This window comes from Bradyrhizobium valentinum, assembly GCF_001440405.1.
Classification (GTDB): Bacteria; Pseudomonadota; Alphaproteobacteria; order Rhizobiales; family Xanthobacteraceae; genus Bradyrhizobium; species Bradyrhizobium valentinum.
In genome coordinates, this window is the sequence record NZ_LLXX01000173.1 from 1 (window position 1) to 107,232 (window position 107,232).

Genomic DNA, 107,232 nt, shown 5'->3' on the forward strand with positions numbered 1-107,232 from the left:
TTCGTGCCGATGGCGTTCTTCCCGGGATCGGTCGGCATTATCTACCGCCAGTTCTCCGTCACCATGGTTTCCGCAATCGCTTTCTCCGCGTTGCTGGCACTCTCGCTAACGCCGGCGCTGTGCGCGACGCTGCTGAAGCCGGTCGAAGCAGGCCATGGTCATGCGAAGAAGGGCGTGTTCGGCTGGTTCAACCGTGTGCTCGAGAGCGGCCGCGGCGGCTATACGCACACCGTCAAGGGATCGCTGAAGCGCACCGGCCGGCTGATGGCAATCTACGCGGTGCTGTTCATTGGCCTCGGCTGGGCCTTCGTCCGGCTGCCCGGCGGCTTCCTGCCGGTCGACGACCAGGGCTTCATCACCACCGACGTGCAGACGCCGTCCGATTCCTCCTATGCACGCACCGAGGCCGCGGTCGAGCAGGTCGAAAAATATCTCCGCGAGCGCGCCGGCGTCGAGGACGTCACGTTCCTGACCGGCTTCAGCTTCCTCGGCCAGGGCATGAACACCGCGCAGGCCTTCATCACGCTGAAGGACTGGTCGGAGCGAGGCAAGAAGGATTCCGCTGCGGCGATCGTCGCCGACATCAACCGCGAGCTATCTTCGATCCGCGACGCCAGGATTTCAGCGCTGCAGCCGCCGCCGATCGACAATCTCGGCAATTCCTCGGGCTTCTCGTTCCGCCTGCAGGACCGCGGGCAGAAGGGTTATCCGGCGCTGGTCGCTGCGTCCGATCGCCTGATCGCGGAAGCCAATGCCAGCCGCGTGCTGCAAAAGGTCTATGTCGAGGGCCTGCCGCCGGCGCCGCAGGTCAATCTGGTGATCGACCGCGAGAAGGCCGGCGCATTCGGCGTCACCTTCGAGGACATCAACCAGACCATCTCGACCAATCTCGGCTCGAATTACATCAACGACTTCCCGAACCGCGGGCGGATGCAGCGCGTGATCGTGCAGGCCGACCGCGCCAGCCGCATGAACGCGGACGACATCCTCAATTACAACGTCAAGAACAGTCGCGGGCAATTGGTGCCGTTCTCCGCCTTCGCCACGGTTCAGTGGTCGAGGGGGCCGACCCAGATCGCCGGCTTCAACTATTATCCCGCCGTGCGCATCTCAGGCGAGGCCAAGCCCGGCTTCACCTCCGGCGACGCCATCGCGGAAATGGAGCGGCTCGCCGACAAGCTGCCGCGTGGCTTCGGCTACGAATGGACCGGCCAGTCGCTGCAGGAAAAGCTGTCCGGCTCGCAGGCGCCGTTCCTGCTCGGCCTCTCGGTGCTGGTGGTGTTCCTGCTGCTCGCCGCCCTCTATGAGAGCTGGACCATTCCGCTCGCGGTGCTGCTGACGGTGCCGCTCGGCATCTGCGGCGCGGTGATTGCGGCCACGATGCGTGGGCTGCCCAACGACGTCTATTTCACCGTCGGACTGATCACCATTATTGGCCTTGCGGCAAAAGACGCCATCCTCATCATCGAATTCGCCAAGGACCTGCGCGCGCAAGGCAAGCCGCTGGTCGAGGCAACCGTGGAAGCCTGCTCGCTGCGCTTCCGCCCGATCCTGATGACCGGTCTCGCCTTCGTCTGCGGCGTGCTGCCGATGGCCATTGCTACGGGCGCCGGCGGCGCCAGCCAGCAGGCGCTCGGCACCAGCGTCATGGGCGGCATGATCGCGGTGGTGATCCTGGCGCTGTTGATGGTGCCGGTGTTCTTCGTCAGCGTGCAGCGCGTGCTGGCGGGGGACCGGGAGCCAAAGGTGGTAGAGGATGCGGCGAGCGAGCCGTACGGACCGCCGGCGCCTGCGAAATCCTGACACTCGTCGTGCCCCGCCACCTTGCGACGCCAGGGCTTCGCCGGGACTTGCGGTCTCGGGCCGTCGAGAAGCCTTGGCGCAGGCGGCGGCCGATGCATCCAGTCCGTGAACCCATAACTTTGCCGGGCTGACGCCGCGCCAGAGTCCGCTATGCCCCGATAGCCGACGTGCTGCTGCATAGCAGCGAAACGACGCTATGTGCCATCACCGGACTCATGCGCCGCAGCAGAATGCCGGCATTCGATCACCTCATGGACGTCGGGGAGCTACTCGGGCAACCCCGCCTTCCGAAGCCCCTCAATCAACAGCTTCGCGTTTGATTGTCCGCCCCGGGCGATGAACGCAGATATCGTAGAACCGGGATCGGTCTCAAGCACACGCGCCGCCGCCTCACGCGCCTCGGCGTCGCGTCCGAGGTGGGCGAAAGCGGACGCGAGACAGCGGTACGCTGTCGGATGGGAGGGGTTCTGACGAAGGGCTTTCTTCCCTGCGGCGATGGCCTCGTCAAAGCGACGAAGCTCAATAAAGGCCATCCCCATCCCAGTAAACGACCGGTGTAGCGTCGGGTCTACCGGGCTCATGCGCACGGCGCGTTCGAAGCTCCGGACCGCTTCCTCCGGCAGCCCCGCATTTCGATAGACCCAGCCTCTGCCGCGCCATGCCGTATATGAATTTGGGTTGAGCGCGACCGCGCGATCAGCCATTTCGATTCCACTTTCACTATCGTCGACCATGAACGCGGAGATTATGGCAGCGTACGCTAACGTTTCCGGATCACTATCGTCGATGCTCAATGCCAGGCGAAGCAGTCGAACTGCTTCCTTGCGGTTGAATTGAGGGTCGTCATAGCCCAAAAGGACCTTAAGCGTATAACAGTTCGCGGCCAGAGCCGCGGCAAAGCCGAACCGAGAGTCCAGCTCCAGAGCGCGATGCGCCAGCCTGAGCGCCTCTGCCAGCCCTTCGCGGGTCGATAGGTAATACTGCGGCAAAGCCCGGAGATAAAAATCATAAGCGGTGAGGTCCTCCGGTCGCCGCCGCGCCGCCAAATCGATTTCTGTTTGAAGCAATCTTGGCTGAATGGCCGAGACCACGGCAACGGTGACTTCGTCCTGGAGAACGAAAATATCCGTGAGGTCACGCTCGAACCTGTCCGCCCAAATGTGTGCGCCAGTAATCGCATCAATCAATTGCCCGGTGATGCGGACTTTCCCCGATGCCTTGCGCACAGACCCCTCGAGGACATAGCGCACGCCAAGCCTGCGTCCGACCTCCTTCACATCGACGGCTTTGTTTTTGAACGTAAAGCTCGAATTGCGGGCGATCACAAACAGCCATTTGAACCGCGAAAGCGCGGTGGTGATCTCCTCAACCATTCCGTCCGCGAAGTATTCCTGCTCGGGATCGCCGCTCATATTGTCAAACGGCAGCACGGCGATGGAAGGCTTGTCCGGGAGTGGCGGGGCCGCACTTAGCCTATCGATCAGTATGCTGTGCGCTCCCGCGCGAACAGCGTAAGCGCGGACCGGCCTGGAGATGTTCTTGAGCCGCTGTTCGCCCCGGTCCTCGAAGCCAACATCCAGCTTGCCCTCGACCTCGCTGTACACCTTCTCGGAAATCAGGATGCCGCCCGGATCGGCGGTCCCCTCCAGCCGGACCGCAATGTTGATCCCGTCGCCAAAAAGATCGCCGTCAGCTCCAACGATAACTTCCCCGAGATTGACCCCAATACGAAGCATAAGGGGGCTTCGGCCTGATACGATGCTTTCCTGTATGTTCACAGCGCATCGCACCGCAGCCGACGGACTTGCGAACTCGGCCAACGCGCCGTCACCCGTGGTCTTGATCAGCCGCCCGTCGTGGCAGGAGAGGCCAGGCTCGATTACTTCGCGCTTCAGCCGCTCGAACTCGGCGTAGGTGGCCTCCTCAGCGCGTTGCATCAACGCAGAGTAACCGACCACGTCGGCAGCCAAGATCGCCGCTAATCGCCTTTGAACCCGCTGCTCCGTCACAGCGCCCTCCGAACGACCAGACTGACCCACGCCGCTGGGACAAGGGGACCCTACCACTTTGTTGCGCACCTGTGAGCGGTAATCGAAGGAGCCCGATTGTCTCTCAAGTGGGCATTATGCCGGGCAGTGGCACAGCAGCAATGAACGTGCGTCATCTTTCGGGAGGTCCGAGTTGGGTCATTAGCGCCGTTCTGACCGTTCGCCGACCACTTCCGGTCCACCCCCGACAAACGGACATCGTTAGACCGTCCCGGCTGGTCCGGTTCGTGCCACAAGGCGACATTCAACCGGCCTAACCAGGTTCGCTTTTCCCCCAAGAAGCAGAAAATCACGGTTGCCAAGCCCGCGTCCTCCAAGAGTCGATGCAGATCTTCAGGCTGGCCGAGATCCATCTCAACGCAGGACGTTCGGAAGTCTGCCGGGTCATGCCCGCCAAATGTCAAGGCAGTACACCTGGGGCAATTGATCTTGGGCTCTTACCGAGCGACACTATGGAATGGAGATGCGCTATCCCACTTGGAAAGATTCTTGGCTTCCCTATTGTTTGGCCATCTTGATATTTTTTTGTTCGCGGGTGGTGGTCGCACTCGGACTGGTATTCTCCCAAAAATATTTGCCCTCGGGGCCGGATGTCTGGTCTGCGGGACCGATCTGGTACCACCAACTGCTGCAATGGGATTCGGAATGGTATTTCAAGATCGTCACAGATGGCTATCAGTATAACGGCGATCCGACTGTTCAACAGAACATCGTATTTTACCCGCTGTATCCGATGCTCGCACGGGGCTTGGCGACGATTAGCGGTCTCACGCCTGCGGATGCATTGCTGTTGGTATCGAACGTCGCGGGATTGCTCGCGATCGTCGTCCTTTTCAAGCTGGTTCGTGAGGAATTTGGTGATCAACTGGCTCTCGCCACAACGGCGCTGCTCAGCTTTTTTCCCGCTTCGGTCTTGCTATCGGCCGGGTATACCGAGCCCTTAGCACTGCTGCTAATCGTCTCGTTTTTTCATGCTTTGAAACGAAAGTACTACTTGTCGGCAGCACTGCTTGCAGGCTTGGCAGTCTCTACTCGATCGACGGGCGTCGTCCTATTGCCTGTCCTTCTTTGGGAGATGTGGGCCAATCGCGATCAGACGAAGTTCCTCCTTGCCCTCCTGCCAAGCGTCCTTCTTGCGACGTCGGGCCTCTGGCTATTCATGATCTACCTTTGGAGCGCTTTCGGAACTCCGTTTGCTTTTGTGGATGGCCAGACGGCTTTCCATCAAGGAACGACGCTAGCGACAAGATTAGTTGCGGCACTAAAGTTTGAGCCGTTCACGCGAATGATGCTCAATGACTGGAATCCTTGGGGACAGGCTAGCTGGTTTACATTATTGTTCATTATCCTGATTGTTTTGGGCTGGTCTCGACTGCGCTCAAGCTGGACACTGTTCGCCATGGCTGTCCTGCTTCTGCCATATCTAACACTCAGCGGCGGGCCAGCAGGCTTCGTCTCCATGAGTCGATTTAATCTCGTTTCATTTCCCCTGTTTGTGACGTTGGCTGATTTAGGATTGCGAGCAAAGTGGCTTTTGGCAGGAGTGATAGGACTCTTCGGCGCATCCTTGTTCATGAACACCGCGTTGTTTGCTCGTAGAATTTGGATTGGTTGATCGCTACAAATACTCGCGATGACATGCTTGAGCAGCGAGCCAGTTTCACACTGCGTGTCCACCATAATTTTTCAGATCGAATGTCGGGTCAATCGCATCGTCGTGACGGTCGCCAGCCACTTCCGGTCCACCCCGATCGGCGGAGGGTACGTCGGCACGTCAAACGTGCCGTAAGCCGGCCGAAATAACCGCATGGCTGACCGAGAGTCGCGCAGATTGGCTTATAAGGAAGTCGAGGCGGCAATCACGGAACCACGACCCGCTACCAATCTCGCATGGTTTGCTTGATGCGCTTCAGCTTCTCTGACGGTATTATGCTTATGTGACGGATGATGTTGCGCCTGACGGTGGAACCCACTCCTGCAGAGCCGGCCCGCCCGCTGCTACAATCGGAGCCTGAATATAGGAGGAATGCTCGCAGAACCCAGTTCGTGCGGGCATATCAACGGGTTATTAGGAGTTGTCCGGCGATCATGTGTAGCGCGAGTTGGTCAAAGCGCACCCAATAGAACCCATCAGGGCTCCACCAAGAGGGCAGCGACTTGCAATCCATATCCAAGATTCACGGTCGCTACTATCTGGCAATCTTTGTACTGGCGTCCGCGACGCTTTCCTACCAGATACTGATAACGCGCTTCTTCAGCGTTATGCTCCATCATCATTTCGCATTTGCCGCCATTTCGCTTGCCATGCTCGGGCTTACGCGCGGAGCGATGGAGGTGTACGGCAAACCCGCCCGTTATGACGCCGAGCGGGTCGGAATCGAATTCGCCCGCCATGCATCATGGTTCGCACTCAGCAGCGTTGGCGCAATGATCGTCTTCCTGTGCGTGCCGCTCGTTGTATCCGCGGAAAATGTACCCCTCGCTCTGGCACTGGCGCTCATCGCCTTCGTGGCTCCGTTCACGGAAGGCGGGGTTTGCATCACGTTGCTGCTGACGCGTTTGCCATATGGCGGCGGGTGGCTCTATGCAGCCGATCTCCTGGGCGCCGCAGTTGGATGTCTCGGGGTGATCTTCGTGCTGCTGGTGATTGATCCCGTAAGCGCTACTCTATGGATCGGAGCCGTCGCTGCCGGCGTTGGCTGGATCGTCGTGAGGCGCAGCGAAGACGTCCGCAGCGTGCGTTTGAGCGGGGCTGTCGCGCTGACGCTGGCCGTCGCGGCCACCGTGCACTCCGGCCTTGACCTGACCGGTCGAAGCCATCTGGGTGTGTTCTGGGCCAAGGGCGCCGAACAGACCGGCACGCTGTTCGAACGCTGGAATACCTATTCGCGGGTAAGGGTGCGCGAATTGGCCGGGAAGGTCCCGTTCGGCTGGGGTCTGGCCCGCACTCCTGATGCCCGGGTCGACCAACATTACCTCGACATCGATGCCGATGCCGGCACGGTCATCACCAGGTATGATGGCGACATTGGAAAGCTCGCCTACCTGAAAGATGACGTCATCAATGCGGCCTACCACGTGCAGCCGGCGGCCGATGTCGCTGTCGTCGGCGTCGGCGGCGGTCGTGACATCCTTTCCGGTCTGCTCTTCGGCGCCAGCCGGATTCGCGGAATTGAGATCAACCCGGCGATCTTCGAAGTGCTCACCGAAAAATTCGCCGATTTCTCCGGCCATCTCGATCGCCAGCCCGGCGTGTCCTTGGTCAATGCCGAAGCGCGAAGCTACATCAACCACTCGCCCGAGCGATACGACCTGGTGCAGATTTCACTTATCGACACCTGGGCGGCGACGGCGGCCGGTGGCCTGACGCTCACCGAAAATCGTCTCTATACCGTGGAGGCGTGGGATGATTTTTACAGGGCGCTCAAGCCTGGCGGGCTGTTGTCGGTATCACGCTGGTATGATGCCGAGAAGCACCGTGGCGAGCTATACCGACTGATCGCGATTGCCGCGAGCGCGCTGCAGCGCAAAGGAGTGTCGGCCGGGGAGCTGCGGCATCACGTCGTCGCGGTCAACGTCGGCGGCATCGTGACGGTGATTACCCGGCCTGACGCGTTCAGCGACGCAGAATGGCAAGGCGCGCGCGAGAGACTTCAGGCGCAGGGCTTCAAGCTATTGTTGGGGCCGGACGTCACTTTCGATGCCGTCACCTCGACATTGCTGTCCGACAAGGCGGACCAGGCTTTCTTCGATTCGCTGCCGGAAAACATCGCTGCTTCGACGGACGACAATCCGTTCTTCTTCTATACGTCGCGTTTTAGCGATTTCTTGAGCACGCATGGTTGGGAGATCATGAGCAACAATGCCGCGATCGGCATCACCGGCTTGCTCATCGTCGTAGCGCTCTGCGCTTGCGGATATTACATCGTGCTGCCCTTCCTCCGTCTTGCGAGGCGGATGCCGATGGCGACGCTGACGCCGCCCGTGGCCTATTTCAGCGCGATCGGGATGGGCTTCATGCTGATCGAGATATCGCAGATGCAGCGCCTGATGGTCTTTCTCGGACATCCCGTCTACGGGCTGAGTGTAGTGCTATTCACAATTCTTCTGTTTAGCGGGATTGGCAGCGCCACGGTCGGTGCGGACACCTCCTCCCGATCACGCGTCACCGCCTTCAGGATTGCCGCCCTCTTCACCACGCTCGTGGTGGCAGGGCTGCTGACGCCGCTGATCACCACCTGGGCGCGGTCGCTGTCAACCGACATGCGTATTCTGGTGTCTGTCCTGCTGCTGGCTCCTCCTGCATTCTGCATGGGGATGATGTTCCCGCTTGGCCTCGGTGTCTGGCGCCGTCATCATGAACTGCTGCCGTTCTTCTGGAGCACCAACGGAATTACGTCGATGCTGGCGTCGGTGCTGGGCATGGCCTTGTCGATCCAGTTCGGCATCGCCAAGACCTATGCGCTGGGGGTGTGCTCCTATGCGGTCTGCGCCATCGTGATCGTTGCAAGCCGCCGGGTGCAGTCTATCGACATGTCAGCCGCGAAGGCGGCCGTTAGCCCGGGGCTCGTATCGCAGGAAAAGACGCCACATCAGTAAAGGGAAGTCCGAATACCGCATCTTCGGCCAGATAAGACGACAGTGGGGAAATGGCGGTCGCACCCACTGCGGGTGCGAATGGTGGTGGCAAGCGCAACATGCGGCGCAGGACGGCTATGCGTCAACAACGGAAGTAGCCCTCTCACTCGATCACCCCGTCGGCGAGCGCGCGATCCGTCGGTGAGATCGTGAGGGTGAGCGTCGTTCTCTGGGAGTCCTCACGGGCTCGCTCCGGGGTTGATCCGCAGGTTCCAGCGCTTCACGGGCCAAAAAAACGTGTTCCGCCCCGCGGGGTGGGGTAAACTGGCTATCTCATTCTGGTGCGACGGCTTAGTCCGCGAGCGGTTCGACCGACGGCGCGCAGCTACCGTAGTTGCCGACGTGGCGGCGGCCAGAGCCTGTGGATGAGTGCCGCCAAGTGTGCGTGTGAATGCCATGGATATTTGTGCCTGGCTGCGCGGCCTCGGCCTGGAACGCTACGAGCAGGCATTCCGGGAAAACGCGATCGATGAGGCAACTCTACCCAAGCTGACGGCCGAGGACCTCAGAGACCTCGGCGTGACGGCGATCGGCCATCGCCGTATTCTCCTCGATGCGATCGCCGCGTTGCGAGCCGAAACTTTTCGCGACACGACCGAACATTCGATCGAGCCCGACCGCTCCGGCGGCACGGCTCCCGAAGCTGCGCGCCGCCGGCTCACGGTCATGTTCGCCGACCTCGTCGGTTCGACGGCATTGTCTGCACGCCTCGATCCGGAGGAGCTGCGCGACATCATCGGCGCCTATCACCGCCGTTGCGCCGAGGTAATCACCAGCTCCGGCGGCTTTCTTGCCAAGTATCTCGGTGACGGCGTGCTGGCTTATTTCGGTTACCTCATGAGGAGGACGCCGAACAAACGGTGCGCGCGGGCCTCGCCTTGCTCGAAGCCGTGGCCAAGCTCGATGCGGTGCATGTCTGGCGGGTCCTGGGCGCGAGCCTGGTCGGCAGTCGGTTCGAGGCCCTGGGCCATGGCCGCGAGCTTGCCGTCGAACGCGAGATGGGCAAATCCAGGAACAGTGCCAGTAGCGGCATGGCGCGCAAGGGCCGCTCGCGCAAGGGCCGCTTCAGTCCGGCGTCAACCACCTTGCCCATTTCCCTCATTCTTCCCGTTGGCAGAATCCGTGGAGTGGTTGTCATTGCTGACATGGGTCCGAGATGAGATGAAGGAGATGAGATAAGAAGATTCCGGCGAGTATCCCGGAGACAGGAGGCGGCGATGGCTATGCCGCGTGTGGTAGTGGTCGCGATGCCCTGCAACGAGGTCGTTGACGTGGGTGGCATCCTCGACATCTTCTATGCCGTCAACGAGCATGCCAGCCATACCGGTGCATCCGACGCGGGCTACGCCGTCGAGGTGGTGTCGCCGGTCGAGACTGTCTGTGCCTGGCCGGGGCTGCGGATCGTCGTCGATCGGTCGTACCGCGCCGTCCGTGGTCCCGTCGACACTTTGATCGTCACCGGGGTCGACGGGCCCGACGACGCGAGGCGCGACCCGGAGCTCGTGCGCTGGCTGGCGCGCATGGCACCGCGGACCCGGCGAGTGGTCGGGCTCTGTACGGGATCGTTCGTCCTGGCTGAGGCGGGGCTCCTGGAGGGCCGCAGTGCGACGACGCACTGGGCCTTTTGCGGCGAGCTGGCGCGGCGCTTTCCTGGCGTCAGAGTCCAGCCAAATCCTATCTACGTTCGGGACGGCAATGTCTACACATCAGCCGGCGCCACGGCGGGCATAGATCTCGTGCTGTCGCTCGTGGAGGAGGACTTTGGCCGTCGCGTGGCCCTGGCAGTGGCCCAGTGGATGGTCATCTTCCTCAAGCGGCCGGGAGGCCAGGCGCAGTTCAGCGTCCAGCTCTCCACGCAGATGGCTGATCGCCAGCCACTCCGCGACATGCAGGCCTGGGTCCTCGACCATCCCGGCGCCGACCTCTCCGTGGAAGCGCTCGCGCGCCGGGTGAACATGAGCCCGCGCAACTTCTTCCGCGTGTTCGTGCGCGAGGTGGGCATGACGCCGGGGTGTTTCGTGGAGCGCGTGCGCGTGGAGGCGGCCCGGCGGCTCCTTGAGGAGACATCGCGCGGCGTTCCGGACGTCGCGACCACGTGCGGGTTCGGGAGCCAGGAAACGATGCGCGTGGCCTTTCGGCGAACGCTGGACGTGAGCCCGAAGGGCTACCGGAGCCGCTTCCGCACGACCGCCGTGTCGTAGGAGATTCTCAAAGGAAAACAAAGATGATCAAGCAATGCGCGCTCGACGACTTCCGCTCCAAGCTTCGCGGCGATATCCTGCTTCCCCAGGACGCCGACTACGACGCTACCCGTCGGATCTTCAACGCCATGATCGACCGGCGGCCAGCCCTGATCGCCCGCTGTGCGAGCGCGGCCGATGTGGTCGCCTGCATCGGGTTCAAGCGGGCGGAGGCGCTCGAGATCTCCGTGCGGGGCGGTGGGCACAACGTGTCCGGCAAAGCGGTGTGCGACGGCGGGCTGATGATCGATCTCTCGCGGATGAAGGGCTGCCGCGTCGATCCCTTGAGGCGGAGGGTCCGCGCCGAGGCGGGCTTGACCCTCGCAGACCTCGACCGCGACTGTCAGGCTTTCGGCTTAGCCACGCCCACCGGCATTGTCTCCCCAACCGGGATCGCCGGTCTGACCCTGGGCGGCGGCATCGGGTGGCTCGGAGGCAAGCACGGTCTGTCGTGCGACAATCTTGAATCCGTCGACATCGTGACCGCGGACGGCCGCCTGCTGGTCGCCGCCCCCACCGAACATCCCGACCTCTTCTGGGCGGTGCGCGGCGGGGGTGCCAACCTCGGCGTGGTCACCTCCTTCGAGTACCGCCTGCACGAGGTTGGACCTGTGGTGGGCGGTGGAATCGCGTGGCCGCTTGCCCGCGCCAAGCACGTGCTGCCCTTCTACGACGAGTTCGCGCGCGCCTGCCCGGACGAGCTGAGCCTCAACGCCGGGTTCTTCACCGCGGAAGACGGTACCAAGGTGGTCGGCGTCAAGGTCGCGTGGATCGGTCCGCTAGACGTCGGTGAGCGGCTGCTCAAGCCGCTGCGGTCACTTGACAGTCCGGTCGCCGACGGCATCGCCCCCATGGGCTTCGTGGATCTGCAGCGGGGCGGTGATGGCGCGTTTCCACGCGGTCGCCGGCATTACTGGAAGGCGAGCTTCCTTCGCCGTCTCGAGCAGGGCGCGATCGACGTGCTGGTCGAGTTTACGGCCACCTGCCCCTCGCCGTACACACAGGTCGGTCTCCAGCAGATGCACGGGCAGGCGGCGCGGGTGTCCCCGACAGAGACGGCGTTCGCGCATCGTCACGACCAGTGGGACTGTCTCATTCTGACGCAGTGGGACGATTCCGCCGACGACGAGCGCAACATTCGCTGGACGCGCGAGCTGCACGCCGCACTGCGGCCGTGGGTGGAGGACGCGGTGTACGTGAACAACCTCGGTGACGACGAGGCCGACCGCGTTCGCTCCGCCTACGGCGCGAACTTCGACCGGCTCGTGGCCGTCAAGGCGAAGTACGACCCGGACAACTTCTTCAGAGGCAACCAGAACGTCGCGGAACATCGCATCTGATGCACGAGAAGCACGCATTGGCCTACAAGGCAGCAGTCCAGTCCTTCCTGGCACGCACCGTCAGCTGAGGCACGACTCATGGCCAAAGTCGAGCGCGTGCTGATTGTCGGTGGCGGACTGGCAGGCTTGGCGCTGATGATCGCCCTGCGTCAGCGGGGGCTGTCGGCCGCCATCGTCGAGCGGGGGAGCGACCGGACAGCGCCCGGCACCGGTCTGTACCTCATCGGTAGCGCGACGCGCGCCCTGCAGGCCCTGGGAGTCGCCGACGACGCTGCACGCAACGGCTGCGTCATCCGCACGCAACGCTTGTTCAACCATCGAGGCACGCGCCTCGCCTCGATCGACGCCGGAGCATTCTGGAAGCCATGCGGCCCATGTTTCGGGATCGCGCGCAGCGATCTGCACAAGCTGCTCACGCAACAGGCGGCAGGCTCGCACATTCGACTCGGCGTGACGGTGCAATCGCTTCGGCAGCATGAGGATCACGTCCGGGTTCAGCTGAGCGACGGCTCCTGCGAAACCTACGACCTCGTCGTGGGCGCGGACGGCATCCGGTCGTCCATTCGGCAATTGGAGTACGGAGACTTGGGCGTCGAGTTTCGCGGCCAGGTGGGATGGCGTTTCATTGTTCGTCGGCCGCCGGGTCTCGAAGGCTGGACGGTGTTTCTCGGCCCGCAGTCCGCATTCTTGATGCTGCCAATCGGCAATGAACTGGCATACTGCTACGCGGACAAGGCCAGTGCCCGGTCCATCCATGATCCTGCGCAAAGGAGCATCGAAAGACTCCGTGAAAATTTCGTCGCCTTCGCCAGTCCGATTCCCGAGGTTCTTGCCCAGCTCGAGCCAGCCGACCCGATCCATTTCTCGGCCATCGAGGAGGTCGCGCACCCATGCTATGGCCAAGGACGCGTCGTACTGATCGGCGATGCAGCCCATGCGATGTCGCCCAACATGGCGTGCGGCGCGGCGATGGCCTTCGAGGATGCACTGGTCCTGGCGGAGATTGTTTCGCGCGCGGGCGCCGCATCGGAAGTCGTCCCCGAGTTCGTCCGCAGGCGATCGGCGCGTGTGGGCTGGGTGCACCAACAGACCGATCGCCGAGACCATCTGCGCAGTCTTCCTCCGATGGTGCGCGACGTGTTCGTGCGCCTGCTGTCGGGCCGGCTTTACAGGGCCAACTATCGGCCGCTGCTGGATCTTCCATAACCCATGAGATGCCTCCTCCTGCGAAGGAAGCGCAAGACCTCGCCCGAGCGCCGTGCAGCCCAGCTACTTGATTGGTCCGAAATCTTTGCACCTGGACACTTCGCCCCTGATGGTTTTTCTTCTGATGCAGGTCACTATCACCTAGCGGCGGCGTATCTACGCCTGCCGAACACACGGAATGGAATCGTGGAGATTGCGGCAACGATCATGCGAAACCCCAAAGAAATCCTTATCGAGCCTGGCTAAGTCAGCGAGATTCCGTGGCCGGTCGTCCCGCAAATATTCGTGGTTAGGGCGCTATGCTATTCAGATGGTAAGAATCGACTGGATTAGAGTGCTATAGCGTAGAGCCCATCATCGTCGGGCGTGGCCCGCCCGAAGAGATTCGAACTCCTGACCTCCGGATTCGTAGGCTGGTGCCCCGTGTCAGAGGTTCGGGCCGTCTTGGTCTGCGACTTCTGCTCCGGGTCAATCGCGTCGGTTCGTCCCACCGCTGACCACTTCCGGTCGTCCCCCAACTGCGGACATCACGCATCGGGATCACCACTTCCGAAAGGTGCCAACAGCCGACATCGCGCCTGTGCCGGAATGACGAAAGAGGCCGCCGATTGAGGCGGCCTCTTTTTATGCTTCGGCGCTTCGTTTTTACTTCTTGCGCGGATCGTCGGCTGGATCGATGAACACGATGCCCCCCGGCCCGGTGAATACAATTTGGACCATCGTTTCTTCGTTTGTCGTCCAAACATAATGGGGGTGCTTCGCCGGCAGCGCGAAGACGGAGCCCGGCTTCAATATCTCGCCTTTCGAGGGATCAAACTTTTCCCCCATGGCGTTCCCAAAGCTGCCACTCATCACGGTGACGACCTCGGCATAGGGATGAGTGTGCGGCGGAACTTTATAATTCGGCGGGAATTTCACCCGCTGGACGATCGTCTCGGCCTTTGTTGGGTCACCGATCAAGATGGCGGTTTGCACGCCCCTGAAGACCGGATGCTCTATCCACGTCAGCCCATCGGGCTTGACCACCTTCATCGCATCTTGAGCCATCGCAGAACTTGCCAACGCGATCAAAGTGGCGGCGACAAAGGACTTGTTCATCCTAACCTCCTCCCAAATGTTGCGGAGCTCGAAGGCCCAATAGGATACAGCAAAAACTCAGACTGAAGCGCTTAAATTCATTTTCGGATCGGCTTGAACCGTCCATCGCGAACCAAGTCCGAATTGGGTCAAACTGAGAAGTCGGGGCGCGCAATCGGGAGGTCGGCTTTGCCCTCCATACCGGACATTGTCAGCCAAGGCTGTCAGGTCTGAAAAGTGCCAGAAGCGGAAATGGGGAGTGTCTATTTGGCTTTCGCGGGTCGTCTGACGCATTCAAATAATCAATCCCGGTGCGTGGTTCACGGGCGGCGCAACGGCATCGCGCTAGCCAACTAACCGTTGATCACGCGTTGTCCGCCACCACCCGAGAAGGTGCATCCAATCAATCAACACTCGGGCTGTGCCAATGCCTCTCTCCCTGAGCGCGGGAGAGACGAGTCGCAAACGGGTGAAAGGCCTGCCTCGCTCGGAGACAGACCCCTCAACCGCTTCTTTCGGGAGGAGAGAGAGGAGATCCGTGCGTATCTAGAACACCTTGTCCACCGGCAGGCCGAGCGCCATCGAGCCGGCGTATTGCGCCTGCGGGCCGGTCTGCAGCGGGTGGTATCGGGCGGCTTGGATGTCGCGGAAGCGACGCTCCAGCCCAGTGGCGCGGTAGAAGCCGGCGCCGCCGGCGAGTTCCATCGCAAGCTCTACGGTGGCGATGGCGTGGCGCGCGACGAGCGTGCGGCCCGTCATCACCTGGTTGATGGTCTCGGCCGAAGGCGCATCGAGCCGCACTGCCGCCAGCATGTGTTCGCGAGCAAGGCGCGCACCGGCCAGTTCGGTGTCCATGCGGCCGGCGAGCTGGATCATGTGGTTATCGACCTTCTTCTTTTTCGCGACACCAACCGCGATGTCGCGGGCGCTCTCGGCGACGCCGAGATAGACCGAATAGATCAGTGGGAACGCGATGGTTGCGATGATCTGGAACAGCGGATGCCATTCGCCGGCCTTGCGCTTCACCGCGACGGCTGCCTCCGGCACCACATGGCCGTCGATCAAGACGTCGTTGGAGCCGGTGCCGCGCATGCCGAGCGTGCGCCAGTTGTCCATCACCTTAACCTGCGGCGAGTTCATCGGCAGACCAAAGTGCAACACCTGCGCCGGTTCGCCTTCGCTCTCCAGCACGGCGGTGGTCATGAACAGGTTCGCGGCCGGCGAGCCGGAGGCAAACACCTTGCGCGCGGTGATGCGATAACCGCCGTCGACCCTCTCGGCCTTGCCGGAGCCGCCGATCCAGTCGCTGCCGCCGCTCGACAGCAAAAAGATGCGCTCGGCAGCGATGCGCTTGAGCAAGGGTTCGACGGGCGCCGCCTTCTGTACCTTCCAGCGCCAGGCGGGAATCGCGACCTGATGGGTGTGCATGGAAAACGCCAGCGCGGTGGAGCCGCAATGCTGGCCCAGGATGCGCAGCATTTCGGCGAGCTCATCGATGCTGGCGCCGCCGCCGCCAAGCTCGGCGGGCACGCCGGCCTCGACCAGGCCCGCTTCCTTCAACGCGGCAAAATTCTCGGCGACGAACTGGTCCTCGTCGGTCGTGGTGACGGCGCGCTCGGCGAAGGTGGGGCCGAGCTCGCGGGCGATCTCGACGGGGCTGCGGTGCGTTGTCGCATCGACGGCGCGTGCTGCGTTGCTGCTCATGGTCATCGCTCCATTCATTGGGACATTCGCGAGTAAGCGAGATGTCTAATGCCCGGAAGCTAGGCCCGGGCGTAATATCCCTCCAGTTCAGAAAGTGTACTGCCGCGGCGACGATCCGCCGCAAGCAAAACAGGCCACTGTAAACACTCGACTATTCGCTTCCATGTCACAATCGGCAGCCAGAGCGGTATAGTATCTGTACTGCCCTCGCGTGTGCAAAGGAGATCCCGTTGCCCGACAAAAGCGAACGCGGAAGCTATGGGCAGTTCTGCCCGGTGGCGATGGCGTCGGAAATCTTCTGCAACCGCTGGACCGCGCTGGTGATGCGCGAACTGCTTTGCGGCACCACGCGCTTCAACGAACTGCGCCGCGGCGTGCCGCGGATGTCGCCGACGCTGCTGTCGAAACGCTTGAAGGAATTGGAAGAAGCCGGCGTGATCGTCGCCGTGCCAACCAATCAGCACGGCGTGGTGGACTACAAGCTGACCGAAGCGGGCGAAGATCTGCGCGGCATCGTGATGGCGCTCGGCTTCTGGGGGCAGCGTTGGGTCGAATCGACGCTGTCGTTGAAGAATCTCGATCCCGGGCTGCTGATGTGGGACATGCGGCGCAACCTGCAGCCGACGCCGCTGCCGCCCCGCCGTACCACCATCAATTTCATCTATCCGGAAATGCGGCCCGACCGGAAATCATGGTGGCTTGTGGTCGAGCGCGAGAAGGTCGACCTCTGCCTCACCGATCCTGGCTACGAAGTCGACCTCTATGTCAGCTGCCCCCTGCGCGCCATGACAGCGGTGTGGATGGGCGTCGCCAAGCTGAACAGCGAAGTCGAAGCCGGCCGCATCAAGGTCACCGGCGACAGCTCGATCGCCAAATCGATGCAGCAATGGCTGGGTCTCAGCCCCTTCGCGCAGGGGCAAAGGGCTGCGGTGTAGCTGGAAATAGGCGGTTACCGCTAGGGCCGGAGGGGTCCCTTCCTAATCGGCTTATCCTGCGCTCGTCTCTCTTTGGGGTCGGTCTTTCCTATCAGTTCCATCTGTTCTGCGCGGGCCATATGTCCGTGTTGGGTCAAACTGAGAAGTCGGGACGCGCAATCGGGAGGTCGGCTTTGCCCTCCATACCGGACATTGCCAGCCAAGGCTGTCAGGTCTGAAAAGTGCCATGAGCTGACTCATGCATCGCGGCACAGCACATGCACACACTACGATCGTCACGGGTGCAAGCCAAGGCAGACGCCTATCAAGCACGAATCGAGATCATGTCGCCTGCTCGACGACTGCTTCAATTGGGCAGCCATGCTGTCTTGTAACGAGCCCGAGCCTGCAGGAACGATAGCGGGTGCAGAACGACGAGACCTTTTGGCGCGGAAATCAGCGCGGCGACCATGGGCAATGCGTTCAATTCAGTGGCAGCCCCGAGCGCCTGGCGCATCGCTTTGGTGGCTGCTTTCGTGGCGCATTGCACAAACGGAAGCGGGACAGCTGGCGCGGCGCCCGCGCCAGCACCGGAAAAACTGCAGCTCATTGCCGAGTTCTTCAACAACGAGGTTGCAACAGGAAAACTGCCGGGCGCCGTCATCCTGATCCAGCAGCATGGCCGCCCCGTCTACCTGAAGTGCTTTGGCGTGCGCGACGTCACAACCAAGCTCCCCATGACGCCGGACACGATCTTTGCCCTTCATTCCATGACCAAGCCGATCACGAGTCTGGCGGCGATGATGCTGATCGATGCCGGCAAGCTTGCACTGGACGATCCCGTCTCAAAATACATCCCGGCCTTTGCCAATATGCACGTGGGGCTGGAAATGACGGATGTACGGGGCGAACCAACGCTGAAGCTCATCCCGGCCGTGCGGCAAGCGACCATCATGGACCTGCTCCGGCATACTTCGGGCATCAGTTATGAATATATCGGCGGCAAGTGGGTGATGAAGGTCTATTCGCAAGCGCATCTGTTCGACGGGAAATTCGACAACAAGGAGTTTGCCGAGCGCATCGCGAAACTACCGCTGGCACGGCAGCCTGGCACACTCTGGCGCTACGGTCATTCCACCGATGTGCTCGCCCGCGTAATCGAGATCGTCTCGGGCAAGACGCTCTATCACTTCATGAAGCAGCACATCTTGGATCCGCTGGGCATGAACCACACCAAATTCGTGCTCGACGCGACCCAGGAACTCACGCTGATGGCGGAGCCATTGCCAAGCGACAGGGTACTCGTCGATGCGGAGCGCGAGCGCCGTGCGCATCCGGAGTGGGAATCCGGTGGCGGTGGACTGGTCTCAACCATTATCGATTATGCGCGCTTTGCGCAGATGATCCTCAATGCCGGCGAGCTTGACGGCACGCGTTATATCAGCCCTGCGGCATTCAAGGACATGACGACGGACCATGTCGGGCCGAATTCTGGCGTCGGGCGCGACTACTTCTATTTTCCCGGCGATGGCTTCGGGTTCGGCTACGGCCTCGCCGTGCGTACCGATCCGGGGGAGGCAAAACCACCGCCGCCGGGTTCAATCGGCGAACTGAAATGGGACAGCGGCAGCGGCACCTATTTCGGCGTCGATCCCAAGCTCGACATGATCTACATCCTGATGGCGCAGACGCAGAACGAGCGCGCCCGCACCAGGGCTGCGTTCAAGAAACTGGTCTATGACGCCTTCGCCGCAGGCAATTGAAGCGACTGAAGTGCGCGCTCCGCCTGTCCAGGCGACGCTTGTTCTTTCTACTCACTATAGACGAGACTACGGCCTCGGCGAACCTCCGCTTTACCGCTGATACCCGCTGCGACGAAGACAGCGAAGATGGTCAGGGTTGGGTCAATTTCGTTGTTTAGATTAAGCACCGATCATTTCCGATCATCTCCAATTAGCGGACATGCGCTGACTGGGTCGTCACTTCCGCTTGGTGCTAGGAACGGACATCGCTGGTTCATCTACTATCGATGGCGCCCCAGCGGCCCTTCAATCTCGTCGTGCGCCGCTCGACGCTCACTTTGGCGACGGTAAATCGAGCAGCTTTATACCCGCTTCTCTAACCAGCTTCGCCCATTTCGGAATCTCGCCGTCAATAACGGCAGCGAATTCTGCGGGTGAGTTACCAATTAGCTCGATTCCAAGATCATCGAATCGCTTGCGCATCTCCGGCATCACGAGAATCTTCACGGTTTCCCGGTGCAGCTTTTCGACAATTGCCGGTGGAGTTCTGGCAGGCGCCATCAGGCCGAACCATACCGTTACCTCGAAGCCAGGGAAGCCTGATTCTGCCATGGTCGGGAGATCGGGTGCGCCGGCATATCGCTCCAACGATGTCACTGCGAGCGCCCTGACTTTCCCATCGCGCGCGAGGGGTAACGCGGTGGTGGGAGGAACAAACGCCATGCTGAGCCGTCCGGCGATCACCTCCGGTGAAAAGGTGCCGCGATACGGCACGTGCAGGATGTCGACTTTCGCCATCGATTTCAGCAGTTCCCCGGCGAGGTGCAGCGTCGAGCCAAATCCCGCGGACCCGTAGGTGAGTGTGCCCGGCCGGGCGCGTGCGACCGCAACCAATTCTTGCACGTTCTTCGCCGGCACGTCGTTGTTGACGATGAGGATGTTTGCGTAAGCACACACCTGAGAGATCGGCACAAGATCCCGGACCGGGTCAAACGGCATCTTCTCATAGAGGCTGGGATTGATGACGATCACCGGGTTGGCCGCGAGCAGCAGCGTATGACCGTCCGGCTCAGCCCTTGCGACGCGCTCGCCGGCAATATTGCCGTTGGCGCCCGCCGCGTTCTCAATCACGACTGGCTTCCCCCATGCTTGGAAAAGCTTATCGCCGAGCAAGCGGGCAACAATATCTGGAGATGTGCCCGGTCCGAAACCGACGACGATTCGAACCGTGTGGACAGGATAATCCAGCGCCAGTGCAACTGGCCCCGCCGTAACGGACATAATAAGTGTGACAAGAACCAACACCAACGAATGCAGAAACTTCATGACTGCCTCCCTTTAGGGAACCCCATTCCTCGCGGTATTGCTGTCCGGCGAAGCCCCTTGCGTCTTTCGCGCAGGGCAATTCCAAGCGGCGCGGCGGGGCAGCTAAGCCGACGCTGCCACGGCGGACGCTCGGCGTAACGAGGGCGCAATGGCAACAACGGAAGTCCCTCTTTCGATCACCTCGTTGCCACGGGCGAGCATCTGGCTGCGATCGTCATTCGGGCAGCCCGGCTCGCCGCAATCCTTCTTGGTATCGCGAGATGTCTTCGGCCCGCCGATAAGGGGGCAGCACGTCCTTGAGAGTGGAAACACGTAACGCGGGATTCACTTGCCGCAGCCGAGCCACTGCCTGACTTGCCTGCTCCGGTCGCCCGGCCATTGCGTTGCTTGCGGCGGCGATGCGTAATCCAGGTTGATAATCCGGCCTGTACTGCAATGCCATTGCCGCCCACGATGCCGCTTCGTCATAGCGGCCCAAGAGGAAATGGGCAAGCGCGGTCCCGACCCGCATACCGCTCATCCGCGGATCAAGTGGGCTCAGGCGCATGGCACGCGCGAAGCGCACGATCGCAGCTTCTGGCTCGCCGAGCCAGTTTTTTGCCCAGCCGCCGCAATACCATGCCTCCGCCGAATTGGAATTGAGCACAAGCGCGCGATCGATCAAGGCGGCGCCTGCCTCGAGATCGCGAACGACATACATTAACGCCTGCCCGCTGGCGGCGAGCGCGATCGCGTCATCCTTGCCCAACTCAACCGCCCGCTGGGCGAGCCTCGTCACTTCGGCAATCTCGTTCGCTGTGCCTGAAATCCAGCCATTGAACTTGGCAATGACATAGCAAAAGGCTGCACAACCATAGGCGGAGGCAAAATCTGGGTCGAGCTCGATCGCGCTGTTGAACAGGCGCAATGCCTCGTCGTTCGCTTGCCGGCTCGCAAACTGATAAGACCTGGCCAAACCGCGTAAGTAGAGCGTATAGACATCGAGACTCTCGGTCGGCTTGCGCTTGGCGCGCTCGATCTCGGCTTGTTCAACCGCTGGGGCGATCGCCCCGACAACGCTCTCAGTAACCTGGTCCTGCAGATCGAAGATGTCGCCGAGACCTCCATCAAACCGTTCTGCCCAAAGATGTGCCCCAGTGGCGGTGTCGACGAGCTGGCCCGTGATGCGCACCCGGTTTGCCGCCTTCCTAACGCTCCCTTCCAACACGTAGCGCACGCCAAGCTCGCGTCCAACCTGCTTCACGTCGACGGCGCGTCCCTTGTAGGTGAAGCTCGAATTGCGGGCGATGACGAACAGCGCCTTGAAGCGAGACAGTGCCGTGATGATGTCCTCGACCATGCCGTCGGCAAAGTAATCCTGTTCCGGATCGCCGCTCATGTTGATGAATGGCAGAACAGCAATGGAAGGTTTGCCGGGAACTGTGAGAGGTTGAGCAGTAACCGCAGATGGTCTCATCGACGTCGACACAGCCACGTCAAACCTCACGCACCACGCACGCATGGGCTCAGCAATATTCTTGAGGGCCTGCATGCCCATATCGACACAGGCAAGCTCGACCTTGCCCCGGATTTGCCGCTGCGCGTCGTCGGAAATGCAAATACCTCCCGGTTCTGCGATCCCTTCGAGACGCACGGCGATGTTGACGCCATCGCCAAAGATATCGTTGTCATTAATGATGATATCGCCGACGTGAATGCCGATGCGGAGTTCGATACGCTTGTCTTGCGGCACGTCGATATTTTGTTCGGCCATGCGGCGCTGAACTTCGACGGCGCATCGCACGGCGTCGACGACGCTGGCGAACTCAACGAGAGCGCCGTCCCCGGTATTCTTGACGATGCGTCCGCGATGCTCAGCGATTTTGGGATCGAAAACCGTCCTTCTAAGCGCTTTCAGTCGCGCCAGCGTGCCTTCTTCGTCTATCCCTATTAAGCGGCAGGAGCCTGCGACATCCGCCGCCAGAATAGCTGCTAGTCGTCGCTCTACGTGCTCGCTGCTCAAGATGGTCCCCCGTACTGGGGAAATCGAATGGTTATATAGCACGATTGTGGGTCGATGTCCGGCTACGCCCAAGGTCCGAAATGGGTCATTCGCGTCGGTTTGGCCGGACCACGGCGACTTCCGGTTCACCCCGGTGAACGGACATTCTCAGGATAGGCCGGCGTGTCTCAAAGGTGCCATTCAAGCTTCGAAACCGGAGCCTCGATTCGTGAGCTGCGAATTCAGCGAACATGAGTGGACCGCCATTAAGCCGATGTTGCCGAACAAGCCGCGCGGCGTTCGGCGGGTAGATGACCGCCGCGTGCTCGATGGCGTCGTTTGGGTCCTGCGTTCAGGTGCGCCATGGCGCGACCTGCCGGCGACCTATGGTCCCCGCACGACTTGCTACAATCGCTTCGGTCGGTGGATGATGGTCTTGTCTCGCTGATTTGCCCGACGTGTCAAATGTCTACTTCGGCACCCGGCGAGTGCCGGCTACTGTGCATGGGGTTGTTTTGGATATTTTGGCTGGGAGCGCCGAGGCTCCTCCGTGTCCTTCCGCCGTCTCCGGAAGGCTGCATCACCCGATCGCGAATGAAGCGACGGCGCGTGGCTTGGAACCGTCGCCCTATTTTCCCAGCGGCCCGAGTATCTTCACCAATTCCCCGTGCACGAACTCGTTGCCGCAGACCACATGCCCGGTCTTAAGTGCGTCGTCATTGCCGCCGATGTCCGAGATCATTCCGCCTGCCTCGCGCACCATGATTTGCCCCGCTGCGATATCCCACGGCGACAGGTCGCGTTCCCAGTAGCCGTCGAGGCGGCCGGCGGCGACGAAGGCGAGATCTAGCGAGGCGGCGCCGAAGCGGCGGAAGCCGGCCACTTTGTTCTGCAGCGCGGCCATTTCGTTCAGTGCCAGTTGGTGGTCGCCGCGGCCGATATGCGGCAGGCCGCAGGCGATCACGCATTCGTTGAGCTGGCGGCGCCCGGCGACGCGCAGGCGCTGGTCGTTGAGGAAGGCGCCCTTGCCGCGTTCGGCGATGTAGAGCTCGTCATTGGCGGGATTGTAGATCACGCCGGCGATGACGGTGTCTTCGCGCCGCAGGCCGATCGAGATCGCGAATTGCGGGATGCCGTGCAGGAAGTTGGTGGTGCCGTCGAGCGGATCGACGATCCAGGTGTGGGTCTTGTCGGCGCCCTCGCGCGTTCCGCCTTCCTCGCCGATGAAGCCGTAGCCGGGCCGTGCCTTGGCGAGATCCTCGTACAGCATTTCCTCGGCGCGCTTGTCGGCCTTGGTGACGAAGTTCGCCGGCCCCTTCAACGACACCTGCAGATGCTCGATCTCGCCGAGGTCGCGCTTGAGGCTGCGGCCGGCGCGGCGCGCAGCTTTCACCATAACGTTGATAAGGGCTGAATACAGCATGATGCGAGCGCTTATAGTGAGAGGGAACGGCGCAATGCCGTCAGGGTTTAGGGACTGGGTGCCCTGCTGATATGCCGCCGTCAAGGCGTGATTTCTCGGCGGTACCGGTCCATTTCCGCGCCGCCGCCTCAACCTTGGCGCGATCCTCGGGGCTGAGCTCCGAGAGCCTCTCATCCAGCTCGGGATCGCCCTTGCCGGCGGTCTTGGCGACAAGATGCCACTTCAGGCCTTCGATCTTGTCCATCTGCACGCCCAAACCGCTCACGAGCACGCGGGCGAGGCGGTTCTGCGCGATCGGCGAGTTCTGCCGCGCTGCCTTACGCAACAGCGCGACCGCCGCAGGCTGGTTCCTCGGCGTGCCGGTGCCGTTGAACAGCGCGATCGCGTACTCGACCTCGGCGTCGACATTGTCGGCGAGCGAAGCCGCCTGCAACAGCCGCACCGCCTTGTCGATGTCCTTCGGCACGCCGGTGCCTTCCTTGTAGAAGGTGGCGAGCGCGTATTGCGCCTCCGGGTTGCCCGCATCCGCCGCAGTGCGCAGCAGTTCGGCGGCGCGCTTGAGGTCTTGCGGCAGCGTGTTGCCGTCGAGATAGAGCAGCGCCAGATTGTACGCCGCCTTGGGGCTACCGAGCTTGGCCGCGGAGGCCAGCAGCTTGACGGCCTGCTCGCGATTGGTGGGGCCGCCGCGGCCGGACAGCCGCATCATGGCGAGCGCGAACATGCCCTCGCGGTCGCCGGCATCGGCGGCGCGTTGGTACCAATCGGCAGCCTTCGCATAGTCGCGCTTGATGCCGAGCCCGTTGGCGTAGAGCTCGCCAAGCATCGTCATCGCCTTGGGGTCGCCGTTATATTGCGCGCGCGTTGTCGCGAGATCGAGCGCGGTCTTGTAGAGGCCGCGCTGATAGGCGCCGTAGACGAGATCGGCGTTCGGATCCTCGAAGGCGGCCGTCGGCGAGGGGGAGGGCGTCGGCGTGGGCGGTGCCGGTTTGGGCGCTGCCGTTGGCGTCGGTGTCGCGGCGGGCTTTTTCGCTGCGGCCGGAGCCTTTGGTTTCGGAGCTTCCTTTTTCGCAGCCGGAGGGCTCGCGGGCGGTTGCGCGGCGGGCGGCGTCAGCGAGACCTGCGCGGAGGCGCCGGCTACCGTTATCAGCAGGCCCGCAAGCAGCGATATGGGACGCAGGAGTTTCATATCCGGCGTTATCCGTGCCCGGCTTTATCAGGGCTGGTCTTGTCAGGGCTGGACTTGGCGTTTCCGAACGCTGCTTCGTGCGCTTGCGCGATAGCGTGCCCGGCATCGATCAGCGCCGCCTTTGCGCCGCGCGGGTCGGTCCAGATGAAATCGCCAACCAGCACAAAATCTGCGCCGGCGGCCGCGAATTCGGACGCCTCCTCGCGCGAGGCGGCAAAGCCGATGCAAGGCGGCTCGAACAGTTCGTCCCACCATTGCAGGCGCTCGGCGATCGCCTCGGTCGAGGGCCGCTGGCCCTTGGCATCCAGCTCGCCGAACAGCACGTAGTCGGCGCCCGCTTCGCCCGCGGCCATCGAATCGTGCCGCGTGGCAAGGCCGCCGACGCCGGCAATGCGGTCCGGCTTCAGCGACGGCAAGGCATCTTCCAGCGCGGCAAGGCCGTTCAGATGCGCGCCGTCGGCGCCCGCGCGCGCCACCAGTTCGACATGGCCGTCCAGCAGGAGCGCCGCGCCGGCATTCTGGATCGCGGGCGCAAGCGTTTTCACGCGCGCGATCATGGTGCGCTGATCGGTCTGCTTCAGCCGCAGCAGCACCGCGGCGACGTCGGCCGCTGCCAGTAGCTCCGGAAGATGGGTCGCGAGCTGCGACGGATCGTCCACCTCTGGCGTCGCGAGATAGAGCCGCGGCGCCGGGCGCGGCGGAGCAGGTTTATTGGCCAAGTCTAGGCGACCTTCTTTTCCAGGCCGGTTTCCCACTCGCCCTTGCTTGCCAGCGCGTTCATCCGCGCGCGGTGCGTGAAGGCGCGCTGGCCTGCGGCGAGGTTTTCGGCCTTACCCGACCAGGCCTTCTGCGGCGCCGCCTGCAGCGCCCGGCCATAGGAGAATGTTAGCCGCCAGGGCAGGCCGCCGATCCGGTTCATGGCGTTCAGATGCGCCGTCGCCTCCTCATCGGATTGCCCGCCGGAGAGGAAGGCGATGCCCGGCACCGCCGCGGGAACGCAAGCCTTCAGCAGGCGCACGGTCTTCTCCGCGACTTCTTCCACGGAAGCCTGCCTCACGCACTTCTTGCCCGAGATGGCCATGTTGGGCTTCAGCACCATGCCTTCGAGCTCGACGCGCTGTATCAGCAATTCCTGGAACGTCTTGTTCAGCACATGCTGGGTCACGTCATAACAGCGGTCGATATCGTGATCGCCGTCCATCAGCACTTCCGGCTCGACGATGGGCACGATCTGCGCCGCCTGGCACAGCGCCGCATAGCGCGCCAGCGCATGCGCGTTGACGTGGATCGCCGTCTGTGTGGGGATCCCGCTGCCGATATCGATCACTGCACGCCACTTGGCGAAGCGCGCGCCGCGCTCGTAATATTTTTTCAGGCGCTCGGCGAGCTTGTCGAGCCCGACGGTCACCAGTTCGCCCGGACATTGCGGCAGCGCTTGCGTCCCCTCATCGACCTTGATGCCGGGGATCGCGCCGGACTGCTCGATCAGCTTGATCAGCGGCGTGCCATCTTTTGCGTTCTGCCAGATGGTCTCGTCGTAGAGAATGACACCCGAGACGTACTTGCTCATCGCCTCGGTGGAGCGGAACAGCATCTCGCGATAGTCGCGGCGGCTCTCCTCGGTGGATTCGACCTTGATGGCGTCGAAACGCTTCTTGATGGTGCCCGAGGATTCGTCGGCGGCGAGAATGCCCTTGCCTGGGGTGACCATGGCGAGGGCAACCTTGTTGAGGTCAGCAAGATTCATGGGAACGTTCTCCGGAAAACATCATGCCCTTGCGCACCAAAATAGGCGGTTCTCGGGCAATTGCCTAGAAAACGTTCGTCGCACCGGGGGTGTTTGCGAGGCGCGGGTGCCGGCTCAGGCGACCTTGTCAGGCGATCTTGGGGTCAAGTTCACCCTTGGTGTAGCGCTTGGCCATTTCGGCTGTGGTCAGCACCTTCTTGATCTTGCTGGCCTGGCCTGCGGTATTGAACTCCTGCAGCCGCTGTTTGCACAGCTTGGCCATGGCTTCCATCGCCGGCTTTAAGTATTTGCGCGGATCGAACTCTTCCGGATTGTCCTTGAAGACCTTGCGAATCTGCCCGGTCATCGCCATGCGGTTGTCGGTGTCGATGTTGATCTTGCGCACGCCGTTTTTGATGCCGCGCTGGATTTCGGAAACCGGCACGCCCCAGGTCGGCTTCATCTTGCCGCCATTGGCGTTGATGATCTCCTGCAGTTCCTGCGGCACCGAGGACGAGCCATGCATCACCAGATGCGTGTTCGGCAGCTTGCGATGGATCTCCTCAATCACGTTCATGGCAAGGATGTCGCCATCCGGCTTGCGGGTGAACTTGTAGGCGCCGTGCGAGGTGCCCATCGCGATCGCCAGCGCGTCGACCTTGGTCTCCTTGACGAACTTCACGGCCTCGTCCGGGTTGGTGAGCAACTGGTCGTGCGAGAGCTTGCCTTCGGCGCCGTGGCCGTCTTCCTTGTCGCCCATGCCGGTCTCCAGCGAACCGAGCACGCCAAGCTCGCCTTCCACCGAGATGCCGCCGAGGTGGGCCATGTCGGTGACCGTCTTGGTCACGCCGACATTGTAGTCCCAATCGCCGGGGGTCTTGCCGTCGGCTTTCAGCGAGCCGTCCATCATGACCGAGGTGAAGCCGGCCTGGATCGCGGTCATGCAGGTTGCGGGTTCGTTGCCGTGATCGAGATGCACGCAGACCGGAATCTGCGGATAGATTTCGGTGACGGCGTCCATCATGTGCTTGAGCATCACGTCATTGGCGTAGGAGCGCGCGCCGCGCGAAGCCTGGATGATGACGGGCGCGTCGACCGAGGAGGCGGCCTCCATGATGGCCAGCGCCTGCTCCATGTTGTTGATGTTGAACGCCGGCACCCCGTAATCGTGCTCTGCCGCATGATCGAGCAGTTGACGCAAGGTAATGCGAGCCATTCAAATTCTCCCTGTATTTGCAGCGCCCCTGGCGCCCGATTGGTCTTGATCAGCGTGATTTCAGAACTTCGACGCCGGGCAGCGGTTTGCCTTCCATCCATTCGAGAAACGCGCCGCCCGCGGTCGAAACATAGGAAAACTCGTTGGCTACGCCGGCCTGGTTCAGCGCCGCAACGGTGTCGCCGCCGCCGGCGACAGAGACCAGTTTCTTCGCCTTGGTGCGCGCCGCCGCGTGCTTGGCCGCAACAACCGTGCCGCGGTCGAACGGCGTCATTTCGAACGCGCCGAGCGGGCCGTTCCAGACCAGCGTCGCGGCATCGTCGATCGCGGAATGAATCCGCGCGATCGATTGCGGGCCAACGTCGAGGATCATACCGTCGGCCGGAATGGCGTCGAGGCCATAGGCGTGCGAGGGCGAGTTGGCCGCAAAGTGATAGGCGACCACGGCATCGACGGGAAGGATGATGGCGCAGTTCGCGGCAGTAGCCTTCTCAAGGATCCGCAGCGCGGTGGCGGCGAGGTCCTTCTCCGCCAGCGACTTGCCGACGCCGACGCCCTGCGCATGCAGGAAGGTGTTGGCCATGCCGCCGCCGATCACCAGCGCATCGACCTTGGTGACGAGGTTTTCGATCAGATCGATCTTGGTGGACACCTTGGCGCCGCCGATGATCGCGATGACCGGCTTGGTCGGTGCTTCCAGCGCCTTGGAAAGCGCGCTGAGTTCGGCCTGCATGGTGCGGCCGGCATAGGCGGGCAGCTTATGGCCGAGGCCTTCGGTCGACGCGTGCGCGCGGTGCGCGGCCGAGAACGCGTCGTTGACCCAGATGTCGCCGAGCTTGGCCAGCTCCGCGACGAAGGCCTGATCGTTCTTCTCTTCCTCCTTGTGGAAGCGGGTGTTCTCCAGACAGAGGATGTCGCCATCTTTCATCGCGGCGACTGCCTTGGCCGCAGCTTCGCCGATGCAGTCGTCGGCGAAGGCGACCGGCTTCTTGATGACCTTCGACAGGGCTTCGGCGACGGGCTTCAGCGACTCCTTGGCGTCGCGTCCCTTCGGCCGGCCGAAATGGGCGAGCAGGATGACCTTGCCGCCCTTGTCGGAAATTTCGGTGATGGTCGGCACGACGCGCTCGATCCGCGTCGCGTCGGTGACGCGGCCGTTTTCCGTGGGGACGTTGAGATCGACGCGCAGCAGCACGCGCTTGCCCTTCACGTCGACGTCATCGAGGGTGCGGAAGTTTTTGGACATTGGCGGACTCGGACTCTCGGCGGTCATTCCGGGGCGATGCGAAGCATCGAACTATGGTGCGCAATTGCGCACCTTAGAATCTCGAGATTCCGGGTCTGGTCCTTCGGACCATCCCGGAATGACGGTTCAACAAGACAAGAATGCCCGGCACCAGGGCCGGGCATAACGAAATCACCTACAGCAGCTTCCCCATCGCGACGGCGGTGTCGGCCATGCGATTGGAGAAACCCCATTCGTTGTCGTACCAGGACATCACCCGCACCAGCGTGCCGTTCAGCACCTTGGTCTGGTCCTCATGGAACGTGGACGAGTGGGGGTCGTGGTTGAAGTCGATCGAGACGTTCGGAGCGGTGGTGTAGCCAAGGATGCCCTTGAGCTGCTGCTCGGAGGCGCGCTTCATCGCCGCGTTGATTTCCTTGGTGTCGGTGGCGCGCTTGGCGACGATCTTGAGATCAACCACCGAGACGTTCGGGGTCGGCACGCGGATCGCGACGCCGTCGAGCTTGCCCTTCAGTTCCGGCAGCACCAGGCCGATCGCTTTCGCAGCACCCGTCGAGGTCGGGATCATCGACATCGCCGCCGCGCGGCCGCGATAGAGATCCTTGTGCAGGGTGTCGAGGGTGGGCTGGTCGCCGGTATAGGCGTGGATCGTGGTCATGAAGCCGGTCTCGATGCCGACCGTGTCGTTCAAGACCTTGGCGACCGGCGCCAGGCAGTTGGTGGTGCAGGAGCCGTTGGAGACGACCAGGTGATCCTTGGTCAGCGTGTCATGGTTGACGCCGAAGACGATGGTGGCGTCGGCATTGTCGGCGGGAGCCGAGACCAGCACGCGCTTGGCGCCGGCGGTCAGATGCGCAGAGGCCTTGTCCTTGGCGGTGAAGATGCCGGTGCATTCCAGCGCAATGTCGACGCCGAGCGCCTTCCACGGCAGCTTGGAGGGATCGCGCTCGGCGGAGACCTTGATCTTGCCATTGCCGAGGCTGAGCGAGTCGCCGTCGACGGTCACCGTGCCGGGGAAGCGGCCATGCACGGAATCGAAACGCAGCAGGTGGGCGTTGGTCTCGACCGGGCCGAGGTCGTTGATGCCGACCACCTCGATATCCGTGCGGCCAGATTCCGCAATCGCCCGCAACACGTTGCGGCCAATGCGGCCAAATCCGTTGATCGCGACGCGGACTGCCATGCTGATCTCTCCTCTAATAGCCGGTGCCGGCCCCGCGGAGACGTTCCACGGAGGTGCTGACGGCGGAACGCCCGGTTCGGCCGGGCGGGAACGGTCAAGATGGGGGTCTAGGTAGTCCTTTTTCCCAGTAATCTCAACCTTCAGCCCAAGCGCTTCAGGGCAGCGTTAACTGCAGCCTCGGCGGTAATTCCGAAGTGCTTGAAAAGGTCCTTGGCGGGTGCGCTTGCGCCGAAACCGTGCATGCCCACGAATTCACCATCCTGGCCGATCACCGCGTCCCAGCCCCAGCGCACCGCGGCCTCGATGGCGACCTTGACCGGGGCGTTGCCGATAATGGCCTTCTGCCGGTCCGCCGGCTGCGCCAGCAGCAGTTCGAGCGAGGGCACCGAGACCACCCGCGACGCGATGCCGCGCTCAGTCAGTTGCTTCTGGGCGGCCACCGCGATCTCGACCTCGGAGCCCGAGGCGAACAGCGACACTTTGGCGTCGCCCTGGGCGGCGACCAGCTCATAGGCGCCGTGGGCGCAGGGGTTATCGTTCGGCGCGTTGGTGCGGAGCTGCGGCAGGTTCTGGCGGGTCAGCGCCAGCACCGTCGGGCCGTCGACCCGGTTGAGCGCCAGTTCCCAGCATTCCGCGACCTCGACGGCGTCGCAGGGGCGGAACACGCGCATATTGGGAATCGCACGCAGCGCGGCGAGGTGCTCCACCGGCTGATGCGTCGGTCCGTCCTCGCCGAGCCCGATCGAATCATGGGTCATCACGTAGACGACGCCCGTGCCCATCAGTGCGGCGAGCCGCATCGCCGGGCGGGCGTAATCGGTGAACACCAGGAAGGTCGCGCCGTTCGGTGCAAAGCCGCCATGCAGGAAGATGCCGTTCATCGCCGCGGCCATGCCGTGCTCGCGGATGCCGTAATGGATGAAGCGGCCCTTCGGCGTCTTGGCCGAGAACGCCACAGCCGACTTCGCCTTGTTGTTGTTGGAGCCGGTGAGATCGGCGGAGCCGGCGAGGAATTCCATCGGCATCGCGGCGGCGATCGCCTCGATCGCGGATTCGGACGATTTCCGCGTGGCGACGTTCTGCGGCGTTTCCAGGAGCGCCTTCTTGTGAGCCCGCAGCGCCTTCGAAAGCGACGCCGGCCGCTCGTGCCGCATGCGCCGTTCGAACTCGGCGCGCTTGCGGCTGCCGAGTTCGGCGAAGCGGCCTTCCCATTCCTCGCGCGCGGCAGCGCCGCGGCTGCCGGCAGCGCGCCATGCCTTAAGCACGTCGTCGGGCACCGAAAAGGCTTCGAGCGAGATGCCGAGCTTTTCCTTGGCGCCTTTGAGCTCGTCGGCGCCGAGCGCCTCGCCATGGGCCTTCGCCGTGCCGGCCCGCGTCGGCGCGCCGTAGCCGATGGTGGTCTTGCAGGCGATCAGCGATGGCTTGTTGGATTTTTGCGCGCGGGTGATCGCCGCTGCGATCGCCTTCGGATCATGGCCGTCGATCAGCTCTGCCGCCCAGCCGGCGGACTTGAATCGCTTCACCTGATCGACCGAATCGGCGAGCGAGGTCGGGCCGTCGATCGAGATACCGTTGTCGTCATACAGCACGATCAGCTTGTTGAGCTTCCAGTGCCCGGCCATCGCGATCGCTTCCTGCGACACGCCTTCCATCAGGTCGCCGTCGGAGGCGACCACGTAAGTATGATGCGCGACCACCTTCTTGCCGAACTCGGCCGCCAGCATCTTTTCCGCCAGCGCCATGCCGACCGAGGTGGCGATGCCCTGGCCGAGCGGTCCGGTCGTGGTCTCTACGCCGCTGGTCTCGAAGTTTTCCGGGTGCCCCGGCGTCTTGGAGCCGAGTTGCCGGAAATACTTGATCTGTTCGAGCGTCATGTCCTTGTTGCCGGTCAGGTACAGCAAGGCATAGAGCAGCATCGAGCCGTGTCCGGCCGAGAGCACGAAGCGGTCGCGGTCCGGCCAGTTTGGAGCACTGGCGTCGAATTTGAGGAACTGCGTGAACAGCACGGTCGCAATGTCGGCGGCGCCCATCGGCAAGCCGGGATGGCCGGATTTCGCCTTTTCGACGGCATCCATGGCAAGCCCGCGAATCGCATTGGCCATACGGGTGTGATCGACCTGCGTCATGATGAAAATCCGCCTGAAATGAGGTGCTTGGTTGTCGGTACGTACCGGGCGAGGCCGCAATACGGGCGTGGGCCTAGGGGAAGTCCGGGCTGGATAGCACCACAATCCTCGTGAGTCCAAGGCGGGGAAACGCCCTTCCGGTCCGAAAAGTTGCTTAGCGGTGCATAGCTTCGCGTCGGCGTTGCACTCGGCTCGCTTGCCACGTAAATTTCGTGCTCTAACCGCTTGCCGAACCGCGGATTTTGCTGCCGTGCGGCGGGCCTACGCGAAGGTGCGCGCTGCCTCCCATGAGCGATCGTCACACCAACGGGGCCGGCAATGCCGAGCCGGTCTATGCCGACATCGACGCCGCCACTCGGCGCCTGATGATGGCGCTCGATGCCCTCGAGGCTGCGGCGGAGCGGCGGCGCGACGCCGACCGCGACGAGAACGAACTGGCGAGCCGCATCCAGGCGCTCGGCGCCGATCGCTCACGGCTCGCCGACGAACTCGACGGCTCGCTGGTGAAGACGCGGCGGCTGGAGCGCACCAACCGCGAGATCGCCGAAAAACTGGATGTCGCGATCGGCACGATCCGTGCGGTGCTCGATGCCGGAGAGAGTGAATGAGCCACATCAACGTCACCATCAACGGCCGGCAGTACCGCATGGCCTGCGAGGAAGGGCAGGAAGTGCGGCTCCTGAAGCTCGCCGAGAGCCTGGAATCGCGGGTCGGAGAGTTGCGCGGCAAGTTCGGCGAGATCGGCGACGCGCGCCTCACCGTGATGGCCGCTTTGACGGTGTGCGACGAACTGCTGGATGCCAACGCGCGCATCCGCGCGCTGGAGGGCGAACTCGAAACCTTGCGCAACGTTCGTGTCGCCGCTGCCGACCGCGCCAAGGCCACCCAGGTGGCGGTCGCCAATGCACTCAACGCCGCCGCCGACCGCATCGAGAAGACCACGCAAGTCATCAACCGCACCATCGGCAGCGGCGTCGCGATCGGGTGAATTGCCCGCGACTCTCTTCACCCACCCCTGGAGGGGGAGGGTCGCCGCGTAGCGGCGGGGCGGGGTGACAGTCTATCGTCGTCGGAGGTGTTTCAGTGGCATCGCCTCTGCGTCACGCGACCCATACACCTCCACGTAAATCTTCTCCATCACCGCGCTGAGATCACCAGTAACATCCGAATTCCAGAAGCGGACAACACGGTATCCTTCCTGTTCCAACCAGGCTTGCCGGTCGCTATCGCGCTTGGCGAACGCGTCGTCATTGTGATGACCGCCATCGAGTTCAATGATGAGACGCTTTGCCGGACAGAAGAAGTCCACGACATAGGGACCGATCGGCGCCTGACGCCGAAAATGTGTACCTTCTATCGGCAGCTCTTTCAGGGCGCGCCATAACGTACGCTCATGCGGCGTGGTATTCGCCCTCAGTTTCTTGGCTGCTGCGCGTCGGATTGCCGTTGAAATCATGTCGATCTCGCTCGTGGATAGATCACCCCACCCCGCTCGCATCGGACGATGCTGCGCATCGCCCGATGCGAGCGACCCTCCCCCTCCAGGGGAGGGTGAAGTGAAACGCAATCTAAGGGTGATCGCAAGCGGTACCTTTACCGCTGGCGGATTCGGTTCGTAACCCTTACATTGTGCTTGCGAAGCTGCGTCGTGCGTCAGGAGCCATATATCCCCGGGGCCTTATCGATCCTTTAGGGAACTGTCCCTGGCCGGGTCCGTGGATCCGGACATATGGTGCCCACCTACTTTCGTAGGGAACTCCGGGATCGAGTGCTTCAACGGCGTTCGCGGCCTCGCACTTTGATTTGTTCGTTGCGTGCGTTTTTTGTCCTACCCCGCGCGTTCGTCATACCCGCGAAAGCGGGTATCCAGTACGCCGCGGCACGGCAGTTTGATTGCGACGTCTCTGGAATACTGGATCGCCCGCCCTTGCGGGCGATGACGGCAGAACAAAGATCCCGCATGACCGCAACCCTGTCGAAAGCCGACCTCCGCACCGCCGCGCTGGCGAAGCGCGATGCGTTAAGCGACGAGCAGCGCGCCGCCGCGGCGCAGGCCATGGCAAAGCATGGCGTGCCGTTTGCGATTCTACCCGGCATGGTCGTCTCCGGCTATTCGCCGATCCGCAGCGAGATCGATCCTGCGCCATTGATGCGCAAGCTCGCCGAGCAGGGCGCCAAGCTGGCGCTACCCGCGGTTCTGTCGCGCGGAAAATCGCTGGCGTTTCGTGCGTGGTCGCCCGACGACCGCCTGATGCTCGGGCCGCTCGGCATTCTCGAGCCGTCGCCGGCGGCCGAAGAACTCATTCCCGATGTCATGTTGATTCCGCTGGCGGGGTTCGACCGCCAGGGCCATCGCATCGGCTATGGCGCCGGACATTACGACTTCACGCTCGCCCATCTGCGCAAGGCCAAGGCTATTACGGCAGTTGGCACCGCCTTTTCCGTGCAGGAAATAAAAGCTGTTCCAGCGCTGCCGCACGACGTGGCGCTGGATTATGTGCTAACGGAAAAGAAAGTGTTCGATTTCCGGAGCTGAAACTTTGCGTATTCTATTCGTGGGTGACGTGGTCGGCCGGGCAGGGCGCACCGCGATCGCGGAATATCTGCCCGGCATGGTCCGCGACTGGGCTCTCGACCTCGTCGTCGTCAATGGCGAGAATTCCGCGGGCGGATTCGGCATCACCGAGACGATCTATCAGGAATTGCTCGACGCCGGCGCGGATGCCATCACGCTTGGCAATCACGCCTGGGATCAGCGCGAGGCGCTGGTGTTCATCGAACGCGCCCCGAAGCTGATCCGCCCCGCGAATTTTCCGAAGGGCGCGCCGGGCCGGGGGGCTGCGCTGGTCGATACCAAGAACGGCAAGCGCGCGCTTGTGGTCAACGCCATCGGCCGCGTCTTCATGACGCCGTTCGACGATCCGTTCCAGATTCTCAACCGCGAACTCGAGGCCTGTCCGCTCGGCGAGGCGGCAGACGCGATCGTGGTCGATTTCCACGGCGAGGCGTCGAGCGAGAAACAAGGCATCGGCTTCTTCTGCGACGGCCGTGCCAGCCTCGTCGTCGGCACCCACACCCATGTGCCCACCGCCGATCATCAGATCCTTACCGGTGGCACCGCCTACATGACCGATGCCGGCATGACCGGCGATTATGATTCCATCATCGGCATGCAGAAGGAAGAGCCGCTGCGGCGCTTCACGACCGGCATTCCCTCAGGGCGCTTCGAACCGGCGGCCGGCGTTGCGACACTCAGCGGCGTTGCGGTCGAGACCGATGATGCGACCGGCCTCGCGCTGCGCGTCGCGCCGGTTCGGATCGGTGGAAGGCTGGAGCCTACTCTGCCGGGCTTTTGGGCCTGAGGAAGTCCCTCATTCAAACTGAACGACCTTGTCGAGCGTGATCGGCAGGTCGCGCACTCGCTTTCCCGTGGCGTGATAGACCGCGTTGGCGATCGCCGCGGCCACGCCGACAATGCCGATCTCGCCGAGGCCCTTGATGCCGAGCGGATTGACGATCTCGTCGGGCTCCTCGACGAAGATGACCTTGATGTCGTGTATGTCGGCATTAACAGGCACATGGTACTCGGCAATATTGGCGTTCATGACGCGGCCGAAATGATGGTCGAACAGCGTTTCCTCGTGCAGCGCCATGCCGATCCCCCAGACCACGCCGCCCATGATCTGGCTGTGAGCGGTCTTGAGGTTGAGGATGCGGCCGGCAGCCACCGCATTGACCACGCGGGTGACGCGAATAACGCCGAGTTCCTCATCGACCTTGACCTCCGCGAAGATGGCGGAGTGAACATTGCGCGCGTGAGACTTGTCTTCGTCGACCTTGTTGACTTCCTCGCGCGTGATGCGCTCGGCGTTGCCAGATTGCATGGCGCTTGCGATCGAGACTGCGCGGTTCGCATCCCGCTTGCTGACGATCTTGCCGTCGATCAGCGCGACTTCGTCTACGCCGGCGCCCGCCAGCGGAGAATCCTTCATCCCCTTCGCAAGCTTCAGCAAGTCGCCACGAACCGCGCGGGCGGTATTTGCGATGGCGTTGCACACCGAGGACGCGATCCACGAGCCACCCTCGAGCGGACATTGCGGCAGCGTCGAATCGCCGAGCTTGACGCTGATATTGTCGATCGGCAGGCCGAGCATGTCGGCCGCGACCTGCGCCATGATCGTGTAGGTGCCGGTGCCGATGTCGGAGGCCGCGGTTGCCACTTCCGCATGACCGTTGGCCGTCAGCACGATGCGGACCGTGGCCGGCATCTGCAGCGCTTCCCAAACGCCCGACGCCATGCCCCAGCCGACCAACTCGCTGCCCTCGCGCATCGAGCGAGGCTCGGCATTGCGCTTGTCCCAGCCGAACTCTGCGGCGCCCTGGCGGTAGCATTCGCGCAGTTGCTTGCTGGTATAGGGAACATCCTCGCCTTGATTGCGGTCGGAATAGCATTGCAGCCGTAGTTGCACCGGATCGGTCTTAAGCGCGATCGCAAGTTCGTCCATCGCGCATTCCAGCGCATAGACGCCGGTCGCAGCGCCCGGCGCCCGCATGTCGCAGGATGTCGGCAGATCGAGCTTCACGAGCCTGTGCTCGAATTTCGCATTGGGGCTCTTGTAAAGCAGATTGCCCCAGCCGGTATCGTTGCGCGCGAATTCCTCGAACTGCGAGGTCACGGCGATGGTTTCATGCTGCATGGATTCGAGCGTGCCGCCGCTGCTCGCGCCGAGCGCAAGCCGTTCGATGCTCGCCGGCCGGTAGCCGAGCGCATACATCTGCGTGCGAGTCAGCATGACGCGCACCGGGCGCTTCAGCGCGCGCGCCCCCAGCACCGCCAGCACGACCTGGTATTGCGGGCGCAGGCCGGCGCCGAAGCCGCCGCCCATATAGGGCGACATCACGCGCACCTCGTCTGGCTTCATCTTGAACACGCCGCAAAGATATTTTTGTACGTTCTGCACGCCTTGCGTCTTGTCGTAGACCGTGAGCCGGCCGTCTTCCCAGATCGCGGTCGAGGCAAACAATTCCATCGGATTGTGGTGCTCGGTCGGAATGAAATATTCGGCCGCGTGGCGCACGGCGGCAGACGCAAACGCTTTTGCGGCGTCGCCGCGCGGCTTCTCCGGCGCGTCGATGGCAAACGCCCTGCTGCGCTCTGCGTGCAAGTCGGTGACGTGCGGCTCCTTCTGGTACTCGACTTTCACCATTGAGGCGGCGACACGCGCGGTTTCCCAATCGTCCGCCAGCACCAGCGCGACCGGCTGTCCGGTGAAAAGGATCCTGTCGTCGTAGAGCGGGCGATAGGGCGAGCCTTTTTCCGGCGCAACTTCGTCCTTGTAAGCAAGGTCATTATCAGCCATTGGCGGCCGATTCCGATGCGTGAGCACCTCGAGCACGCCGTCAACCTCCAGTGCTCCGCCGGTGTCGATGCGGACGACCCGCCCCTTCGGAATAGTCGATTCGACGACGTAGCCGTGGACGAGGCCGGGGACGTTGAACTCCCCGGCATATCTGGCTTCGCCGGTGACCTTGGCCCTGCCGTCAACGCGGGATGTCGCTGATCCGATATAGGATGTCATGGCGCTCACCGTATTTTCTTGTCGGATAGCGATTGCGGCATGCCGCGCGCGGCCTGACCGAGCGTCCGCACGATGGCGCGCCGTGCCAGGCCGATCTTGAAGTTGTTGTGTCCGTAGCCTTTGGCGCCGTGCAGCAGCCAATCCGCGGCTTGCGCAAATGCGGTCGCGTCGGCGCGTTTTCCGAGCAGGGCCGCTTCGGCCGCAGAACTGCGCCATGGCTTGTGCGCAACGCCGCCGAGCGCCAGGCGAGCTTCCTTGATCGTGTCGCCATCAAGTTCGAGCGCTGCCGCCACCGATACCAGTGCGAACGCATAGGACAGGCGATCGCGGATCTTCAGGTAGGAATAGTTCGCGCTAAAACCCTTCGGCGGAAGCTCGATGGCCGTGATGATCTCATCGGGTTCGAGGTTGGTGTCGCGCTGCGGGGTGTTGCCGGGCAACCGATGGAAATCCGCAAACGCGATGGTGCGCGCCCCGGCGGGACCTGCGACATGCACCGTGGCGTCGAGCGCTGCGAGCGCAACGCACATGTCGGAAGGATGCGTGGCGATGCAGGCTTGGCTTGTTCCGAGCACCGCATTGATGCGGTTGACCCCGTCGATCGCCGAGCAGCCGCTGCCCGGCTCGCGTTTGTTGCACGGCGTCGCCGTGTCGTAGAAATAGAAGCAGCGCGTCCGCTGCAAGAGGTTGCCGCCGGTCGAGGCCATGTTGCGCAATTGCTGCGACGCGCCGGACATGATCGCGCGTGCCAGCAGCGGATAGCGTTCCTCGATCATCGGATGGTAGGCAAGGTCGGTATTCGGCACCATCGCTCCGATCAGAACGCCGCCGGTTGAGGTTTGCTCGATGCTCCTGAGCGGGAGGTGCGAAATATCGATCAGCCGAGTGGGCTCCTCGACATCGTATTTGATCAGGTCGATCAGGTTGGTGCCGCCCGCGATGAACTTCGCGGAAGGATCTGCGGCGATCTGCTTGATGGCGTCGGCGACGTCGTTGGCGCGCGCGTATTGAAACGGGATCATGATCGCTCCATCGCTTGCAGGATCGCCGCCACGATGTTCGGATAGGCGCCGCAGCGGCAGATGTTGCCGCTCATCAGTTCGCGGATCTCGTTGGGCGTTCTTGCCTTGCCCTCGGCGAGCAGCCCGACGCCCGAACAGATCTGTCCCGACGTGCAGTAACCGCACTGAAACGCATCCTGATCGATGAACGCCTGCTGCAGCGGATGCAGCACGCCATCGCGCGCAAGGCCCTCGATCGTGATTATCTCGGCGCCTTCCTTCATCACGGCCAGCGTCAGGCAGGAGCTGATCCGCCGGCCGTCGACGAGCACGGTGCACGCGCCGCATTGCCCGTGGTCGCAGCCCTTCTTGGTGCCGGTCAGGTCGAGATGGTCGCGCAGCGCATCCAGTAGCGTCGTCCACGGCGCGACCCTGAGTTCCATCTGGTTGCCGTTGACGGTTAGCCGGATCGGAATTTTCTCCGGCACCGAGGCAGTCCGCGTTACCCGCTTTGCTGTGCCAGATCGCGCCATGTTGATCTCCGCCTGCCTGGGCTGGCGCGCCGATGGTGCGCGGGACGGGCCAGCCTGCTTGACCTTTCGCGCTGAGGGACCAGCCGCGGTTTCAAGCCTGCCTATCAACCAGTTCGAACAAGGAAGGTTCAAAGCGAAGGCGCGATATGCGCGTCCACGTCACTGCGCAGTTTCAGCGCAGCCTTCGGCGCCGTCGCGCGCGACTGAATGCGAGCGTGTCCGCAAGGTGAGTGTGGCTACAGCCTGTAGGCCGTGCGGAAGCCGCCCCAATGGCGGCCTTTGACGCGGATCGGCACGTCGATTTCGCGCATCATCACGGTGTTGCCGTTGCCCATGTCGCGGGCGTAGCTCTGGATCAGATAGGCGCGCTGGTTGCGCCCGGCGGCAAGCCCGGCCGGATCGTTGAAGATGCGGCGGTTGCGGCTGTTGGCGGTGTTCCAGGTGACGTCGCCCGGCCGCTGCGGGTGCGAATAGATCTTGTTGTGCACCGGCAGGTAGCCGTTGGTGTCGATCATGGCGCAGAACGCCATCCGCTTGTCCCTGGCCAGGAACGCTTCCTGGAACGGCGGCAAAGCGCGATCGGCCCAGTCCAGGATCTTGGTGCGGTACTGCACCGGGTTGCTGCCTGGTATCTCGACATAGTTGGTGTCGAACATGTCCTCGATCGAGATAGCACCGCTGTCGACGGCGTTCTCGAAAATCTTCTTCAGCGCAGCGCCGGCTTCCATCGCGCGGGTGACTGCCTCGGTGTTGTCGTCCTGGATCGACCACAGCTTGTCTTCGATCTTCTCGGTAAGCGCCGCATCCGGCCTTTCGAACTGTGCGTGCGCACCGGCTTTCGACCGCTGGACGATGCGAATCCGGCAGGCGCCGACATCGTGCAGCGTGGCGTCAAAACTCTGACCCTGCACCAGCGCTTCCGCGTTTGCCCCGCTGACCAGAATGCCACCCATGGAAATCTCGTAGACCGGTGCTGATATCACCCCGCGCGGGGTGACAATTTCGATCTTGAGGCTGCAAGGCAGCCTTTCGTCCTTGCGGCGCTCCTGGCGGTCGCCCTCTTTCTCTCCCTGCCGCAGCAGCACGGCGCAGCGCGCCTTCAGCTTCTGCGCAAAGGAGGTGACGGCCCGCCCGGCCTTGGCGACGCTTTCGCTATGGGCTTCGGCTTCCTTGGTCGCGCTGTCGATTTCGGTAGCGCTGTCGCCGACCGATGCGATGAAGCTGGAAGCGGAAGCCGCATTGTCGGCCATTTCGCCCGTTGTCGCGTTCTGCTCGGCGACCGCGCCGTTGACGTTGTCGAACACGGGCCGGATCGCCTCGATCGCCTGCGAGATGCGGTGCACGGCGTCGACCGAGCCCGCGGCGTCACGCTGCAGCGCCTCGATCTTCCTGGTGATCTCCTCGGTGGCGTTCTGGGTCTGCACCGCGAGCGCCTTTACTTCGGTGGCAACGACCGCGAAACCGCGCCCGGCCTCGCCGGCGCGCGCAGCCTCGATGGTGGAATTGAGCGCCAGCAGCGTGGTCTGCCGCGCGATCTGGGCGATCAGGTTGACGACGTTGCCGATCGCAGCCGAGGATTCCTTCAGGCGGTCGACATTGGCGCTGGCTTCGCGGGCGGCGTCGCTGGCCTGGTCGGCGAGCTTGCCGGCGTCGCGCACCTGCGAGCCGATCCCCTGCGCCGATTGGGTGAACTTGTCGGCGGCTAACGAAAAGGTCGTCGCGGTGCCCTGTGCGGCGCTGGTGCGGCTCGTCAGGGCGTCGGTGCGCTGGCGGATGGTGGAAAGCGTCGCGGCCGTTGCCTCGGCGCCACCGGCGACCGAATTGGCAGCGCGTTCGAGTTGGCGGATCATCGCGCCGAGTTCGAGCTCCAGCAGCTCGAGGATGGCCTTGGCCGAATCGCCGTCGCCGGAAACCGTCTCCACCGCGGTAGCGGCCGTCTGAGCCGCTGTCTGAGCCTTGGGCTGGACGGCAGGCAAGGCGGGTTCCGGCATCTGCTTTTTGAACAAACCGAAGGCCATGACGTCTCTTGAAAGTTAGGGATCGGTGCGAAATCCTCTCATCCGAGCATGAAGTCGTGGTTAACAACTGCCTGATACTTCGGCGCACGGCAGGACGGGCATACCCGAAGGGGCTGCAAATCTTTGATTTCGGCCGATTACCGGCCTATAAGGCCGCGCTTCACCCGCATCCCCTGGACGAATCCAAGAGACCCCGCATGGCCGGCCATTCCCAATTCAAGAACATCATGCACCGCAAGGGCCGGCAGGATGCCCAGAAGTCCAAGCTGTTCAGCAAGCTGGCGCGCGAAATCACCGTTGCCGCCAAATTGGGAACCCCGGACCCGGCCATGAACCCCCGGCTCCGCGCGGCCGTGATCGCGGCGCGCCAGGAAAACATGCCGAAGGACAATATCGAGCGCGCCATCAAGAAGGCGATCGGCGGCGAAAGCGAGAGCTATGATGAAATCCGCTACGAGGGCTATGGCCCCGGCGGGGTCGCCCTGATCGTCGAGGCGCTGACGGATAACCGCAACCGCGCCGCCTCCGACATCCGCTCTTACTTCACCAAGTCAGGCGGCAATCTCGGCGAAACCGGCTCGGTTGCCTTCATGTTCGACCGCACCGGCATCATCGAATATGACGCCAGCGTCGCCTCCGACGACGCGATGCTGGAAGCCGCGATCGAAGCCGGCGCCGACGACGTGGTATCCAGCGAAAGCGGCCACGAGATCTATGCCTCGCAGGAAACTTTTCGCGAGGTCGCGAAGGCGCTGGAAGCGAAGTTCGGCGAAGCCCGCAAGGCAGCGCTGACCTGGAAGCCGCAGAACACGGTCGCGGTCGACGACGAGACCGGCGAGAAGCTGTTGAAGCTGATGGACCTCCTCAACGAGCACGACGACGTCCAGAACGTCTACGCCAATTTCGAGATTTCCGACGCGCTGGTCGCCAAGATGGGTGGGTGATTGGTTGCAGGTAGTTGGTCGTCCCTGCGAAAGCAGGGACCCATACCGCGTTGCCCTATCGATAAAAGCGAGATGACTGTCGCCTTCCAAGACAATTGGAGCCGCGGCGTATGGGTCCCTGCTTTCGCAGGGACGACCACAAGTGACCGGTGCGCAGCGTCCGGGGCACGAGCCAGCCGCAAATCGGGGATTTCCGTTCTCTTTATGTTTCGTTCATCCGGCTCTGGCGTTATCACTAAGCCATGACATCTCCACCGATTCGTCACCCCGTCCGGATCATCGGTATCGACCCTGGCCTGCGCCGTACCGGCTGGGGCGTGATCGAGACCGAGGGCAACCGGCTCGTCTTTATCGGCTGCGGCTCGGTGGAGCCGCCGGACGGTCTGCCGCTGGCCAGCCGCCTGCTGGCGATCCATGAAGGGCTTGCCACAGTCCTCGGCGACTTCAGGCCGGCGGAGGCCGCGGTCGAACAGACTTTTGTCAACAAGGACGGCGTCGCGACGCTGAAGCTCGGCCAAGCCCGCGGCGTCGCCATGCTCGCGCCCGCGATGTTCGGCATCGCCGTTGCGGAATACGCGCCCAACCAGGTCAAGAAGACCGTGGTCGGCGCCGGCCACGCCGACAAGAACCAGATCGCGGTGATGCTGAAAATATTGCTGCCGAAAGCCGAGCCCAAATCCCCCGACGCCGCCGACGCGCTGGCGATCGCCATCACGCACGCCCATCACCGCCAGGGTGCCGCGCTGCGGCTGAAGGTGGCCGACGCATGGTGAGCTACTGCGTAACGCGAAGTGAGGAGAGCACACTTTTCAGGCTCCCTCCCCCCTTGCGGGGGAGGGTTGGGGAGAGGGGTAAGCCGCGGGCTCCGATCGAAGGTATGTGGCGACGACCTAGCGACGAACGCCGCAAGATGATGCGTAAGGATGCGAGTGCTTTGCGTCAGGCAACTGAGCAAGCGGCACCCCTCTCCCTAACCCTCCCCCGCAAGGGGGGAGGGAACCCATCCGCCGGTGCGCCCCTCACTGACATCAGCGTCGAATCTGGGTGGCAGCGATGATCGGCAAGCTCAAAGGCCTGATCGATTCCTACGGCGAGGACTACGTGATCCTCGACGTCGGCGGCGTCGGCTATCAGGTGCATTGTTCCTCGCGCACGCTGCAGGCGCTGCCGTCACCTGGCGAGGCCGCGGTGCTGTCGATCGAGACATATGTGCGTGAGGACCAGATCAAGCTGTTCGGTTTTCGCACTGACACCGAGCGCGAGTGGTTTCGCCTGCTGCAGACCGTGCAGGGTGTCGGCGCCAAGGTCGCGCTGGCGGTGCTCTCGACGCTGCCGCCAGCCGAACTTGCGAACGCCATCGCACTGCGCGACAAGGCCGCGGTGTCGCGCACGCCGGGTGTCGGGCCGAAGGTCGCCGAGCGCATCGTCAGCGAGTTGAAGGACAAGGCGCCTGCATTCGCCAATGTCGATCCGTCCGTGGTGCACCTTGCCGGCGCGGTCGACGATCACCGCGCGCCGCGACCGGTTACGGACGCGATCTCCGCGCTGGTCAATCTCGGCTACGGCCAGCCGCAGGCGGCGGCCGCCATCGCCGCCGCCTCGCGCAGCGCGGGTGAGAATGCGGAGACGGCGCAGCTTATTCGGTTAGGGCTGAAGGAGCTCGCGAAGTGAGCGGCGCGGTGGGCTTTACGCCGAAGACAGCGCTGGTGTTCCTGATCTTTCTCGCAGCCGGTCCGCCGTTCGGCTTCCTGGTGATATGGGCAACGGCAATGATTTTCGGGCCTAGTCAACCTGTCGCAAGCTACGGTCCCTCGGCCTATTTGCAGACGTTCGGCTTCTTTGCGATCGCTTCCTATATTGCCGGCGGTGTGCAGGCGCTGTTCCTGGCCTTCGTGGCTTCGATTGCTCAAGCGGCATCGCGAACCGGATTGGTGCCCTTCTGGCCGGTCTTTTTTGGAGCGCTGTTCATAACCGTGGCATACGCCGTTTTCATGATGGTAAAGCGCGCGGGTCCGCCTGCCTGGGAAGGGTTGTCGATATTGCTCGTCCTGCATGTCGGGAGCACGATATTGTGCTGGCTGGTCTGCAACGCGGTGCTGTGGCCGTTCCGTCGCCGCTCAAACCCGTCAGGTCCTCGCATGAACACATCGTTACCCCCGGCCGGTCCGACGATGTCGGCGACACAGCGCTACGCCGGCGAGAAGGCCGAGACCGCGCAACGGATCCGGCTAGGCCTAAAGGAATTGTCGAAATAGACTGCTATCGCCTGGCCACTGACTGACGAAGGAACGCATTCTCCATCATGCTGAGCAACAAGGACGAGGAGCTGATCGCCGTCGCGACCGAAGCCATCAGCCAGCGCTATCGCAACAAGTGGCAGGAGGTCGGTGCCGCCATGCGGACCCGCGATGGCCGTATCGTCACTGGCGTGAATATCGACGCCTATATCGGCCGGATCGCGGTCTGCGCCGAAGCGATCGCCATCGGCCGCGCCATCACCGAAAGCGGCGACCACGGCATCGAAACCATCGTCGCCGTGCGTCACCCCAAGCCCGGCGAGCCCGGCAAGATCGCGGTGGTCTCGCCCTGCGGCATCTGTCGCGAGCTGATCCACGACTATGACGCCAACGCGCGGGTCATCGTCCCCGATAGCGGCCGGGGGCCGAAAGTCGTGACCATCGGCGAACTGCTGCCCAACAAGTACAAGCGGGGCAGCGAGTGAATCCGCCCTCCCGTATCGTCACCCCCGAGCGCCGTTCCGACGATGTCGGCGGGACGCTGTCGCCCTTCTGGCGAGTGCTGTCCATCGTCTCGGTCTTCCTGGTGCTTTGGCCGCCGATCTGCGGGAGCGTGGTGTGGTGGGTCAAGTTCGATAACGCAGCGCCGATGCTTGGCTGGCTCGTTGCGGCGATGATTTACGCTTATCTGTTTTGCGTGCCGTCGGCGTTGCTAGCGGGAATAGTGCATGCAGTCGCAGCCTTAAGCTTTCGTCACTATTCGATCCTGGTGCCCATCGCAGCAGGCGTGCTTGCTGCAGTCCTGATCGAAATGGTCATTGTGAAGCCTTTCCTTTTGCGGGAGCTCGCAGATAAGGCCATGAGCAGTCTTGAACTCCTGCTTTTTGCTTCCCTGATTGCATCGGTCATCTGCTGGCGCCTGACGCGCCGGTTCGCGAGGATGGCATGAATCCTCCCTCCCGCATCGTCACCCCCGAGCGCCATTCCGACGATGTCGGCGACACCGCGTTGCGCCCGCAACTGCTCTCCGAGTTCGTCGGTCAGGCGCAGGCGCGAAAAAATCTGTCGATCTTCATCGAGGCGGCACGCAAGCGGAACGAGGCGCTCGATCACGTGCTGTTCGTCGGCCCCCCCGGCCTTGGCAAGACCACGCTGGCGCAGATCGTGGCGCGCGAGCTCGGCGTCGGCTTTCGCGCTACCTCCGGTCCCGTCATTGCCAAGGCCGGCGATCTCGCCGCGCTGCTCACCAATCTCGAAGAGCGCGATGTCCTGTTCATCGACGAGATCCATCGCCTGAGCCCGGCGGTCGAGGAAGTGCTGTACCCTGCGATGGAGGATTTTCAACTCGACCTCATCATCGGCGAGGGACCGGCGGCGCGTTCGGTCAAGATCGATCTTGCAAAGTTCACCCTCGTCGGCGCCACCACGCGCGCAGGCCTCTTGACCAATCCGCTGCGCGATCGTTTTGGCATTCCGGTGCGGTTGAATTTCTACACCGAGGAAGAGCTGGAAAGGATCGTCACCCGCGGCGCCCGCGTGCTCAATATCGGCATGACGCCGGATGGCGCCAACGAGATCGCGCGCCGTGCCCGCGGCACGCCGCGCATCGCGGGTCGCCTGCTCCGCCGCGTGCGGGATTTTGCTTCCGCAGCGGATGCAAGCTCCGTCGACCGCGCCATCGCCGACCACGCGCTGAGCGCGCTGGAGGTCGATGCCGCCGGCTTGGATGCCATGGACCGGCGCTATCTCACGACGATTGCGCTGAACTACGGCGGCGGGCCAGTCGGCGTCGAGACCATGGCGGCGGCGCTGTCGGAGCCGCGCGATGCCATCGAGGACATCATCGAGCCGTTCCTGATCCAGTGCGGCTATCTGCAGCGCACCCCGCGCGGCAGGCTCCTGACCTCGCACGCTTTCCGCCATCTCGGGCTTGCCGAACCCGCGCGCGATCCCGCGCAGTTCGGTCTGTTCGGTAATGGCGACAACGACGCCTGAGCGTTCGAACCCGATCATCCCAGCGATGCACTAAGGACCAAATGCCTGGCGCGCTTGAGCGTCGGGCTGCGGCAGAATCGCTGGTGAGAAGCTGCTTAAGGTCTGCTAACGTTCTGCACAAACGCACCGCAATTCAGGCTCAATCCGCCACCATGTTTGCGATGCATCACGATTGGATCACATGTTAACACGCCGTCATTTTCTGAAAACCATGGGTGGTCTGGGCGCGCTGGGCGTCTCGACCACCGCTTACGGATTCAGCGCACCGGTCGTCCGGCTTCGCGTCGTGCGGTACAGCATCTCGCCGCCGCAATGGCCGGCAGGGCTCAAGCTCAGGATCGCCGCCATCGCCGACCTCCACGCCTGCGATCCCTGGATGTCGCTCGATCACATCCAGGAGATCGTCGAACGCACCAATGCGCTCAAGCCTGACATCGTCGTCATGCTCGGCGACTATGTGGCCGGACATCGCAAGGTGACGCGCTTCATCCCCGATGCCGAATGGGCGCGGGTGCTGGCCGGCTTGAAGGCGCCGCTCGGCGTACACGCGGTGCTCGGCAATCACGACTGGTGGGAAGACAAGACGGTGCAGCGGGAAGGACAGGGATTGCCGTCCGCCGGCCGCGCGCTCGAGAATGTCGGCATTCCTGTTTACGAGAACGACGCGAGGAAGCTCAGCAAGAACGGCCATTCGTTCTGGCTGGCAGGTCTCGGCGATCAGCTCGCCTATATGCCGGCGCGGCGCTTTCGGCCGCTCAAGCGCATCGGTGTCGACGATCTCGGCGCGACGCTGGCGAAGGTCACCGACGACGCGCCGGTGGTTTTGATGGCGCATGAGCCCGACGTCGCCAAACGCGTGCCCTCGCGCGTCGCGCTGCAGCTCTCCGGCCATACCCATGGCGGCCAGGTGCGGATGCTGGGCTGGTCGCCCATTTCGCCGTCCGGGCAGCAGCTCGCTTACGGCCACATCCGCATGAACTGCGACGTCGTCGTCTCCGGCGGCCTCGGCTGCAGCATCATGCCGTTCCGGCTGGGCGTTCCGCCGGAAATCGTGCTGGTGACGCTGGGGGCGACAAGGCCTGCGGTGGCGTAGTTTCGTTGCTCACCGTCGCGGTTTCGCGACCTGTGCATTCGCTGCCAAAGCTGTTAATCTGTCCTCATGGATTTACCGGCCGAACACGCCAGGAAGCGCGCTCTGCTCAAGAGCCTTGTCGAAAAGGGCATGGCTGACGTGGAAGCCGGTCGCGTTGTGCCGTGGGATTTGAAAGAGTTTCTCAAGCGCGCTCACGAGCAGTTAAATCGTTCGAAATGACTTTTCCCCTCGACGGCGAGATCCGCGACGGCCGCCATCACATGCAGGTTCGTGTCTATTACGAGGACACCGATTTCCCTTGTTTGGCGTTATCGGAGTAGCCAAGGCCTTGAGCCGCAATGACTTCCTGCGTTGATCGGCGCGCTGGAAGCGGGCTTTGGCCCGTAATGGCCGCCAATCGGGCATAGGGCGTGATCTCGTAAGGCATCCGCTTGGCGGTAGGGTGAACCACGATGCTATCGATCAGGTTTGCGAGGGCAATCCGGGCCTCGGCAGACTGCGGGCTTTTGGTCAGCAATTCGTGGACCTCCATGACGTTCTTCCGATAGGCATCTTTGAATTTGGGCGGGAACGGTAGGACATTGCCGTCCGCCATGGCCGGGCCGAGATGCTTGATTTGTTCCTCAAGCGAGGCGCGCTCCATCTCCTTGGTATCAATCTTTTTGTAGAACTCGGCGGGGGGATTATTGATCTTCATGGTCGCCTCAACCAGCCGGGCGATCTCAAGGCTGAGGGCGTTTAATTTCCGCTCCAGCGCCTTGCGCTGACTGTCATTTGTCGCGCCAAGTTTTCGCTCCTCCCGGAACGCCTCGAACGCCGCATCAATGGCTTCGTCAGTCGTCAGATGGGTTACCATCTTTTCCGCCATGCCTTCCCGCAGCGTGTCAATGTCATAGCTTTTGGAATGCGAGCAGGTCTGATGTTGATGGGCGGCGGCGCACGCTACCCGGGAGGTGCCGCTCCGCGATGTGTTTGCAATCCTCATCGGGCCATTGCAGGCACCGCATCGAAGCAAGCCGCCGAACAGATGCTCGCCGCGCGGCGTGACCGGGCGGCGAACGACCTTGCCGCCCGGCCCGAATTTCTTGACCGCACGCTGCTGGCGAACCTTCTGTGCGGCGTTCCAGAGTTCATCCGAGATGATGCGCAAGGCCGAGTTAAATTCCTTAATGTGATCCCCTTTCGGATTGCACCGCTTCACCTTGCGCTTCGTGTCCGGGTTCTCCTCGGTCGAGTGGGTGTTCCATTCGATCTCGCCGATATACTTCCTATTGCCGATGATGCCTTTGGCATACATCCCGCCAACGAAGGCTTGGCTATTCCAAATCGTGTTGCCCTTGTATCGGCTGTCGCGATGACTGGCCGGGCTCGGGATGCCTTCGCTCGTCAAGTCGGCAGCGATGGCGCGTGGCGAGCGACCGGATGCATACTCTTCGAAAATCCGAACGACGATCTTTGCTGTCTCGGGGTTGATCTCATGCTCGCCCGGCTTGCCGGGTACGGCGCGATAGCCATAAGCAGGCGCACCGGGCACACCGCCATTAGAGAGGCAAAGGGTTTGGCCCCGGCGAACGTTTATTGCGCGAGACTCGTTGTCGAGAGTCGAGACCAGACCATGGATGGCGATGTCCTTGTCGGTCTGCCATCCCTTCTGGGTCAGCATTTCGACGCGATTGTAGTTGCAAATCTTCTTGAGCATGCCGGTATCGATTGCGTCGCGAGACAGGCGGCTCAAATCTTCGATGATTATGACATTGAATTCGCGGCGGCGGATCGCCGCCACCATCGCTGCATAGCCATCGCGACCGGCAATCGATTTGCCAGATCGCGCCTTATCAAAAAACACCTCGGTAACGTCCAGCCCGTTCCGTTTGGCAAGCTTCCCGCAAACGAGCTTCTGGCCCTCGATTGAACTATCTTTCTGCATGATGCTCGAATAGCGAGCATAGATCGCCGCTGTTTTCAGATTACCCCTTGCCGCCGCTGACATCGCTCTCGTCCCCTATGTGCTCGGTTAAGCCGTCTCGTTCCGCCCGCGCCATCTGCCGTCCGATTGCTCTCGCAAATTCAAGCCATTGTTCGCGGTGGCTTGGATGATCGAGGCTGCGCGGGTCGGAGGGATCAAGCGGCCGGATGACCGCTTTTTGCCCTTCGGATTTCCGGGAGACTACGCGGGAACGCATTACTGAAGGCTCCTCGGACATGCGGGACAACGGTAAAAAAGGCAATGATTTCCGCTATGTAGCGGTAGTGCCTACGTTTTTCGGGTCGGTTTTTGGCCCCTCGGCCGCCGGGGCCGCCGCACTCAGGCTGATTTGCCGAGTCGGCCCGGGCCGGGGCCGGGGGCGGCCCGGGGCGGGGTCATGGCCGCCCTCCCGCCGCCGCCTTCGGCTCAATCCGCCGTAGCGCCGCGCGCTTGTAGGCATCGACTGTGTCGAGGTCGATCAAGGTCCGGCCGCCGCGCTTATAGGCGTCGATCTGCCCGGCATTGAGGAGCTGGTAGCACTTGGTGTGGGAGAAGCCGCCATAGCGGCACGCCTCGCGCACCGTGACCAGCCGCTGCGGCTCATTCACAATCTCGCTCATCGTCGGTCCTCATTCCGCCGCCGCATCGGGCGCGACGGCCATCTGCCTTTCGGTCTCCGCTCACCACGATCCTTCGCCAGCAGGCGGGCGCGGAATTCCGCCTCGGCATCGGTGACATGCCTGATCTTCGCAATCTCGGGCATGTCCTTCTTCGCGGTCTTGATCCGATGCTCCAGGATCAGGCGCGGGTCCAAATTCCACGGCTCGGTCGGCCCGCCTGCCTCGACCCGGATCGGATAGTGATCAAACTGGAACAGCGAGATGATCTGATCCGCCGACATCAGCTTGGCGTGCTCATGCGGGATCAGGCGCTCGCCGTCATCGTCGGTCAGCGCGAGCAGCGCGGCGGCGCATTTGATCCGGAGGCTGGGCGCGCAACGGCTCATCAATCCTCGCGCCCCTCAATCCGGTACGGGATGCGCCCGCCCTTGCTGCAAACATCGGCGACGGTCTCCCGGATCGGCACGCGGATCGATTGCGCGATCAGGTCGGCCTCGGCGGGGGTCAGTTTGCTGACGATCAGCTCGACCGTCGCCGTGCCATCGGTCTCGCGAAAAACCTGACAGTTGATCTCACGGCTCTGCATCTGTCCCGCCATCGCCGGTCTCCTTCACAAGTAATCGGTCAACCACCGCGCCGATGATGCTCGACGGCTGGTTCTGGCTGTCGCGCGTGATGGCTCTGGCCACCGTCTCAAGCGGGACGCCGTATTGCAGCGCCAGCGAGAGCAGGACCGCGCCATCGCGCGCGACCGCCTCGACGGCCTCGCCCGACTTGCCGCCGGTTATGAACACCTCGCCGAGCCTGCCGTCGTCGTAGTAGCCGACCGTCACCGCATGGTTGCGGTTCAATCCGCCGAACGGCAGGTCGAACGTTTCGGCGGCGCGGCGTGGCGGCAAAACGTTACGGTCAACCATCATCGACCTCCGCAAGCGGCCAGCGCGTCCCGTCATAAACCAGCGTTGCCGGTCGCATCAGTTCGTTGCTGGCGTCCATCGCCACGGCGAGCGGCTGGACCTCGCTGCCCTTGATGAACGCCACATGCACATCGCGGCACCAGACTTGGACCGCGAAACGGTCGTGCTCATTGTTGGGATCACGACGCAGCGTCAGCGGCTCGCCTGCCTTCATCGCGGCCACGATGCCGCTGGCACCGGGCCGATGCTTCATGCCGACAATGGTGTAGAGGTTCTTCATCCGATCAACCATCGCGTGGCACCGAGGATCAGCGCGGCGGCGACGTTCGAACCGATGACGACCGCGAGCGCCGGGCCGATCCGCTCGAACATCTTGCCGTAGTCCCAGCCGAGCAGGATGTAGACCGCAACGAGCAAGCCGCCCGCCATGATGATCCCCGCATCGAACAGGCCGAAATAGAAAACCAGCGTCGGATACCAGCTCATGATCTATCTCCCTCGCTAGGCGGCGACCGCTGCCGCTTTCGGTTTGCGCTGACGCTTTTCGCCTTCAAGCAAGGAGGAGAATTGCTTGATCGCGGCGGCTAGCTCATTCGCCTGCGCCTTGGTCGTGATAGCGGCGGTGATGTGCAGTTCGACCACCTCGTTTGCGGTATCGACGCGGATGTCGGTGCCCTTCGGAATTCTCATCGGTCTCTCCATGTTCGCCAGAAGTATCTGGCATTGCTCAATAGCCACGCGCCGCCCATCGCCGCGAACGGGATGAGCTGCTCGCGGGTCACCGCCGTCCCTTCTTGACGCGCGGCGCGCCTATCGGCTTGGTCTGAAGCTTGACGACGTCTTGACCTTCTTCCGCGCGGCAAAGTTCTGCTCGCGCATCTCGCGCAGCCGCATCTCGTTTTTACCGATCTTCGATTTGGTCATGTTCGCCTCCTGCGGTAGCGGCGGGCGTATCGACGCCGCCGGAAATGTTTGCGATGCCGCCGCTTTGGCCGAACCTCTGTCACGACGGCGGTCTCCGCTGCGGCGGTGACCGGCGGCGGCGCAACGTTCTCGCGCAGCACGATGCGCCGGTCCCATAGTGCGCTGAAGCTTTCGCCCTCATTGGCCGCCGCCAGGGCGGGCGCGGCGATGGCGCAGGCGAGGGCTTGCAGGAGGGCGCGGCGAGCGATCATCGCTTGCGGCCCATGATGACGACAAAATTGCAGCCCTGCGCCGCGATGTCGGTGACGGCCTTGCACTGGTCGCAGGTGCCCTTGGTGTGAAACTTGTTCGGCGTGCTGATGGTCAGGCGCGCGCCGCAGCCCGCGCAGGAGAACTTCTGATGAACCTCATGGCCCATCAGCGCGATCTCTTTCGCCTTGGCTGCAACATCGACCAGCGGGAAATCCTGATGTCTCATCGGCGCTTCTCCACATACTGTTTCGCCAGCATCGACGACGCCCAATCGCGGTCCATGTGGCCGCCGTCCATCATTCCGTTGCGCCTGCCGTGCCAGTAGCTGCGGCTGCGGTTGTCGCCGCAGGGGAAGTTCTCGCGGCCATCGAGATAGCCCTCGACGATCTCGTCACTGTCGAGCGTTGCGAGCGCGCCCAGCGTGCAGACCGGCTGCCGGTGCAGCAGCCGGTCGAGTACCTGCCGCGCGTCAGGCGTGAGGTTGTGGTTCGAGTGCACCATCTTTGGCCTCGCCATAGTCGATGGGGTCCAATCCGCGATACCGGCCACGCTCATCGGCGGGCGGCGCGCTCGGCGCAGGCAGTTCATCGAGGCGAATGGCGTCGCGCTCGGCCAGCTCGCGCTCGGCGGCGTGGTACTTGTGCAGGCCGGTCACCAAGTTCGCGCCGGTCTGGTCGAGCAGGATTTTGATCTGCTCGGCTCTCCGCATGTAATTGTCGCGCTCGCGCTGCAAGGTCGAGCAGCGGCGGGTCAACTGCTCGCGCTCGAATTCCATCACCGACAGCGTGTGCCGAAAGCTCTCGTTCTCGGCGAGCAGCATCTGCACTTGGCTTTCGAGCGCCGAGATTTCGTTGGTCAGGTTCATCAGTCGGTTCTCCTTCGGTTGGTTAAGTCGGGCCAGTCAGCAGCAGCGGCATCCTGCCGCCCTTGTAGGCGTCGGCGATCTGCGGGCGGATGGTCTCGCTGACCGTCTGCCCGGTCGGCATGACGATGTGAGGCATGAATGCATCCTCGAACGTCTCAATGCCGCTATCGATGGACACCAGCTTGGACTTGATGGTCAGAAACAGCGCGCGCCAGCGCTCGCGGTGGTGCTTCTGCGTCCTCGCGTCGTCGCCCTTGGTGAGCGGCAGCGAGAACCGGATGCGCCGACTGTTGCACTCGAACGCGATGGACGCGCCGGTCTCATGGACCGCATAGGCGAACGCGGTCGCGCCAAACCGGGCGAGCGTGGTTTCGATCTCGATGCGGGTCTGGGGGACCGGCACCTTGGTATCGACGGCATATTTGGTGCGCTTCATCGGTCGATCACCCGGCGAACGATGGCCTCGAAGCGCTCGACGCCAACGGCGACGGCGGAATGCTTGCGGTTGAAGGCGTCCGCGAGCTGATGGAACGTCGCGCCAGTGGCGACCCGCGCGAACGCCATGATCTTGTGGCGCTTGTCGGTTTTCTCGCGATTGTTGTCGCGCGCAAGGATGTCATCGACCGGGATGTCGAAGGCAATCGCGCCGAGCTTGATGACGACGGCGCAGTGCTTGTGCCATTTGCGATTGCCGACCTCGCGCCGGTACTCGCGCTCCATCCAGGTATAGCGGTCAATGTCGTCGTGGTGGTGCGCCGCATCGGGCGCGGCATGGGGAGAGTTGTGGCGGTCGTAGTTGCCAACGCAAACGAGAACTTCAGTCATGTATCGGCCGCCTTCATCGGGATGTCGCCGGGGAATTGCTCGGTCGCTTCGCTGGGTTGCTCAATGGTGGTGCCAGCGCCCGATGTCTCGGGCTCGGCGACGACCTTCTCAGGCTCGGGCTCCGATTTCTTTCGCGATCTCGATGGTTTGGCCTCGGCAGGCGGGGCGGCCTGCGATGCGCTCGCGGCAATCGATGCCTCGATACCGGCCAGCGCCTTCTCCGCGCCGCTGAAGCCTTCGGCGGATGGACCGCGCAGCCGCGCCGAAAGCTTGGGCGAGACATCCTTGGCGATGTCGGACGCGACCGTGAACCCGGCGTCCTCCATCTCGTCGCGGCCATACATGCCCGCGATGACATCGGGGCAGTACATCCGCGCCCAATCGCGGCTCATGTTGTAGAACAGTTGCAGGTCGGGCTTCTTGTCCCAGAGCGGCGAGCCCTTCACCTTGCCCTTCTCGTTGTGGCCCGGATGCAGCTTGCCGAGCGTGAACTGATCCGGGTCGGCATCGAGCGGCGGGAAATAGCGCGGCTCGGTCTCGCCCTTGAAGGTCGCCCATACCCGGCACCTGCGCGCATCGCCGCTGCCTTCATAGCCGACCTGCAATCGCGTCGTGATCGGCGCGCGGGCCTCGATGATCGCGTGAAAGAACTGGCTCTCATAGGCGACGCGCTGGACCTTCTGGCCGTTGACCCATTGCTCGACAACGTAGGACCAGTTCGCCAGAGCGAGCGGCGAGATACCGAGTTCTTGCGCACGGAGATTGTTGGCGAAGCACATGCCGACATTGCCCTGCATGTGCGGCGGGATCATCGGGCCAGCCGTCGCCATCAGCTTCGCGGCATCGACCATGTCGCGCAGGTTGGCGTAATCGACGCCGCCGCCCTTGAACAGTTGCACCGCCTCGGTACGCTCGCTGACGATTTTCTCGGCGTCGCCGCGCATCAGGTCGCCCTTGGTCACGCGCTCCGCAGTGATGGTGGTGTCGGACATCAGGCGGCCTCCCTTAGCTGGTAGTTGATCCGGTCATCGACCGACTTCCGATACCAGTCCGGCAGGTCGATATATTCGGCGTCGGCGTGGTCATCGCCGGGGCCGGGCCAGTGCTTGGCCTCGTAGCATTCCATGAAGGTACGCAGCGCCAGCTCGTTCTGCTTTTCGCCGCGCAGCAAATCCTCGTCGCGCAGGGTCTGGACGCGGACGCAATAGGGCGGGTTCTTCTCGACCCAGACCAGCGTGAATGACGACGCCGGTATGCCGAGCGCGCGCGCGGCCTCAAGGATCATCGCGCCCTGCATGTGATAGCCGTAGTTGATGATCGACCGCTGGCAGTCGCGATACAGCACGCTCTCGGTCGTTTTCAGATCGACGAAGTCGCCGCTGTCATTCGGGATGTTGTCCGGGCGCGCCTTGATCCAGTAGCCGTGCTTCTTCCAGAACAGCGAGCGCTCGACATCACCGGCCAGCAAGCCCTGCATCACCATCGGGTGCTTGCCGAGCGCCAGCATCATGCCCTTGGCCTGCTCGACATCGTCCATCGAGACGACGGACTGACCGCGTTCCCGCGCATCAGCCATCCATTTGATGCAGGTCTTGTTGGCGTGGTGCCAGTCGCGACCATCTGGCGCACGCTCGGGCCGGATGATGTACCGGCTCTCGTTGAAGGGCACGCCCTCAATAAGCAGGTGCAGCAATCGACCGAGCCGGTAGGCATCGGTTTCCTTCTGGATGATGCGGTTCGGGTTGAACGCAGCTCTGGCGAAGAAATGTGCGGGCGACTTCTCGTCGATGCCCCGCAGCATTGAGGAGGAAACCGAGACGCCATCGCAGATGTCGGCGCGATGGTAGTCATCCAGCGGGATGTGGCGGTAAATCCCTGGCGCAGCGATGCGCTGACCGTTCCATGGCATCGACTGCATTGCGCGATCCTCCCGAATAGCGGTTGGTCAAACCTCGCCCGTTGAGCGGCGCGCGTCGGCGCACCGTTCTGGGACAGGTCTGATGATCGTCGTTCTATTTGGTCCGCGTTGTGCGCGCTGCGGTTGGCAGGTCCGTCCACCAACTTGCGCGGTTACGATGAGCGTTTCTGTTTTTCGCTGTGCTCAACCGTACCGCGTTATCAAAATTCGATTGCCTGCAACTGTCAATCGTGCCGGAGAAAAATAGCTTCCGGTTCCGATCTGCATCGTTTGAATGAGAAAAATCGTTTTGCAATTCGTCGGTAGTAAAAATCTATCCGCGATTGTTCGCGCGAATAATCTCTTTCCGGTTCCTGCAAATAGTTTCCGGTGTCTTGTAGCGCGCGGCAAAAAACAGTGTCTACAAGGTGAGCGCTCCGATTTTGAAAAACGGGATCGCTCATCATGACCGATGCAATCTGGTCGGACCCAGCCAAACTCAAACAACTGATTGAGCTGTTCGACAGCGGCGTGACGGTGCAGAGCATCGCGGACACGCTCGATGTGAGCCGCAACGCTGTATGCGGAAAGATCGCGCGGCTCGGGTTGAAGCGCGAGAAGAAATCTCCGGAAGCGAAGCCGACGCCAGCGCTGACACCAGCGGCACCGCCGCAGCCTGCGCCTATTGTCGTTGCCGCTGGCGCGTCGCCGACCTTCACGCCGAGGCCGATCAGCGCAAGCCCGGTCGGCAAGCCTGTCTCGATCATCCGTGTCCGAAAAAATCAGTGCCGCGCGCCGCTCGATGAAAGGGGCGGCGACGGCCTGACGATGTTCTGTGGTGCGCCAAAGCTGGCGGGCTCGTCCTATTGCGAGATGCACCACGGGATATTCCACACCCACCGCCAGCACTGACCCAGCAACGAAAGGAAGCGACTGAATGGCGAAGTCAGCCAAATCGACCAACGACTTTGAGCCGGAAGTGGTGCAGGAAATCCTCGCCAAGATCGACGGCTTTCATGCCGATCTCGACAGCGAGCGCGGTCAATCGATGTCGCGCTGCCGCAACATCCGCGAGAGCATTTCCAACTGCTACAAGGAAGCGAAGGCGCGCGGCATCCCGACCAAGGAGCTGCGCTCGCTGGTCAAGATCAGGGTCAACGAGGCGAAGAACCGCGACATCTACGAGGAGCTTGAAGCTGATCAGCAGCAAGTCCTCTCGATGCTCGCCACCGCCGAGGGCGTCAAAGACCTGCCGCTCTGGCGCGCCGCATCGGTCGGAACGCAGTCAGCGCATCCATCGATGCAATGACGTACCTGCCGCGCATACTCGCGCTCGATCTCGCGGCGCGCGCCGGTTGGGCCTTGGCACCGTGCACCGCTGATGCGGTGCCGCGCTCGGGCTCAATCCGGTTCGCGCGCGAGGGCGCGAGCATGGCGGCAGTGTTCTCCGGCGCTCGGCAATGGCTCGCCGACTTCCTCGCTGTCGAGAAGGACATCCAGCTCATCGTATTCGAAGGGCCGCTGACGCCGCAGCAGATGGGCGGCAAGACCAACATCAACACCATTCGCCAGCTCATCGGACTCGCCGCCGTGGTCGAGGAGCTGACCTATACGCTGTCGGGCTATGACGTTCGCGAGGCGCGCGTCGCCGATGTGCGCGCGCATTTCATCGGCTCGAACCGGCACAAGCGCAAGGAAGCGAAAGACCTGACGGTCGCCGCATGCCTGCGGCTCGGCTGGTCGCCCTGCGACGACAACGCCGCCGATGCGTTGGCGCTTTGGCATTACCAAGCCTCGATCCTCAACCCCGCAATGTCCGTGCAGACTTCGCCGCTGTTCCGCCGGAGGATCAGCGGATGACGGCGCGCGGGATCGTCCTAAGCCTGTGCGACCGAACCGGCATCATGGTGATGCCGTGGCTGGATGCAGGCTATTCCGCTATCACGGTCGATCTGCAACCGGCGGCGAACCCGCATCCGCATCGTCATCACATCGTCGCCGACGTGACCGAGTGGCGCTATCCGAAGCATCTGCCGCCGCCGGTCATCGCATTCGCATTCCCATCATGCTCCGATCTCGCCGTCTCCGGCGCGCGCTGGATGCGGGAGAAGGGCCTGACCGCGCTGATCCACGCGCTGCAAGTGGTCGATGCCTGCCGCCAGATCTGCGAGGACAGCGGCGCGCCCTTCATGATCGAGAACCCGGTCAGCACGCTCTCGACCTATTGGCGCGAGCCGGACTGGATGTTCGATCCTTGCGACTACGGCGACCCCTATACCAAGGCGACATGCCTATGGGTGGGCGGCGGCTTCGTCATGCCCGAGCGCATCCGGCCCGGGGATATGTTCGACCCGCCGACATGGGTCGAGCCGACCAAAGGCTCGATGATCCTGAATTATGGGCCGAGCGCTGATCGCGTCGATAAGCGCAGCGCCACGCCGCCAGGATTTGCCGGGGCCGTGTTCAAAGCAAACGCGAGGGCGGCGTGATGGTGACGTTCTACAAACACGACATTCCCGACTGGATGGACGGCACCGAGGCGCTCGATGCCGAGACCTATCGGACCTATCACGTCATCTGCCAGTTGATCTATTTGAACGAGGGGCCGATTGCGAACAACGAGCATGGGATCGCCGGGCGATGTCGGCAGCACATCCACACATATCGGCGCTGCTTGCGGACGTTGACTGACCTCGGGAAACTGCGGGTTGAGGACGGACGCATTGCGAATGACAGGGCCATCACCGAGCTACAGGCCATTGATGACAACCGAACCCGCGCCGCACACGGCGGCAAGAAGTCCGCCATCGTGCGCGCACAGAAGCGGAATGACGAAAATAACTCATTGAAAAATAACGATCCGGCGCAAGCGGCGCTTAGTAAGCATTCCAACATAAGAGACAAGACAAGACTAGAAGAGACTAGAGAAGAGAAGAAAGATGCCGCACCTAACGGCGCGCGCTCGATCTCTGACGAGCTTCCGCTGGGTCACGACGATGGACCGAGGTCCGTCACGACCGATCCCGAAACCGATCTGTTCCGTCGAGGGCGCGAAGTGCTCGGCAAGAGCGCGGGCGGACTGATCTCGCAATTGCTCAAGGCGAAAGATGGCAAGGTCGCGCTCGCAAGGGCGGCGATTGAGCAGGCGTCAACGAAGGAGCGACCGCGCGAGTACGTCGGCGCGGTCATTCGCGGGCAGGCACCGCCAACGGTGGTGCAGCCATGAACCGCTCGATGGACGAAACGCTGCGGATGCTCGCGAGCATCGGGTTCGATCCCCGATCCCATCGCGGCACGAAATACATCCGCTGCCCCGCGTGCTCGCCCACGCGGCGCAAGAAATCAAACCGATGTGTCTCGATCCGCTGCGAAGCGGACGGGTTTTTCTTCCGATGTTTCCACTGCGACGACTTCCACGGGAGCTACAGCTATGACCGCAACGCTCGCACCGCGCCACGCCGAATGGTTCGAACAAAGGGGGATATCAGCCGAGCTGGTCACGAAGTTCGAAATCTATACGGGGGCGGTCGTCGGTAAGCCGGGCGAGCGAACGGTCGTTCCAAATCCGCGCGGCAACGTCATCGCGTTTCCGTTCGTCGAGCATGGCGCTGTCGTCAACGAGAAATACCGCACCGAGCGCGACGGCGAAAAGTTCTTCTGGCATCGCAAGGGCGGTCGGCGGACGTTTTGGAATTCCGATGTGCTTGATGACCCGCTGCTCGAAAGCGGCGCGCAGGCGCTGATCATCACCGAGGGGTTCGAGGACGCGATTGTGTCGATCCAGAGCGGATGGCCGCTGACGGTCTCGGTGCCCGATGGTGCGCCGCCGCCGCCGAAGGATGGCGCACCGCTGCCGCCGCTCGATCCCGAGACCGAGCGCAGCGGCAAGTTCGAATTTCTCTGGAACAACCGCGACCGGCTGAAGCGGGTCAAGCGGTTCATTCTCGCGGTCGATGACGATCCGGCGGGTCATCGGCTTGCTGCCGAGCTGGTGCGGCGGCTCGGTGCCGCGCGCTGCCTGTTCGTGACCTATCCGAAGGGCTGCAAGGATTTGAACAAGGTGCTGGAGATGCACGGCGAGGATGGCGTGAGCGATGTCATTCGCAACGCGCGGCTCTACCCGGTGCGCGGCCTGTATCGTCTGAGCGAATATCCATCGCTGCAAACCTTGCAACCGATCTCAATCGGCTGGCCGATCTTCGACGGCATCTTTCCAGGCAACGGCTGGATGAAGATTTTCCCCGGCGAGTTCATGGTGGTCACCGGCATCCCGAGCCACGGCAAATCGACATGGGCCTTGAACGTGCTGGTCAACATCGCGCGCGCCTTTCACTGGCGGTCTGCGGTGTTCTCTGCCGAGATGCCGACAGTTCCTTACCTGCGCGACAAGTTGCGGCGGATCATTTCGGGCAACGCATCGCCCGATGTCGAAACCGACCGCTTCATCGAGACGTTTTTCACATTCATGGACAACGATCCGAACGATGCCGAGGAGGACGATCTGACGCTCGACTGGATCATCGAGAAGGCGCGCGATGCGGTTCTGCGTGACGGCATCCGGGTGCTGCTGATCGATCCATGGAACGAGATTGAGCACGCGCGCCGCCGCGACGAAAGCGTTTCCGAGTATGTCGGGCGCGCCATCCGCATGCTGAAGCGCTTCGGCAAGCAGTACGAGGTTGCGGTGATCGTGCTTGCGCATCCGACCAAAGATGTTTGGGAGCACGGCAAGATCAGGACGCCGACGCTGTACGACATCGAGGGCAGCGCGCACTGGTTCAACAAAAGCGACCACGGCGTCGTGATCGAGCGCGCCGCCGAAGGTGGGCAGGCCACTATCCACATCGCAAAAGTTCGGTTTGACGAGACCGGATACAAGGGCGCGATCAGGATGAAGTTCGAGGGTAGCACGCAGCGTTATCAACAGCTCGAAGAACCGCAGGGAGAATTGCTATGACGATGCTGGTCCGATGCGGCGATATCAAATTCAATCCGCTCGAAGATGCCGTGATGGAGGACATCGCGCCATCGACATGGAACGGGCCGCATGTCGGCAAGCGCCTCGCCGAGGCAATGCGGACATTGCGCACGCTGCCGGTCGGCGCGGGCGGCGGCTCCGGCAACGCATGGCCGCCCTACTGTTACGAGTTCGATGATCTGGTCGCTCAGAAAGAGCAGGGCGAGCTGGAGCAAACGCAGAAAATCCAGAACCGCGTGCGTGTCATGCCGTCGCTGTCGGACGTGTCGCGGATGGAGATCGCGATCTTCTGGCCCGCGCAATTTCTCGGCCATCGGCCCGAGCTGATGACCGCCGTCAACGCCGTGGCGCTGGCGCACTCGATGGAGCGCGATGCCGGGTGGGTGACGCGCAAGCGCGGCGGCTATGCCGACACATGGCGCGCCCGGCATGACGCCGGTTGCGTGGTGATCGCCGATGGCCTGCACTTCGACCGTGTCCCGGTTTTTTGAGAGGACAGCAATGGACTTCGAACTGCCGGAAGGCGCAGACCGCGAATATCTGATCATCTTCGGTGTCGCTGCCGTCTATGTCGGGACCATCCCGGTCGGTGAGCCCTGCATCGTCGGCGCAACGCGCGATCTCGAACGAACCTATCAGGCGATGCGCGAGAAGTGGCCATGGTCGGAGATCGGTGCCGCGTTCTGGGTCAAGGACCGCGACACGGCGGAAGTGATAGCGAGCGAGGTCAACGGCGTGCTGCCGCACGATGCCAACGACAGACTCGATTGCCGTGCCGAGCGCGCGCGGGTCGAGATCGAGCGCGTCGCAAGGGACTGGAAGATTTCGCTGACAAACCACGATGCCGCCATGGCGCGTGTCCAGGCGGCGGTGCGCCGAGTCGGCGACCTGATCGAGCGCGCCAACGTCAACGGCGATCTGTCGTGGTTCAACACCGCCTATCGGGATTGGCGTCTCGCCGCAAAAAAAGTTGGTCGGGGCATGTCCTACGCCGAAGCCCGCGCCAGATTGCGCAAAGCCGTGACTAAGCGACTCATTTGTCACGACAAATTGGAAATGAACACCGATCTGCTGGATGGCCTATTCCCGGAATTGCCGGAAGTGACCGGAAGGAAATTTCGTGAGACCGCGTTGACAGGTCAGAAAAACGGGGGTTTCCTTCGCCCGCGCACCCCCCGCCACACTCATGTCCGCAGTGGCCGGGCCGCACTCCCAAAAGGTCCGAACTGAAACTTCGACGGTCATGCCGCAGGTAGTTCTGCGTTCGGCATGACCGTCCTCGTTTGAGCGAGTGCCATGGCCGCCGCTATCGTCATCAAGCTCGATCTGGCGAACATGCGCGCATTTCAGCGCGCGGCGCAAGAGCTGGGCATGGGCAAGGCGCGCAAGATCGTGGCGTGGTCGATGAACCAAGTCGGCAACAAGCTGTACACCCGGGTCAAGCGGCAGACCACCAAGCAGCTCGGCGTGCCGTATGCCGACGCAGGGGCGTCGTGGGAGGTCGAAAGAGCAAACCCGGGCAGGCTCCAATACGCGATTACAGCCACCGGCAAATACTATCCGCTGTCGAAGTTCAAGCCGAGGCAGTTTTCGTTCGGCGTGCGCGCCAAGCCGTGGAACCGAGTGCAGCGCTTCAAGGGCGCGTTCATGGTCGGCAGCGATGTCTATGTCCGGACCAGCAAGGAGCGCGGCCCGCTGAGAAAACTGATGGGCGGCTCGATCCCGCGTGAGATGGAGCGCGACGCCGTCCCGTTCATCGCAGATGCCGCAATGGATCAGGAGCTGCCGCAAGTCATCGAAACCAAGCTCGGTCAATTCCTGCCGTGGTGATCCAATGCTCAGAGCCGATGTCATCGACAAGCTGGACCCCGAGCATGTGCAACGATGGCGCGCGGTCTATCAGCGCTCGCGACGGCAGTACATCGAGGGCGCATGCAGCCGCGTCGACGCCGAGCAGAACTTGCGGCGGCTCGGCTTTCGCGATCAGGCGCTCAAGATCGAGGTTCTGATCTGGGCGGCAGAGCAGCAACGGCATTTGAGCCGACTAGCAGCAAGGGAAAACGATCATGCACGCTAAGGAATTGAGGGCGCTTGGACTCGGAGGAGACATCATGAACGATCCGGCCGGAAAGTACGTCAAGATCACCAGCGCGCAGGCGTTCGCTGAGTGTCGCGCGCTGCTGGTCGGCACCGCAGGCACCGCCACCATCGTCGATGCCGATGGCGACACCGCGACCGATTACCCGTTGCAGCAAGGCTACAACCCGATCCGCGCGACCAAGGTCACGCTCGGGACGGCCAACAACGTGTGGGCGCTGTACTGAGCCATGGGCATCTCTCTCGCGCTTGGTCTCGGCGTCACTGACGTTCGGCCGCCCATCGCTGGCGCTGGCCCCGCGCCCGTGCTCCTTCCGCTGCACTCCCGCATCGTCTTTGAGGGAGACAGCATAACGATAGGATCGAACGGGCCGACCTATGCGGGCTTCGCCCTGATCCGGTCGCTGGGTCGCTTCTTCGCGCCATCCGGCTACAACCAAGGCACGGGCGGACAGACCGCGGCGCAGATGGCGACGCAAGTCGCGACCATCGCGGCGCTCAATCCGAAAGTGGTTGTCCTGCTCGCCGGGACCAACGACCTTTCCGGAACGAGCGATACGCCAGCGACGATCTTTGCCAACCTGCGAACCTGCATCGACGCCTACAAGGCAGCGGGCGCGCAGGTGGTCAACATCTGCGTGCTTCCTCGCAATGACGCGACATGGATGGGGCTGAGCGCGGGGCGGCGGGCCGACCGGGAAGCCCTCAATGCTCTGATACGCGCGCAAAACGATGTCGCGGTTGTCGATCTTGAAGCGACGTTCGATCCGACAACGATGTGCGGCGATGGTCTGCATCCGCACTACCGTGGGGCCATCCATGTCGGCAACGCGGTCGGCGACGCGCTCAATACGTTGATCGCTTCGCAGAGCGTGCTGTCGATTTACGACACGGCCGAGAACTTCCTTGTCGGGGCGAATGAGAACCCGCTCTTTGCCGGAGCGGCAGGCACCAAGACCGGCACGCCTGCGCCGACCGGCGATGTGCCGACCAACTGGATCGTCGAACACAACGATAGCGGCTTCGCCGTGGTATCCTCGATCACGACGTTGAACGGGCGACCGGCAGTCCGGCTTCAGGTCTCTGGAAACAATACGACCAACGGTCGGATCGTGAACCTCCGCAACGTCGTGACGTATGCCGGGGCAGCGGGTGAATTCTGGGAGATGTGGTGGGATTTCTCCCTTGCCGCTGGCGCGCAGAACCTGCGGGCGATCTGGGCGAGCACGGACACCGCAGCAATGCCGAACAATACCGCGACGGTGCTCTATCCGAGTGACGTGGCGGTGGCCGGGGTGCTGCGGCCACCGATGACCACGGCGCTCGCCGGTTCGGACGTGAGCGTAACCATGCAGGGCGCGATGACGTTCGCCGCCGGGCCTGTTGCCGCCGACATCACATGGGCAGCGCCATGCTACAGGAAGGTGCCGGTTGGGCAGTGAATGAGGAGCTGCTGTCAATCGATGCCCCGCACTTCAATGCGGGCGTCGTGATCCGCAACGGCATTGTGGTCCGGAGCGCGCCGATCATCAGGCGCATGGTCGGTTGGCACAAGGCGCGTGTGCTGTCGTATTGCCAGCGCATGGGATGGCGCGTCGAGGCAGCCGAATAGATGCCGCTGGCATTCCTGATCCTCGCCATCGCCGCCGCCATCGACAAGTCCTATGCGGTCGGTGTCGCGTGCGCGGTGATCTTTGTCGTCATGCTGGCGGCCAAGACGTAGGAGCGGCCCCATGGACAGTCTCAATGTCACCGCCAGGGCGAAAGGTTTGATGTTCGGCGCTGCCGCCGCGCCGCCGACGATGTTGGACCCGCAGTATGCCGCGCTCTACCAGCAGCATTGCGGGATCGTGACGACCGACGTGGCGCTGAAGTTTGGCCGGGTCCGTCCGACGAGCATGGCCCCGAACTGGACCGATGCCGACGCGCTCCTTTCATGGGCCGAGGCGAACGGCATCAAGGTCAAGGGCCACGCCCTGATCTGGAACGAATACAATCCGGCATGGCTGTGGACCGAAAGCGCCACGGGGCCAGACTTCGGAGCGCTGACCGCGCCGGTCACAGTGCAGCAGGCGGGCTGGTACTTCGATAAGCACATTGTTGAAACGGTCGGCCGCTATGCCGGTCGCATCCCTATCTGGGATGTGGTCAACGAGCCTATCGAGCTGGCGCACGGTCGCGCTGACGGTATGCGCTCCAAGACGTGGATGCATGTGTTCGGGAACAAGTACGTCAACCGTGCATTCGTGCGAGCGCACGAGGCCGACCCGGCGGCGAAGCTGTTCCTCAACGAGGCAAACCTTGAGCGGTTCGCCTATGAGGACCATCGCGTTGCTTTCCTCGCCCTGATCGACCGGCTGCTTGATCAAGGCTGCCCCATCCATGGCGTCGGACTTGAAAGCCATCTGATCATGTGGGCGAGGGCCACGCATGAAGGCATCATGTGGCTACTCGGCGAGCTGAGCGAGCGGGGTCTGGAAGTCCACATCTCGGAACTGGACGTGCATCATGCGGGCAATACCGCGCCCGCGCTGCCAACCGGCACGGCTGCGGCGACTATCGATGCGGCGGTCGCTGCCTTCGTCCGACCATTCCTTGATGACGTGCTGTCGTTCCCATGCGTCACCGCGCTGATGACGTGGCAGTTGGCCGACAAGTATTCATGGTTGGCGGGCACGGCACCGCGACCGCTGCCATTCGACAGTGCCTATCAAGCGAAGCCGCTCGCATTCGAGATTGAGCAGGCGTTGCGGAATGCGCCACCGCGCGCCGCCGCACCATGATCCGAACATCGGCATCGAAAATGGGCATACGGGGAGGGAGGGGAGAGGGGGGTCTCCTCGCCTGTCATCATCGAGCGATATAGCCCTCCTCCCCTCGGGAAGGGGGCGGTCTCCCGATGGCCCTGTCTCCCATCTCGCCGAGTCATGCGCCTGCCCGCTGCCAGCAAACTCCGGCTAACGCCGCCGATCAGCGTGGCTTGCCATGGCCCATGGTGGGCGGCCCTTCCCCGGCGGGAGGGAGGGGAGGCCTGATCGATTGAAGCCATGGCATCGCCCCGCATGGCCCGCAATGGGCCAATGCGTCGCGATTTTCGCGAGAAAATTTAGGGACCGTATCGGTGAGGGGCCCCCTTCGCGCGGCCGCCGCGCCCGGATTTTGCCCATATTTCTGTTCGGGTTTTCACCGCTTTGTTTTGGGTTGCGCCGGACAGTCACGAACAACGAGGGACGGCATCGCAATGGATGACCTGGCGCAATCATCGCGCGCGGTGGAGATGTGGCCGATAGAGCGGCTGCGTCCCTATGAGCGCAATTCGCGGCGGCATACGCCCGAGCAGATTGAGCAGATCGCGGCATCGATCCGCGAGTGGGGCTGGACTATGCCGATCCTCGCCGCTGACGATGGAATGGTTCTGGCCGGTCATGGCCGGTTGGCGGCGGGCAAGCTGCTCCGCATCGCCGAGGTGCCTGTCATCGTCGCGCGCGGGTGGACCGAGAACCAGAAGCGCGGCTATGTCATCGCCGACAATCGCCTGACCGATGCGAGCGATTGGGATGACGAGATGCTGCGGCTCGAATTGAATGATTTGCTGGAAGGCGGTTTCGAGCTATCGCTGACCGGCATCTCGGCGGACGAGCTGTCGAAGCTGTCGGTTGGCGTTGGCGTGCTTGAGACGATGCCGGAGATCGCCGATGGCGAGCGGTCGCCGTACCGCGATATGACGTTCATCCTCTACGGCGACCAATGGGACACCGTGAACGCCGCGATTGAGCGCGCGGCCAAGCCGCGCCAGGCGGGCGACGCCAATCGATCTCCGCAAGGCAATGCGCTCGCCGCGATCTGCGCGGAATATCTGGCGGGCCATGGCGAGCGCTAAAGATATCCGCGTCGCGCCGATTGCGAAACGCGATGCGGACGCGCTGATCCTGCGGCTGCATTATAGCCACAAGGTCACGAACAATTCGGCGCTGGCGCTGGGCGTCTTTCTGGGCGGGCGGCTCGAAGGCGCGATGACGTTCGGGCCATCGATGGACAAGTCGCACATCCAGCCGCTGGTGCGCGATACCAAATGGAACGGCTTTCTCGAATTGAACCGGCTGGCGTTCTCCGAGGCGCTGCCGCGCAACTCCGAAAGCCGCGCGCTCGCCATCGCAATGCGGATGATCCGCAAGTCCTATCCGCACATTGAATGGATCATCTCGTTCGCCGATGGTTGCCAGTGCGGTGACGGCACGATCTATCGCGCGGCGGGCTTCGTGCTGACCGGCATCAAGGTGAACAAGTCGCTGCTGCGATTGGCCGATGGCTCGGTCACGCACAAGATGACGCAAGTGACCGGCAAGAACCGCAATGATCACTTCGCCAAGACCGGCGGCAGTTGGACAGGTCAGGGCACGCCGCTTGACGGCTACCAGATGCGCTACATCTATTTCGTGAACCCGGCGGCGCGCGCCCGGCTCGCATGCAAAGAAATCCCGTACTCGGAAATCGAGCGGCGCGGCGCGGGCATGTATCGAGGAATTGCGCGTGGGAAGCAGGCGATGTCCGATGTCCAGTCGGAACAGCGGCGGAGCAGCACCGACCCCCACGCTCCAAATTGAAAGGCTGTTGGCACCCGTCGTGGCGTGGATGATTGATCGCGGTTATGTCGCAAGCTGGCCGCTACAGATCACACGCAAGGGGCGGCGGATTGCGCGCACAAAAAAAGCCCGTGGAGTGCCCGGGCTTTCAAGTGCTTAGAGTTTTTCCGCCTGATCCGGCGGCATGACGAGCGAAAGCCCGCGCCCGTTATCCCATTTGACCGGGATGCTCCAAGCGCCTTGGAAGAATACCGGCGCCGCGATGACGGTGCCCGTCGATCCCGGCCGGATGGGGTCGGGATCAGCGGCCATGCTGATCAGGCGAAGGCGGTCGCCCTCGGCAAACGGCGCGTCCGGTCGCGCGATGTGCGCGCGCCGCCGCTGTTCGAGATAGAGCGCGATCTCGCTGCGCCGCTCGTCGATGGCCGCGATGATATCGCCGAAATCGTCGCTGTTGACGTGCTCGGCGGGCGGCTCGATTTCGTCGTGCGGCTCCAACGTGAACCGCTCTCCGCTCGGGTGCTCGCGCATCGCCAGCTCGGCATAGTCGATCCAGATGGTGAGCCCGAGCGCTTCATTGGTAAAGCTCGGGCAGGCGTCGTTATGCCAAGAGGTATCGGCGAAGTCCGCCGGGATCATCGCGGGCATGTCGTCGTCGGGGAAGTCGGGGAACTCGGTTTTCCAAGTCACGGTGTCACGCTTTCGGTTTTGAGGACGAGGGCTGTTAGTTTCTGGATCAGCTCGGCGGTAATCATTGTTGCAATGCCATCGCTTGCAATCGCGTAAATGATCGCCCGCCGGGTGAAGGCTTGCGGGTCGGTCTCGATGATCCGGGCGGCCCTGACCGCCGCCCAGACCGTGGGTGCCGTAACGACGCGGTGCTTGCCGCGCCCGAGGAAGATCGAGGCGGTGAAGTGATCCGCCTTTCGGATTGCATCGATGGCGCGGGCCTCGATGTCGGGATGCGGCGCTTTCATCGGTCGTCACCGTATGGTTGGACGCCCAGCGCAATCGCGGCCATTGCGAGGCCGATATAGTGCGGGATGGGGTTAGTTCCGCTTTCCCATCCGGCCCACGCGCCGCGCGAACAGCCGATGACGAGGGCCGCCTCGCGCTGCGAGTAGCCGAGCCGCTCGCGCCATGCCGTCAGCGCTTGCGGGGTTAGAGGGATACGGGAAGCGCGGGCGTTGTCATCCGCCCGCGCCGCCTCGATCCCGACATCTGCCGGGGTTTTCGTCATCGATCATTCTCCGATGTCAGGCGGGCCGAAAATTCGCCGAGCGTCATCGACCCGACGTTCTCATCCGGGGCGAGGATTTCGCCGAGCGGGCGCGCGGTCGGGGATGGCATCACCGATCCGATATTCTCGGCGGGATGAACCGGGCGCGCCGCCGCGTTCATGTCGGAAAGCTTAAAGAGCTGGCCGCCATGCTCATCATCGGCGTGGATGATGTTGAGCAGATCGCCGTCGAGAACGATGACGTGATTGTCGAACTCGCCGATCATCGGCGACCGGCTTTCGCATCCGGCGAACATATCCCAATCGGCCCGGTCGAAATGGCGCATGGATGTCATGGCCAGCATCGAGAGGGCCTGAGCGGCGGTTAGGTTAGTAGTCATTGCAGTGCTCCGTGGGTTTGCTTTGAGGGTTGGCGGCGCGCCTCGATGGCGCGCCGGATCATTTCGAGATGTGCAAGCCGGGCTTTGATTTCGGCGATCATGGCCTCGATGCTTTGGCCCATTGGTCACCGCGCGAAATAGGTTAGAGCGGTGAGGGCCGAAATCGCGGCAGCGGCGCTGATCAAGGCGACGCAAAGCAACGCGGTCATCAGCGGCGCTCCTTCGCATCGACCGGATACAGCGCGGCCATGACGCGCGCGAACTGCTCCGGGGTCAGCGAGCCGATGCGCTCAATCGATGCGCTGCCATCCGGGCCGACGCTGCCCGAGAGATACGGGCCTTTGTTATCGTTGCGGTAGAACGTCGCGGAATGACGGGCGTCATCCTTCACCGTGACCGAGAGGCCCGGATAACGCTTGCGCAATTGATCAGCGGTCGCGCGCAGATCGGTGCGCTGCCGATCGCAGGCGGCGGCATGCTCGCGAAGCTTTTCAATCGGCGCTTTGCCGGGATCGATCACGCGCCGCTTGATATCGGCGGCGATGGCGGCGAGCGGGCGGGCGGTGCTGACCTTGGCCTCGGGCGTTTTGAATTCCGGGCCGCGCGGCATGTCATTGTATGAGAGGTTGAGGCCGAGCGCCGATATCCGAACGCTGACCTTCTCAATCTCATTGCGGCCCCAACCGGCGGTGAAGCTGATCGCCGCGCCGTCCAGCTCAATCGATGCATAGCGCTCGTTCGGGATTTCGCCCGGCTTCTGCGGAATGACCTTGCCGCCAATCGCCTTGGCGAGATCGCGCGCGAAGCGATGGATGTCGAGCGATTGCTCGGGGCGGCCGTATTTGGTCTCGGTTTTAACGTAGGCAGACATTCTCAATATCCTTTTTTGGTAGAGGCCCGCTGGCCCGGAATTGGGCCAAATCAGCGGGGTAGTGGCCCAGAACTAGGCCAACCAGTGGTTGTTGGAAGGAAAATCGACCGCCGGAAAAGGGCTAAAAATGGCGGAAGATCAAAGGGTTACAGGCGGGCCGACAGGGGCCGCACAGGGGCGGGAAACTCCGGCCGGGGCCGCAGATCGCGGCGGCGCGAATAACGCACCAGCGGGCGCGGACGGCGGGCGCGGGCAATTGCTGACAAGCAATCTGGCCGGGCGCTTGCTCATGATTTCCGCTGAGCGCGTGCGCCAATTGGCGAAAGAAGGCTGGATTGAAAAGGCGGGGAAGGACCAGTTTTATCTGGTCGATGTCGTACAGGGCTATATCCGCTTTCGGAATGACAGCGAGCGGCGCGCGACCAAGAGCGCGTCAGCCAGCCGCGTCTCGGATGCGCGCGCGCGCGAAGTCGAATTGAGAATTGCCGAGCGCGAGCGCCGCTTGGTCGAACTCTCCGAAATGATCGCGCTCTCCGACCAGCTCGTCGGCATGTTTCGCGCGGAGCTGTCGGGCTTGCCTGCGCGCGTCACGCGCGACTTGCAAATCCGCCGCACAATAGAAACGGCCATCAATGACATCCTCGACCGCATCGCCGATGCTGCCGTCTCGCGCGCGGGAATGGTGGCAGAGGGTAGCGATACTAAGCCGCCCATCGCGCCGAACGCCGCCTGATGTCTGGGGTTCGCAGAACCGCACCTATCCGCAAGGCGCATCGGTCCCGGGTCCGCGCGACGCGTACCTGACGCCGTACATCGTGCCGTTCGAGCGCGCGGTCGCCGAGGGTACGCACAAGCGCGTCGTCATGGTGACCGCATCGCAGTCCGGCAAGACCGAGGCGATGCTCGACATCGCCGGTCAGCGGCTCGACCAGAAGCCCGCACCGATCCTGTACGTCGGGCCGAACAAGCAATTCCTGACCGAGCAGTTCGAGCCGCGCGTCATGTCGCTGCTCGATGAAGCGCCGACGCTGGCGATCAAGGTCGCGCGCGGCAAGCGGATGACGAAAACCCGCAAGGTGATCGCAGGCGTGCCGCTGCGTCTGGCGCATGCCGGTTCGTCGGCGGCGTTGAAATCCGACCCCGCAGCGCTGGCACTGGTCGATGAATACGACGAGATGCTGGCCAACATCAAAGGCCAGGGCGATCCGCTCGGGCTCGTTGAACGGCGCGGCGACACCTATGCCGACTTCGTCTGCGCCGTCACATCGACCTGTCGGCGCGGGATGATCAAGATCGTGCAGGATGAGGAAAGTGGCCTGCGGTTCTGGGATGTCGCACCGACCGACGATCTCGAAAGCCCGATCTGGCGGCTATGGCAGCAAGGCACGCGCTTTCATTGGGCGTGGCCGTGCCCGCATTGCCGCGAGTATTTCATTCCGCGCTTCGAATGCACGCGCTGGCCTGAGAAGGCGACGCCGTTCGAGGCCGAGCGCGCCAGCTACATCGAATGCCCGCGCTGCGGCGGCGTCATCGAGGAGGAGCACAAGGCGCTGATGAATGAGCGCGGCGTTTACGTCGCGCCGGGGCAATCGATTTCGAGCGATGGCGTCGTTACAGGCGAAGCGCCGCAGGCGCTATCGCTTTCGTTCTGGGTCTCCGGACTCGCCTCGCCGTTCGTCACCATCGGCGAGCGCGTGCGCGCCTATCTCGAAGCCCTCACCATGGCCGACGACGGCATGGTGCAAACCGCCATCAATGCCGGGTTCGGCGAGCTGTATGCGCCCGGCAGCATCGGGGCGAATGACTGGCACGCCTTCAAGCGCCGCCGCATGCCGCACAAGTTCGGCGAGGTGCCGCTTGAAGTGATGCGCCTGACCGCTGCGGTGGACGTGTCCGGCAACGGCTTCTGGTATTCGATCCGTGGCTGGGGTGAGCGCGCGTCGTCATGGCAGATCGAGAGCGGCGAGATCGCGGGCTTCACAAACGAGCCGGAAGTCTGGAACGATCTGGCGAACGTGCTGCTCGACACCTATGGCGGCCTGCCGATCTCGCTTGCTCTGATCGACAGCGGCTTTCGTGCCAACAAGCCGAACGAGGGGCCGACCAACGTCGTCTATGACTTCTGCCGACGCTTTCGCCGCTTCTGCAAGCCGACCAAGGGTTATGACACGCTGACCGCGCCGATGATGCGCGGCAAGGCCAAGATGACCATTCCCGGTCAGCGCGCGCCGGTCGAGCTGGAGCTGGTCCGTCTCGATACCGATTTCTGGAAGTCGCGGCTGCATGAGCGGTTGGCATGGCCGCACGAACAGCCCGGCGGCTTCCTGCTCGCGGCCGACGCCAGCGACGACTACCTGAAGCAGCTCGCCAGCGAGGTCCGCAAGATCACGCCGAGCGGCAGGCCGCAATGGGTGCCGCTGACGCGCCGCAATCACTTCCTCGATGTCGAGGCGATGAACGAGGCGGCGGGGCACATGCTCGCGGTGCAGAAAATCCCGCTCGGTGCCAAGCGCCAAGAGACCATCGACGATGACGATCCGTCGCCGCCGCCCGTGGTCGATCCGCCGCCAGGCGCGCCGCCGCCAAACGGCGTGCGCAGGCGAATGAGCGGCATCGCCGCGCGATTGAACAGGTAACAGTGAATGGCAAGGACGAAAGCCGCGACCCGACCAAAGGCTGCGCCGAAGCGCGCCGCACCGAGGCGGGCTGCGCCAGTGCAGCGCAAGCGCGTCGGCGCGGCCTACATGAAGGGCGAGGCCAACCCGTTCTTTCATTCGTGGCGACCGGCGCTGCGCGAGGCATCGGACGATGTTCGCTCGGCCTATCTGCTCGCGGCCTCGCGCGCGGTCGATACCATCCAGAACTCGGGATGGATTTCGGGCGGCGTCGAGCAAGCCGTCGCCATGACGGTCGGCCAGAGCCTGCGGCTGTCGGCGCGGCCCGATGCCGATGCGCTGGGCTGGACGCAGGACACGGCGCAGACATGGGCGCGCAAGGTCGAACGGCGCTGGGAAGGCTACGCCAACACTCCGATTGAATGCGACATCGAGGGCAAATCGACGGTCGGCAAGATGACCGCGCAGGGCCTTCGGACATGGTTCTGCTATGGCGAGATCGTGGCCGCATTGCCATGGTTGCGCCGCCGCTTCGGCCAGTACGGCACCAAGGTGCAGATGCTGCCGCCGCACCGGATGTCACAGGACACGCTATCCGACACCGGGCTGTTTCAGGGCGTGTTCCGCGACCGCTATGGCTTCCCGCTCGGCTATCGCATGCTCAACCCGCCGCAGGGCAGGCAGCCGCTGATGCAGGCGTATACCGACGTGGCGGCGCGCGATGCCGAAGGCCGCCCGCGCATGATCCATGTGTTCGACGGCTTCCCCGGGCAGGCGCGCGGCATTCCGCCGATCACGCCCGCGCTCAAGGTCGTCAAGCAATTCGACCAGCTTTCCGACGCGACGCTGACCGCAGCGCTCATTCAGTCGATCTTCGCCGCCACCATCAAGTCGCCGGAGCCGACCGAGGTCGTCTTGCAAGCCTTCCAGGACTTGGCCGAGCAGCGCCTCGGCACGGTCCCGGACGGTAGCCCGTCAACGCCGCTGGAAGCGATGCTGGAAAGCCGCGCCGGTTGGTATGACGGAACCCAGATCGATCTCGGCGGCCATGGCAAGGTCGCGCATCTCGCGCCCGGCGACGAGCTGGCGTTCAATTCGACGCAGCACCCGAATTCGACCTATGAGGCATTCGTCCGCTTCCTGCTGCGCGAGATTGCGCGCTGCCTCGGCATCACGTTCGAGCAACTGACCGGCGACTATTCCGGGGCAACCTATTCGTCGGTTCGCATGGCGACATCCGAAATCTGGATGATGACCATCTATCGCCGCGTCAACATCCTCGCGCCGTTCCTGCAAGCGATTTACGAGAGCTGGCTTGAAGAGGAAATCGAGAACGGCTGGATCGAATTCCCCGGCGGCATCGGCGGCTTCCTGATGGCCCGCGCCGCCGCATCGCGGAGCCACTGGCGCGGACCTGCCAAGCCGCAGGCCGATGATCTGAAGTTCGCCAAGGCGGTCGAGGCCCTGAAAGGGCTCGGCGTCATCACCGACGAATGGATTTGCGCGGAGATGGGCGAGGATTGGGAGGACATCTATGAGCAGCGCGCCCGCGAGATGGCGCTGCGCAAAAAGCTCGGTCTGCCCGAGCCATCGGCGAAGGTGGCGACCGCGCGCGATGCCATCGGCAGCGGCGAACGCGATGACGATGATGACGACGAGCGCGAGGACGATGACGAGCGCGAGGACGAGCGCCTTATCCGGAGCTGACCGATGGCCGACCCGATCAATTTCAACGATCCCTGCGCCGCTGCCGACCAGTTGCGCACGATCTACTATCAATTGCTGAGCGGGCAGTCCGTGGTCAGCGTCAGCTTCGGCGACCGCACGGTGGCCTATAGCCAAGTCAGCATGGAGACGCTGAGCCAAGAGATCGCGCGCTTCGATGCCGAGTGCCAAGCAAAAGAGACCGGCAGGCCGACGCGCTATGCCATGCGCCTCGGATCGTTCGCGCGGAAAAGGTGATCCCATATGACCTATCTGTCGCATGTCGCCGACCGCGTCTTTGGCCGCCCGCTGTTCATTCACCGCTACAAGGCCGCCGTCATCGCGTCGGTGCTGGGCGAGCGCGTCGGCATCGATCCGTCGATGTTCGACCTGTCGGAGGTGCCGGAGGCGTTCAAGCGCACCGGGCCGCGCGCCAACCGGCTGATCGGCGAGCCGGAAGGCGCATATGACGAGCGCGGGCGCTTGATCGCGGTGCTTTACAACGTCGTCGATGGCGTCGCCACCATCCCGGTGATCGGCACGCTGATCAATCGCGGCGCGTTCATCGGCGAGGACAGCTCGGGCTTCACCAGTTACGAGGGTTTGGGCACGCAGATCGCGGCGGCGGTCGCCGACCCGAAGGTCGGGGCCATCCTGCTCGACATCGATAGCCCCGGCGGCGAGGCGACCGGCATGTTCGCGCTGGCCGAGCAGGTGAGGGCGGCGCGGCAGGTCAAGCCGGTCACCGCGCTGGTCAATGACATGGCGGCGAGCGCGGCCTATGGCATCGCGTCGGCATCGACCGAGGTTGTGGTCTCGCCGACATCGATCACCGGCTCGATTGGCGTCGTCATGCTGCACATGGACCAATCGAAAGAGATGCAGAACAAGGGGCGGACTCCGACGCTGATCTACGCCGGGGCGCACAAGGTTGACGGCAACCCGTTCGGGCCGCTGACCGAGAACGTGCGCTCCGACCTGCAACGCGAAGTGAACGTTTTCTACGACCGCTTCGTCGAGACTGTCGCCACAGGGCGGCCGTCGCTAACTGCCGACGCAATCCGCGCGACCGAGGCATCGACCTTCATTGGTGCCGAGGCAGAGGCCAACGGCCTCGCTGATCGCGTCGGCACCTTTGCCGAAACGCTGTCGCGTCTCTCGGCGCAAGTCCGCAGCAATCAAAGGAGAACCCCCATGACTGCGAATAACGGCCCGGCAGAGATCACCGCTGTCGATCAGGCGCAAATCCGCTCCGAAGGCGAAACCGCAGGCGCTCGCGCGGCACAGGCGCGCATCAGCTCGATCCTGACCTGCGAGGAAGCCAAGGGCCGCGAGCCGCAGGCGCAGAACCTCGCGCTCAACACATCGCTCTCGGTCGATGAGGCCAAGGCGCTGCTGGCGACGCTCCCGGTCGCGCCGCCGCAGCAACAGCAACAGCCGACGCGCACCATCGAGGAGCGCAGCGGTCCCGCCTTCGACGCGGGCCTGCCCGAGACAAAGCCCGATGCGCGGGCGAGCTGGCGCGCTTCGTTGAAGCGGGTTGGCGCAACCCTGCCGCAGTAACCGGCAAGAAACATAGGAGAGTTGAAACATGGCTACCGTTCTCACAGAAGGTCGGCACCCTGCCGAGTTCATCTTGAGCGAGGCGAATGGGCAGCGCTCGCGCGGCAACATCACCATTGCCGAAAATCAGGAGTTCGAAGCGGGTCAGGTGCTTGCGGAGATCACCGCGTCCGGCGAGTACGTCGCGCATGATCCCGCTGGCGCTGGCGGTGCCGCAGTCGCGACGGCCATTGCGCTCTATGGCGCAACGACCGAGGAAGGCGAGACCGCAGACATCTCGGCGATTGTCCGCGATGCCGAGGTCAACGGCAAAATCCTGATCTACAAGACCGGCATCACCGCGCCGCAAACCGAAGCCGCCATCGAGGCGCTTGCCGACCAAGGCATCATCGTCCGCTAAGGCGCGGGCCTAACCCCAAAACTCTGAGCGTCCGTCAACCCCGGCAGCACCGCTGACCGGGGCGGTGCCGCTTGCACTTTTCAGAAAGGACAACGTCCATGTTGGACATCTTCCGCTCTAATCTGTTCGGCGTCATCGAGCTGACAGATGCCATCAACTCGCCGATCTTCCGGCCGCGACGGCTGGCAAGCCTTGGTCTGTTTCAGGAAACGCCGGTCGCCACGACCACCGTGATGATCGAGATGCGCGGTGGCCAGCTCGTGCTGGTCGCGCCGTCGCCTCGCGGCGGTCCCGGCCAGACCATCGACAAGGTCAAGCGCAATGGGCGTCCGTTCTCCATCCCGCACTTCGAGATCAACGATGGCGTGATGGCAGAGGAAGTCCAGGGCGTGCGCGCATTCGGCTCCGAGGATCAGGTCATGTTTCTGCAAGACCTGCTCTCCGAGCGCCTGATGCTGCATCGCGAGTCGCACGAGGTGACGATTGAGTATTCGCGCATCGGCGCGGTGCAGGGCTTGGTGACCTATGCCGATGGCACCCAGCTCAATCTGTTCACCGAGTTCGGCGTCGCGCCGGAGCCCGAGGCCAATCTTGATCTGGCCAACGCCAACCCGGAGCCCGGTGGACTGCGCAAGCTCTGCGCCGGTCTCACCCGCAAGATGGGCGGCAACCTTGACGGCATCCCGTTCTCCGGCATTCGTGCCGTGTGCGGTGATGATCTGTTCGACGCGCTGTTGCAGCACCCGGAAGTCCGCGCGACCTTCCTCAACAATCCCGCCGCCGAGCAGCTTCGGCAAGCCTATATCGGGCCGAATGGCGAGATTTGGGGACAGTTCGAGTTCGGCGGCATCGTCTGGGAGAACTATCGCGGCGGCGTCGGCGCGACCAAGTTCGTCAATGACGACAAGGCCAATCTTTTCCCGATTGGCGTGCCCGGGCTGTTCCGTACCTACTTCGCACCCGCCGACTACATCGAGACGGTCAACCGTCCCGGTCAGCGGACCTATGCGAAGCAGTACGAGATGCCAAATGGCAAGGGTATCCATCTCGACAGCCAGACCAACAACCTCAACATCTGCACGCGCCCGAAGGCGCTGATGACGGCGCGGCGTGCCTGATGGTACTGGCTGATTGGCGCACGCTCGCCGCTCAAATCGACAGCGTCGTCAATGAGCAGTTCGGCGAACGTGTCCTCATCACGCCCATGAAGGCCAGCGACTATGCCGCTGGCGTCAGAGACGAGACGCGGCCACTGGCGACCGTGGTCGCGGTCTACATCATGACCGACGAGCAGATGTCCAATCTCGCGGGCGATCATTCCGGCTCTCCGTTCCGCGAGCGGATGGCGGTGGCGACGCTGACGCTGTCGGTCAGGACCGTCGATGTGCAGGCGGCCGATCCGCGCCACGGCGATAGGGTCACCATGCTGGACCGCAACAATCAGACGTTCGAGATCAACCGCGCCTATCCCGACCCGACCGGGCGCACCGTCATCGAGATGATCCGGCCATGAGCGTGGTCCGGCTCTGCATTCGCATGGCGGCGGTCCTCGCCCTGCGCGAGCGCACATGGGCCGGAACGCTGGTCTATGACACGCGCAACCTGCCGCTCTCCGAGGCCATGACCGAGCATCAGGATGCGCCGTGGCTGTCGGTCTATACCGACAGGGATGAGCAAGAGGGCGTCACCGGGCGCGATGTCAACGCGGCCGACCGCCAGTTGCATCTGGTTGTCGAGATGGGCATTGCGGGCAAGGTGCCGCAGGCCGATGGCGGGCCAGCGGTCGAAATCCCGGCGAGCGATGCCGGATACGAGCGCGCCATCGACCTGATCGAGATGCAGGTCCGACGCGCGCTGTTCCATGATCCGCTCAACCCTTGGGGCGAGTTCGTCCGCAAGATGGTGATGTCGATCAGATCGACCGATGCGGAGCGAACCGGCGAGGGCGAGCGCGGCGCGCGCTGGGCGGCGCGGTTCATCGTCTTTAACTGCGACACCATCGCCGAGCCGCAGCCAGGTATTCCGATGGCTCCCGACCATCCGGTCGCCGAGTTTCTGGCGGCGATCAGGGCGGCTGATATCGAGGGGTTGGCGACGGTGGCGACCCTGATCGAACAGGAAATCATCGGCGCGCCGTTGCCGAGCTGGCAACAGGCGCAATCGATGCTGGGCCTGACCGAGCAGGGCACGCGCGGCATCGGCGTCGCGCCGCCCTATGCGACGCCCGCGACCGAGGTGACGACCGAGGTGATCGGCACCACGCCCGGCAGTGACAAATTCCGCGACACCGACGTTGACAAACAGGTCGGCCGCGATCTTCCGGAGGAAGGCGGGCCGATCATCATTGTCGGCACCGAACAGCGCATATGAACCTTGAGGATCATCTGACCGAGCTGTGGGCCGAGGTCGGCGAGACCAAGCGGCGCATTGCCAACCTGATCCGGCACGGGCCGATCACCGACATCGATGCCGAAAAGCAGGTGCTGCGCGTCCGGCTCAATCCCGAGAGCGAGGACAAGCCGTTCAAGAGCGCGTGGATACCGTATGCCCAGCAGGCGGGCGAATACAAATTCCACAACCCGCCAGTGAAGGGTCAGAACATGACGGTGATCGCGCCGGGCGGCGAGCTGGGGCAAGCCTTCGCGGTGCCGATGACGTGGAGCGAAAAATTCCCGTCGCCCGGCGACAAGGAAGATGAACACGTCATGAAGTTCGACAAGGTTAAGACCGTGATCAAGAAAGATCAGGTCACCTTGACGGTCGGCGATGTCAAGATCGACATCAAGAAAGAGGACATGAGCATCACGATTGGCGACACCAAGTTCAAGCTGACCAAGGAAACGATAAGCTCGAAGGCGGGCGAAGCGATCTATCAGGATGCCTCCAACGTCCACATCAAGGGGTCGGAGGCCGTCAAGATCGGCGGCGGTGGCGCGGTGCACGTCGTGAGCGGTGCCAATCTGGCAACCCCGCCGTGGGTCGATGGCGGCGAGGAGCCGGAAGAAGCGCCATCGGACGTCGACGGCGACGATGGCGAGGGCGGTGAGGAAGGCGCGCCAGTATCATGAGCGGAATGAACCGGCAGACCGGCAAGCTGCTTTCCGGATGGGATCACGTTGTCCAATCGGTGCGCGTGATCTTCACGACGCCGTTTTTCGAGCGCGTCATGCGCGGCTATGTCGGCAGCCACGTCATCCGGCTGCTCGGCGAGAACGTCAGCGCGCAGACGCTGTTGCGCATCCGCTGGGGCATCGCGCTCGCCATCGACCTGTTCGAGCCGCGCCTGACGCCGTACCGGATCGACATCACCGAGTTCGACCGCACGGGCGCATCGACATGGGTCATCGAGGTGATCTATCGGCCCAACGCACTATCCGGCGACATGACGCCCAGCGGAATTAGAACGCTCGCGTTCGACCCGGATGAACTGAAACAGGCCATCGTCGCCGCCTATCCCGAGGCCGCATAGAGGAGGGGCAATGTCGTCTCGCTTTCTCGCCCCCGACCTGACGCAACTGACGCCGCCCGACCTGATCGAGGAAGTCAGTTTCGAAACCATCCTCGATGCGCAGAAAACGTGGGTGCTGTCGGCGTGGGATGTCGTCAGGCAGAAGCGGCCCGACCTGCCGCCGCTCGATACGCTCGGCCTTGAGACCGAGCCGATGACGATCATCCTGCAAGCCTATGCCTACCGCGAGACCGTGATCCGCGCGCTGATCAATGACAAGGCGCGCGCGGTGCTGCTGACCTATGCGGTCGGCAACGATCTCGACCATCTCGGCGCGCTGTTCGGCACCTTCCGGCTTGTGCTCAATCCGGCCGAGGTGGCGCTTGGCTCTGCGCCGATCATGGAGAGCGACGACCGCTTTCGCCGCCGCATCCAGCTCGCGCCGGAGGCATTCTCAACGGTCGGGCCGCGCGGCGCGTATATGTATTTCGCGCTGACGCTATCGCCCGAGATCGTTGACGCATGGGCCTATAGCCCGCGCGACGGCCGGGTCAACGTTGTCGTCTCCGGCGCGAATGGCGCGGATGTCTCGGCGGCGACGCTCGGGCAGTTGGTGCGCCGGTTCGAGAGAGAGGACACGGTCCCGTTGACCGATATCGTTTCGGTCTATCGGGCGCAGCGAACCCCGTACACCGTCGCGGCCACGGTCTATTTCCCGCGCGGTCCTGACCCGCTGACTATCGAGACCGCCGTCGAGGACAAAATCCGCGCCTATGCGGCCGAGCGCTGCCGCATCGGTGCCGAGGTCTATCGCGCCGGGCTCTATGCGGCGGCCAAGATCGCGGGCGTCGAGAACGTCGTCATCGACATGATCGGCGACATCATCTGCGATGACGATCACATTCCGGTGCTGACCGGCGTCGAGGTGACAACCGTGGTGGTCGAGTAGCGTGGCGATCCCGTTCGACCAGCATCTGCAACCGCGCAATGCCTCGAACCTCGATATCGTGCTGGCCGCCGCTGGCGCGCGGCTCAATACGCTGCCGGTCCAGATCGACCTGCTCAAACGGCCCTATGAGGTGCCGAGCCAGTTTCTGGCACATCTCGGCTTTGAGCTGTCAGTCGATATCTGGGAGCGGACATGGCGCGAGACGCGCAAGCGCGCGGTCGTCGCCAATGCGCTCCTGTTGCAGATGAAAAAGGGCACGGCCTATTGCCTGCGCGAATATGCGCGCTATGCCGATGCCGAGGTTACCCGGATCGAACGCCCGCCGATGCGGGTCTTTTCCGGCAAGTCGCTGACCAAGGCCGACCGCGAGGCATGGCTGGCGACGCTGCCGCAGGTTCGGGTCTGGCATGTCAGGGATAGCGTGCCCGCCGCGCCGCGAAAGGCGTTCTATGGTGGACGCGCGCCGAGCGCCCGGCTGCATTCGGCGCGGTTCTATCTCAATTGGCCTGCGCTGATCCCATCGACCGCGCTGGAGCGGCTCGGTCGGCGCGCGCGCTGGATCGTCGATGGCGTCGAGACCGATACGCGCGTGACCAACGTCGGCTCGATCTTCCGGCTGCATCTGCCAGCGCCCGCCGCGCTGCGCGTGTTTGCAAACCGCGTCGCGGGTCGCCGCTACTACGAGCCATCGACCGCGCGCACCCGGCTCTTATCGATCCGGCCCAAGGCGGCGCTGCCATGGCGGTCGGCGGTGACGCCGGGATTGCAGGCGGTCGATAGCGAGCCGGAGACGATCCGCAATCCAGGCACGCGCGGCTTTGCCACCTATTGCGATCTCCCGGCCGGGCTCAAGGCGTTCTTCGTGCCGTCATCTGCACCGATGCGGGTTTACGAGCGCTATGCCGTGCTTGACGGCAGGTCGGCGGCGCGGCGCGCGGCGGTGCAGTTCATGGGCGTCGGGCGCTATGGCTTTCCGACGCACACGGCATGGGCGCATGTCTCGGTCTATTCGAAGCGCAATCGCCATCAGGCGGGCGAGGGCATCACGGCGCGGCGTCGGTTCTGGATGCCGCACAATCCGCTGCCGCTGGAGAAGGTTCGCAGCGCGCTCGCAGCATCCAAGCGGCTGTCCGACCGCATCAAAATGGTGACCGGCCCGGTGCCGCCGTTCATTGCGGGCGGCAGGCCCGTGCTCGCGGGCATCGATAGCGTCATCGTCTCACGGCAATAGAGGTTCAAAATGGAAAAGCAGGTCATCTTCCGCGACTACATGGAGCAGCAGGCGCAGGATCACAATGACATCCAGACCTATAGCCGTGCCGCGCTCGACCATCTCGTCGCCGATGCCGTCACCGCGACGCGCCGCTATGCGGGCTTCAACGTCGTCAAGACCGCGCAGACCGAAATCCAGATCGCGCCCGGCCGGTTCTATGATGTCGCGGGCGCGGTGTTCCTGCGCTCATCGACCACGGTGCAATCGCTGATCGCCTCGCTGCCTGCGGTCGCGCAGCGCAAGGTGCTGATCTCGGTGTTCGGCTCGGAAAACGAGACCGATGTCGAGGAACGCGATTTTCTGGTCGATGTCGATACCGGGCGCACCGAGCCCGACGCCGTCGCCACCACGCGCTCGCGCGACGCGGTCATTGCGATCACGGCCGGGACGGAAAGCTCCGACCCGCAGGCTCCGGCAACGCCTATCGGCCATGCCGCGATTGCCTATGTGACGCTCGATCCGACGCAAGTCGTCTCGGTGCAGATGCTCGGCGAATTTCAGGTGGCATCGACCGAAGTGCTCGACACGAGGGCCGATGCGCTGGAGACCTTCCGCGACCAGATCGGCCCGCGCGTTGCCTCCCTCGCGTCCGATCTGGCGGCGCTCGCCGCGCTGATCCGCGCGAGCGCCAGCCAATTCGATGTCGGCATGCTGTTCCGCGATCTCGCCGAGGTGAAGGAGAAGGTCGGGCTGCCCGCGACCTATTCGCAATATGGCGCGGACTACTTCATCGAACCGTCCGACAGCGACATCGATGACGGTCAGTCGCTCGGCTATGACGCGCTGACCGAAATGGGCGCGCGCTTCGCGGCGGCCAATTCCGACATCTTCGAAATCTCGCTGTTCTCGGCCAATGATCCCAACGCCGCCTATCAGGGCGGCCTGTTGCTGCCGAAGTACACCAGCGAGGTGAAGCTGACGGTCAACGCCTATCACGACGATCTCGGCATCGCGCAGTACGGCTATCAGACCTATGAGCTTGTCGAGCGCAAGATCAAGAAAGAACGCCTGCGCTACGGCGGCGGTTACACCCAATGCACCAACGGTGCCATTCTTCGCTCGCAGCAGGGTGAAGTGGCACCGTGGTGGTTGCCGAACTTCCAGACCTTTCAGCAGACCACCGTGCAGCGGCATGGTTTCATCCAGGTCGATAATTGGTGGCACGACACTTGGACCGAAAGCTATTGGGAACTGGAGACCATCGATCACACCATCACGGGCGCGCAGATCGCGCAGACGTTCCTGGTGGCGAACGATATGTGGGCGACGCGGCTCGGCTTCTACGTCACCGCCAAGGCGGCGCAGGAGAACATCGTTGTGTCGCTCTGCGAAGTCACCAACGGCATGCCCGATCTGGACAAGGTGATCTTGCATCAGGTTCACAACGCGGCCTCCATCGTGGTCGGCTGGAACAGGGTGGACATCGTCCCGACGTTCCTTGAGCGCGGCAAGCGCTATGCCATCGTGCTGACATCGAACGCCAACCATCGCATCGGCATGGCCTACGGCCAGAGGTATCTCGACGGCACGTTCTTCTATTCGACCGATGGCGCGTACTACCTCGGCGACCTGATGAAGGACATGCTGTTCGAGGTCTGGGGCGCGAAGTTCAATGCGGCGCAGGCGACGATTGAGTTCGCGCCGATCAATCTCGATGGCGGGTTGCGCAACATCGACATCACCGCTGGCACTATCGTCCCGGCGTCGTGCGAGATGATTTATGAGATGCGGCCGAACGGCTCGGGTGAGTGGCAGCCGCTGACGGTGACCAATGTGAGCGCCTTGAACGGAGCGCCGCCGCTGTGCCAATTCCGCGCGCGCTTCATCGGCACGCGCGACGTGCAGGCGGGCCTGATGCTGACCGGCTCGCGGGTCTACGTCTCGCGGCCAAAGACGGCGTTCAAGCACATCTCGGAAGCGCAGACCTTGGCGACGCCCAGCTCCAACATCTATGTCCGGTGCATGCTGGAGCGGTTCGATGAGACGCCGCATGACTTCACCTGCAAGCTGCGGGTCGGTGCCGCCGATGTCGATCCGGTCAGCGTGGTCGATGAAGTGATCGACGCCAACCTGAAGCGGATCAACCGAACCTTCCGCTTCACTCCGGCATCGACCGCGAACTTCACCATCCAGATGATCGCCGCGACCAACTCGCCCGCCAACGTGTTTCACGTTGCGGCGCGGACGTTCTGGTCGCTGTAAACGGAAAGAGAGAGGGTCAACATGGAAACGATCAAGCCGATGGAGAAGCTGCCGAAGTTCGAGGACGGCAAGCTGTACGAGATCAAGGTCAGCCGCACGGTCGAGGTCGGGCCAGAGCTGATGGCGCGACCGTCAAGCCCGAAAATCGTCGTCGCCGGTCAGGTCGCGCGCGATCTCGGTGATGTCGTGATCTGGGCAAAGAAGGTCTGACCGAATGCGCCGGTACGACGCCTATAGGATCGAGCGCAACGACAACCTCGCCGCGCCCGAATTCTGGAACACGCGGTTTCAGGATATCGACCTGCGGCTGGCGACGCGCGAGAACGACGCGGAGCGGATCGACAATGCGGTCGATGATCTGGAACGGGTCGCATTGCAGCGGCTCAACGACACATTCACGCCGCTGATCATCGAGGCGCAGGACCGGCTCAACTCGCTCGGCGCATCGTTCTCGGCGGAAAGCTTCACGCCGCTGGAGATCGGGCTGGGGCCGAGGTCGTTCATCCTCACCGAGGAGAGCGCGGAGAACTACGTCTACACCGACTATGTCAAGGCGCGGTCGGCGGCGGACGGCGCGCGCTACATGCTGGGTGAGGTGGTCTCGTTCGACCGGGCGACCAAGCTGCTCGAAATCAGCGTCGATGAAGTCGGCGGCAGCGGCACCGTCAATGACTGGCTGATCCGGGTCGGTGCGCCGCCCGATCTGACGCATGCTGCGCGGAAAGACAATCCGCATGAAGTGACGGCGGCGCAGGTCGGCGCGTGGACGACTGCCGAGGCTGCGGCGGCGATTGCGGCGGCGATTGCGGCGATCCCCGGCGTTGACCTGTCGTCACGGCTGGCGCGCGATCAGAACCTTGCCGATCTGCTCGATGTGGCAGCGGCGCGCACGGCGCTCGGGCTGAAGCTGCTCGCGACGCAGGACACGGTCGGCTGGAGTCAGCTCGCGGCCAACATCTTCGCGACGGCGGCGAACTTCCGCGCCAAGGCGGCGAACAAGCTCCTTACCGCTGAAGCGGTGTGGGATGCGGCAATGCTGGTCACGCTGCCGGAGCAGTCCGGCACGATCACGCTCGATCTATCGACCGGAGTGAACTTTTGGCTGCCACTCAATGGCAGCATCACGCTGCTAAACCCGATCAACGGGAAGAACGGCCAATCGGGCTGCATCTATATCTATCAGGGCAGCGGCGCGGGGCGCACCGTCTCCTATGGCAATCTGTGGTATCCGATCAACGCGCAGTATCCGGCGCTGTCAACGGCCACCGGGGCGTCGAACTATCTGACCTATCAGTACACCGGAAACCTGTTCGCCTTTACCGGCGGCAAGCTGACGGGCTGAGCTGATGGCATTGGCCGCGCGCAAGCCCTCGCACCTGTTGGTGCCAGAGCGGCGCGTGCTGATCCCGCAGCGGCGCGTCTTGCGACCGCGTCATGCGCTTCCAGGCATTGCGCCGCTGCCAGTGGTCGCGAGGCCGCCGGTCACGCCCGGTTCGACGAACTACACGACGCCGGGCACCTATAGCTTCACGGTGCCGCACTTTAATTCGTTCTTCGCCGACGTGCGCGGAGCGAGTGGCGGCGGTGGCGGTGTCTTCTTGACCGGCCCGTATTCCACTGATGGCACGGCAGGCGGCTACAGCTACTTCAATGCCCCAACCGGAAACTTGGTTGGCTACGGCGGAGGTGGCGGAGGTCGCGCTTATTACCATGCCGAAGCCCCTAGTGAATGGGAGTACTACGACTACAGCGTGCGTCAAGGCGCTAACGGCGCGCACGGAACGGGCGTGAACGGTGACTACAACGGGACCGGCGACGCAACGTCGGGCGGTGCCGGAGCATACACCTATAACGGCGAGTTTCGCGGCGGTGCAGGCGGCAACGGCGCTCGTGCTTACCGCACCTGGCTCTATGGATCGGCGCTAACGCCGGGTTCGACAATCACAGTCGTGGTGGGAGCGCGCGGTTCGTCGGGACAATCCGAAACGAACCCGGCACTCCAAGGCAACTTCGCCCAAGCCCAGTACGGCGTCAATGGCGCTGTCTATCTCTCTTGGAGCTAAAAGCATGAGGTTCGTTCGCGAGACATCGCCGGACGTGTTCACCGAACTCGGTCTCGACACGGTCATTGTCATTGCCGAGAACGGCGTGCCGGTCGTCAAGCATCCGCCGCAGGTCTGGCAGTCATGGCCGCCTGAAGATCAGGAAGCGGTCGGCATCTTCGAGGTTGTCCCGTTCGCGCCGCCGCCCGGAAAGCAGACCATCGGCGAGCCGCGCATTGAGCGCATCGATGGCGTCGTGTCCGAAGTCTATGACACGGTCGATCTGCCGCCGGTTGCGACCCCGCCGAAAACGGTCGCCGCTGCATTCAACATCAAAATCGTTGACGGCTGGATACCCACCATCGACGGCATGTTCAACATCGGCGCGGCGATCTATCTCGATGTCGGGCTTTACATGCTGTTCTTCGTCGAAGCGCAGCCCGACACGAATTATTTCGCGTTGATCACGGGCGATGCGCCAGTCAAGCGCGTTGGCGAGGCGACAGTCGAGTATTTCACGATTGAAGTGAAAGACGGACCTGATGGCAGCGGGTTCGATCCTGCCAGCCTGTCCGTTCAAGTCATGAGGATCGAACCGTGACGGAGGCGAAGATGGGTCGGCTTGTTTGTTTCGTTAAGATCAGCGGCCAGGATCAGTTGAAGGTGCTCACGACCATGCCCGGCACCGCGCCCTACATGGTGCGCAATTTGTGCGTCGGCAAACCGTACTGGTATTGGGAGACGATCCCGCTCGGCAGCGTGGTCGGTGCCGACTTCACCAACGCGCCAATCGGTACTGCGAACGTGCAAATCAATCAGCAGAACATGGCCGCCATCACGGCGAGACCGGAGGACGTGCTGATCTACGATCCGCCGCTCGACGCTTGAGCAGATCGGCGCGGCGCTAACCAACGGGAAACTTGGAGGTCCATCAATGGCGGTCAATCCCAATTTCGGCTTTTCGTTCATTCGGGAGGCGAACGAACCCGCGCCGCCGTCGAATGCAATCATGTCGGTGGTCGGGCTCTGCGGCCCGGCCACCAAGAAGGCGACGGTCGATCAGACCGAGTTCGACGCGGCGTTCCCGCTCAATGTGCCGGTCATGTTCACTTCGACCGATGCCACCGCGCAACTGATCGAGCCGACCAGCCGGATCGGTGACGCGCTGAGCGCGATCAATTCCCAGCTCGGGCGGATGCAGCGCTCGGCGCGCGTGATCTACGTTCGCACCGAGGAGGACGCCGACGCCGACGCCACCAAGCGCTACTGGAACACGGTCTCGAACATCATCGGCAACTCGGTTGGCGGCACCGGCATCTGGGCCTTCAAGCGCGCGGGTGCGGTGTGCGGCGCTTATCCGCGACTGGTCTGCGTGCCCGGCTTCACCGACCGCATGCCGAATGGCGTCGCCAGCATCACGGTCACCGCGCCAGGCGCAAACTACAACGGCCAGCCGACCGTGAGCGCGGCCGGGGCCAACGGTTCCGGGTTCGTCGGCGAGGTCGTCTTGGGCACGGGCGCGGACGCGGGCAAGGTCATGAGCATCCGCGTGCTGTCGCCCGGGAACTATACCGCGCCTCCGGTGCTCACCATCGAGCCGCAGGACGGCGAGGACGGCAACGGTGATCCCTTTACCGGCGCTGGCGCGACGGCCACCGCGACGCTGGACGCGCTCGCCAACCCGATTGCGGCGACGTTGCCAGCGGTGCTCAACTCTTATCTCGGCGTCGCCGTGATCGACGCGCCGCCGAGCACCGAGGCCGCCGCGCTCGACTATCGCGAGACCTTGTCGTCGAACCGGCTGATCATCGTTGATCCCGACGTGAAGGTGCTGGAGAACGGCGTTGTCGTGCACAAGCCCGCCAGCCCGCGCATCATCGGCGTCGCGGTGCGCCGTGACTTCGAATATGAGGGCCGCCCGTTCCATTCATGGGCGAACCAGCCGATCTATGGCATCGTCGGGCCGGGAAGGAACATCGAGTTCTCGCTGACCGATGGCGCGACCGAGGGTCAGGATTTGCTCGGTCACCAGATCGGGCCGATTGTGCGCGGCGAGACCGGCGACGATTTCGCGATTGCCGAAGGCGGTTTCGTCTTTGTGGGTTACGAGAACGTCGGCGAGGATGCGGTCTGGCAACAGTACCACAAGGTGCGAGGCCGCGATTTCATCGAGCTGACCGTGCTGCGAACGCTGCGGTACTACCTCGGCAAGTTCAACCTGACCACGCACACGATCCAGACCGTCGTCAATGTGGTCGGCAACCTCCTCAACATCGCGCAGAGCAAGGGCGACATTCTCGGCTATCTGTGCCGGTTCGATCCGGACCAGAACAATCCCGACGATCTGAGGACCGGCAAGATTTACGTCGATGCCCGGTTCGAGGAAGCGCCGATGTTCCGGCTGGCGACGATCCTGTCGCGACCGCACCGCCCGGCGCTTGAACAGACCATCGCGACGCTGACGGCATCGACCGTGCTGACCGAAGCCGTCCAGTAGTCGCCAACCCGCTCGCCAGAAGGAAACGATCATGTCCAATGTGTTGCTGCTCGAAGCCGTGTCGCTGTTCCTCGGCGATGCGGACCCGACCAAGTCCAAGCATCTGTCGCTGACATCGCTGACGCTGCCGACGCTCGAATATCAGACCGTCGATCACAACCCGGGCGGCGGCTCGGGGCAGATTTCGTTCTCGATGAATTCGATCAACAAGATCGAGCCGACATTCAAGATCGCGGGCTTCGATCCCGAGGGCTTCAAGCTGTTCGCCATCGGCTCCAACGCGGTGAACAACGTCACCGCCTATGGGGTTATCCGCGACAAGCGCGAGGGCCGCGCGCTGCAAGGCAAGGCGGTGTTTCGCGGCTCCATCGGCAAGCTGACGCCGGATGCGTTCACGCGCGGCAGCGAATTCGGCCACGACTATTCGATGATCGAGGTCTCGCACTATGAGCTGTGGGTCGGCGGCGTCGAATGGTGGACATGGGATTTCTGGACCACGCCGCGACCGCGCGTCTTTGGCGTCGAGGACCGCGAGTACATGGCCATGCTCGGTCTGGTCTGACCGGGAGGAGTCATCATGAAGTGGCACGTCGATGTTCACATTCACCAACCCGGCGGCTCCGAGGGTATCGACGAAATTCGGGGTCAGATCAGAGAGATCGCGCGAATGGTCGCCGGTCTCGTAGTTATGGAGCGACACAACATGCGAACGTTGGACGAAACCATTGCCGAGGTTCAGGCCCAAGGCACGCAGGTCGATGGCCTTATCACCTTGACGCTCTCGCTGCGGCAGCAGCTCGGCGACGCGCTGTCGGGCGCAAGTCTGCCGCCCGACGTGCAGGCCAAGGTCGATGCCGTGTTCGACGGCGTCGCGGCGAACAATGCCAAGATCGTCGCTGCGCTGACAACGACGCCGGAGGGCGACCCGGCCCCGGTCGGCGAAGAACCGCAAGCCGGCGCGTAAATGGACCAGCGCGTGTATCCATCGGATATCGCGCCGGAGGGCTTCACGCCATCGGGCGAACGCGACCCTGATCCCATGGGCGCGTTCGCTCCATCCTCCTCGCTGACCGACGATGACGAACCTTCACCGGAACCCACACAACAGCCCCCGTGGCCGGGTGAGGAGGAGCCGTCGCCGGTCGGCGGGACCGCGAAGGAAGCGGAGCCCGAGCCCGCGCCGCCGCGACCGAACGTCGAGTATGTCGGCGTCGGCGGCCAGCGCAGGCACATGCTGCTTTGCCCGCTCAAGATCGAGGGGAAAATGCTGCGCCACGTCACCATCGCGCCGCCCGCGCTATGGGATGTCCAGGATTTCCTCGCCGGTCGGATCAGGAGCAATTTCGAGATGGCGTCGCGAATGACCGGCATCGACGGCGTGGCGCTCGGCGCGCTGAAATGGCCGGATGCCGATATCGTCCTGCAGATCGTCACCGACATGCTGCCGGAATTCATCCGCGACGCGATTGAGAGAGCCGCAGGCACGTAATGGCGACACGATCATCCACGTTGCTGATGCAACTGATCGACGGGGTCACCGGCCCGGCGGCGCAGATTTCCGGCGCGCTCAACAAGACCGAGCGGGCGGCGCAAAGACTTGGCAAGGGGCTCGGCCCGGCCGGAATGCTCGGCACCAGCATGGGCAGGCTCGGCGGGCTGGCGGCGGGCTATATCGGCATGCAGCAGGCCGTCGAGTCGGTGCAGATGTTCGCCAAGCGCGAGCGCGATCTGGAGCGCATCGGCATCGCGGCGGGGGAGAGCGCGGCGGCGATCAATATGGCGCGTCAGCAGCTCTACAAGGTGGCGCAGGAATTCGCCTTGCCGCGCGAGGAAGTCGAGGCGGCCTATGCCGACATCGTCGCGGGCGGCGATACGCTCAATGAAGCGATGCAGCAAATGCCGCAGGCGGCGATGGCTGCGCAGGCCTATGGCATGAACATCAAGGACGTCGCCAACGTCAACCGCGTCATGGTCGGCCAGATGGGCCTGTCGCAGGACCGCCTCGTCGCCGCATGGGATGCGATTGCAGCGGCGTCGCACAAGGGCAACGTCACGGTGAAGGATTTCGCCGCCGGTCTGCCCAACATCATGGCGCAGGTCGCGCGCGTGGGCGGCAGCGGCGAGAAAACGTTCGAGAAGGCGTTGGCGCTCGCCGAAGCCATCTCCCCAGCCTACAAGGACGGCGCTGGCGCGATCAACGCGGTCGGCGCTGCCTACGAGGCCATGGCGAACAAAAAGACGATTGCCGCGCTCCAGAAGGCGGGCGTCAACCTGCCGAAAGAGTTGGCGCGCGCGGCCAAGGAGGGCAAAGACCCGCTCGAAAGGTTCTTCACCATCATGAAGAGCATGACCAGGGGCGACTGGTCGAAGATCGGAATGATCACGCAGAACGAGGAGCTGCAAACCTTCCTGTATGCGCTCGATCAGGCGCGCGGCAAGCTGCGCGGCATTCAGGCCGACGTTAAGATGGGCGGCGGCGAGACCGCAGCGGCGAATGAGCGCATCTTGGGCGGCACGCAGGCGAAGCTGGAGCGGCTGGCGACTTCATGGAAAGAATTCAAGGAGAGTTTCGGGCAGGGTCTCGCCGATTTCCAAATCCCGGAGGGGTTGCGCATACTGGCCTCGATGCTGCGCGAGGCGGGCGAGGGTTACCGCTATCTGCGCGAGCACGGCAGCACGCCAAAGGCCCAGACCGAGGCGATGCAAAAGCGGCACGCGGAATTGGGCCTGAGCCCGGAGGAGAGCAAGGCGCGCGAACAAGCGGACAGGGAATTGAAGCTGGCGCAGGAGGACTACGAGCGGGGCAAGCGCTCATTGTTCCCCCAGCCCGCTTACCGCAAGAAAGAGGAGGAGAGGTTGCGGCGCGCGCGGGATGCCGTCCATCACTTCACCGTGCGCGATGCGGAGATCGAGGCGGCGGCGCGCGCAAAAGAGATGGAAGAGGCGAGGAGCATATTCCCGAAAGGCCCGCCAATGCTGCCGCGAGCGCGCCCGGCTGGTGCAGGCCCGCCAGCATCGGCCTCGCCGTTCACTGGCGGCGCGGCGGCGGTGCCGTTCACCGCGCCCGAAATGGCGCAGCTCGGCGCGCAGGCGGGCTCAAGCTTCGCTCAGTCGTTCGCCGATAGCGCTGCGCAGCTCTCGCCGAGGGTTGCCGGTCTGCGCGCGGAGATCGAGGCCATGCTGCGCAACATCCCGATCACGTTCTCGGTGCAGACGCCAAACATCAGCATGAACGGCATCAAGGCTGACGGCGCGAACCATCTCGGACGGGCGTCACCATAATGCTGCTACAGGTCGGGCCGCTGCAATTCTCCATCGCGCCGATGAACGCGCACGAGATCACGCGCGAGGCGGCCACCGACTATGCCAAGAAGGAAGTCGTCGGCCGCCGCAAGATTTACGAGCATGTCGGCGAGGGCGACGACAAAAGGACCATCCAGGGCAAACTGTTTCCGCTCAAGACCGGCGGCGCGGGCGCGCTCCAATTGCTGCACACCATGCGCGAGACCGGCTCGCCGCAATACTGCATGCGCGGCGACGGCTACGCGATGGGCTGGTTTGTCATCATGAACGTCAACGAAACGCACCGCCATCTGTCGCCCGATGGCGTCGGGCAGGAAATCGACGTGACCATTACGCTGGAGCGCGCGGATAGCCCGGGCGCGATGGGCGCGTTCATGTCGTTGTTCGGGCTTGCGCCATGACCACGGGCGAGATCGTCACCATCAGGGGCGAGGCCATTACGCTCGACCGCTACATCACGCGCAAGCTGCGGAGCTATCAGCCCGGCTATCTGGAGCGGGTGCTTGACGTGAACCCGGGGCTGGCGGCGCTCGGCGTCGTCTTGCCGGTCGGAACGAGGTTCGTCCTGCCGCCGTTGACGCCGCAGGAGATGGACGCGGCAATCGAGGTGGTCAAGCTTTGGGAATGATCGATGGCAATCGTCGAGGCGACGCAGTTCTTCGTCTACGTCGCAGGCTCTGATGTCTCGACCCGGTTCGCGTCCCGCCTGATCAAGCTGACGGTCACCGACACGGCGGGCCGGAACGCGGATACCGCGACGATTGAGCTGGACGATACCTATGGCTCGATTGGCATGCCGCAGGAGAAGGCGTCAGTCATCGTCGCGCTCGGCACCAGCGACGGCGGCGTGATGCAGGTGTTCGACGGCGTTGTCGATGACGTGAACCACATCTTTGATCGCGGTGCCGGTCGGCGGATCACCGTCGAGGCGAAGTCGGCCGATACCCACGGCAAGCAGAAAGAAGAACAGACCATCCACAACGACGACAAGTCGGTGCAGGACGCGGTCAAGGAGGCCGCGCAAAAGGCGGGCGTCGAGATGTCGTTCCCGAGCGGGCTCGGCAATGAAAAGCGCAAGTACATTGCGCAGGATCATGAAAGCTTCCTGCACTTCGCCGAGCGCATGGCCCGCGAGGTCGGCGCGACCTTCAAGATGATCGGCGGCAAGCGCGGCGTCTTTCTCGACCGCAACTCCGGCAAGACGGTCGGCGGCGGCGCGGTCGGCAACGTCACCGCGCAGGTCGGCAAGAACCTGATCACGTCCCGCATTTCGCCGATCCTGTCGCGGCCCGCCTTCGCCGATGTCCGGGCGCGCTGGTACGACGTCAAGAAGGCGAAGTGGATGGAGGAGAAAGTCCAGATCGAGGGCGATGGCGGCGGCAAGTCGGAGGACGTGGCCGCGCACATCCGCCATTCGAAGTTTGATGCCGCCGAAGGCAAGGAGCACGGCAAGTCCGCTGGCAAGGAGAGCAGTCGCGACAAGGGGTCAGGGACGGTCGTCATCGACGGCAATCCGGCGGCGCGCGCCGAAGGCATCTGCACCGTGGTCGGCGTGCGCCCGGGCGTCGATGGGGCGTACATCATCGACAATGCGAAACATGAGCTGGCGCGCGGCTCCGGTTATCGGACAACGCTGACGCTCAAACGTCCCGGCGGCGAGGCGGGGAAAGATAGCCGCAAGGCAGGCAAGAGCAGCGGTGGCGGCAAAGGGACCGGCGGCGGCGGCGAAACACAATGGCCTAACGAGTTCGATTGAGGTGGCCCATGGCAGTCAGCCTTGCGAAGTTGAGAGACGCAAATTTGCGGCGCTGGACAGCGGCCACTCTGACGCGCGCATCGGAGTTCGCGCCCGTTGCCAAGCGATTGGTCGCAGCGAAAGCCAGATATGAGGCGGTCTCGGCGCGAACCGGCATCCCGTGGCCTTTCATCGCCGTCACCCATCAGCGCGAAAGCTCGCAGAGCTGGTCGCGAAGTCTGGCGCAGGGTGATCCGTGGGATCAGGTTTCAACGCACGTTCCGAAGGGGCGGGGACCGTTCAAGTCGTGGGAAGATGCGGCTTATGACGCGCTGGTCAATTGCCACCCCTATGCTTCACGCAACAAGGACTGGAGTATCGCTGGCACGTTGACCAAGCTGGAAGAGTACAATGGTCTCGGCTACGCGATGAAGGGCATTCCATCGCCCTATCTCTGGTCGGGGACCGATCAATATAAATCCGGCAAGTATGTTCGCGACGGCGTGTTCGATGCGAACACGGTAGACAGGCAGCTCGGCTGCGCCGGTCTGCTGATGGTGATCATGCAGCTTGATCCTTCCATCAAGTTTGGCACCGCACCGCCAACTGTCGCGCAAAATACCGCAACCGGGGCCATTGTCGCCGGGGCCGTTGTCGGTGCGCAACAGGCGCATGCGTCGGGATTTTCGCTTGGCACCGCCATCACGATAGCCGCAATCGGCATAGGTGCTGCCGGGGTCGTCTGGCTGCTCTGGCACTTGTACAGGAATAGAGCATGACAAAAACGTCGGTTTGGAATTGGTTCGTCAATTCCGGCACCATCGTCTGGGCGCGCGTTCAAATCATCGTTGGCATCATCTGGAGCGTGCTGGTCGTCACCGATCTATCGCCGCTGCTTGCGCCGAAATGGCTCACCCTCTGGCTGATCTTCAGCGGCATCGTCACCGAGGCGGTGCGGCGCAGCGGCACGGTGACAGTCGAGCAGGTCAAGCCGGACGGTGAGGTCGCAAAGGTCTTGGCCCCAGCGCCGCCCGAGCCGCCGCTGGCGGGTTAGATCATGCTCGCGGGATGGCTCACAGGGCCGATCATCGGCGCAATCTTCAAGCCGGTCATCGACGGGCTGCTGACTGCGCAAAAGCAGAAGCTCGATGCGGCGGGGAGCCGCGATGCCGTCGTTGCCGATCTCGCAAAGCGGCAAGTCGATCTCGACAAGCGCGAGGCCGAGGTCAATGCCGCTGTCGTCATCGCCGAGCAGGGCCATTGGTATACGCGCAGCGTCCGGCCAACGCTTGGCTGGATCGTGATTATCTTGCTCGGGAAGATATTGCTTTACGACAAGGCGTTCGGGCAGTGGACCGGCGGCCATACCGATCCGCTCGATCCAAGGCTATGGAGCGTGGTGATGGCGATCATCATCTCGTACATGGGCGGCAGGTCTGCCGAGAAGATCGCCGACAAGATCGCGGGCGTGTTCCGGAAAGAGAAGTAGCCCTTGCGCAGGGGAGTGGCGGTTGGAACATTTGACCGCATTCATCGTCACTGGCGGCTTCGTCCTCACGGTCGGCGGCATCATCGTCGCGATCACGCGCAACGTGGACCGGATCAGGTTCGATGCCGAGGCGAAGATCGCCGAGGCCGTCTCCCGCGAGCGGGCCACGCTTTTCGAGACCATCACCAAGGCCGAGGACAAATTCCAGGCCGATCAGGACACGCAGGACTCACGGTTCGGCGAAGTCAACAAGGCGCTCCGGCAGTATATCACCGATCTGGAAAAGAAGGTCTTTCAGGTCGAGATTTGGGCGCGCGACCGCTTCGCGACCAAGGATGAACTGTCGGCAGCGGAGGTGCGCCAGCACGCCTTGGCGCTCGCGGAGGTCATCAAGGACGTGCGCCATATCAAGCGGAATTTCGAGCTGCACCAGCAGATCTACAAAGACCTGAATGACCAAGTGATCCGGCTGGAAAAGGATGTCGAGCGATTGAACAAGGCCGTCAACGGCAAGCACTGAGGGACCACGCCTCCCCGGTCCCTATTGGCCCCGCTTCGGCGGGCTTTTTTTATGCCTTGATGAAAGACGAGGGGCCGGATAAGCATGAGTATCCGACCCCTGCGCCATCAGCGGCCTTGGCCCGAGCTTTAGCCGCCGATCTCCTCAACTACCTCGCGCGTCGTCAGTCTGACAAGGCGAACCTTCTTGCCGCTCATCAGCGCGATCTCGCGCGCCCATGGCCTCAAGGCTTCGAGCCGCGCCAGCGCGTTGCGGCGGATGGTGGCGAGAGTACCCATGAGCTAGATATGGGGTTGCGCTCGGCAAGGTTGACTGACATTGATTAGAGATTCGACTGACGTTTCGGGGGCAAAATGGATTTTCTGGATGCTTGGCGTCGTGCCACGCAAGTTACATCCCGCTTGCGGAACGCCGGGCGCACGGTCTCCGAACGTGTCAGTAGGTCAGTGGCAGGCGGATTGAGCGCGACGGCCTCTGTTGCCGGCGACGCATATACGTCCACGCTCAATTGGAAGAACAACAACGAGTTCAGCAATTGGCTGACAGATCACCTGAGCAACCAGTACGCGACCGTTGCTAGTAAGGCTATGGATGCTGAGTATCTCCGCACGCACATCGGCGGCGGCTGGCACAGGCTCTACGATGGCGGCCACACCCTTGCCGGTAGTTGGAAGGCCGTTAGCTCGTCGTTGCCCGACCTTGCAGCGCTGGACCAACTTGGCGTTTGGGCGAATGAATACTGGAAAGACCTAATCACCACGCGCGGCATGCCGATCCTAATCCTCGATCATGCTGATCAAGTCAGCGAATATTTCAAGCACTTAGATTGTGTAAATGTCGCTCAGCTTATAGGCGGCGAGATTTGCGGCGTGTCAATCTACTGCAACTGGAACGACCCGGCTAAATTAGTGGCGTCGGCCACGGCGGCTGGAGGCAGCGGCATTGTCTACGCCAACGTGGTGGCTCCGCTGGTTAGTTTAATCGCCCTCGGGCGAGCCTATTTCCTGATGAGGAAATCTGAGCAAGATGATCTCCAAGATTTAATTGCGCCAGCATTGCAAGGGCTGTCGCGCAGCGGCGCTACTGTTCTGCTAATCACCGTTATACCGGGTGGCTTCCTGCTGCACCTTAGCAGCGGCATCGTAATTAGCCTCGCCCATGGCTACGTCTGGAACAAGGGCAACGAGAATAAAGAGGCGATTTTGGCAATGATGAAAGACTGCCTCGGTAATTTGCAGAATGGATTGCCCCGGTTTCGCGGGCTTCCGCTTCTGCCCCAAAATAGTGGGCCAATCTCGATTTAGTTCCCGATCTCGCCTAGCACCGCCCTGATCTCGGCATCGATCTCCGCAACATCATGCTTCGACAGATGCGGCAGCCGCGCCGCGACCCGCGACGGCACCGCCAGCATACCCGCCCGGACCGTCCGCAGGCAATTGCGACACGCGCGCGCCTCGATCACCTTGGGGATGGCTTGCCGCTGATGCTCGCCGCGCACCTCGTCTAGCGCGGTATGAAAATCAGGCGGGGCAGGTGGCCGGGGCTCGCCCGCTTTGATGGGCTTGGAATGAGCATACGCCCGCGCCGAGCGCTCCCTGTCGATATAGTCCTTCCATTCCGAGAGGCACTTCTCAAAGGCGGCGTCGGCGATCCGCTCGGCGGGCTCCATCGGGTTGGCGATGGCGTACTCGGTCAGCGCAGCGTCGCTGCACTTAATCGCGTTCTCAAAGGCTTGCGCGCTTGCCGGGATCAGGATCAGCGCGAGGGCGGTGGCGATGGTTCTCATTTGACGGCCTTGATGTTGTCGCCTCGCATCAGCGCGACGGCTTCGGCGTGCTGGCGCTCGGCCTGCGCCCATGTTGAGCAGCGCTGCTGCGCAAGATCGCGCGGGCCGCCGAATATCATGGTCTCAAACAGGAGTGGTACTCCGGGAAATCCCGGATGCACCAAGCCCTGATCCATGCCCAAGAACACGGTGGTCAGTCGTGCAGACCTCCTTGTGGTTTCGCAGACTTCTTGGCGACTTACTTTCTGCCCCTCTATGGTCTATCATCTTAGCCAGTTTTGCCTATCCGTCTCGGGGGATATCGTGCTTAGAGTCATGATAGTCGCATTTTCGATTGGCTGCATGTCATCGGTAGCCGCCAAGGACATTGACTACGACAAAATCGATTACAGCCAGTTTGCGCAATCGGAAAGAAAGTCTCTCGCGAAGTGCTTTCTGGACATGCTTGCTGTCGTGCAGCGCCACAAGCTGCGCAATGAACTAACTGACTTTCTTGAAGCGGGTTGTCAGGCCGAGATGCGCGCTGTCGAATCTGAATTAGGACGGCATCCTCCCCCCGGACTAGATGGGATGTCTGAGGAGCTTAGAGGACGCGTACTTGGTCCAATGTTCATCGGCCCGATGGAGACGGCTGCAATTGAGATTTACAAAGACCAAAAAGCATCTTTCTGCACAGGAGATGCTTGCGTTTTCGATGCCTATAGAAAATGCATAATGTTACAGGCTGCGGATGATATCGTACGACGCTTGAAGCCAACCGAATTCGAGAACCAGCTAAAGGTCAAGTGCAAGGTTTCAGAGATAGCCGCGCGTGCAACACTGACCAACGATTTTCTCGGCGTTCAGCGGCTTCAACGAGAGCCCGAGCTTTCGGAGAAAACCCGCGAATTGATTGATGGAGTCATCAAAGAAATTCGACAGGCTTCGATCATTTCTTATGCAGAAGACCTCGTGAAGGTGCAGCCAGGGCGAAAGTCATGTAAGATTCCGATCGAAATGTGTGGGAAAACTGAGTGTATTTCGCTGGACGATGTTCCGAAATCACAACGCGAGTACGAGTGCGCAATTCAGAATTAATCGTCAACCGTTTTGATTATGCCGCTGCTGCGTCGTCTTCCTTATCCTCACCTCGCCTAACGATCATCAACTGATCATCGGCTAGTGGCCGCTGCAACGCTTTTGCTTCATCCCAAGGTGCGCGCATCCACACGTTGCGCTCTTCATCCGTGGTAAGGATCACCGGCATGGCCTTTGGATGAATTGGTTCAACAACTGTATTTGGTTGCGTAGTGAAAAAGCCATAGACCAGATGCGGACCAGGAATCGGCTTGGATTTCGTGCCGCGATCACCGTTGAAGGCCGTCCAGATGCCAGCGAATGCGCACAGCGGCCGGTCTTCGTTCAGCGCGAACCAAACCACATCCTTTTTCTTCGTCTCTGGATTTGTTTCTGGCGCGTACTCGGCAAAACTGTTTAGCGGCACTAAGCAACGGCTCCCCGGCTTCAACCAGCCGCGCCAATGTGGCGATGACGTGTTGCGGATATTGGTAACCGGTGGCCCGCCAGTGCGAGGCGGCGGTGGCATGCCCCATCGCATCATAACAAGCTCGCTGCCGTTCTCAGTGTTGCGGATCACCGGCGCTGGGTAGTCGGGAAACACGCCGGGCATTCTTGCGAGGTTGCCAACGTACCTGTTCACCACGCGGAACAGGCGAATGATGGCCTCTTGGTTGGTCGTTATGCTGTAGAGATTGCACATAGGCCCTTCCTTCAGGCGAGCAGATGATCTGCGCCGGATTGAGTGAGCCTCACAAAGGTGCCCGACTCGTGCATGACTAGCCAGCCGCGGTCGATCGCGTGTTTCAGCGCTGCCCCATATTCGGCGACGCTGCCCCGCTCCTTGTAGAGGAACGGCGCGTTGATCTTTTCGATATGGATGCGGCCGTCCTGGACGGATTCAACTGCCTTGGCGATCTCCAAAAGCTTGCGGGCGGCCTTTTCAGGATCGGCAAACGGGCGATTAGCGGCGAATTTCACGCTGGTGCTCAGTTATGTGGGGAATGTGGATACGGGTGTGCTCGAGCCGGTGGCTATCAAACCGTTCGCCGCAGGGACAGCGCATGATCGAATTAGGCCTTTGTGACGGGAGCTTTTCCCCACGTTCCCACATCGCGTATTTACGGGCCGTCCACTCTTGCTGATCCCGCCAGGCTTGGAAGTCCGCTGGGCTGCGCCGACTCAGGAAAGCCGCCCAGGCGCGCTCAAAGGCTGCCCGCGCTTCATCGAAACTGTCTTCCGAACCATACGTCTGTTCACCCGGATTGCTGCCCGGGTAAAACCCACAATGCCAATTCCAGCGCTCCGTGGCGCCGGGGTTACCTACAGCGAGGCCGATCTTGCCGCCGTAAACATCCCCGCAGTAGATCAGCCACGTTTCTTCTGTGCGATTCGGATCGCGGCGGCGGGTGAGATCAGTCATCGGTCGTATCCAGTTCCGCTTCCGCCGATTGCTTCAAAATGCCGGTCTGCTCCACCACGCGCGTGAAATCGGCGATGGTCTTTTCGTTGATGGTCGATGGCTCAGAATCCGGGCGCTGCCGAATGATCGGCATGTTGCGTCCGGTAAGAAAGGTCAGGAAGCGAGGAGCCATGCCCTATCAAAGCGCAGCTTCCCAGGCGCGGCAAATTTTCAATAGATGGTAGGTCGCGGGGCGCGCTGGCTACCGCCATTTGATGCGTCCTCAAGGTTGATCGCTTGGGGGCGAGATGTCGGTGCTGGAGCCGACAGGATGCTGGCTTGACTTCTTTGGACAAATCAAGAACATACAGGAATATGCCAGATTCGGAGCGTCAGCCCACAAGATGTTGGGGCTGGAGCCCTAGACCAGACCGGGCCAGTAGCTCTACTGCTGGCCTGTTCGATTCAAGCGGGGGACCATGGGCAAGGGTAGCGGGCTCACATCTTTGGAGCTTTGTGCGGGTGCCGGGGGACAGGCAATCGGGTTAGAGGCGGCGGGTTTTGATCACCGCGCACTCGTCGAAATCGACACTGCATGCTGCGAGACGCTGCGGGCTAACCGCCCGCTCTGGCAGGTGGTTGAGGGCGATCTTCGGAAGTTCAACGCGAAGGCGCACGAGGGCATTGACCTGCTCGCGGGCGGCTTGCCCTGCCCGCCGTTCTCGGTCGCAGGCAAGATGCTCGGCGCACAAGACGAGCGCAATCTCTTCCCGGCCGCACTGCGCATCATCGAGCAGACGAAACCACGTGCGATCATGATCGAAAACGTCCGAGGGTTCCTCGAAGCGGTCTTCGAGGATTACCGTGAGGGATTGCGCTCCAAGCTTTTCAAAATGGGCTACATGACCGGTTGGCGGCTACTGAACGCCTCCGATTTCGGCGTGCCGCAGCTACGGCCGCGGGTCGTCATCGTCGCGCTCCAAAAGGACATCTGGGATAAATTCGATTGGCCGCAGGTGTCTGGACATAACCCACCCACTGTCGGCGAGATGCTTCATATGCAGATGGCCGCTCGCGGATGGCCGGGCGCCGACGCATGGCGCAAGCAAGCAAACGAGGTCGCTCCGACAATCGTCGGCGGATCGAAGAAGCACGGCGGCCCCGATCTTGGGCCGACCAGGGCCAAGCGTGCTTGGGCGTCGCTCGGTGTGGACGGGATGGGTATCGCTGATATGGCGCCGGGCCCGGACGCACCGGTGATCGGCTACAAGCCGCGGCTTACGGTAGAGATGGTCGCCCGGTTGCAGGGCTTCCCGGATGACTGGAAGTTCTCCGGCAAGAAAACCGCTGCGTATCGACAGGTCGGAAACGCCTTCCCTCCGCCTGTTGCGCAGGCGGTTGCCGGGCAGATCAGGAAAGCCTTGTCGGTCCGCAGGAGCGTCAGGGTCATAAAGGCCGCCTGAAGGCAAAAAAGCCGATTCGGAATCGCTACTTGAATCGTGCAAGAGTCGCTCGCTATGCGAGTGATTCGGTCGCAACTTACAGACACACACCCTGACTACCCGGCCTTATCCGCCCTGCGCGGTGAAATCGCTGCGCGAGCTGGTGGTCTCGACGCGCTGACGGCCCGGTTTCCAGAGCTTGTACGCGACGCCGTCGATTTTGTCCTGGATCCCGTCCGCACCGCCCGAACTCGTCTGCACGAACTCGATAACGTCGAGAAGACCTTTATCGGCCTCAAGTTGGAGCATTTCGTCCGCGATTTGCTCGATGTGCCTAAAGGGCTGCGTGACCTGGAAATCAACGGCATGGACGTTGATATAAAAAACACAGTCGGAAGCAACTGGTCCATTCCGCAAGAAACGTATCGGGGTTCCGAGCCGTGTCTTTTAATGGCCGTCGATGAGGTGGCGCATCTGTGCTTTCTCGGCCTCATCATTGCAAAACCGGAGTACTTGCATGGCGGCGCGGGAAATAGGGATACTAAGAAGGGCGTTTCTGCAACGGGATTCGCCAATATCCTGTGGCTCGTGAACAGTGCTGCGTTTCGGCCTAGTCGTTTCAATGGGCTAAACATGGATCGCTTCCGTGAATTGCGGAAGACGTTGGCTGGAAGCGAACGGGTGGCACAGTTCTGTCGAGAAAACTTGCGGCGCGTCGTCCATCGAGACGTGATGCAGGCGCTTTTATTCGACCAATACGATTACATGAAGAGATTGCGGGCGAACGGCGGAGCGCCTGACATTTTATACCGCGAAAAGATCGCTATCCTCATTGGGACGTATGTGAATGATCGGGTTGTCGCAGCGCGCCTTGACTTTCCCGACCTGAAGCGTGACGAGGTCGTTGCAGTGACTCCTCGATCAATGGTGGAAGAAGCCATGATGCGGAAGGAGGGGTTAATCGCCTAGCTTCGATGGACAATCTTACGCCAGATCGCCGCTCTGAGAATATGCGGCGGATCAAAAGCACCGGGATGAAGCCTGAAATGCTGGTCCGGCGGATGGTGCACGGGCTTGGCTACCGCTACCGGCTGCACCGGAAGGACCTGCCCGGGAAGCCCGATCTGGTTTTCGGGCCGAGGAGAAAAGTGATTTTCGTGCATGGGTGCTTTTGGCACGGCCATGAACGGGATGGATGCCTCGACGCTCGGCGGCCGAAGTCCAATACCGGGTACTGGAATCCCAAACTGACCAGAAATAAGGAGCGCGATGCAGAGCGGATCGCGGCGCTGCAAGCTAACGGGTGGGATGTTCTCGTGGTATGGGAATGCGAGACAAGGAATGATAAAGCATTACGGGCGAGGCTCGGGCAATTTTTGAAGTAGGCAGGGATGCGGTACGACTACACCAAGATCTCACAGGTTTTAGAGAGGACGCTCGAATGGCTCGGCGAAGAGCGTTTTTCCAAAATGCGCGTCACCGAACTTGAAAAGATGATCCGGGAGCGAGAGACAACGACCCCGCTGCCGTCACGAAGTCAGTTTCGGGCGGCAATACATGATTTTCGTGTGAAACGTTGGCCGGAGGCTGTGCCGCGCCGCAGATCGTGACCGTACCCCGCGCGCCGTTCCCTAAGTTAGCGGTCACTGCTCTATAGCGGTGCAGAAGCGCTTCCTAGCCTCGGCTAACGAAGCGTCTTCTTTCTGAAATAGCCTAACCTCAACTCCTGATTCGAAAAGCATGGTCTCAGCCACGCTGTAGTGCCTCGCGAAATTTGCATCCATCATGTTCGGAGTGAAACTGTTCAATTGAACAATACCAGACTGGACAATCGCACGCGCGCAATCGGCGCAGGGAAAGTTATTAACGTACATTCTGCAGCCTACGGTTGACACACCTGCTCGGGCCATGTTGTAGATCGCGTTACGCTCCGCATGCTCAAACCAGAGATATTTTTCTCCATTCTCACGAGAATGCCGCGCTTCGTAGTCGGCCGATACCTTTCGAGGCAGCCCATTGTAGCCAGTACCCAGGATCGTGTTACCGGACCCTACGATGACACTGCCCACCTGACGACTTCGATCTTCACTCCATGAGCTCAGAAGAGTGCAAAGCAAAAAGAATCTCGCATCCCAACTGTCGCATTGATGTGTCATCGTCATATTTACCTCGGGGAGAAGCATGCTAATCGTCGGAGAAGAGATTCTGAAGCAGAACCTACTAATCGATGCCGACAGAAGCCACATAAAAAATTCGAGCTACTACCTCACTATTGGAGCAATTATCCCCGTAGGGGAAGACGCGAAAAACTTTGATCTAACCCAACCTCCTGAGATGTTGGTGATTAAGCCGCGGCAAGTTGCTTGGGTTGTCTCGAAAGAAGTATTCAGCATCAAATCCCATCAGATAACGGCGCTTGTCACGCTTCGGAGCACTTTTACGAAACAGGGGCTACTTGCTCTAGATGTCGGAATGGTCGATGCCGATTTTGAAGGCCCCATCGGATCGATTGTAATTAATTTCTCGAAGAACGACGTGCCTCTGTCAAAAGGAGACGAGTTTTTTCGGGTTGCGTTCATAGAACACGCGGAGGTGCCCGCTGAGTTCAGGCTGAAACGGGACAAGCTTACGGCAGCTCAATATATTAAGCAGCGCCACCATGAGATAGTTGTCGGCTTCCCGGCGACGTTCCTGAACACCGAAGTTCTGTCAGATGAAATGGCTGGGAAAATCTCCGAGAAGGTGAAAGACGATATTCTGGATAAAGCGCTTGTCCATATCGTCAAGAAATATTGGTTGAGACTTCTCGTTCTAGCGGGTTTGACGTTAGCCGCCGTTGGGGTCGCCGCCTATGTTCTGTACTCCAAATTCGGGCCGCCTCTGACACAGGAAGATGTGCAATCGATCGTCAAGACCTGGTTCGAGCAGAATCTCCCAAAGCAGCTTCCACCAAAGAAGTAGAAGGATCAGCGCGCAGGAACGCAACAGGCAGGCGAGCATTGCAGGTCTCGCGCCCGCAGCCTTCTGCAGCAGCGGCACCGGCAGCAATTTGCAGCAGAGCTGGCAGTCACCGCATTGCACGCTTCATAGCTTGGTCACCTCTCGCCATTCCGGCGGCACCCGGCCCTCGTCGATCATTTCCTCGATGACGAGAGGGGTCAGGTTCTCGCTGACTTCAAGCAGCAATTTGAACGAGGCTTCGCGCAGCTCCGGCGCGTGAGAGGCGACAAAGATCGCAAGCAGCTCGCCCAGCGCCGCGCCGACGACGCCCGGGTTTTGCCCGGCCAAGATCGGCTTGATCTTTTCGACCAGCGCGCTCGCGGCGCGGGTGGCGTCGTCGGGGTCCATCTCGGTCATGGGGATATCCTCGTTCCCTGCATCGCCTCGAATGCTTTCTCGACGCCCGCGACGAACGCGAGCGCCGTCGTCATGGTCGGGGCCTCGAATATGATGTCGCCGGTCGGCCCGCCCCACATGATCTCGACGCGGTACGTTCCCTCGCCGGGCGCGCGCCGGATCGAGCCGACCACAAGCGGGCCGTTCTGGATCAGCCAGGTATCATCGCCGCCGTCCTTGGTTTCCCACATCATGCGGGCAAGCTTGAAGGAAGTCATGTCGCGCTGCTCAAAATCCAAACCGGGCGAGAACCCGCCGCAGCAACGATGGCTGCGGCGGCTCCGGTTTTACCATGTAATCGGTGACGGCCCATTCTGTCCCGCTGCAGCTCGGGCAGGGCGCAACGCTGACATCCGGCGCGCTGGCGATATTGGCCTGCTGGACGGCAGTCTGATGCGCCGAGCGCGCCGCGAAGCGGTCAAGACAGAATGAGCAGACCGCCATCGTTCACTCGCCCGCTGCCGCCAGCTTGCGCGCCAGATCGATCAGGCCCTGCCTGACCTCGTGGTTGTTGATGGCCAGCATCGCCTCCGCCATCTGGATGCCCTCGCGCGTCGCCATGAACGCGGCAACCGGACGCTCGGCAGGCGGGCGCTTGCGCTCGTCGAGGAAATAACTAACCTCGATGTCCAGGGCCTTGGCCAGCTCCATCAGCCGCGAGCTGCCGACCCGGTTGACGCCCTTCTCGTACTTCTGCACCTGCTGGAACGAGACACCGAGCATGTCGCCCAGCTCCGATTGGCTGATGTGCTTTTCAAGCCGCCGCGTCCTGATCCGCTCGCCGATGATCTTGTCGGTAGGGGTAGCGCTTCTAACGTTATGGCCGTTCGCCGCCGCCCCAGTCGATTTCGCCCGCTTCATTTCGCCGCCTTTCGTCTAGAGTGGCCGTTGGCCTTTGCCTTCGGCCTGGACTTCATTTTGCCGCTGTTCTGTTTCGCAAGCCAGTCGGCGGCAACCTTGCGCTCGCGTTCGATGTTGATGTCCTTCTTCTTGATGATCTCGCGCTCATAGCCGAGCGAAGTCAGCACCGCCTCGATGGTCGGGTTCTGCGGCTTCTTGGTGTGGCCGTTGAACCAGTTGTTCAGCGTCGTGGTCGCGACACCGGACAGCTCATGGACGATGGCGAGCCGTTTGATCAGGCCCTCGTCCTGCACAACGGTTCTGATCTTGTCGATCACCGGGTCTTTGTCGATGAAACGATAGGTGCGGTACAGGCGGACATCAGCCATGGGCGACAGCCTCCGTACCCTTCGCGGTCAGCTCGATCAGCTTGGCGGCGTTGACCTTGACGATCTTGTCGCGCTTGGCGCGGAAGATGACGCCCTCGATGCTTTTCGCTGACATGCCGCTATCGCCGAGTTGCTTGCGCAGATCGGCGCGCGATGCCGGGCCGTTCGCGAGCGCGGTCAGCAGGAGCGTCGGGCCGGAGCCGGGGCTGGCGCGGCCTGACGGCCCGTGCTTGATCGCGGGCGCGGCGTGGCCGTTCGCCTTGGCGTGTGGCTTCGGCAGTTTCAGCGGCTCCGCTGGCGTCGCTTCGCCGAGCGCGCTTTGCAACTCGCGCTGCGCCTTCTCAGTCAGCCGGTGCAGGCCGGGGCCGATGCCGTTATGGGTGACGCCCTTCTTCTTGAGCTGATGCAGCGCGCCATGGACCTGCGTCGTCTTGAGCGAGAGCGCCTCGGCAATCGCCGTGACATGCAGCGGGGCTCCCTCCTTGAGAAGGAGCGCAACGATGCGCTGTTCGACCGAGCCCTTGCCGGGCTCGCGCGCCGGGCGACCGGCTCCATCTCGCGCGCCGCCCTGGCCGCCGAGTCTCGGCTTTTCGCCGTCGAGATTGAGCCGCACCTTGGCGACGCCTTCCATGCCGTGAAGCTTGCGCAGGACTGAGCCTACGGCAATCTCCTCGACTTCGATCATGATGGGAAATAACGCTGCCATGTGGGATCACGCCTCCGTTTGGCAAAAGTGACGCTCAACCGCTGAGCGCCTTCACAATTTCGGGCAGGGAATGGGTCTGCTCGCGGGCATAGCCGCCGACCTCATGCCATTGTCCGTTGATGTCGAACGGCGGCGCGAACACGGTCAGCGCGTCTCGTTCATTGAAGCGGATTAAAGCGGCGATGCCGTCCTGCGCGCGGCGAAACATGAAGCGGCGCAGGCTCGGGTCGCGGTGCGCGTCGCGGTGGCGGGGATCGATCCAGTATTGATCGACCTGAATATGGCGGGGCTGGTCCGTCTCGCCCTCCCGGATGGTGATGAAGTCCGGCATGATGTCGATGACAACATGCGAACGATCCGGGCGGGCAAGGTCGGCGGCGTCATCGACGAGCCAGCGGCAACACTCGGGCGGCATCGCAGCGGTCCTATAGACCGTGCAGCCCTTGTGAAACTTCCGATACTGACAGCTTTGTCCCGCCCCCTTCTGGAGCGGTCGCACCGGCAAAAGGCGGCAGCAAAGCTGGCAGTCACCGCA

Annotated in this window: 130 protein-coding genes, 1 other RNA gene and 3 pseudogenes; 80 read left to right on the forward strand and 54 right to left on the reverse strand. The window is 62.6% G+C overall.

All coding sequences use genetic code 11. From position 1 onward, the window contains the following. A partial coding sequence (locus CP49_RS30610) for an efflux RND transporter permease subunit (protein ID WP_156438747.1) occupies positions 1 to 1,803 on the forward strand: 1,803 nt, incomplete at its 5' end. Between the two features lie 266 nt (positions 1,804 to 2,069). Here the strand turns inward: CP49_RS30610 and CP49_RS30615 are convergent. Continuing rightward, positions 2,070 to 3,812: an adenylate/guanylate cyclase domain-containing protein gene (locus tag CP49_RS30615; protein WP_156438748.1), complete on the reverse strand. Its 1,743-nt coding sequence runs from the start codon at positions 3,810 to 3,812 to the stop codon at positions 2,070 to 2,072. A gap of 502 nt (positions 3,813 to 4,314) precedes the next feature. On the opposite strand from CP49_RS30615, the gene CP49_RS30620 reads away from it, so the two are divergent. The 7 genes and pseudogenes from CP49_RS30620 to CP49_RS30650 all read left to right on the forward strand — a co-directional run bounded on the left by CP49_RS30620 (position 4,315) and on the right by CP49_RS30650 (position 13,275). After that, positions 4,315 to 5,466, forward strand: a complete 1,152-nt coding sequence (locus tag CP49_RS30620) for a mannosyltransferase family protein (RefSeq protein ID WP_197423288.1) — start codon at positions 4,315 to 4,317, stop codon at positions 5,464 to 5,466. Positions 5,467 to 6,008: 542 nt separating this feature from the next. After that, positions 6,009 to 8,450, forward strand: coding sequence for a spermidine synthase family protein (locus tag CP49_RS30625; RefSeq protein ID WP_245310946.1), 2,442 nt, complete (start codon positions 6,009 to 6,011; stop codon positions 8,448 to 8,450). Between the two features lie 435 nt (positions 8,451 to 8,885). Further along, positions 8,886 to 9,050: pseudogene (locus CP49_RS49470) on the forward strand (SAM domain-containing protein); the annotation flags it as partial. A gap of 299 nt (positions 9,051 to 9,349) precedes the next feature. Next, positions 9,350 to 9,649: a hypothetical protein gene (locus CP49_RS48050; RefSeq protein WP_057853854.1), complete on the forward strand. Its 300-nt coding sequence runs from the start codon at positions 9,350 to 9,352 to the stop codon at positions 9,647 to 9,649. Between the two features lie 57 nt (positions 9,650 to 9,706). Next, positions 9,707 to 10,690, forward strand: coding sequence for a GlxA family transcriptional regulator (locus CP49_RS30640; RefSeq protein ID WP_057853855.1), 984 nt, complete (start codon positions 9,707 to 9,709; stop codon positions 10,688 to 10,690). Positions 10,691 to 10,713: 23 nt separating this feature from the next. Then, a complete protein-coding gene (locus CP49_RS30645; RefSeq protein ID WP_057853856.1) occupies positions 10,714 to 12,069 on the forward strand; it encodes an FAD-binding oxidoreductase in 1,356 nt (451 codons plus the stop codon). Positions 12,070 to 12,147: 78 nt separating this feature from the next. Next, complete coding sequence (locus tag CP49_RS30650) at positions 12,148 to 13,275, forward strand: FAD-dependent monooxygenase (protein ID WP_057853857.1); 1,128 nt, start codon at positions 12,148 to 12,150, stop codon at positions 13,273 to 13,275. Between the two features lie 645 nt (positions 13,276 to 13,920). On the opposite strand, the gene CP49_RS30660 is transcribed toward CP49_RS30650, so the two are convergent. Both CP49_RS30660 and CP49_RS30665 read right to left on the reverse strand, forming a co-directional pair. Beyond that, positions 13,921 to 14,373, reverse strand: a complete 453-nt coding sequence (locus CP49_RS30660; RefSeq protein WP_057853859.1) for a cupin domain-containing protein — start codon at positions 14,371 to 14,373, stop codon at positions 13,921 to 13,923. A gap of 525 nt (positions 14,374 to 14,898) precedes the next feature. Continuing rightward, positions 14,899 to 16,056 (reverse strand): acyl-CoA dehydrogenase family protein, encoded by a 1,158-nt coding sequence (locus tag CP49_RS30665; RefSeq protein WP_057853982.1) that lies wholly within the window; start codon positions 16,054 to 16,056, stop codon positions 14,899 to 14,901. A 281-nt stretch (positions 16,057 to 16,337) separates the two neighbouring features. On the opposite strand from CP49_RS30665, the gene CP49_RS30670 reads away from it, so the two are divergent. Continuing rightward, positions 16,338 to 16,991, forward strand: coding sequence for a winged helix-turn-helix transcriptional regulator (locus tag CP49_RS30670; RefSeq protein WP_057853983.1), 654 nt, complete (start codon positions 16,338 to 16,340; stop codon positions 16,989 to 16,991). 449 nt (positions 16,992 to 17,440) lie between these two features. Next, positions 17,441 to 18,733: a serine hydrolase domain-containing protein gene (locus CP49_RS30675; RefSeq protein ID WP_082646330.1), complete on the forward strand. Its 1,293-nt coding sequence runs from the start codon at positions 17,441 to 17,443 to the stop codon at positions 18,731 to 18,733. Between the two features lie 312 nt (positions 18,734 to 19,045). On the opposite strand, the gene CP49_RS30680 is transcribed toward CP49_RS30675, so the two are convergent. Then, positions 19,046 to 20,038: a Bug family tripartite tricarboxylate transporter substrate binding protein gene (locus tag CP49_RS30680; RefSeq protein WP_057853860.1), complete on the reverse strand. Its 993-nt coding sequence runs from the start codon at positions 20,036 to 20,038 to the stop codon at positions 19,046 to 19,048. A 214-nt stretch (positions 20,039 to 20,252) separates the two neighbouring features. Further along, positions 20,253 to 22,040, reverse strand: a complete 1,788-nt coding sequence (locus CP49_RS30685; protein ID WP_245310948.1) for an adenylate/guanylate cyclase domain-containing protein — start codon at positions 22,038 to 22,040, stop codon at positions 20,253 to 20,255. Between the two features lie 208 nt (positions 22,041 to 22,248). On the opposite strand from CP49_RS30685, the pseudogene CP49_RS30695 reads away from it, so the two are divergent. Further along, a pseudogene (locus tag CP49_RS30695) lies at positions 22,249 to 22,446 on the forward strand (transposase); the annotation flags it as partial. A gap of 201 nt (positions 22,447 to 22,647) precedes the next feature. Here the strand turns inward: CP49_RS30695 and CP49_RS30700 are convergent. The 8 genes from CP49_RS30700 to tkt form a co-directional block, all read right to left on the reverse strand. Beyond that, positions 22,648 to 23,442, reverse strand: coding sequence for an inositol monophosphatase family protein (locus CP49_RS30700; RefSeq protein ID WP_057853862.1), 795 nt, complete (start codon positions 23,440 to 23,442; stop codon positions 22,648 to 22,650). A 40-nt stretch (positions 23,443 to 23,482) separates the two neighbouring features. Beyond that, complete coding sequence (locus CP49_RS30705) at positions 23,483 to 24,628, reverse strand: tetratricopeptide repeat protein (protein WP_057853863.1); 1,146 nt, start codon at positions 24,626 to 24,628, stop codon at positions 23,483 to 23,485. Positions 24,629 to 24,636: 8 nt separating this feature from the next. Beyond that, positions 24,637 to 25,347, reverse strand: coding sequence for a thiamine phosphate synthase (locus CP49_RS30710; RefSeq protein WP_057853864.1), 711 nt, complete (start codon positions 25,345 to 25,347; stop codon positions 24,637 to 24,639). Positions 25,348 to 25,349: 2 nt separating this feature from the next. Next, positions 25,350 to 26,375 carry a class I fructose-bisphosphate aldolase gene (locus CP49_RS30715; RefSeq protein ID WP_057853865.1) on the reverse strand — a complete coding sequence of 342 codons (1,026 nt, stop codon included), beginning with the start codon at positions 26,373 to 26,375 and terminating at the stop codon, positions 25,350 to 25,352. 127 nt (positions 26,376 to 26,502) lie between these two features. Next, complete coding sequence (gene fba, locus CP49_RS30720) at positions 26,503 to 27,570, reverse strand: class II fructose-bisphosphate aldolase (RefSeq protein WP_057853866.1); 1,068 nt, start codon at positions 27,568 to 27,570, stop codon at positions 26,503 to 26,505. Between the two features lie 49 nt (positions 27,571 to 27,619). Beyond that, positions 27,620 to 28,816, reverse strand: a complete 1,197-nt coding sequence (locus CP49_RS30725; RefSeq protein ID WP_057853867.1) for a phosphoglycerate kinase — start codon at positions 28,814 to 28,816, stop codon at positions 27,620 to 27,622. A 175-nt stretch (positions 28,817 to 28,991) separates the two neighbouring features. Next, positions 28,992 to 29,999, reverse strand: a complete 1,008-nt coding sequence (gene gap, locus CP49_RS30730; protein ID WP_057853868.1) for a type I glyceraldehyde-3-phosphate dehydrogenase — start codon at positions 29,997 to 29,999, stop codon at positions 28,992 to 28,994. Between the two features lie 140 nt (positions 30,000 to 30,139). Further along, a complete protein-coding gene (gene tkt / locus CP49_RS30735) occupies positions 30,140 to 32,125 on the reverse strand; it encodes a transketolase (protein ID WP_057853869.1) in 1,986 nt (661 codons plus the stop codon). A 287-nt stretch (positions 32,126 to 32,412) separates the two neighbouring features. Here tkt and CP49_RS30740 point away from each other — a divergent pair, with 287 nt between their 5' ends. Both CP49_RS30740 and CP49_RS30745 read left to right on the forward strand, forming a co-directional pair. Beyond that, positions 32,413 to 32,733: a DUF4164 domain-containing protein gene (locus tag CP49_RS30740; RefSeq protein ID WP_057853870.1), complete on the forward strand. Its 321-nt coding sequence runs from the start codon at positions 32,413 to 32,415 to the stop codon at positions 32,731 to 32,733. Next, positions 32,730 to 33,113 carry a cell division protein ZapA gene (locus CP49_RS30745; protein WP_057853871.1) on the forward strand — a complete coding sequence of 128 codons (384 nt, stop codon included), beginning with the start codon at positions 32,730 to 32,732 and terminating at the stop codon, positions 33,111 to 33,113. Before CP49_RS30740 ends, CP49_RS30745 begins: the two co-directional genes overlap by 4 nt. A gap of 72 nt (positions 33,114 to 33,185) precedes the next feature. Here the strand turns inward: CP49_RS30745 and CP49_RS30750 are convergent, their stop codons facing one another. Beyond that, positions 33,186 to 33,581: an endonuclease domain-containing protein gene (locus CP49_RS30750; protein WP_057853985.1), complete on the reverse strand. Its 396-nt coding sequence runs from the start codon at positions 33,579 to 33,581 to the stop codon at positions 33,186 to 33,188. Between the two features lie 179 nt (positions 33,582 to 33,760). On the opposite strand from CP49_RS30750, the gene ssrS reads away from it, so the two are divergent. From ssrS to CP49_RS30760, 3 genes are all read left to right on the forward strand, one after another. Beyond that, positions 33,761 to 33,921, forward strand: a non-coding RNA gene (ssrS, locus tag CP49_RS42045) — 6S RNA. Between the two features lie 164 nt (positions 33,922 to 34,085). Beyond that, positions 34,086 to 34,661 carry a 5-formyltetrahydrofolate cyclo-ligase gene (locus tag CP49_RS30755; protein WP_057853872.1) on the forward strand — a complete coding sequence of 192 codons (576 nt, stop codon included), beginning with the start codon at positions 34,086 to 34,088 and terminating at the stop codon, positions 34,659 to 34,661. Between the two features lie 4 nt (positions 34,662 to 34,665). Continuing rightward, positions 34,666 to 35,487 (forward strand): TIGR00282 family metallophosphoesterase, encoded by an 822-nt coding sequence (locus CP49_RS30760; RefSeq protein WP_057853873.1) that lies wholly within the window; start codon positions 34,666 to 34,668, stop codon positions 35,485 to 35,487. Between the two features lie 9 nt (positions 35,488 to 35,496). On the opposite strand, the gene CP49_RS30765 is transcribed toward CP49_RS30760, so the two are convergent. The 4 genes from CP49_RS30765 to CP49_RS30780 all read right to left on the reverse strand — a co-directional run bounded on the left by CP49_RS30765 (position 35,497) and on the right by CP49_RS30780 (position 41,256). Continuing rightward, the gene (locus CP49_RS30765; RefSeq protein ID WP_057853874.1) at positions 35,497 to 37,704 is read right to left on the reverse strand and encodes a xanthine dehydrogenase family protein molybdopterin-binding subunit; all 2,208 of its coding nucleotides are present in this window, start codon (positions 37,702 to 37,704) and stop codon (positions 35,497 to 35,499) included. Positions 37,705 to 37,709: 5 nt separating this feature from the next. Then, complete coding sequence (locus CP49_RS30770; protein WP_057853875.1) at positions 37,710 to 38,726, reverse strand: FAD binding domain-containing protein; 1,017 nt, start codon at positions 38,724 to 38,726, stop codon at positions 37,710 to 37,712. Continuing rightward, on the reverse strand, positions 38,723 to 39,238 hold the full coding sequence (locus tag CP49_RS30775) for a (2Fe-2S)-binding protein (protein WP_057853876.1): 516 nt from the start codon (positions 39,236 to 39,238) through the stop codon (positions 38,723 to 38,725). The genes CP49_RS30770 and CP49_RS30775 overlap by 4 nt, the downstream gene beginning before the upstream one ends. A 236-nt stretch (positions 39,239 to 39,474) precedes the next feature. Next, positions 39,475 to 41,256, reverse strand: a complete 1,782-nt coding sequence (locus tag CP49_RS30780; RefSeq protein ID WP_057853877.1) for a methyl-accepting chemotaxis protein — start codon at positions 41,254 to 41,256, stop codon at positions 39,475 to 39,477. A 197-nt stretch (positions 41,257 to 41,453) separates the two neighbouring features. Between CP49_RS30780 and CP49_RS30785 the strand changes: the two genes are divergently transcribed. The 10 genes and pseudogenes from CP49_RS30785 to CP49_RS48060 form a co-directional block, all read left to right on the forward strand. Beyond that, positions 41,454 to 42,200 (forward strand): YebC/PmpR family DNA-binding transcriptional regulator, encoded by a 747-nt coding sequence (locus CP49_RS30785; RefSeq protein WP_057853878.1) that lies wholly within the window; start codon positions 41,454 to 41,456, stop codon positions 42,198 to 42,200. A gap of 242 nt (positions 42,201 to 42,442) precedes the next feature. Next, positions 42,443 to 42,973, forward strand: coding sequence for a crossover junction endodeoxyribonuclease RuvC (ruvC, locus tag CP49_RS30790; RefSeq protein ID WP_057853879.1), 531 nt, complete (start codon positions 42,443 to 42,445; stop codon positions 42,971 to 42,973). Between the two features lie 280 nt (positions 42,974 to 43,253). Then, entirely contained in the window at positions 43,254 to 43,871 is a 618-nt protein-coding gene (gene ruvA / locus CP49_RS30795) for a Holliday junction branch migration protein RuvA (RefSeq protein WP_057853880.1), read from the forward strand. Next, positions 43,868 to 44,455: a hypothetical protein gene (locus CP49_RS48055; protein ID WP_245310949.1), complete on the forward strand. Its 588-nt coding sequence runs from the start codon at positions 43,868 to 43,870 to the stop codon at positions 44,453 to 44,455. The genes ruvA and CP49_RS48055 overlap by 4 nt, the downstream gene beginning before the upstream one ends. A 47-nt stretch (positions 44,456 to 44,502) precedes the next feature. Then, a complete protein-coding gene (locus CP49_RS30805; RefSeq protein WP_057853882.1) occupies positions 44,503 to 44,922 on the forward strand; it encodes a cytidine deaminase in 420 nt (139 codons plus the stop codon). A 74-nt stretch (positions 44,923 to 44,996) separates the two neighbouring features. Next, positions 44,997 to 45,386 (forward strand): hypothetical protein, encoded by a 390-nt coding sequence (locus CP49_RS30810; protein WP_156438749.1) that lies wholly within the window; start codon positions 44,997 to 44,999, stop codon positions 45,384 to 45,386. Beyond that, positions 45,383 to 46,432, forward strand: a complete 1,050-nt coding sequence (ruvB, locus tag CP49_RS30815) for a Holliday junction branch migration DNA helicase RuvB (RefSeq protein WP_057853884.1) — start codon at positions 45,383 to 45,385, stop codon at positions 46,430 to 46,432. Before CP49_RS30810 ends, ruvB begins: the two co-directional genes overlap by 4 nt. A gap of 181 nt (positions 46,433 to 46,613) precedes the next feature. Then, on the forward strand, positions 46,614 to 47,525 hold the full coding sequence (locus CP49_RS30820; RefSeq protein WP_057853885.1) for a metallophosphoesterase: 912 nt from the start codon (positions 46,614 to 46,616) through the stop codon (positions 47,523 to 47,525). A gap of 66 nt (positions 47,526 to 47,591) precedes the next feature. Then, positions 47,592 to 47,744: a hypothetical protein gene (locus CP49_RS45360; RefSeq protein WP_156438750.1), complete on the forward strand. Its 153-nt coding sequence runs from the start codon at positions 47,592 to 47,594 to the stop codon at positions 47,742 to 47,744. Further along, positions 47,741 to 47,821: pseudogene (locus CP49_RS48060) on the forward strand (acyl-CoA thioester hydrolase); the annotation flags it as partial. The gene CP49_RS45360 and the pseudogene CP49_RS48060, both read left to right, overlap by 4 nt. Here CP49_RS48060 and CP49_RS30825 read toward each other — a convergent pair. The 16 genes from CP49_RS30825 to CP49_RS30900 form a co-directional block, all read right to left on the reverse strand. Beyond that, on the reverse strand, positions 47,803 to 49,515 hold the full coding sequence (locus tag CP49_RS30825) for a recombinase family protein (protein ID WP_063791805.1): 1,713 nt from the start codon (positions 49,513 to 49,515) through the stop codon (positions 47,803 to 47,805). The pseudogene CP49_RS48060 and the gene CP49_RS30825 sit on opposite strands and share 19 nt — an antisense overlap. Before the next feature lie 371 nt (positions 49,516 to 49,886). Further along, a complete protein-coding gene (locus CP49_RS30830; protein ID WP_057853887.1) occupies positions 49,887 to 50,111 on the reverse strand; it encodes an excisionase family DNA-binding protein in 225 nt (74 codons plus the stop codon). Then, a complete protein-coding gene (locus CP49_RS30835) occupies positions 50,108 to 50,497 on the reverse strand; it encodes a hypothetical protein (RefSeq protein ID WP_057853888.1) in 390 nt (129 codons plus the stop codon). The genes CP49_RS30830 and CP49_RS30835 overlap by 4 nt, the downstream gene beginning before the upstream one ends. After that, a complete protein-coding gene (locus CP49_RS30840; protein WP_156438751.1) occupies positions 50,497 to 50,709 on the reverse strand; it encodes a hypothetical protein in 213 nt (70 codons plus the stop codon). The genes CP49_RS30835 and CP49_RS30840 overlap by 1 nt, the downstream gene beginning before the upstream one ends. Next, on the reverse strand, positions 50,684 to 51,028 hold the full coding sequence (locus CP49_RS30845) for a TSCPD domain-containing protein (RefSeq protein ID WP_057853890.1): 345 nt from the start codon (positions 51,026 to 51,028) through the stop codon (positions 50,684 to 50,686). Before CP49_RS30845 ends, CP49_RS30840 begins: the two co-directional genes overlap by 26 nt. Beyond that, positions 51,021 to 51,320: an HIRAN domain-containing protein gene (locus CP49_RS30850; RefSeq protein WP_156438752.1), complete on the reverse strand. Its 300-nt coding sequence runs from the start codon at positions 51,318 to 51,320 to the stop codon at positions 51,021 to 51,023. Before CP49_RS30850 ends, CP49_RS30845 begins: the two co-directional genes overlap by 8 nt. Continuing rightward, a complete protein-coding gene (locus CP49_RS30855; protein WP_057853892.1) occupies positions 51,305 to 51,514 on the reverse strand; it encodes a hypothetical protein in 210 nt (69 codons plus the stop codon). The genes CP49_RS30850 and CP49_RS30855 overlap by 16 nt, the downstream gene beginning before the upstream one ends. 15 nt (positions 51,515 to 51,529) lie before the next feature. Then, positions 51,530 to 51,718 carry a hypothetical protein gene (locus tag CP49_RS30860; RefSeq protein ID WP_057853893.1) on the reverse strand — a complete coding sequence of 63 codons (189 nt, stop codon included), beginning with the start codon at positions 51,716 to 51,718 and terminating at the stop codon, positions 51,530 to 51,532. A gap of 230 nt (positions 51,719 to 51,948) precedes the next feature. Further along, positions 51,949 to 52,203 carry a hypothetical protein gene (locus CP49_RS30865; RefSeq protein ID WP_057853894.1) on the reverse strand — a complete coding sequence of 85 codons (255 nt, stop codon included), beginning with the start codon at positions 52,201 to 52,203 and terminating at the stop codon, positions 51,949 to 51,951. After that, positions 52,200 to 52,430, reverse strand: coding sequence for a hypothetical protein (locus CP49_RS30870; RefSeq protein ID WP_057853895.1), 231 nt, complete (start codon positions 52,428 to 52,430; stop codon positions 52,200 to 52,202). Before CP49_RS30870 ends, CP49_RS30865 begins: the two co-directional genes overlap by 4 nt. Beyond that, positions 52,427 to 52,705, reverse strand: coding sequence for a hypothetical protein (locus tag CP49_RS30875; RefSeq protein ID WP_082646331.1), 279 nt, complete (start codon positions 52,703 to 52,705; stop codon positions 52,427 to 52,429). Before CP49_RS30875 ends, CP49_RS30870 begins: the two co-directional genes overlap by 4 nt. Next, on the reverse strand, positions 52,674 to 53,069 hold the full coding sequence (locus CP49_RS30880; RefSeq protein WP_057853896.1) for a hypothetical protein: 396 nt from the start codon (positions 53,067 to 53,069) through the stop codon (positions 52,674 to 52,676). Before CP49_RS30880 ends, CP49_RS30875 begins: the two co-directional genes overlap by 32 nt. Positions 53,070 to 53,091: 22 nt before the next feature. Then, positions 53,092 to 53,505: a hypothetical protein gene (locus tag CP49_RS30885; protein WP_057853897.1), complete on the reverse strand. Its 414-nt coding sequence runs from the start codon at positions 53,503 to 53,505 to the stop codon at positions 53,092 to 53,094. Next, on the reverse strand, positions 53,502 to 53,894 hold the full coding sequence (locus CP49_RS30890; RefSeq protein ID WP_057853898.1) for a hypothetical protein: 393 nt from the start codon (positions 53,892 to 53,894) through the stop codon (positions 53,502 to 53,504). Before CP49_RS30890 ends, CP49_RS30885 begins: the two co-directional genes overlap by 4 nt. Then, positions 53,891 to 54,886: a recombinase RecT gene (locus CP49_RS30895; protein WP_057853899.1), complete on the reverse strand. Its 996-nt coding sequence runs from the start codon at positions 54,884 to 54,886 to the stop codon at positions 53,891 to 53,893. Before CP49_RS30895 ends, CP49_RS30890 begins: the two co-directional genes overlap by 4 nt. Further along, positions 54,886 to 55,812, reverse strand: coding sequence for a PD-(D/E)XK nuclease-like domain-containing protein (locus tag CP49_RS30900; RefSeq protein ID WP_057853900.1), 927 nt, complete (start codon positions 55,810 to 55,812; stop codon positions 54,886 to 54,888). The genes CP49_RS30895 and CP49_RS30900 overlap by 1 nt, the downstream gene beginning before the upstream one ends. A gap of 444 nt (positions 55,813 to 56,256) precedes the next feature. On the opposite strand from CP49_RS30900, the gene CP49_RS30905 reads away from it, so the two are divergent. The 16 genes from CP49_RS30905 to CP49_RS30975 all read left to right on the forward strand — a co-directional run bounded on the left by CP49_RS30905 (position 56,257) and on the right by CP49_RS30975 (position 67,470). Next, positions 56,257 to 56,703: a GcrA family cell cycle regulator gene (locus CP49_RS30905; RefSeq protein ID WP_057853901.1), complete on the forward strand. Its 447-nt coding sequence runs from the start codon at positions 56,257 to 56,259 to the stop codon at positions 56,701 to 56,703. 25 nt (positions 56,704 to 56,728) lie between these two features. After that, positions 56,729 to 57,100 carry a GapR family DNA-binding domain-containing protein gene (locus CP49_RS30910; RefSeq protein WP_057853902.1) on the forward strand — a complete coding sequence of 124 codons (372 nt, stop codon included), beginning with the start codon at positions 56,729 to 56,731 and terminating at the stop codon, positions 57,098 to 57,100. After that, positions 57,097 to 57,651, forward strand: a complete 555-nt coding sequence (locus CP49_RS30915) for a hypothetical protein (protein WP_057853903.1) — start codon at positions 57,097 to 57,099, stop codon at positions 57,649 to 57,651. The genes CP49_RS30910 and CP49_RS30915 overlap by 4 nt, the downstream gene beginning before the upstream one ends. Further along, complete coding sequence (locus CP49_RS30920) at positions 57,648 to 58,280, forward strand: hypothetical protein (RefSeq protein ID WP_057853904.1); 633 nt, start codon at positions 57,648 to 57,650, stop codon at positions 58,278 to 58,280. The genes CP49_RS30915 and CP49_RS30920 overlap by 4 nt, the downstream gene beginning before the upstream one ends. Beyond that, the gene (locus CP49_RS30925) at positions 58,280 to 59,017 is read left to right on the forward strand and encodes a DUF1376 domain-containing protein (RefSeq protein WP_057853905.1); all 738 of its coding nucleotides are present in this window, start codon (positions 58,280 to 58,282) and stop codon (positions 59,015 to 59,017) included. The genes CP49_RS30920 and CP49_RS30925 overlap by 1 nt, the downstream gene beginning before the upstream one ends. A 204-nt stretch (positions 59,018 to 59,221) precedes the next feature. Continuing rightward, entirely contained in the window at positions 59,222 to 60,748 is a 1,527-nt protein-coding gene (locus CP49_RS30930) for a DnaB-like helicase C-terminal domain-containing protein (RefSeq protein ID WP_057853906.1), read from the forward strand. After that, positions 60,745 to 61,260 (forward strand): hypothetical protein, encoded by a 516-nt coding sequence (locus tag CP49_RS30935; protein WP_057853907.1) that lies wholly within the window; start codon positions 60,745 to 60,747, stop codon positions 61,258 to 61,260. Before CP49_RS30930 ends, CP49_RS30935 begins: the two co-directional genes overlap by 4 nt. A 10-nt stretch (positions 61,261 to 61,270) precedes the next feature. After that, positions 61,271 to 61,999, forward strand: coding sequence for a hypothetical protein (locus CP49_RS30940; RefSeq protein WP_057853908.1), 729 nt, complete (start codon positions 61,271 to 61,273; stop codon positions 61,997 to 61,999). Between the two features lie 66 nt (positions 62,000 to 62,065). Then, entirely contained in the window at positions 62,066 to 62,599 is a 534-nt protein-coding gene (locus tag CP49_RS30945) for a hypothetical protein (protein WP_057853909.1), read from the forward strand. A 4-nt stretch (positions 62,600 to 62,603) separates the two neighbouring features. Then, the gene (locus tag CP49_RS30950) at positions 62,604 to 62,846 is read left to right on the forward strand and encodes a hypothetical protein (RefSeq protein ID WP_057853910.1); all 243 of its coding nucleotides are present in this window, start codon (positions 62,604 to 62,606) and stop codon (positions 62,844 to 62,846) included. Between the two features lie 34 nt (positions 62,847 to 62,880). After that, positions 62,881 to 63,093 carry a hypothetical protein gene (locus CP49_RS30955; RefSeq protein WP_057853911.1) on the forward strand — a complete coding sequence of 71 codons (213 nt, stop codon included), beginning with the start codon at positions 62,881 to 62,883 and terminating at the stop codon, positions 63,091 to 63,093. Positions 63,094 to 63,096: 3 nt separating this feature from the next. Next, positions 63,097 to 64,308 carry an SGNH/GDSL hydrolase family protein gene (locus CP49_RS30960; protein WP_057853912.1) on the forward strand — a complete coding sequence of 404 codons (1,212 nt, stop codon included), beginning with the start codon at positions 63,097 to 63,099 and terminating at the stop codon, positions 64,306 to 64,308. Next, entirely contained in the window at positions 64,305 to 64,478 is a 174-nt protein-coding gene (locus tag CP49_RS45365; RefSeq protein ID WP_156438754.1) for a hypothetical protein, read from the forward strand. The genes CP49_RS30960 and CP49_RS45365 overlap by 4 nt, the downstream gene beginning before the upstream one ends. Before the next feature lie 121 nt (positions 64,479 to 64,599). After that, positions 64,600 to 65,649, forward strand: coding sequence for an endo-1,4-beta-xylanase (locus CP49_RS30965; protein ID WP_057853913.1), 1,050 nt, complete (start codon positions 64,600 to 64,602; stop codon positions 65,647 to 65,649). Between the two features lie 458 nt (positions 65,650 to 66,107). After that, the gene (locus tag CP49_RS30970) at positions 66,108 to 66,746 is read left to right on the forward strand and encodes a ParB/Srx family N-terminal domain-containing protein (RefSeq protein WP_057853914.1); all 639 of its coding nucleotides are present in this window, start codon (positions 66,108 to 66,110) and stop codon (positions 66,744 to 66,746) included. Further along, a complete protein-coding gene (locus tag CP49_RS30975) occupies positions 66,733 to 67,470 on the forward strand; it encodes a Mom family adenine methylcarbamoylation protein (protein ID WP_063791806.1) in 738 nt (245 codons plus the stop codon). The genes CP49_RS30970 and CP49_RS30975 overlap by 14 nt, the downstream gene beginning before the upstream one ends. Positions 67,471 to 67,605: 135 nt before the next feature. Here CP49_RS30975 and CP49_RS30980 read toward each other — a convergent pair whose 3' ends face one another. The 5 genes from CP49_RS30980 to CP49_RS31000 all read right to left on the reverse strand — a co-directional run bounded on the left by CP49_RS30980 (position 67,606) and on the right by CP49_RS31000 (position 69,940). Then, positions 67,606 to 68,139, reverse strand: coding sequence for a DUF4314 domain-containing protein (locus tag CP49_RS30980; RefSeq protein WP_197423290.1), 534 nt, complete (start codon positions 68,137 to 68,139; stop codon positions 67,606 to 67,608). Further along, positions 68,136 to 68,426: a hypothetical protein gene (locus CP49_RS30985; protein WP_057853916.1), complete on the reverse strand. Its 291-nt coding sequence runs from the start codon at positions 68,424 to 68,426 to the stop codon at positions 68,136 to 68,138. The genes CP49_RS30980 and CP49_RS30985 overlap by 4 nt, the downstream gene beginning before the upstream one ends. Continuing rightward, a complete protein-coding gene (locus tag CP49_RS30990) occupies positions 68,423 to 68,689 on the reverse strand; it encodes a helix-turn-helix domain-containing protein (RefSeq protein WP_057853917.1) in 267 nt (88 codons plus the stop codon). The genes CP49_RS30985 and CP49_RS30990 overlap by 4 nt, the downstream gene beginning before the upstream one ends. After that, a complete protein-coding gene (locus CP49_RS30995) occupies positions 68,686 to 69,069 on the reverse strand; it encodes a hypothetical protein (RefSeq protein WP_156438755.1) in 384 nt (127 codons plus the stop codon). Before CP49_RS30995 ends, CP49_RS30990 begins: the two co-directional genes overlap by 4 nt. A gap of 208 nt (positions 69,070 to 69,277) precedes the next feature. Next, a complete protein-coding gene (locus CP49_RS31000; protein ID WP_057853919.1) occupies positions 69,278 to 69,940 on the reverse strand; it encodes a hypothetical protein in 663 nt (220 codons plus the stop codon). A 91-nt stretch (positions 69,941 to 70,031) separates the two neighbouring features. Between CP49_RS31000 and CP49_RS31005 the strand changes: the two genes are divergently transcribed. The 31 genes from CP49_RS31005 (at position 70,032) to CP49_RS31155 (ending at position 95,680) form a co-directional block, all read left to right on the forward strand. Continuing rightward, a complete protein-coding gene (locus CP49_RS31005) occupies positions 70,032 to 70,673 on the forward strand; it encodes a hypothetical protein (protein WP_156438756.1) in 642 nt (213 codons plus the stop codon). Then, positions 70,573 to 72,576, forward strand: a complete 2,004-nt coding sequence (locus CP49_RS31010; protein ID WP_156438757.1) for a terminase gpA endonuclease subunit — start codon at positions 70,573 to 70,575, stop codon at positions 72,574 to 72,576. The genes CP49_RS31005 and CP49_RS31010 overlap by 101 nt, the downstream gene beginning before the upstream one ends. 6 nt (positions 72,577 to 72,582) lie before the next feature. Beyond that, positions 72,583 to 74,262 carry a phage portal protein gene (locus CP49_RS31015; protein WP_057853921.1) on the forward strand — a complete coding sequence of 560 codons (1,680 nt, stop codon included), beginning with the start codon at positions 72,583 to 72,585 and terminating at the stop codon, positions 74,260 to 74,262. A 3-nt stretch (positions 74,263 to 74,265) separates the two neighbouring features. After that, complete coding sequence (gene gpW / locus CP49_RS31020) at positions 74,266 to 74,517, forward strand: gpW family head-tail joining protein (RefSeq protein ID WP_057853922.1); 252 nt, start codon at positions 74,266 to 74,268, stop codon at positions 74,515 to 74,517. A gap of 6 nt (positions 74,518 to 74,523) precedes the next feature. Continuing rightward, a complete protein-coding gene (locus tag CP49_RS31025; protein ID WP_057853923.1) occupies positions 74,524 to 75,822 on the forward strand; it encodes a S49 family peptidase in 1,299 nt (432 codons plus the stop codon). A 28-nt stretch (positions 75,823 to 75,850) separates the two neighbouring features. Continuing rightward, complete coding sequence (locus CP49_RS31030; RefSeq protein ID WP_057853924.1) at positions 75,851 to 76,222, forward strand: head decoration protein; 372 nt, start codon at positions 75,851 to 75,853, stop codon at positions 76,220 to 76,222. A gap of 98 nt (positions 76,223 to 76,320) precedes the next feature. Next, complete coding sequence (locus tag CP49_RS31035; protein ID WP_057853925.1) at positions 76,321 to 77,340, forward strand: major capsid protein; 1,020 nt, start codon at positions 76,321 to 76,323, stop codon at positions 77,338 to 77,340. Beyond that, the gene (locus CP49_RS31040; RefSeq protein WP_057853926.1) at positions 77,340 to 77,735 is read left to right on the forward strand and encodes a head-tail joining protein; all 396 of its coding nucleotides are present in this window, start codon (positions 77,340 to 77,342) and stop codon (positions 77,733 to 77,735) included. Before CP49_RS31035 ends, CP49_RS31040 begins: the two co-directional genes overlap by 1 nt. Beyond that, positions 77,732 to 78,592, forward strand: a complete 861-nt coding sequence (locus tag CP49_RS31045) for a hypothetical protein (RefSeq protein WP_057853927.1) — start codon at positions 77,732 to 77,734, stop codon at positions 78,590 to 78,592. The genes CP49_RS31040 and CP49_RS31045 overlap by 4 nt, the downstream gene beginning before the upstream one ends. Further along, positions 78,589 to 79,290 (forward strand): phage baseplate assembly protein V, encoded by a 702-nt coding sequence (locus CP49_RS31050; protein ID WP_057853928.1) that lies wholly within the window; start codon positions 78,589 to 78,591, stop codon positions 79,288 to 79,290. Before CP49_RS31045 ends, CP49_RS31050 begins: the two co-directional genes overlap by 4 nt. Then, positions 79,287 to 79,691, forward strand: a complete 405-nt coding sequence (locus CP49_RS31055) for a GPW/gp25 family protein (protein ID WP_057853929.1) — start codon at positions 79,287 to 79,289, stop codon at positions 79,689 to 79,691. The genes CP49_RS31050 and CP49_RS31055 overlap by 4 nt, the downstream gene beginning before the upstream one ends. Positions 79,692 to 79,701: 10 nt before the next feature. Beyond that, positions 79,702 to 80,619: a baseplate assembly protein gene (locus tag CP49_RS31060; RefSeq protein WP_057853930.1), complete on the forward strand. Its 918-nt coding sequence runs from the start codon at positions 79,702 to 79,704 to the stop codon at positions 80,617 to 80,619. 1 nt (position 80,620) lies between these two features. Continuing rightward, positions 80,621 to 81,850, forward strand: coding sequence for a phage tail protein I (locus tag CP49_RS31065; RefSeq protein ID WP_057853931.1), 1,230 nt, complete (start codon positions 80,621 to 80,623; stop codon positions 81,848 to 81,850). Positions 81,851 to 81,859: 9 nt separating this feature from the next. Continuing rightward, entirely contained in the window at positions 81,860 to 84,094 is a 2,235-nt protein-coding gene (locus tag CP49_RS31070; RefSeq protein WP_057853932.1) for a hypothetical protein, read from the forward strand. Between the two features lie 21 nt (positions 84,095 to 84,115). Beyond that, entirely contained in the window at positions 84,116 to 84,304 is a 189-nt protein-coding gene (locus CP49_RS31075; RefSeq protein ID WP_057853933.1) for a hypothetical protein, read from the forward strand. Between the two features lie 4 nt (positions 84,305 to 84,308). After that, positions 84,309 to 85,436 (forward strand): hypothetical protein, encoded by a 1,128-nt coding sequence (locus tag CP49_RS31080; protein WP_057853934.1) that lies wholly within the window; start codon positions 84,309 to 84,311, stop codon positions 85,434 to 85,436. Between the two features lie 4 nt (positions 85,437 to 85,440). Further along, positions 85,441 to 86,157 carry a hypothetical protein gene (locus CP49_RS31085; protein WP_057853935.1) on the forward strand — a complete coding sequence of 239 codons (717 nt, stop codon included), beginning with the start codon at positions 85,441 to 85,443 and terminating at the stop codon, positions 86,155 to 86,157. 4 nt (positions 86,158 to 86,161) lie between these two features. Next, the gene (locus tag CP49_RS31090) at positions 86,162 to 86,737 is read left to right on the forward strand and encodes a hypothetical protein (RefSeq protein ID WP_057853936.1); all 576 of its coding nucleotides are present in this window, start codon (positions 86,162 to 86,164) and stop codon (positions 86,735 to 86,737) included. Positions 86,738 to 86,748: 11 nt separating this feature from the next. Beyond that, positions 86,749 to 87,024 (forward strand): hypothetical protein, encoded by a 276-nt coding sequence (locus tag CP49_RS31095; protein ID WP_156438758.1) that lies wholly within the window; start codon positions 86,749 to 86,751, stop codon positions 87,022 to 87,024. A 46-nt stretch (positions 87,025 to 87,070) separates the two neighbouring features. Next, positions 87,071 to 88,633, forward strand: a complete 1,563-nt coding sequence (locus tag CP49_RS31100; protein WP_057853938.1) for a phage tail sheath protein — start codon at positions 87,071 to 87,073, stop codon at positions 88,631 to 88,633. A gap of 31 nt (positions 88,634 to 88,664) precedes the next feature. Further along, complete coding sequence (locus CP49_RS31105) at positions 88,665 to 89,195, forward strand: phage major tail tube protein (protein ID WP_057853939.1); 531 nt, start codon at positions 88,665 to 88,667, stop codon at positions 89,193 to 89,195. Positions 89,196 to 89,210: 15 nt separating this feature from the next. After that, a complete protein-coding gene (locus CP49_RS31110) occupies positions 89,211 to 89,597 on the forward strand; it encodes a hypothetical protein (protein ID WP_057853940.1) in 387 nt (128 codons plus the stop codon). Next, on the forward strand, positions 89,598 to 90,122 hold the full coding sequence (locus tag CP49_RS31115) for a hypothetical protein (RefSeq protein ID WP_057853941.1): 525 nt from the start codon (positions 89,598 to 89,600) through the stop codon (positions 90,120 to 90,122). It begins immediately after the preceding gene. Then, positions 90,122 to 91,915, forward strand: coding sequence for a phage tail tape measure protein (locus CP49_RS31120; protein ID WP_057853942.1), 1,794 nt, complete (start codon positions 90,122 to 90,124; stop codon positions 91,913 to 91,915). Before CP49_RS31115 ends, CP49_RS31120 begins: the two co-directional genes overlap by 1 nt. Next, positions 91,915 to 92,337: a phage tail protein gene (locus CP49_RS31125; RefSeq protein ID WP_057853943.1), complete on the forward strand. Its 423-nt coding sequence runs from the start codon at positions 91,915 to 91,917 to the stop codon at positions 92,335 to 92,337. The genes CP49_RS31120 and CP49_RS31125 overlap by 1 nt, the downstream gene beginning before the upstream one ends. Next, a complete protein-coding gene (locus tag CP49_RS31130; RefSeq protein ID WP_057853944.1) occupies positions 92,334 to 92,564 on the forward strand; it encodes a tail protein X in 231 nt (76 codons plus the stop codon). Before CP49_RS31125 ends, CP49_RS31130 begins: the two co-directional genes overlap by 4 nt. Before the next feature lie 3 nt (positions 92,565 to 92,567). After that, complete coding sequence (locus CP49_RS31135; protein WP_057853945.1) at positions 92,568 to 93,692, forward strand: phage late control D family protein; 1,125 nt, start codon at positions 92,568 to 92,570, stop codon at positions 93,690 to 93,692. 8 nt (positions 93,693 to 93,700) lie between these two features. Then, positions 93,701 to 94,450 carry a hypothetical protein gene (locus CP49_RS46400; protein ID WP_197423291.1) on the forward strand — a complete coding sequence of 250 codons (750 nt, stop codon included), beginning with the start codon at positions 93,701 to 93,703 and terminating at the stop codon, positions 94,448 to 94,450. Next, a complete protein-coding gene (locus CP49_RS31145; RefSeq protein WP_057853946.1) occupies positions 94,447 to 94,725 on the forward strand; it encodes a hypothetical protein in 279 nt (92 codons plus the stop codon). The genes CP49_RS46400 and CP49_RS31145 overlap by 4 nt, the downstream gene beginning before the upstream one ends. 3 nt (positions 94,726 to 94,728) lie before the next feature. Continuing rightward, positions 94,729 to 95,160 (forward strand): 3TM-type holin, encoded by a 432-nt coding sequence (locus CP49_RS31150; protein ID WP_057853947.1) that lies wholly within the window; start codon positions 94,729 to 94,731, stop codon positions 95,158 to 95,160. A 22-nt stretch (positions 95,161 to 95,182) separates the two neighbouring features. Next, entirely contained in the window at positions 95,183 to 95,680 is a 498-nt protein-coding gene (locus tag CP49_RS31155) for a hypothetical protein (protein WP_057853948.1), read from the forward strand. 128 nt (positions 95,681 to 95,808) lie between these two features. Here the strand turns inward: CP49_RS31155 and CP49_RS45370 are convergent, their stop codons facing one another. After that, entirely contained in the window at positions 95,809 to 95,958 is a 150-nt protein-coding gene (locus tag CP49_RS45370) for a hypothetical protein (protein ID WP_156438759.1), read from the reverse strand. A 75-nt stretch (positions 95,959 to 96,033) separates the two neighbouring features. On the opposite strand from CP49_RS45370, the gene CP49_RS31160 reads away from it, so the two are divergent. Then, on the forward strand, positions 96,034 to 96,984 hold the full coding sequence (locus tag CP49_RS31160; protein WP_057853949.1) for a hypothetical protein: 951 nt from the start codon (positions 96,034 to 96,036) through the stop codon (positions 96,982 to 96,984). On the opposite strand, the gene CP49_RS31165 is transcribed toward CP49_RS31160, so the two are convergent. Then, positions 96,981 to 97,466, reverse strand: coding sequence for a hypothetical protein (locus CP49_RS31165; RefSeq protein ID WP_057853950.1), 486 nt, complete (start codon positions 97,464 to 97,466; stop codon positions 96,981 to 96,983). The genes CP49_RS31160 and CP49_RS31165 overlap by 4 nt on opposite strands. Further along, a complete protein-coding gene (locus CP49_RS31170) occupies positions 97,463 to 97,642 on the reverse strand; it encodes a hypothetical protein (protein WP_057853951.1) in 180 nt (59 codons plus the stop codon). Before CP49_RS31170 ends, CP49_RS31165 begins: the two co-directional genes overlap by 4 nt. A gap of 166 nt (positions 97,643 to 97,808) precedes the next feature. Between CP49_RS31170 and CP49_RS31175 the strand changes: the two genes are divergently transcribed. Continuing rightward, positions 97,809 to 98,543 carry a hypothetical protein gene (locus CP49_RS31175; RefSeq protein WP_156438760.1) on the forward strand — a complete coding sequence of 245 codons (735 nt, stop codon included), beginning with the start codon at positions 97,809 to 97,811 and terminating at the stop codon, positions 98,541 to 98,543. Positions 98,544 to 98,559: 16 nt separating this feature from the next. On the opposite strand, the gene CP49_RS31180 is transcribed toward CP49_RS31175, so the two are convergent. From CP49_RS31180 to CP49_RS31195, 4 genes are read right to left on the reverse strand one after another with little or no spacing between them, the layout of a single operon-like run. Continuing rightward, positions 98,560 to 99,225, reverse strand: coding sequence for an SOS response-associated peptidase (locus tag CP49_RS31180; protein WP_057853953.1), 666 nt, complete (start codon positions 99,223 to 99,225; stop codon positions 98,560 to 98,562). An 11-nt stretch (positions 99,226 to 99,236) separates the two neighbouring features. Beyond that, positions 99,237 to 99,503 carry a hypothetical protein gene (locus CP49_RS31185; RefSeq protein WP_057853954.1) on the reverse strand — a complete coding sequence of 89 codons (267 nt, stop codon included), beginning with the start codon at positions 99,501 to 99,503 and terminating at the stop codon, positions 99,237 to 99,239. After that, a complete protein-coding gene (locus CP49_RS31190) occupies positions 99,487 to 99,945 on the reverse strand; it encodes a hypothetical protein (protein ID WP_057853955.1) in 459 nt (152 codons plus the stop codon). The genes CP49_RS31185 and CP49_RS31190 overlap by 17 nt, the downstream gene beginning before the upstream one ends. Further along, positions 99,938 to 100,117 carry a hypothetical protein gene (locus CP49_RS31195; protein WP_057853956.1) on the reverse strand — a complete coding sequence of 60 codons (180 nt, stop codon included), beginning with the start codon at positions 100,115 to 100,117 and terminating at the stop codon, positions 99,938 to 99,940. The genes CP49_RS31190 and CP49_RS31195 overlap by 8 nt, the downstream gene beginning before the upstream one ends. Before the next feature lie 286 nt (positions 100,118 to 100,403). Here CP49_RS31195 and CP49_RS31200 point away from each other — a divergent pair, with 286 nt between their 5' ends. Genes CP49_RS31200 through CP49_RS31220 form a run of 4 tightly spaced genes read left to right on the forward strand, consistent with a single transcriptional unit; the run spans position 100,404 to position 102,976 of the window. After that, the gene (locus CP49_RS31200) at positions 100,404 to 101,387 is read left to right on the forward strand and encodes a DNA cytosine methyltransferase (protein WP_057853957.1); all 984 of its coding nucleotides are present in this window, start codon (positions 100,404 to 100,406) and stop codon (positions 101,385 to 101,387) included. Between the two features lie 54 nt (positions 101,388 to 101,441). Beyond that, positions 101,442 to 102,335: a NaeI family type II restriction endonuclease gene (locus CP49_RS42050; protein ID WP_063791807.1), complete on the forward strand. Its 894-nt coding sequence runs from the start codon at positions 101,442 to 101,444 to the stop codon at positions 102,333 to 102,335. Positions 102,336 to 102,340: 5 nt separating this feature from the next. Beyond that, on the forward strand, positions 102,341 to 102,751 hold the full coding sequence (locus CP49_RS31215; RefSeq protein WP_057853960.1) for a very short patch repair endonuclease: 411 nt from the start codon (positions 102,341 to 102,343) through the stop codon (positions 102,749 to 102,751). A 6-nt stretch (positions 102,752 to 102,757) separates the two neighbouring features. Then, positions 102,758 to 102,976, forward strand: coding sequence for a hypothetical protein (locus CP49_RS31220; protein WP_057853961.1), 219 nt, complete (start codon positions 102,758 to 102,760; stop codon positions 102,974 to 102,976). 33 nt (positions 102,977 to 103,009) lie between these two features. Here the strand turns inward: CP49_RS31220 and CP49_RS31225 are convergent, their stop codons facing one another. Next, the gene (locus CP49_RS31225; RefSeq protein ID WP_338060424.1) at positions 103,010 to 103,612 is read right to left on the reverse strand and encodes a deoxycytidylate deaminase; all 603 of its coding nucleotides are present in this window, start codon (positions 103,610 to 103,612) and stop codon (positions 103,010 to 103,012) included. Here CP49_RS31225 and CP49_RS31230 point away from each other — a divergent pair. Continuing rightward, positions 103,548 to 104,327, forward strand: coding sequence for a dCTP deaminase/dUTPase family protein (locus CP49_RS31230; protein WP_057853962.1), 780 nt, complete (start codon positions 103,548 to 103,550; stop codon positions 104,325 to 104,327). The two genes, CP49_RS31225 and CP49_RS31230, sit on opposite strands and share 65 nt — an antisense overlap. Positions 104,328 to 104,450: 123 nt before the next feature. Here the strand turns inward: CP49_RS31230 and CP49_RS31235 are convergent, their stop codons facing one another. Genes CP49_RS31235 through CP49_RS31265 form a run of 7 tightly spaced genes read right to left on the reverse strand, consistent with a single transcriptional unit; the run spans position 104,451 to position 107,028 of the window. Further along, complete coding sequence (locus CP49_RS31235) at positions 104,451 to 104,723, reverse strand: hypothetical protein (RefSeq protein WP_057853963.1); 273 nt, start codon at positions 104,721 to 104,723, stop codon at positions 104,451 to 104,453. Beyond that, positions 104,720 to 104,980, reverse strand: a complete 261-nt coding sequence (locus CP49_RS31240) for a hypothetical protein (protein ID WP_156438761.1) — start codon at positions 104,978 to 104,980, stop codon at positions 104,720 to 104,722. The genes CP49_RS31235 and CP49_RS31240 overlap by 4 nt, the downstream gene beginning before the upstream one ends. Before the next feature lie 10 nt (positions 104,981 to 104,990). Further along, entirely contained in the window at positions 104,991 to 105,206 is a 216-nt protein-coding gene (locus CP49_RS31245) for a hypothetical protein (protein WP_057853965.1), read from the reverse strand. A 3-nt stretch (positions 105,207 to 105,209) separates the two neighbouring features. Next, a complete protein-coding gene (locus CP49_RS31250) occupies positions 105,210 to 105,623 on the reverse strand; it encodes a helix-turn-helix domain-containing protein (RefSeq protein ID WP_057853966.1) in 414 nt (137 codons plus the stop codon). Beyond that, positions 105,620 to 105,991, reverse strand: coding sequence for a hypothetical protein (locus CP49_RS31255; protein WP_057853967.1), 372 nt, complete (start codon positions 105,989 to 105,991; stop codon positions 105,620 to 105,622). The genes CP49_RS31250 and CP49_RS31255 overlap by 4 nt, the downstream gene beginning before the upstream one ends. Continuing rightward, the gene (locus tag CP49_RS31260) at positions 105,984 to 106,697 is read right to left on the reverse strand and encodes a hypothetical protein (RefSeq protein WP_057853968.1); all 714 of its coding nucleotides are present in this window, start codon (positions 106,695 to 106,697) and stop codon (positions 105,984 to 105,986) included. The genes CP49_RS31255 and CP49_RS31260 overlap by 8 nt, the downstream gene beginning before the upstream one ends. A 34-nt stretch (positions 106,698 to 106,731) precedes the next feature. After that, entirely contained in the window at positions 106,732 to 107,028 is a 297-nt protein-coding gene (locus CP49_RS31265) for a hypothetical protein (RefSeq protein WP_197423292.1), read from the reverse strand. Positions 107,029 to 107,232: the final 204 nt, after the last annotated feature.

Coding starts and splice junctions, on each gene's coding strand:
- CP49_RS31240 (WP_156438761.1), bottom strand. CDS start 104,980: ATGACTTCCTTCAAGCTTGCCCGCATGATGTGGGAAACCAAGGACGGC.
- CP49_RS31035 (WP_057853925.1), top strand. CDS start 76,321: ATGTTGGACATCTTCCGCTCTAATCTGTTCGGCGTCATCGAGCTGACA.
- CP49_RS31175 (WP_156438760.1), top strand. CDS start 97,809: ATGTCATCGGTAGCCGCCAAGGACATTGACTACGACAAAATCGATTAC.
- CP49_RS30620 (WP_197423288.1), top strand. CDS start 4,315: ATGCGCTATCCCACTTGGAAAGATTCTTGGCTTCCCTATTGTTTGGCC.
- CP49_RS30675 (WP_082646330.1), top strand. CDS start 17,441: ATGGGCAATGCGTTCAATTCAGTGGCAGCCCCGAGCGCCTGGCGCATC.
- CP49_RS30925 (WP_057853905.1), top strand. CDS start 58,280: ATGGTGACGTTCTACAAACACGACATTCCCGACTGGATGGACGGCACC.
- CP49_RS30970 (WP_057853914.1), top strand. CDS start 66,108: ATGGATGACCTGGCGCAATCATCGCGCGCGGTGGAGATGTGGCCGATA.
- CP49_RS30820 (WP_057853885.1), top strand. CDS start 46,614: ATGTTAACACGCCGTCATTTTCTGAAAACCATGGGTGGTCTGGGCGCG.
- CP49_RS31250 (WP_057853966.1), bottom strand. CDS start 105,623: ATGAAGCGGGCGAAATCGACTGGGGCGGCGGCGAACGGCCATAACGTT.
- CP49_RS31030 (WP_057853924.1), top strand. CDS start 75,851: ATGGCTACCGTTCTCACAGAAGGTCGGCACCCTGCCGAGTTCATCTTG.
- CP49_RS31080 (WP_057853934.1), top strand. CDS start 84,309: ATGCGCCGGTACGACGCCTATAGGATCGAGCGCAACGACAACCTCGCC.
- CP49_RS30950 (WP_057853910.1), top strand. CDS start 62,604: ATGCTCAGAGCCGATGTCATCGACAAGCTGGACCCCGAGCATGTGCAA.
- CP49_RS30935 (WP_057853907.1), top strand. CDS start 60,745: ATGACGATGCTGGTCCGATGCGGCGATATCAAATTCAATCCGCTCGAA.
- CP49_RS30750 (WP_057853985.1), bottom strand. CDS start 33,581: ATGATTTCAACGGCAATCCGACGCGCAGCAGCCAAGAAACTGAGGGCG.
- CP49_RS31095 (WP_156438758.1), top strand. CDS start 86,749: ATGGGTCGGCTTGTTTGTTTCGTTAAGATCAGCGGCCAGGATCAGTTG.
- ruvC (WP_057853879.1), top strand. CDS start 42,443: ATGACATCTCCACCGATTCGTCACCCCGTCCGGATCATCGGTATCGAC.
- CP49_RS30665 (WP_057853982.1), bottom strand. CDS start 16,056: ATGAGCAGCAACGCAGCACGCGCCGTCGATGCGACAACGCACCGCAGC.
- CP49_RS31105 (WP_057853939.1), top strand. CDS start 88,665: ATGTCCAATGTGTTGCTGCTCGAAGCCGTGTCGCTGTTCCTCGGCGAT.
- CP49_RS30995 (WP_156438755.1), bottom strand. CDS start 69,069: ATGACTACTAACCTAACCGCCGCTCAGGCCCTCTCGATGCTGGCCATG.
- CP49_RS31055 (WP_057853929.1), top strand. CDS start 79,287: ATGAGCGGAATGAACCGGCAGACCGGCAAGCTGCTTTCCGGATGGGAT.
- CP49_RS30985 (WP_057853916.1), bottom strand. CDS start 68,426: ATGAAAGCGCCGCATCCCGACATCGAGGCCCGCGCCATCGATGCAATC.
- tkt (WP_057853869.1), bottom strand. CDS start 32,125: ATGACGCAGGTCGATCACACCCGTATGGCCAATGCGATTCGCGGGCTT.
- CP49_RS31165 (WP_057853950.1), bottom strand. CDS start 97,466: ATGAGAACCATCGCCACCGCCCTCGCGCTGATCCTGATCCCGGCAAGC.
- CP49_RS30840 (WP_156438751.1), bottom strand. CDS start 50,709: ATGGCGGGACAGATGCAGAGCCGTGAGATCAACTGTCAGGTTTTTCGC.
- CP49_RS31075 (WP_057853933.1), top strand. CDS start 84,116: ATGGAAACGATCAAGCCGATGGAGAAGCTGCCGAAGTTCGAGGACGGC.
- CP49_RS31015 (WP_057853921.1), top strand. CDS start 72,583: ATGGCAAGGACGAAAGCCGCGACCCGACCAAAGGCTGCGCCGAAGCGC.
- CP49_RS31110 (WP_057853940.1), top strand. CDS start 89,211: ATGAAGTGGCACGTCGATGTTCACATTCACCAACCCGGCGGCTCCGAG.
- CP49_RS30850 (WP_156438752.1), bottom strand. CDS start 51,320: ATGGTTGATCGGATGAAGAACCTCTACACCATTGTCGGCATGAAGCAT.
- CP49_RS30700 (WP_057853862.1), bottom strand. CDS start 23,442: ATGCTGTATTCAGCCCTTATCAACGTTATGGTGAAAGCTGCGCGCCGC.
- CP49_RS31090 (WP_057853936.1), top strand. CDS start 86,162: ATGAGGTTCGTTCGCGAGACATCGCCGGACGTGTTCACCGAACTCGGT.
- CP49_RS30855 (WP_057853892.1), bottom strand. CDS start 51,514: ATGAGCTGGTATCCGACGCTGGTTTTCTATTTCGGCCTGTTCGATGCG.
- CP49_RS31010 (WP_156438757.1), top strand. CDS start 70,573: ATGACATCCTCGACCGCATCGCCGATGCTGCCGTCTCGCGCGCGGGAA.
- fba (WP_057853866.1), bottom strand. CDS start 27,570: ATGGCTCGCATTACCTTGCGTCAACTGCTCGATCATGCGGCAGAGCAC.
- CP49_RS30910 (WP_057853902.1), top strand. CDS start 56,729: ATGGCGAAGTCAGCCAAATCGACCAACGACTTTGAGCCGGAAGTGGTG.
- CP49_RS31190 (WP_057853955.1), bottom strand. CDS start 99,945: ATGACTGATCTCACCCGCCGCCGCGATCCGAATCGCACAGAAGAAACG.
- CP49_RS31145 (WP_057853946.1), top strand. CDS start 94,447: ATGACAAAAACGTCGGTTTGGAATTGGTTCGTCAATTCCGGCACCATC.
- CP49_RS30875 (WP_082646331.1), bottom strand. CDS start 52,705: ATGGTGCACTCGAACCACAACCTCACGCCTGACGCGCGGCAGGTACTC.
- CP49_RS30870 (WP_057853895.1), bottom strand. CDS start 52,430: ATGAGACATCAGGATTTCCCGCTGGTCGATGTTGCAGCCAAGGCGAAA.
- CP49_RS31225 (WP_338060424.1), bottom strand. CDS start 103,612: ATGTGGCTTCTGTCGGCATCGATTAGTAGGTTCTGCTTCAGAATCTCT.
- CP49_RS30960 (WP_057853912.1), top strand. CDS start 63,097: ATGGGCATCTCTCTCGCGCTTGGTCTCGGCGTCACTGACGTTCGGCCG.
- CP49_RS30845 (WP_057853890.1), bottom strand. CDS start 51,028: ATGGTTGACCGTAACGTTTTGCCGCCACGCCGCGCCGCCGAAACGTTC.
- CP49_RS45370 (WP_156438759.1), bottom strand. CDS start 95,958: ATGGGTACTCTCGCCACCATCCGCCGCAACGCGCTGGCGCGGCTCGAA.
- CP49_RS31195 (WP_057853956.1), bottom strand. CDS start 100,117: ATGGCTCCTCGCTTCCTGACCTTTCTTACCGGACGCAACATGCCGATC.
- CP49_RS31180 (WP_057853953.1), bottom strand. CDS start 99,225: ATGTGCAATCTCTACAGCATAACGACCAACCAAGAGGCCATCATTCGC.
- CP49_RS30780 (WP_057853877.1), bottom strand. CDS start 41,256: ATGGCCTTCGGTTTGTTCAAAAAGCAGATGCCGGAACCCGCCTTGCCT.
- CP49_RS30670 (WP_057853983.1), top strand. CDS start 16,338: ATGGCGTCGGAAATCTTCTGCAACCGCTGGACCGCGCTGGTGATGCGC.
- CP49_RS31125 (WP_057853943.1), top strand. CDS start 91,915: ATGCTGCTACAGGTCGGGCCGCTGCAATTCTCCATCGCGCCGATGAAC.
- CP49_RS30715 (WP_057853865.1), bottom strand. CDS start 26,375: ATGAATCTTGCTGACCTCAACAAGGTTGCCCTCGCCATGGTCACCCCA.
- CP49_RS45360 (WP_156438750.1), top strand. CDS start 47,592: ATGGATTTACCGGCCGAACACGCCAGGAAGCGCGCTCTGCTCAAGAGC.
- CP49_RS31070 (WP_057853932.1), top strand. CDS start 81,860: ATGGAAAAGCAGGTCATCTTCCGCGACTACATGGAGCAGCAGGCGCAG.
- CP49_RS31060 (WP_057853930.1), top strand. CDS start 79,702: ATGTCGTCTCGCTTTCTCGCCCCCGACCTGACGCAACTGACGCCGCCC.
- CP49_RS30915 (WP_057853903.1), top strand. CDS start 57,097: ATGACGTACCTGCCGCGCATACTCGCGCTCGATCTCGCGGCGCGCGCC.
- CP49_RS31255 (WP_057853967.1), bottom strand. CDS start 105,991: ATGGCTGATGTCCGCCTGTACCGCACCTATCGTTTCATCGACAAAGAC.
- CP49_RS30955 (WP_057853911.1), top strand. CDS start 62,881: ATGAACGATCCGGCCGGAAAGTACGTCAAGATCACCAGCGCGCAGGCG.
- ruvA (WP_057853880.1), top strand. CDS start 43,254: ATGATCGGCAAGCTCAAAGGCCTGATCGATTCCTACGGCGAGGACTAC.
- CP49_RS30830 (WP_057853887.1), bottom strand. CDS start 50,111: ATGAGCGAGATTGTGAATGAGCCGCAGCGGCTGGTCACGGTGCGCGAG.
- CP49_RS30965 (WP_057853913.1), top strand. CDS start 64,600: ATGGACAGTCTCAATGTCACCGCCAGGGCGAAAGGTTTGATGTTCGGC.
- CP49_RS31230 (WP_057853962.1), top strand. CDS start 103,548: ATGCTAATCGTCGGAGAAGAGATTCTGAAGCAGAACCTACTAATCGAT.
- CP49_RS30765 (WP_057853874.1), bottom strand. CDS start 37,704: ATGACATCCTATATCGGATCAGCGACATCCCGCGTTGACGGCAGGGCC.
- CP49_RS30940 (WP_057853908.1), top strand. CDS start 61,271: ATGGACTTCGAACTGCCGGAAGGCGCAGACCGCGAATATCTGATCATC.
- CP49_RS30895 (WP_057853899.1), bottom strand. CDS start 54,886: ATGTCCGACACCACCATCACTGCGGAGCGCGTGACCAAGGGCGACCTG.
- CP49_RS30990 (WP_057853917.1), bottom strand. CDS start 68,689: ATGACGAAAACCCCGGCAGATGTCGGGATCGAGGCGGCGCGGGCGGAT.
- CP49_RS42050 (WP_063791807.1), top strand. CDS start 101,442: ATGCGAGTGATTCGGTCGCAACTTACAGACACACACCCTGACTACCCG.
- ruvB (WP_057853884.1), top strand. CDS start 45,383: ATGAATCCTCCCTCCCGCATCGTCACCCCCGAGCGCCATTCCGACGAT.
- CP49_RS30755 (WP_057853872.1), top strand. CDS start 34,086: ATGACCGCAACCCTGTCGAAAGCCGACCTCCGCACCGCCGCGCTGGCG.
- CP49_RS30930 (WP_057853906.1), top strand. CDS start 59,222: ATGACCGCAACGCTCGCACCGCGCCACGCCGAATGGTTCGAACAAAGG.
- CP49_RS31170 (WP_057853951.1), bottom strand. CDS start 97,642: ATGGATCAGGGCTTGGTGCATCCGGGATTTCCCGGAGTACCACTCCTG.
- gpW (WP_057853922.1), top strand. CDS start 74,266: ATGGCCGACCCGATCAATTTCAACGATCCCTGCGCCGCTGCCGACCAG.
- CP49_RS31040 (WP_057853926.1), top strand. CDS start 77,340: ATGGTACTGGCTGATTGGCGCACGCTCGCCGCTCAAATCGACAGCGTC.
- CP49_RS31100 (WP_057853938.1), top strand. CDS start 87,071: ATGGCGGTCAATCCCAATTTCGGCTTTTCGTTCATTCGGGAGGCGAAC.
- CP49_RS30945 (WP_057853909.1), top strand. CDS start 62,066: ATGGCCGCCGCTATCGTCATCAAGCTCGATCTGGCGAACATGCGCGCA.
- CP49_RS31245 (WP_057853965.1), bottom strand. CDS start 105,206: ATGGCGGTCTGCTCATTCTGTCTTGACCGCTTCGCGGCGCGCTCGGCG.
- CP49_RS30770 (WP_057853875.1), bottom strand. CDS start 38,726: ATGATCCCGTTTCAATACGCGCGCGCCAACGACGTCGCCGACGCCATC.
- CP49_RS31050 (WP_057853928.1), top strand. CDS start 78,589: ATGAACCTTGAGGATCATCTGACCGAGCTGTGGGCCGAGGTCGGCGAG.
- CP49_RS30740 (WP_057853870.1), top strand. CDS start 32,413: ATGAGCGATCGTCACACCAACGGGGCCGGCAATGCCGAGCCGGTCTAT.
- gap (WP_057853868.1), bottom strand. CDS start 29,999: ATGGCAGTCCGCGTCGCGATCAACGGATTTGGCCGCATTGGCCGCAAC.
- CP49_RS30705 (WP_057853863.1), bottom strand. CDS start 24,628: ATGAAACTCCTGCGTCCCATATCGCTGCTTGCGGGCCTGCTGATAACG.
- CP49_RS30835 (WP_057853888.1), bottom strand. CDS start 50,497: ATGAGCCGTTGCGCGCCCAGCCTCCGGATCAAATGCGCCGCCGCGCTG.
- CP49_RS31025 (WP_057853923.1), top strand. CDS start 74,524: ATGACCTATCTGTCGCATGTCGCCGACCGCGTCTTTGGCCGCCCGCTG.
- CP49_RS30825 (WP_063791805.1), bottom strand. CDS start 49,515: ATGTCAGCGGCGGCAAGGGGTAATCTGAAAACAGCGGCGATCTATGCT.
- CP49_RS30660 (WP_057853859.1), bottom strand. CDS start 14,373: ATGAACAAGTCCTTTGTCGCCGCCACTTTGATCGCGTTGGCAAGTTCT.
- CP49_RS30885 (WP_057853897.1), bottom strand. CDS start 53,505: ATGAAGCGCACCAAATATGCCGTCGATACCAAGGTGCCGGTCCCCCAG.
- CP49_RS30645 (WP_057853856.1), top strand. CDS start 10,714: ATGATCAAGCAATGCGCGCTCGACGACTTCCGCTCCAAGCTTCGCGGC.
- CP49_RS31235 (WP_057853963.1), bottom strand. CDS start 104,723: ATGACCGAGATGGACCCCGACGACGCCACCCGCGCCGCGAGCGCGCTG.
- CP49_RS31215 (WP_057853960.1), top strand. CDS start 102,341: ATGGACAATCTTACGCCAGATCGCCGCTCTGAGAATATGCGGCGGATC.
- CP49_RS31120 (WP_057853942.1), top strand. CDS start 90,122: ATGGCGACACGATCATCCACGTTGCTGATGCAACTGATCGACGGGGTC.
- CP49_RS30805 (WP_057853882.1), top strand. CDS start 44,503: ATGCTGAGCAACAAGGACGAGGAGCTGATCGCCGTCGCGACCGAAGCC.
- CP49_RS30865 (WP_057853894.1), bottom strand. CDS start 52,203: ATGATCGCTCGCCGCGCCCTCCTGCAAGCCCTCGCCTGCGCCATCGCC.
- CP49_RS30975 (WP_063791806.1), top strand. CDS start 66,733: ATGGCGAGCGCTAAAGATATCCGCGTCGCGCCGATTGCGAAACGCGAT.
- CP49_RS30785 (WP_057853878.1), top strand. CDS start 41,454: ATGGCCGGCCATTCCCAATTCAAGAACATCATGCACCGCAAGGGCCGG.
- CP49_RS31115 (WP_057853941.1), top strand. CDS start 89,598: ATGGACCAGCGCGTGTATCCATCGGATATCGCGCCGGAGGGCTTCACG.
- CP49_RS46400 (WP_197423291.1), top strand. CDS start 93,701: ATGGCAGTCAGCCTTGCGAAGTTGAGAGACGCAAATTTGCGGCGCTGG.
- CP49_RS30890 (WP_057853898.1), bottom strand. CDS start 53,894: ATGACTGAAGTTCTCGTTTGCGTTGGCAACTACGACCGCCACAACTCT.
- CP49_RS31160 (WP_057853949.1), top strand. CDS start 96,034: ATGGATTTTCTGGATGCTTGGCGTCGTGCCACGCAAGTTACATCCCGC.
- CP49_RS31135 (WP_057853945.1), top strand. CDS start 92,568: ATGGCAATCGTCGAGGCGACGCAGTTCTTCGTCTACGTCGCAGGCTCT.
- CP49_RS31220 (WP_057853961.1), top strand. CDS start 102,758: ATGCGGTACGACTACACCAAGATCTCACAGGTTTTAGAGAGGACGCTC.
- CP49_RS31085 (WP_057853935.1), top strand. CDS start 85,441: ATGGCATTGGCCGCGCGCAAGCCCTCGCACCTGTTGGTGCCAGAGCGG.
- CP49_RS30905 (WP_057853901.1), top strand. CDS start 56,257: ATGACCGATGCAATCTGGTCGGACCCAGCCAAACTCAAACAACTGATT.
- CP49_RS31260 (WP_057853968.1), bottom strand. CDS start 106,697: ATGGCAGCGTTATTTCCCATCATGATCGAAGTCGAGGAGATTGCCGTA.
- CP49_RS30920 (WP_057853904.1), top strand. CDS start 57,648: ATGACGGCGCGCGGGATCGTCCTAAGCCTGTGCGACCGAACCGGCATC.
- CP49_RS30860 (WP_057853893.1), bottom strand. CDS start 51,718: ATGAGAATTCCGAAGGGCACCGACATCCGCGTCGATACCGCAAACGAG.
- CP49_RS31000 (WP_057853919.1), bottom strand. CDS start 69,940: ATGTCTGCCTACGTTAAAACCGAGACCAAATACGGCCGCCCCGAGCAA.
- CP49_RS30880 (WP_057853896.1), bottom strand. CDS start 53,069: ATGAACCTGACCAACGAAATCTCGGCGCTCGAAAGCCAAGTGCAGATG.
- CP49_RS30745 (WP_057853871.1), top strand. CDS start 32,730: ATGAGCCACATCAACGTCACCATCAACGGCCGGCAGTACCGCATGGCC.
- CP49_RS30650 (WP_057853857.1), top strand. CDS start 12,148: ATGGCCAAAGTCGAGCGCGTGCTGATTGTCGGTGGCGGACTGGCAGGC.
- CP49_RS31045 (WP_057853927.1), top strand. CDS start 77,732: ATGAGCGTGGTCCGGCTCTGCATTCGCATGGCGGCGGTCCTCGCCCTG.
- CP49_RS31130 (WP_057853944.1), top strand. CDS start 92,334: ATGACCACGGGCGAGATCGTCACCATCAGGGGCGAGGCCATTACGCTC.
- CP49_RS31150 (WP_057853947.1), top strand. CDS start 94,729: ATGCTCGCGGGATGGCTCACAGGGCCGATCATCGGCGCAATCTTCAAG.
- CP49_RS30680 (WP_057853860.1), bottom strand. CDS start 20,038: ATGAAGTTTCTGCATTCGTTGGTGTTGGTTCTTGTCACACTTATTATG.
- CP49_RS31200 (WP_057853957.1), top strand. CDS start 100,404: ATGGGCAAGGGTAGCGGGCTCACATCTTTGGAGCTTTGTGCGGGTGCC.
- CP49_RS30775 (WP_057853876.1), bottom strand. CDS start 39,238: ATGGCGCGATCTGGCACAGCAAAGCGGGTAACGCGGACTGCCTCGGTG.
- CP49_RS30640 (WP_057853855.1), top strand. CDS start 9,707: ATGGCTATGCCGCGTGTGGTAGTGGTCGCGATGCCCTGCAACGAGGTC.
- CP49_RS30725 (WP_057853867.1), bottom strand. CDS start 28,816: ATGTCCAAAAACTTCCGCACCCTCGATGACGTCGACGTGAAGGGCAAG.
- CP49_RS31265 (WP_197423292.1), bottom strand. CDS start 107,028: ATGCCGGACTTCATCACCATCCGGGAGGGCGAGACGGACCAGCCCCGC.
- CP49_RS30900 (WP_057853900.1), bottom strand. CDS start 55,812: ATGCAGTCGATGCCATGGAACGGTCAGCGCATCGCTGCGCCAGGGATT.